This window comes from Streptococcus sp. FDAARGOS_522, from assembly GCF_003812445.1.
Taxonomy (GTDB): Bacteria; Bacillota; Bacilli; order Lactobacillales; family Streptococcaceae; genus Streptococcus; species Streptococcus agalactiae.
The window spans coordinates 692,056-807,398 of sequence record NZ_CP033808.1; the positions used below are offsets into that span (position 1 = coordinate 692,056).

At 35.1% G+C, this 115,343-nt stretch carries 106 protein-coding genes and 1 riboswitch (2 of these 107 only partly in view); of the genes, 22 read left to right on the forward strand and 84 right to left on the reverse strand.

All coding sequences use genetic code 11. The features are described from left to right. The 11 genes from EGX70_RS03405 to EGX70_RS03460 all read right to left on the reverse strand — a co-directional run. Positions 1 to 226 carry the 5' portion of a glycosyltransferase family 8 protein gene (locus EGX70_RS03405; RefSeq protein WP_001050372.1) on the reverse strand. 593 nt of this gene lie to the left of the window's left edge, so the window shows 226 of its 819 coding nt (coding positions 1-226); the start codon lies at positions 224 to 226; the stop codon falls past the left edge of the window. Positions 227 to 313: 87 nt separating this feature from the next. Continuing rightward, entirely contained in the window at positions 314 to 1,030 is a 717-nt protein-coding gene (locus EGX70_RS03410; RefSeq protein WP_000232924.1) for a DUF554 domain-containing protein, read from the reverse strand. Between the two features lie 81 nt (positions 1,031 to 1,111). Then, on the reverse strand, positions 1,112 to 3,730 hold the full coding sequence (alaS, locus tag EGX70_RS03415; protein WP_000661557.1) for an alanine--tRNA ligase: 2,619 nt from the start codon (positions 3,728 to 3,730) through the stop codon (positions 1,112 to 1,114). 15 nt (positions 3,731 to 3,745) lie between these two features. Continuing rightward, positions 3,746 to 4,231, reverse strand: coding sequence for an LURP-one-related/scramblase family protein (locus EGX70_RS03420; protein ID WP_000190196.1), 486 nt, complete (start codon positions 4,229 to 4,231; stop codon positions 3,746 to 3,748). A gap of 241 nt (positions 4,232 to 4,472) precedes the next feature. Further along, positions 4,473 to 5,402, reverse strand: coding sequence for a peptidylprolyl isomerase PrsA (gene prsA, locus EGX70_RS03425; protein ID WP_000857822.1), 930 nt, complete (start codon positions 5,400 to 5,402; stop codon positions 4,473 to 4,475). A gap of 60 nt (positions 5,403 to 5,462) precedes the next feature. Beyond that, on the reverse strand, positions 5,463 to 6,170 hold the full coding sequence (locus EGX70_RS03430) for an O-methyltransferase (protein ID WP_000250853.1): 708 nt from the start codon (positions 6,168 to 6,170) through the stop codon (positions 5,463 to 5,465). A 73-nt stretch (positions 6,171 to 6,243) separates the two neighbouring features. Beyond that, positions 6,244 to 6,870 carry an HAD hydrolase-like protein gene (locus tag EGX70_RS03435; protein WP_000736935.1) on the reverse strand — a complete coding sequence of 209 codons (627 nt, stop codon included), beginning with the start codon at positions 6,868 to 6,870 and terminating at the stop codon, positions 6,244 to 6,246. A 194-nt stretch (positions 6,871 to 7,064) separates the two neighbouring features. Then, positions 7,065 to 8,870, reverse strand: coding sequence for an oligoendopeptidase F (pepF, locus tag EGX70_RS03440; protein ID WP_001282902.1), 1,806 nt, complete (start codon positions 8,868 to 8,870; stop codon positions 7,065 to 7,067). A 15-nt stretch (positions 8,871 to 8,885) separates the two neighbouring features. Next, positions 8,886 to 9,833, reverse strand: a complete 948-nt coding sequence (locus EGX70_RS03445) for a competence protein CoiA (protein WP_000903642.1) — start codon at positions 9,831 to 9,833, stop codon at positions 8,886 to 8,888. A 51-nt stretch (positions 9,834 to 9,884) separates the two neighbouring features. Further along, entirely contained in the window at positions 9,885 to 11,036 is a 1,152-nt protein-coding gene (locus EGX70_RS03450; RefSeq protein WP_123947919.1) for an MFS transporter, read from the reverse strand. A gap of 72 nt (positions 11,037 to 11,108) precedes the next feature. Continuing rightward, positions 11,109 to 11,828 (reverse strand): 16S rRNA pseudouridine(516) synthase, encoded by a 720-nt coding sequence (locus tag EGX70_RS03460; RefSeq protein WP_001234956.1) that lies wholly within the window; start codon positions 11,826 to 11,828, stop codon positions 11,109 to 11,111. A gap of 95 nt (positions 11,829 to 11,923) precedes the next feature. Between EGX70_RS03460 and EGX70_RS03465 the strand changes: the two genes are divergently transcribed. Beyond that, complete coding sequence (locus EGX70_RS03465; protein WP_000523788.1) at positions 11,924 to 12,880, forward strand: glutathione S-transferase family protein; 957 nt, start codon at positions 11,924 to 11,926, stop codon at positions 12,878 to 12,880. Between the two features lie 71 nt (positions 12,881 to 12,951). Here EGX70_RS03465 and EGX70_RS03470 read toward each other — a convergent pair whose 3' ends face one another. Together EGX70_RS03470 and EGX70_RS03475 are read right to left on the reverse strand one after the other, a co-directional pair. Next, a complete protein-coding gene (locus tag EGX70_RS03470; protein WP_001263956.1) occupies positions 12,952 to 13,653 on the reverse strand; it encodes a glucosamine-6-phosphate deaminase in 702 nt (233 codons plus the stop codon). Between the two features lie 150 nt (positions 13,654 to 13,803). Further along, positions 13,804 to 14,484, reverse strand: a complete 681-nt coding sequence (locus EGX70_RS03475) for a VIT family protein (protein ID WP_000656582.1) — start codon at positions 14,482 to 14,484, stop codon at positions 13,804 to 13,806. 152 nt (positions 14,485 to 14,636) lie between these two features. On the opposite strand from EGX70_RS03475, the gene queA reads away from it, so the two are divergent. Continuing rightward, a complete protein-coding gene (gene queA / locus EGX70_RS03480; RefSeq protein WP_001095273.1) occupies positions 14,637 to 15,665 on the forward strand; it encodes a tRNA preQ1(34) S-adenosylmethionine ribosyltransferase-isomerase QueA in 1,029 nt (342 codons plus the stop codon). 245 nt (positions 15,666 to 15,910) lie between these two features. Continuing rightward, positions 15,911 to 16,189, forward strand: a complete 279-nt coding sequence (locus tag EGX70_RS03485; protein WP_000661575.1) for a MarR family transcriptional regulator — start codon at positions 15,911 to 15,913, stop codon at positions 16,187 to 16,189. 54 nt (positions 16,190 to 16,243) lie between these two features. Here EGX70_RS03485 and EGX70_RS03490 read toward each other — a convergent pair whose 3' ends face one another. From EGX70_RS03490 to EGX70_RS03500, 3 genes are all read right to left on the reverse strand, one after another. Continuing rightward, the gene (locus tag EGX70_RS03490; RefSeq protein ID WP_000814864.1) at positions 16,244 to 17,308 is read right to left on the reverse strand and encodes a serine hydrolase; all 1,065 of its coding nucleotides are present in this window, start codon (positions 17,306 to 17,308) and stop codon (positions 16,244 to 16,246) included. A 100-nt stretch (positions 17,309 to 17,408) separates the two neighbouring features. Next, positions 17,409 to 18,665 (reverse strand): GntP family permease, encoded by a 1,257-nt coding sequence (locus EGX70_RS03495; protein WP_000388411.1) that lies wholly within the window; start codon positions 18,663 to 18,665, stop codon positions 17,409 to 17,411. A 24-nt stretch (positions 18,666 to 18,689) separates the two neighbouring features. Next, complete coding sequence (locus EGX70_RS03500; protein ID WP_000869908.1) at positions 18,690 to 19,832, reverse strand: glycerate kinase; 1,143 nt, start codon at positions 19,830 to 19,832, stop codon at positions 18,690 to 18,692. A gap of 166 nt (positions 19,833 to 19,998) precedes the next feature. Here EGX70_RS03500 and EGX70_RS03505 point away from each other — a divergent pair, with 166 nt between their 5' ends. Further along, complete coding sequence (locus tag EGX70_RS03505) at positions 19,999 to 21,093, forward strand: sugar diacid recognition domain-containing protein (RefSeq protein WP_000776696.1); 1,095 nt, start codon at positions 19,999 to 20,001, stop codon at positions 21,091 to 21,093. Between the two features lie 68 nt (positions 21,094 to 21,161). On the opposite strand, the gene EGX70_RS03510 is transcribed toward EGX70_RS03505, so the two are convergent. From EGX70_RS03510 to EGX70_RS03535, 6 genes are all read right to left on the reverse strand, one after another. Beyond that, positions 21,162 to 22,589, reverse strand: coding sequence for a glycoside hydrolase family 1 protein (locus EGX70_RS03510; protein WP_000215675.1), 1,428 nt, complete (start codon positions 22,587 to 22,589; stop codon positions 21,162 to 21,164). A gap of 16 nt (positions 22,590 to 22,605) precedes the next feature. Then, complete coding sequence (locus EGX70_RS03515; protein ID WP_000170543.1) at positions 22,606 to 24,474, reverse strand: PTS beta-glucoside transporter subunit IIBCA; 1,869 nt, start codon at positions 24,472 to 24,474, stop codon at positions 22,606 to 22,608. Then, on the reverse strand, positions 24,467 to 25,318 hold the full coding sequence (gene licT, locus EGX70_RS03520; protein ID WP_000584608.1) for a BglG family transcription antiterminator LicT: 852 nt from the start codon (positions 25,316 to 25,318) through the stop codon (positions 24,467 to 24,469). The genes EGX70_RS03515 and licT overlap by 8 nt, the downstream gene beginning before the upstream one ends. Before the next feature lie 337 nt (positions 25,319 to 25,655). Further along, positions 25,656 to 26,264 carry a superoxide dismutase SodA gene (gene sodA / locus EGX70_RS03525; protein WP_000974719.1) on the reverse strand — a complete coding sequence of 203 codons (609 nt, stop codon included), beginning with the start codon at positions 26,262 to 26,264 and terminating at the stop codon, positions 25,656 to 25,658. 79 nt (positions 26,265 to 26,343) lie between these two features. Beyond that, positions 26,344 to 27,381 carry a DNA polymerase III subunit delta gene (gene holA / locus EGX70_RS03530; protein WP_000560292.1) on the reverse strand — a complete coding sequence of 346 codons (1,038 nt, stop codon included), beginning with the start codon at positions 27,379 to 27,381 and terminating at the stop codon, positions 26,344 to 26,346. A 53-nt stretch (positions 27,382 to 27,434) separates the two neighbouring features. After that, positions 27,435 to 28,163, reverse strand: coding sequence for a class I SAM-dependent methyltransferase (locus EGX70_RS03535; RefSeq protein ID WP_123947921.1), 729 nt, complete (start codon positions 28,161 to 28,163; stop codon positions 27,435 to 27,437). A gap of 175 nt (positions 28,164 to 28,338) precedes the next feature. Here EGX70_RS03535 and EGX70_RS03540 point away from each other — a divergent pair, with 175 nt between their 5' ends. Then, positions 28,339 to 29,331, forward strand: a complete 993-nt coding sequence (locus EGX70_RS03540) for an alpha/beta hydrolase fold domain-containing protein (RefSeq protein WP_000800998.1) — start codon at positions 28,339 to 28,341, stop codon at positions 29,329 to 29,331. A 58-nt stretch (positions 29,332 to 29,389) separates the two neighbouring features. Here the strand turns inward: EGX70_RS03540 and EGX70_RS03545 are convergent, their stop codons facing one another. The 5 genes from EGX70_RS03545 to EGX70_RS03565 all read right to left on the reverse strand — a co-directional run bounded on the left by EGX70_RS03545 (position 29,390) and on the right by EGX70_RS03565 (position 34,994). After that, a complete protein-coding gene (locus EGX70_RS03545; RefSeq protein WP_000200830.1) occupies positions 29,390 to 30,334 on the reverse strand; it encodes a LacI family DNA-binding transcriptional regulator in 945 nt (314 codons plus the stop codon). A gap of 10 nt (positions 30,335 to 30,344) precedes the next feature. Continuing rightward, the gene (locus EGX70_RS03550) at positions 30,345 to 31,154 is read right to left on the reverse strand and encodes a Cof-type HAD-IIB family hydrolase (RefSeq protein WP_000153219.1); all 810 of its coding nucleotides are present in this window, start codon (positions 31,152 to 31,154) and stop codon (positions 30,345 to 30,347) included. A gap of 125 nt (positions 31,155 to 31,279) precedes the next feature. Then, positions 31,280 to 33,517, reverse strand: coding sequence for a DNA internalization-related competence protein ComEC/Rec2 (locus tag EGX70_RS03555; protein WP_123947923.1), 2,238 nt, complete (start codon positions 33,515 to 33,517; stop codon positions 31,280 to 31,282). Further along, positions 33,501 to 34,154, reverse strand: coding sequence for a helix-hairpin-helix domain-containing protein (locus EGX70_RS03560; RefSeq protein ID WP_000461744.1), 654 nt, complete (start codon positions 34,152 to 34,154; stop codon positions 33,501 to 33,503). Before EGX70_RS03560 ends, EGX70_RS03555 begins: the two co-directional genes overlap by 17 nt. Before the next feature lie 99 nt (positions 34,155 to 34,253). Further along, entirely contained in the window at positions 34,254 to 34,994 is a 741-nt protein-coding gene (locus EGX70_RS03565) for a 1-acyl-sn-glycerol-3-phosphate acyltransferase (RefSeq protein ID WP_000500220.1), read from the reverse strand. Between the two features lie 134 nt (positions 34,995 to 35,128). On the opposite strand from EGX70_RS03565, the gene EGX70_RS03570 reads away from it, so the two are divergent. Both EGX70_RS03570 and EGX70_RS03575 read left to right on the forward strand, forming a co-directional pair. Further along, entirely contained in the window at positions 35,129 to 35,893 is a 765-nt protein-coding gene (locus EGX70_RS03570; protein WP_000567425.1) for a tRNA1(Val) (adenine(37)-N6)-methyltransferase, read from the forward strand. Beyond that, positions 35,886 to 36,152, forward strand: coding sequence for a GIY-YIG nuclease family protein (locus EGX70_RS03575; protein ID WP_000598736.1), 267 nt, complete (start codon positions 35,886 to 35,888; stop codon positions 36,150 to 36,152). The genes EGX70_RS03570 and EGX70_RS03575 overlap by 8 nt, the downstream gene beginning before the upstream one ends. Positions 36,153 to 36,336: 184 nt before the next feature. On the opposite strand, the gene EGX70_RS03580 is transcribed toward EGX70_RS03575, so the two are convergent. The 18 genes from EGX70_RS03580 to ppc form a co-directional block, all read right to left on the reverse strand. Further along, positions 36,337 to 37,923, reverse strand: a complete 1,587-nt coding sequence (locus EGX70_RS03580; RefSeq protein ID WP_000673089.1) for a DEAD/DEAH box helicase — start codon at positions 37,921 to 37,923, stop codon at positions 36,337 to 36,339. Between the two features lie 234 nt (positions 37,924 to 38,157). Next, positions 38,158 to 38,988 (reverse strand): MetQ/NlpA family ABC transporter substrate-binding protein, encoded by an 831-nt coding sequence (locus tag EGX70_RS03585; protein ID WP_000735504.1) that lies wholly within the window; start codon positions 38,986 to 38,988, stop codon positions 38,158 to 38,160. A 15-nt stretch (positions 38,989 to 39,003) separates the two neighbouring features. Further along, positions 39,004 to 39,666 carry a methionine ABC transporter permease gene (locus EGX70_RS03590; RefSeq protein ID WP_123947925.1) on the reverse strand — a complete coding sequence of 221 codons (663 nt, stop codon included), beginning with the start codon at positions 39,664 to 39,666 and terminating at the stop codon, positions 39,004 to 39,006. Continuing rightward, positions 39,659 to 40,393 carry an ATP-binding cassette domain-containing protein gene (locus EGX70_RS03595; RefSeq protein ID WP_000582850.1) on the reverse strand — a complete coding sequence of 245 codons (735 nt, stop codon included), beginning with the start codon at positions 40,391 to 40,393 and terminating at the stop codon, positions 39,659 to 39,661. Before EGX70_RS03595 ends, EGX70_RS03590 begins: the two co-directional genes overlap by 8 nt. Before the next feature lie 120 nt (positions 40,394 to 40,513). Continuing rightward, complete coding sequence (locus EGX70_RS03600; RefSeq protein WP_000510901.1) at positions 40,514 to 40,894, reverse strand: PH domain-containing protein; 381 nt, start codon at positions 40,892 to 40,894, stop codon at positions 40,514 to 40,516. An 85-nt stretch (positions 40,895 to 40,979) separates the two neighbouring features. Beyond that, on the reverse strand, positions 40,980 to 42,524 hold the full coding sequence (locus EGX70_RS03605) for a peptide chain release factor 3 (RefSeq protein ID WP_000174832.1): 1,545 nt from the start codon (positions 42,522 to 42,524) through the stop codon (positions 40,980 to 40,982). Positions 42,525 to 42,700: 176 nt separating this feature from the next. Further along, the gene (locus EGX70_RS03610; RefSeq protein ID WP_123947927.1) at positions 42,701 to 44,239 is read right to left on the reverse strand and encodes an LPXTG cell wall anchor domain-containing protein; all 1,539 of its coding nucleotides are present in this window, start codon (positions 44,237 to 44,239) and stop codon (positions 42,701 to 42,703) included. Between the two features lie 178 nt (positions 44,240 to 44,417). Next, positions 44,418 to 45,104, reverse strand: a complete 687-nt coding sequence (locus tag EGX70_RS03615; protein ID WP_000569006.1) for a YwaF family protein — start codon at positions 45,102 to 45,104, stop codon at positions 44,418 to 44,420. Positions 45,105 to 45,232: 128 nt separating this feature from the next. Continuing rightward, positions 45,233 to 46,453: an OFA family MFS transporter gene (locus EGX70_RS03620; protein ID WP_123947929.1), complete on the reverse strand. Its 1,221-nt coding sequence runs from the start codon at positions 46,451 to 46,453 to the stop codon at positions 45,233 to 45,235. A gap of 186 nt (positions 46,454 to 46,639) precedes the next feature. Next, a complete protein-coding gene (murF, locus tag EGX70_RS03625; protein ID WP_123947931.1) occupies positions 46,640 to 48,007 on the reverse strand; it encodes a UDP-N-acetylmuramoyl-tripeptide--D-alanyl-D-alanine ligase in 1,368 nt (455 codons plus the stop codon). A gap of 146 nt (positions 48,008 to 48,153) precedes the next feature. Continuing rightward, positions 48,154 to 49,200: a D-alanine--D-alanine ligase gene (locus EGX70_RS03630; protein ID WP_000032511.1), complete on the reverse strand. Its 1,047-nt coding sequence runs from the start codon at positions 49,198 to 49,200 to the stop codon at positions 48,154 to 48,156. Positions 49,201 to 49,340: 140 nt separating this feature from the next. Further along, on the reverse strand, positions 49,341 to 49,937 hold the full coding sequence (recR, locus tag EGX70_RS03635) for a recombination mediator RecR (protein ID WP_000966735.1): 597 nt from the start codon (positions 49,935 to 49,937) through the stop codon (positions 49,341 to 49,343). A 14-nt stretch (positions 49,938 to 49,951) separates the two neighbouring features. Beyond that, positions 49,952 to 51,997, reverse strand: a complete 2,046-nt coding sequence (gene pbp2b / locus EGX70_RS03640) for a penicillin-binding protein PBP2B (RefSeq protein ID WP_000934666.1) — start codon at positions 51,995 to 51,997, stop codon at positions 49,952 to 49,954. Between the two features lie 128 nt (positions 51,998 to 52,125). Then, complete coding sequence (locus tag EGX70_RS03645; protein ID WP_000240135.1) at positions 52,126 to 52,818, reverse strand: phosphoglycerate mutase; 693 nt, start codon at positions 52,816 to 52,818, stop codon at positions 52,126 to 52,128. A 176-nt stretch (positions 52,819 to 52,994) separates the two neighbouring features. Next, positions 52,995 to 53,753, reverse strand: coding sequence for a triose-phosphate isomerase (tpiA, locus tag EGX70_RS03650; protein WP_000087883.1), 759 nt, complete (start codon positions 53,751 to 53,753; stop codon positions 52,995 to 52,997). A gap of 180 nt (positions 53,754 to 53,933) precedes the next feature. Further along, entirely contained in the window at positions 53,934 to 55,130 is a 1,197-nt protein-coding gene (gene tuf / locus EGX70_RS03655) for an elongation factor Tu (RefSeq protein ID WP_001040730.1), read from the reverse strand. A gap of 351 nt (positions 55,131 to 55,481) precedes the next feature. Further along, a complete protein-coding gene (locus EGX70_RS03660) occupies positions 55,482 to 56,750 on the reverse strand; it encodes an FtsW/RodA/SpoVE family cell cycle protein (protein WP_123947933.1) in 1,269 nt (422 codons plus the stop codon). 105 nt (positions 56,751 to 56,855) lie between these two features. Next, on the reverse strand, positions 56,856 to 59,651 hold the full coding sequence (gene ppc / locus EGX70_RS03665; RefSeq protein WP_000019267.1) for a phosphoenolpyruvate carboxylase: 2,796 nt from the start codon (positions 59,649 to 59,651) through the stop codon (positions 56,856 to 56,858). A gap of 208 nt (positions 59,652 to 59,859) precedes the next feature. Here ppc and pepF (EGX70_RS03670) point away from each other — a divergent pair, with 208 nt between their 5' ends. Beyond that, entirely contained in the window at positions 59,860 to 61,659 is a 1,800-nt protein-coding gene (gene pepF, locus EGX70_RS03670) for an oligoendopeptidase F (protein WP_000768691.1), read from the forward strand. A gap of 58 nt (positions 61,660 to 61,717) precedes the next feature. Here pepF (EGX70_RS03670) and EGX70_RS03675 read toward each other — a convergent pair whose 3' ends face one another. Both EGX70_RS03675 and EGX70_RS03680 read right to left on the reverse strand, forming a co-directional pair. Beyond that, positions 61,718 to 62,107, reverse strand: a complete 390-nt coding sequence (locus EGX70_RS03675; protein ID WP_000759944.1) for a DUF4430 domain-containing protein — start codon at positions 62,105 to 62,107, stop codon at positions 61,718 to 61,720. Beyond that, positions 62,091 to 62,615, reverse strand: a complete 525-nt coding sequence (locus EGX70_RS03680) for an ECF transporter S component (RefSeq protein WP_000594806.1) — start codon at positions 62,613 to 62,615, stop codon at positions 62,091 to 62,093. The genes EGX70_RS03675 and EGX70_RS03680 overlap by 17 nt, the downstream gene beginning before the upstream one ends. A 155-nt stretch (positions 62,616 to 62,770) precedes the next feature. Between EGX70_RS03680 and EGX70_RS03685 the strand changes: the two genes are divergently transcribed. Next, a complete protein-coding gene (locus tag EGX70_RS03685) occupies positions 62,771 to 63,619 on the forward strand; it encodes a glycoside hydrolase family 25 protein (protein ID WP_001254339.1) in 849 nt (282 codons plus the stop codon). Positions 63,620 to 63,651: 32 nt separating this feature from the next. Here the strand turns inward: EGX70_RS03685 and EGX70_RS03690 are convergent, their stop codons facing one another. Further along, complete coding sequence (locus EGX70_RS03690; protein WP_000404306.1) at positions 63,652 to 64,269, reverse strand: SDR family oxidoreductase; 618 nt, start codon at positions 64,267 to 64,269, stop codon at positions 63,652 to 63,654. A gap of 294 nt (positions 64,270 to 64,563) precedes the next feature. Here EGX70_RS03690 and EGX70_RS03695 point away from each other — a divergent pair, with 294 nt between their 5' ends. Next, on the forward strand, positions 64,564 to 65,037 hold the full coding sequence (locus tag EGX70_RS03695) for an aminoacyl-tRNA deacylase (RefSeq protein ID WP_000038843.1): 474 nt from the start codon (positions 64,564 to 64,566) through the stop codon (positions 65,035 to 65,037). 21 nt (positions 65,038 to 65,058) lie between these two features. Beyond that, positions 65,059 to 65,700: a histidine phosphatase family protein gene (locus EGX70_RS03700; RefSeq protein ID WP_000675284.1), complete on the forward strand. Its 642-nt coding sequence runs from the start codon at positions 65,059 to 65,061 to the stop codon at positions 65,698 to 65,700. 35 nt (positions 65,701 to 65,735) lie between these two features. Here the strand turns inward: EGX70_RS03700 and EGX70_RS03705 are convergent, their stop codons facing one another. Further along, positions 65,736 to 66,638, reverse strand: coding sequence for an HAD family hydrolase (locus EGX70_RS03705; RefSeq protein WP_000633102.1), 903 nt, complete (start codon positions 66,636 to 66,638; stop codon positions 65,736 to 65,738). A gap of 174 nt (positions 66,639 to 66,812) precedes the next feature. Between EGX70_RS03705 and lysS the strand changes: the two genes are divergently transcribed. After that, the gene (gene lysS, locus EGX70_RS03710; RefSeq protein ID WP_000070708.1) at positions 66,813 to 68,303 is read left to right on the forward strand and encodes a lysine--tRNA ligase; all 1,491 of its coding nucleotides are present in this window, start codon (positions 66,813 to 66,815) and stop codon (positions 68,301 to 68,303) included. Positions 68,304 to 68,377: 74 nt separating this feature from the next. Here lysS and ribE read toward each other — a convergent pair whose 3' ends face one another. Genes ribE through ribD form a run of 4 tightly spaced genes read right to left on the reverse strand, consistent with a single transcriptional unit; the run spans position 68,378 to position 71,814 of the window. Beyond that, the gene (gene ribE / locus EGX70_RS03715; protein WP_000152414.1) at positions 68,378 to 68,848 is read right to left on the reverse strand and encodes a 6,7-dimethyl-8-ribityllumazine synthase; all 471 of its coding nucleotides are present in this window, start codon (positions 68,846 to 68,848) and stop codon (positions 68,378 to 68,380) included. 14 nt (positions 68,849 to 68,862) lie between these two features. Next, positions 68,863 to 70,056, reverse strand: a complete 1,194-nt coding sequence (locus EGX70_RS03720) for a bifunctional 3,4-dihydroxy-2-butanone-4-phosphate synthase/GTP cyclohydrolase II (RefSeq protein ID WP_123947935.1) — start codon at positions 70,054 to 70,056, stop codon at positions 68,863 to 68,865. 17 nt (positions 70,057 to 70,073) lie between these two features. Beyond that, entirely contained in the window at positions 70,074 to 70,724 is a 651-nt protein-coding gene (locus EGX70_RS03725) for a riboflavin synthase (RefSeq protein ID WP_000493859.1), read from the reverse strand. After that, the gene (ribD, locus tag EGX70_RS03730) at positions 70,705 to 71,814 is read right to left on the reverse strand and encodes a bifunctional diaminohydroxyphosphoribosylaminopyrimidine deaminase/5-amino-6-(5-phosphoribosylamino)uracil reductase RibD (RefSeq protein WP_000976000.1); all 1,110 of its coding nucleotides are present in this window, start codon (positions 71,812 to 71,814) and stop codon (positions 70,705 to 70,707) included. Before ribD ends, EGX70_RS03725 begins: the two co-directional genes overlap by 20 nt. A 193-nt stretch (positions 71,815 to 72,007) precedes the next feature. Next, positions 72,008 to 72,122, reverse strand: a riboswitch (FMN riboswitch). Positions 72,123 to 72,542: 420 nt separating this feature from the next. Between ribD and EGX70_RS03735 the strand changes: the two genes are divergently transcribed. Beyond that, positions 72,543 to 73,883, forward strand: coding sequence for an Nramp family divalent metal transporter (locus EGX70_RS03735; protein ID WP_001073014.1), 1,341 nt, complete (start codon positions 72,543 to 72,545; stop codon positions 73,881 to 73,883). 101 nt (positions 73,884 to 73,984) lie between these two features. Here the strand turns inward: EGX70_RS03735 and EGX70_RS03740 are convergent, their stop codons facing one another. The 4 genes from EGX70_RS03740 to EGX70_RS03755 form a co-directional block, all read right to left on the reverse strand. Continuing rightward, positions 73,985 to 74,782, reverse strand: coding sequence for a tryptophan-rich sensory protein (locus EGX70_RS03740; RefSeq protein ID WP_000618024.1), 798 nt, complete (start codon positions 74,780 to 74,782; stop codon positions 73,985 to 73,987). A 123-nt stretch (positions 74,783 to 74,905) separates the two neighbouring features. After that, positions 74,906 to 75,118 carry a YdbC family protein gene (locus EGX70_RS03745; protein WP_001288869.1) on the reverse strand — a complete coding sequence of 71 codons (213 nt, stop codon included), beginning with the start codon at positions 75,116 to 75,118 and terminating at the stop codon, positions 74,906 to 74,908. 126 nt (positions 75,119 to 75,244) lie between these two features. After that, a complete protein-coding gene (locus EGX70_RS03750; protein ID WP_000073157.1) occupies positions 75,245 to 76,531 on the reverse strand; it encodes a U32 family peptidase in 1,287 nt (428 codons plus the stop codon). Between the two features lie 129 nt (positions 76,532 to 76,660). Beyond that, positions 76,661 to 77,587: a peptidase U32 family protein gene (locus EGX70_RS03755; RefSeq protein WP_016480044.1), complete on the reverse strand. Its 927-nt coding sequence runs from the start codon at positions 77,585 to 77,587 to the stop codon at positions 76,661 to 76,663. A gap of 339 nt (positions 77,588 to 77,926) precedes the next feature. Between EGX70_RS03755 and EGX70_RS03760 the strand changes: the two genes are divergently transcribed. Next, a complete protein-coding gene (locus tag EGX70_RS03760) occupies positions 77,927 to 78,202 on the forward strand; it encodes a DUF3270 domain-containing protein (RefSeq protein ID WP_000097985.1) in 276 nt (91 codons plus the stop codon). A gap of 40 nt (positions 78,203 to 78,242) precedes the next feature. Here EGX70_RS03760 and EGX70_RS03765 read toward each other — a convergent pair whose 3' ends face one another. The 8 genes from EGX70_RS03765 to EGX70_RS03805 form a co-directional block, all read right to left on the reverse strand. Next, positions 78,243 to 78,674, reverse strand: a complete 432-nt coding sequence (locus EGX70_RS03765) for a YtxH domain-containing protein (RefSeq protein WP_123947937.1) — start codon at positions 78,672 to 78,674, stop codon at positions 78,243 to 78,245. Then, positions 78,671 to 79,069, reverse strand: coding sequence for a DUF948 domain-containing protein (locus EGX70_RS03770; RefSeq protein WP_000569599.1), 399 nt, complete (start codon positions 79,067 to 79,069; stop codon positions 78,671 to 78,673). The genes EGX70_RS03765 and EGX70_RS03770 overlap by 4 nt, the downstream gene beginning before the upstream one ends. A 14-nt stretch (positions 79,070 to 79,083) precedes the next feature. Further along, positions 79,084 to 79,857 carry a prolipoprotein diacylglyceryl transferase gene (gene lgt, locus EGX70_RS03775; RefSeq protein ID WP_000609732.1) on the reverse strand — a complete coding sequence of 258 codons (774 nt, stop codon included), beginning with the start codon at positions 79,855 to 79,857 and terminating at the stop codon, positions 79,084 to 79,086. Continuing rightward, the gene (gene hprK / locus EGX70_RS03780) at positions 79,850 to 80,785 is read right to left on the reverse strand and encodes an HPr(Ser) kinase/phosphatase (protein WP_000301753.1); all 936 of its coding nucleotides are present in this window, start codon (positions 80,783 to 80,785) and stop codon (positions 79,850 to 79,852) included. Before hprK ends, lgt begins: the two co-directional genes overlap by 8 nt. 227 nt (positions 80,786 to 81,012) lie before the next feature. Further along, a complete protein-coding gene (locus EGX70_RS03790) occupies positions 81,013 to 81,276 on the reverse strand; it encodes a PspC domain-containing protein (protein ID WP_000842478.1) in 264 nt (87 codons plus the stop codon). Between the two features lie 80 nt (positions 81,277 to 81,356). Beyond that, on the reverse strand, positions 81,357 to 81,815 hold the full coding sequence (locus tag EGX70_RS03795; protein WP_000366646.1) for a SprT family protein: 459 nt from the start codon (positions 81,813 to 81,815) through the stop codon (positions 81,357 to 81,359). Further along, entirely contained in the window at positions 81,778 to 83,940 is a 2,163-nt protein-coding gene (locus EGX70_RS03800; RefSeq protein WP_000429384.1) for a Tex family protein, read from the reverse strand. Before EGX70_RS03800 ends, EGX70_RS03795 begins: the two co-directional genes overlap by 38 nt. 104 nt (positions 83,941 to 84,044) lie before the next feature. After that, positions 84,045 to 85,088 (reverse strand): LLM class flavin-dependent oxidoreductase, encoded by a 1,044-nt coding sequence (locus tag EGX70_RS03805; RefSeq protein WP_000571059.1) that lies wholly within the window; start codon positions 85,086 to 85,088, stop codon positions 84,045 to 84,047. Positions 85,089 to 85,220: 132 nt separating this feature from the next. Between EGX70_RS03805 and EGX70_RS03810 the strand changes: the two genes are divergently transcribed. The 3 genes from EGX70_RS03810 to EGX70_RS03820 are packed head-to-tail and all read left to right on the forward strand — an operon-like array spanning position 85,221 to position 87,069. After that, entirely contained in the window at positions 85,221 to 85,349 is a 129-nt protein-coding gene (locus EGX70_RS03810; protein WP_001018624.1) for an SPJ_0845 family protein, read from the forward strand. A gap of 5 nt (positions 85,350 to 85,354) precedes the next feature. Next, a complete protein-coding gene (locus EGX70_RS03815; protein ID WP_000350891.1) occupies positions 85,355 to 86,257 on the forward strand; it encodes a permease in 903 nt (300 codons plus the stop codon). Next, a complete protein-coding gene (locus tag EGX70_RS03820) occupies positions 86,257 to 87,069 on the forward strand; it encodes a TIGR03943 family protein (protein ID WP_000617815.1) in 813 nt (270 codons plus the stop codon). The genes EGX70_RS03815 and EGX70_RS03820 overlap by 1 nt, the downstream gene beginning before the upstream one ends. Positions 87,070 to 87,105: 36 nt before the next feature. On the opposite strand, the gene ftsY is transcribed toward EGX70_RS03820, so the two are convergent. From ftsY to yycF, 9 genes are all read right to left on the reverse strand, one after another. After that, entirely contained in the window at positions 87,106 to 88,716 is a 1,611-nt protein-coding gene (gene ftsY, locus EGX70_RS03825; RefSeq protein WP_000522267.1) for a signal recognition particle-docking protein FtsY, read from the reverse strand. Continuing rightward, complete coding sequence (locus EGX70_RS03830) at positions 88,716 to 89,540, reverse strand: Cof-type HAD-IIB family hydrolase (protein ID WP_001280060.1); 825 nt, start codon at positions 89,538 to 89,540, stop codon at positions 88,716 to 88,718. Before EGX70_RS03830 ends, ftsY begins: the two co-directional genes overlap by 1 nt. Continuing rightward, entirely contained in the window at positions 89,540 to 90,337 is a 798-nt protein-coding gene (locus tag EGX70_RS03835; protein WP_000594102.1) for a Cof-type HAD-IIB family hydrolase, read from the reverse strand. The genes EGX70_RS03830 and EGX70_RS03835 overlap by 1 nt, the downstream gene beginning before the upstream one ends. A 90-nt stretch (positions 90,338 to 90,427) precedes the next feature. Beyond that, positions 90,428 to 93,967 carry a chromosome segregation protein SMC gene (gene smc / locus EGX70_RS03840; protein ID WP_123947939.1) on the reverse strand — a complete coding sequence of 1,180 codons (3,540 nt, stop codon included), beginning with the start codon at positions 93,965 to 93,967 and terminating at the stop codon, positions 90,428 to 90,430. 7 nt (positions 93,968 to 93,974) lie between these two features. Next, positions 93,975 to 94,661, reverse strand: coding sequence for a ribonuclease III (gene rnc / locus EGX70_RS03845; RefSeq protein ID WP_000661526.1), 687 nt, complete (start codon positions 94,659 to 94,661; stop codon positions 93,975 to 93,977). Positions 94,662 to 94,836: 175 nt separating this feature from the next. Next, on the reverse strand, positions 94,837 to 95,205 hold the full coding sequence (locus tag EGX70_RS03850) for a YbaN family protein (RefSeq protein WP_000719384.1): 369 nt from the start codon (positions 95,203 to 95,205) through the stop codon (positions 94,837 to 94,839). 2 nt (positions 95,206 to 95,207) lie between these two features. Continuing rightward, complete coding sequence (locus EGX70_RS03855) at positions 95,208 to 96,017, reverse strand: MBL fold metallo-hydrolase (protein WP_001289499.1); 810 nt, start codon at positions 96,015 to 96,017, stop codon at positions 95,208 to 95,210. Positions 96,018 to 96,020: 3 nt separating this feature from the next. Beyond that, positions 96,021 to 97,370: a cell wall metabolism sensor histidine kinase VicK gene (vicK, locus tag EGX70_RS03860; RefSeq protein WP_001065469.1), complete on the reverse strand. Its 1,350-nt coding sequence runs from the start codon at positions 97,368 to 97,370 to the stop codon at positions 96,021 to 96,023. Then, positions 97,363 to 98,073, reverse strand: a complete 711-nt coding sequence (yycF, locus tag EGX70_RS03865; protein WP_000722052.1) for a response regulator YycF — start codon at positions 98,071 to 98,073, stop codon at positions 97,363 to 97,365. Before yycF ends, vicK begins: the two co-directional genes overlap by 8 nt. Before the next feature lie 339 nt (positions 98,074 to 98,412). Here yycF and EGX70_RS03870 point away from each other — a divergent pair, with 339 nt between their 5' ends. From EGX70_RS03870 to EGX70_RS03885, 4 genes are read left to right on the forward strand one after another with little or no spacing between them, the layout of a single operon-like run. Continuing rightward, positions 98,413 to 99,168, forward strand: a complete 756-nt coding sequence (locus EGX70_RS03870; protein WP_000053154.1) for an amino acid ABC transporter ATP-binding protein — start codon at positions 98,413 to 98,415, stop codon at positions 99,166 to 99,168. Between the two features lie 11 nt (positions 99,169 to 99,179). Then, positions 99,180 to 99,980, forward strand: a complete 801-nt coding sequence (locus EGX70_RS03875) for a transporter substrate-binding domain-containing protein (protein ID WP_000946171.1) — start codon at positions 99,180 to 99,182, stop codon at positions 99,978 to 99,980. A 12-nt stretch (positions 99,981 to 99,992) separates the two neighbouring features. After that, the gene (locus EGX70_RS03880; RefSeq protein WP_000173640.1) at positions 99,993 to 100,688 is read left to right on the forward strand and encodes an amino acid ABC transporter permease; all 696 of its coding nucleotides are present in this window, start codon (positions 99,993 to 99,995) and stop codon (positions 100,686 to 100,688) included. Positions 100,689 to 100,699: 11 nt separating this feature from the next. Continuing rightward, complete coding sequence (locus EGX70_RS03885; RefSeq protein WP_000100034.1) at positions 100,700 to 101,350, forward strand: amino acid ABC transporter permease; 651 nt, start codon at positions 100,700 to 100,702, stop codon at positions 101,348 to 101,350. A gap of 48 nt (positions 101,351 to 101,398) precedes the next feature. On the opposite strand, the gene EGX70_RS03890 is transcribed toward EGX70_RS03885, so the two are convergent. The 8 genes from EGX70_RS03890 to ccpA all read right to left on the reverse strand — a co-directional run bounded on the left by EGX70_RS03890 (position 101,399) and on the right by ccpA (position 111,555). After that, positions 101,399 to 101,965: a PepSY domain-containing protein gene (locus tag EGX70_RS03890; protein WP_123947941.1), complete on the reverse strand. Its 567-nt coding sequence runs from the start codon at positions 101,963 to 101,965 to the stop codon at positions 101,399 to 101,401. Positions 101,966 to 102,131: 166 nt separating this feature from the next. Beyond that, the gene (locus tag EGX70_RS03895) at positions 102,132 to 103,151 is read right to left on the reverse strand and encodes a DUF3114 domain-containing protein (RefSeq protein ID WP_001140267.1); all 1,020 of its coding nucleotides are present in this window, start codon (positions 103,149 to 103,151) and stop codon (positions 102,132 to 102,134) included. 97 nt (positions 103,152 to 103,248) lie between these two features. After that, positions 103,249 to 103,953 (reverse strand): response regulator transcription factor, encoded by a 705-nt coding sequence (locus EGX70_RS03900; RefSeq protein WP_001261248.1) that lies wholly within the window; start codon positions 103,951 to 103,953, stop codon positions 103,249 to 103,251. Between the two features lie 220 nt (positions 103,954 to 104,173). Then, positions 104,174 to 106,117 (reverse strand): threonine--tRNA ligase, encoded by a 1,944-nt coding sequence (gene thrS / locus EGX70_RS03905; RefSeq protein ID WP_000591018.1) that lies wholly within the window; start codon positions 106,115 to 106,117, stop codon positions 104,174 to 104,176. A gap of 456 nt (positions 106,118 to 106,573) precedes the next feature. Then, positions 106,574 to 107,908: a glycosyltransferase family 4 protein gene (locus tag EGX70_RS03910; RefSeq protein ID WP_123947943.1), complete on the reverse strand. Its 1,335-nt coding sequence runs from the start codon at positions 107,906 to 107,908 to the stop codon at positions 106,574 to 106,576. Between the two features lies 1 nt (position 107,909). Then, the gene (locus EGX70_RS03915) at positions 107,910 to 108,908 is read right to left on the reverse strand and encodes a glycosyltransferase family 4 protein (RefSeq protein WP_000866345.1); all 999 of its coding nucleotides are present in this window, start codon (positions 108,906 to 108,908) and stop codon (positions 107,910 to 107,912) included. A 44-nt stretch (positions 108,909 to 108,952) separates the two neighbouring features. Beyond that, positions 108,953 to 110,419 carry an alpha-amylase gene (locus EGX70_RS03920; protein ID WP_000180582.1) on the reverse strand — a complete coding sequence of 489 codons (1,467 nt, stop codon included), beginning with the start codon at positions 110,417 to 110,419 and terminating at the stop codon, positions 108,953 to 108,955. Positions 110,420 to 110,550: 131 nt separating this feature from the next. Next, the gene (ccpA, locus tag EGX70_RS03925; protein ID WP_001090621.1) at positions 110,551 to 111,555 is read right to left on the reverse strand and encodes a catabolite control protein A; all 1,005 of its coding nucleotides are present in this window, start codon (positions 111,553 to 111,555) and stop codon (positions 110,551 to 110,553) included. 209 nt (positions 111,556 to 111,764) lie between these two features. On the opposite strand from ccpA, the gene EGX70_RS03930 reads away from it, so the two are divergent. Next, positions 111,765 to 112,850, forward strand: coding sequence for a Xaa-Pro peptidase family protein (locus EGX70_RS03930; RefSeq protein WP_000040811.1), 1,086 nt, complete (start codon positions 111,765 to 111,767; stop codon positions 112,848 to 112,850). A gap of 57 nt (positions 112,851 to 112,907) precedes the next feature. On the opposite strand, the gene EGX70_RS03935 is transcribed toward EGX70_RS03930, so the two are convergent. Together EGX70_RS03935 and EGX70_RS03940 are read right to left on the reverse strand one after the other, a co-directional pair. Continuing rightward, positions 112,908 to 114,698, reverse strand: coding sequence for a glycoside hydrolase family 3 protein (locus EGX70_RS03935; RefSeq protein ID WP_000149451.1), 1,791 nt, complete (start codon positions 114,696 to 114,698; stop codon positions 112,908 to 112,910). Between the two features lie 15 nt (positions 114,699 to 114,713). After that, on the reverse strand, positions 114,714 to 115,343 hold the 3' portion of the coding sequence (locus EGX70_RS03940; protein WP_000228641.1) for an HAD family hydrolase. Its footprint extends 183 nt past the window's final position; 630 of the gene's 813 nt are visible here — the last part of the coding sequence; its start codon lies beyond the right edge, outside the window; the stop codon is at positions 114,714 to 114,716.

The window sequence follows — 115,343 nt, forward strand, 5'->3', positions numbered from 1 at the left end:
GATCAGTTGTAGGTGCCTGAGCAAATACTTCGGTACCTACAATTATTGGATGATAGCCAACTTCTAAATTTTGAGTATATTGAATAAGTTCTGTATGACGTTTGAGTAATGTTTTTTGTAAGACATATATCTCTAACTTACGATTCTTGGTTTGTCGGACAAGCGAATAAAGCATCACTTTAAAATGATCTACGTACATATCATCAATAGAAAATAATAGATTCATGAGTTGGATCCTCTCCGTAGTATATCTTCTTTCATCCTAACATATGTCTAAAGAAAAACCAAGTTTGAGTTAAAACTTGGTTATCTTTTATATAAAACTTCCCCATAATATAGCTAAAATAATTGCTGGCAACATATTGATAACTTTAATATTTAGGTTAAAGAGTAAATTAACACCGACACAGAATATAAGCATATTTCCTACTAAGTTAAGGTAATCTAAAGATGATGGATTAAGTAGACTCCCCATGAAAAAAGCAACAATCGTAAGGCTACCTTGTAGTAAAGCGACAGGAAGTGCAGAAAATAGAGCTCCTTTCCCTAAAGACACTGTCATAATTGCAATAATAATCATGTCTAACATTCCCTTAGCAAATAAAATCGAATGATCTGCTGCTATACCATCTTGAATGCTACCAACAACGGCCATTGCTCCAATACAAACGGTACAAGTTGAGGTGACGAATGCCTCCACAAATTTAATATCGTTACCACTTCCTGTTTTTTGCTTAAGATAGTTCCCAAATTTATCAATATACGAATCTAGTGATAGCAACTCTCCAAGTACCGTACCTAGAGCAAGAGTAATAATCATCATATTTGTATGATTAGAGATGAGATGTGACTTTTCGACTAACATCATTTTCTCCAAAACACCTGATATCGAAATAAATAAAACTGCAACTCCCATGGCTTGCATAAGGCTCTTTTGAAGTGATTCTTTCAAAAAATTTTTCAAAAATAAACCTACAAAGCCTCCAACTATAATAAGAATAACATTGATAACTGTTCCTAAACCAACCATATTTCTCCTATATACACAAAGGAACAGAACGATGTTCTGCCCTTTGTCTGTTTTATTTACTAACTAAATGAGAGGTGTTTCTTATAAATTTTCTGCAACTGCTGCTAGCAACTCTGCAATTTTACTTGCATCGCTACCACCTGCCATAGCCATGTCTGGTTTACCACCACCACGACCTGCTACAATTGGTGCCAATCCTTTGATCATGTTACCAGCGTGGACATCTTTAGTTTTGCTTGCAACAAGGACATTAACCTTCTCACCAATAGCTGCTACGAGAACAAGCACATCAGAGTAGTCTTTTTGTTTCCAGTTATCAGCAAATGTACGAAGTGCACCTGCGTCTGCAACATCAACTTGACTAGCAATGAAGCGCACGCCCTTAGCTTCTTGAATATCTTTAAAGACATCACCAGCTGCTGCAGCTGCTGCTTTTTCTTTAAGCTCTACATTTTCTTTTTGAAGATCACGAAGTGAGTCGCTAAGAGCTTGTACTTTAGCTGCTGCATCTTTCAATTGCGGAGCTTTTACAGTAGCAGCGATCTCTTTTAGTGCATCCTCTTGGTTACGATAAGCTTCAAAAGCTTGTCTACCAGTAACTGCAATAATACGACGAGTACCTGAACCAATACCTTCTTCTTTGACAATCTTGAAGAGACCGATTTCTGAAGAATTATTTAAGTGAGTTCCACCGCAAAGTTCAACAGAATAATTACCAATTTGAACCACACGAACCACTTTACCATATTTCTCACCAAAAAGTGCCATTGCTCCCATCTCTTTTGCGGTTTCAACGTCAGTTTCAGTCGTTGTGATCGTAAGATCGTTCCAAATTTGCTCATTAACTTCTTGTTCAATGTGACGAAGTTCCTCATTGCTTACTGCTTCAAAGTGAGTAAAATCAAAGCGCAAGAATTCTTCTTCGTTCAATGAACCAGCCTGAGTTGCGTGTTCACCGATAACATTGTGAAGAGCTGCATGGAGCAAGTGAGTTGCTGTGTGGTTTTTCTCAACAGCCAAACGACGCTCTTTGTTGATTTCAAGTGTGTAGTTTGTTCCAACTGAAAGTGATGCCAAAACGTTTACAGTGTGTAGAGGTTGACCATTTGGTGCTTTTTGAACATCAACAACCTCAGCAACTGTGTCACCCTTATCATTTTTGATGACACCGTGGTCAGCAACCTGTCCACCCATTTCAGCATAGAATGGTGTTTGAGCAAAGACAAGAAGAGCTTGACCTTCTGAAACTGCTTCAGTACGTTCATTGTCAGCGATGATGACTGAAAGATTTGATTCAAGGCTGTCAGCTCCGTAGTCGAAGCGTGATTCTTCAACAATACCAGCTAGGGTTTCATTTTGCATACCCATTGAACCCCCCTTAACAACAGCTGCACGCGCACGGTCTTGTTGTTCTTTCATGGCTGCTTTGAATCCTTCGTGGTCAATCTTGTAGCCTGCATCTTCTGCCAATTCCTCTGTCAATTCAACCGGGAATCCATAAGTATCATAAAGTTTGAAGATATCTTTACCTTCAAGTGTATCTTTACCTTCAGCTTTAAGCTGCGTAAGCAATGAATCCAAGTGACCGCTACCTGCATCGATAGTACGAGCAAATGTTTCTTCCTCACGTTTAACGATTTTCTCGATAAAATCACGTTTTTCAAGCACTTCTGGGTAGTAGCTTTCCATGATTTGTCCAACAGTCGGAACCAATTTGTAAAGGAAAGTTTCGTTGATGCCAAGACGGCGACCGTGCATAACCGCACGACGAAGAAGACGACGAAGAACGTAACCACGACCTTCATTTCCAGGAAGCGCACCATCACCGATAGCAAATGAAAGCGCACGGATGTGGTCAGCGATAACCTTGAAACTCATGTTGTCGCCATCTGGATCGTAAGTTTTACCTGACAATTTTTCTACTTCACGGATGATAGGCATGAAAAGGTCAGTTTCAAAGTTTGTTTTTGCCCCTTGCATAACAGCTGCAAGACGTTCAAGACCAGCACCCGTATCAATGTTTTTGTTTGGCAATTCTTTGTATTCTGAACGTGGCACAGCAGGATCAGCATTGAATTGTGAGAGAACGATGTTCCAGATTTCGATGTAACGATCGTTTTCGATATCTTCAGCCAAAAGGCGAAGTCCGATATTTTCTGGATCAAAATCTTCACCACGGTCGAAGAAAATCTCAGTATCTGGACCTGAAGGACCAGCACCGATTTCCCAGAAGTTATCCTCGATTGGCACCAAGTGACTTGGTTCAACGCCACAAGCAATCCAACGGTTATATGAATCCTTGTCATCTGGGTAATAAGTCATGTAGAGCTTGTCTTTAGGGAAGTCAAACCATTCAGGACTTGTCAAGAGTTCAAATCCCCACTCAATAGCTTCATCACGGAAATAGTCTCCAATTGAGAAGTTACCAAGCATTTCAAACATAGTATGGTGACGTGCTGTTTTACCAACATTTTCAATATCATTAGTACGAATTGATTTTTGTGCATTGGTAATACGTGGATTTTCTGGAATCACTGAACCATCAAAATATTTTTTCAAGGTTGCAACACCTGAGTTGATCCAAAGAAGCGTTGGGTCGTTCACAGGAACCAAGTTAGCTGAAGGCTCAACGGAATGTCCTTTGGATTTCCAGAAATCCAACCACATTTGGCGGATTTGTGCAGACGATAATTCTTTCATTATTCTCTCCTAAAATTAGTTTGATGCATTTTTTTCTAACTCTTTGACATAGTCGATCGCTATGACAAGCGAAATTGTCAAATCGTTGTAAGTTTCATTGTAAACTTCTACCTGATAAGTTGAAGTCATACGAAACCACTGTTGAGATATGTTTGCTATAACTTGATTGTCTTTTAAGAGTTGGAAATCCATATCCCAAAAATTTCCCTTAACTTCCATATCAAGGTCTTCAATGGTGTAGTGAGGTTTCAAAAATGAGAAATCTTTCTTAATCGTGAAATGATTCCCATTGGCTAATGTCACATTAAACTTTGGTAAAAAACTTAAAACCTTCTTCTCAATCTGACTAATGAGATGCCCCTCTTCGTCAAAGACTTTAAAAGTCTTAGGTAGAGGGAACAAACTTCCTTCAACGTGATAACAGGGAAGCCCAGTCTGGTCTGTAATAGTAAATTTACCGCCTAGAGAAAACATTTTTTCTTTAATTTGAAAAGTAGCCATATCTCTTCCTCCTCGAAAGTTGACAAATAGCAAAAGACAAGTCCATTACGAAGGGCGAAAACCGCGGTACCACCTTCATTCAATGAACTTGTCATTCTCATTTATTTTTAGTTTTACCCCATTGAGTAGCATCTTTTTCTGATTATCCGTGACTCGCAGCAACCGTCACTTTTCTGTATCTAATCGTTGAAATTTCATTCTCAATAGTATTAATTATACAGTCTTTTTAAGACTTGGTCAACTATTTTTTAAGTGATGATGAACCACTTGTTGTAGCATATTGTGATAAGATGCCCGCAAATGCTTTATCTTTAATCTTAACATTAGCTTTTTCTAAGGCTTTTGAAATCACTTTATTTTGGAAGGCTCTATCGCTTGTTTTATCCTTAAGAATAACTTCTTTTAAGCGATTTTTGTAAGATTTCCAATCAGATTTTTTCTCTGTCTTATCAGTTACTTTAATGATGTAGTAACTTGTTTTATAAGTTGTTGAATCAACCGTTGAAACCACATCTGAAACACCATTTTTATCTAGCTTAAAGGCTGCTGACATAACTTCTTTAGGGAGGGTTGTCCCTGCAGAATCAAATTTATACTCAACTTTCTTATCAGTAGCTGTTGTTTTTTCTTTTGCAATCTTTGCAAAATCAGCTCCATCAGCCTTTACATCTTTAAGGACAGATTTAGCTTTATCTTCTGCATCCAATTTGATTACTTGTACAGAAGTTTCAGGAGTATAGTTTTTATATGCTTCTTTATAGTTTGCTTCTGTTAATTCTTTCTTAGCTGCTTCTTTTACAGCATATTCCACAAGCATAGTTGTGCGAATTTGTTGTTTGTAACCTTCCGGAGTCAAACCTGCTTGTGAAAGTGCGCTTGAAAATGAATTACCATAGCCTTTAGCTGTCTTATTATAAGCTTCTGATACTTTTTTATCTGAAACTTTATCACCATACTGTGTATCAAAAACACGTGAGAGGATCAATGTAAGCATTGATTGTTGTGCAGCTTTTGATGTTTTTACTTGATCATAAAAATCAGAGACTGTAATAGTGTCGCCCTTCATTGTAACAACATTTGTTCCATTTGATGTTTTACCTGAGCAGGCAGCTAATGTGGCAACTGACATAAGTGTCAAAAAGCCTGCTGCAAGTTTTGATCTTGTTTTCATGATTTATAACTCCTTTTTGTCATTAACTCCATTATTATATCATAATTTCTTAAAAATGCCTTAATCTTCTAGTACAATATGATCTGCATTTTTACGAATCATCAATAAACCATCTCCCAAAGGTACCAAAGTAGCAGTTAAATCAGGATGTTGCAAAGTCGAGTCAAATAAACGTTGCAGACCTCGGTAGATAGTTCGCTGACCTCTTCTCACTTCATCGATAGGTTTTGCAATATCTCCACCTTGGAAAATATCATCTAAAACAACTACTCCTCCAACATCTAAATGTTTTAATACTTGAGGTAAAAAAACGATATATTTAGACTTAGCAGAATCCATGAATACAAAATCGTAAGATTTATCCAATGTTTGTAACACATCCACAGCATCGCCTTCCAAAAGGGTTATCTGATTGTGATTATCATATTTTGCAAAGTTTTCCTTAGCCAAGGCAATCATCTCTTCATTACGATCGATCGTTGTTATCTTTGCTTCAGGAGCGTTTTCTGCCATCAAAAGGGCCGAAAAACCAATAGCTGTTCCAATTTCTAAAATGTGCTTAGGTTGTAATGTTTGCATCAAAAAACGAAAATAAGTCGCTGTTTCATGAGGTATAATAGGGATATTTTCCTGTTTAGCAAATGCTTCTAACTCTGCTAAACAGCCATTATTTTGTTTTTGGTGCTGACGCATATATTGAACAATTTCTTCTTTAACTACTGGACGACGCATATTATGATTAGCATTTTTACTGTAAGATTGAACCACTTTTGGCTCCTCTTTTCTATTTTAAATAATAACTTTTTTATTATAGCAAAAAATGTCTAACTCTGAGAATGATTTAATCCAAACGAGTGAAATCAAGTGATATTATATCTTTGAGACTTGAAATATTATAGTTTTCTTTGGAATTCTCTAACCTTAAGTTTATGGATTTTATACCAGCATTTTGAGCAACCTCCAAATCTAGTGGACGATCTCCTATGTAATAAGTCATTGATTTATCTAAAGAATATCGTTTAACTAAATAATTAATCCCTTGTGGATGTGGTTTTCGCTCGAATCCCGAAACACCAGTTAAAATTTCATCAAAATAATGAGAGATCTGCAAGGTTTCCAACACTGAATGCGTACTTGCTCCTTTATGTGTATACATAAAATTGGGGATATCTTGTTCTTTGGTCCATTCTAAAATCTCTTTTGCATATGGCATTAAATGTATTTTAGAATCTCGACTTTCTTGTTCTTTTGTAAAATATGCTTTCAGTTTTTCATGAGGTATTTGCTCTTCCTCTGAAAGGTTTACCAATAATTTCCCCACTGATTCCTGTAAAATATATTCATGGATTAATTCTTTATCAAATATTAAACCAAAATGACGATAGGTTTCTTCAAGAGCTTCCATAATTGGTACATACGAATCTATTAATGTCCCATCTAAATCCCAAATAAAAGTAAGCTTCTTCATCCTATTTCCCTTCTTTTTTGACAATAGCAGTTTTGGTCTCATAAAAATCATAACTTGGGTAGGTATTTCCACCTATTGAGTTTTCCACTAACTAACTTTACCAAAACCACTCTCAAAACAAACTATAAAATAACTGATCACTATCAAAAACCAGTCTAGTTGACTGGTTTTACTTCAATAGCTATATTTTCAACTTAATCATTATGGACGCCTTTTGCTACAAGATTTTCCAGTTCCACTAAACGCTCTTCAAATACTCTAAAAGCTGCATCCAGATAGTCTGCACTAGTCATATCAACACCAGCTTTAGCAATGACGTTTAGAGGGTAATCTGAATTCCCAGCTTTAAGGTAATTTAGGTAGGCCTCTTTATCCTCCGGATTACCGTTTACAATACGCTCTGCTAAATAATTTGCTGCTGCGAAGCCGGTTGCATATTGGAAAACATAATAATTGTAGTAAAAGTGTGGAATTCTTGCCCATTCATATTGAATAAAATGATTATCTTCTTTAGTCAAACCATAATATTTTTCATTAAGCTCAGCGTAAAGATTGTTTAAGTATTCGCTAGTTAGTACTTGCCCCTCCTGATCAGCTACATGAATGGCATGTTCGAATTCAGCGAACTGTGTTTGCCTAAAAATTGTTCCTTTGAAACCGTCCAAATAATGATTGAGAATTGCAAAGCGATTTTTATCATCTTTAACTTCTTTCAAAAGGGTTTCTGTTAATATATTTTCATTTGTTGTTGATGCAATTTCAGCTAGGAAAATAGAATAATCACCATAAACATAGGGTTGATTTTCACGAGTAAACGTCGAGTGTAGACTATGTCCAGTTTCATGCACCAGCGTATAAAGATTATCTAAAGTATCTTGCCAGTTAAGAAGCATGAAAGCATTAGTGTCATAAGATCCACCTGAATAAGCGCCTGACCTCTTTCCTTTGTTAACATGGACATCAATCCAACGTTCAGTAAAAGCACGATGAACACGTTCAGAATATGCTTCGCCAAAAATAGCTAGAACCTCCTCTGATTTTTTTAGAGCTTCATCATAAGTAAAACTCATATCCATTTGAGAAAGGGGTGTATATACGTCATACATCTTCAAATCATCTAGCCCAAGAACTTTTTGACGCAACTTCATATAACGATGTAAGAGCGGTAAATGATGATTAACTGTCTTAATTAGAGTTTCGTAGACCTCTTCTGGAATAAAATTGGCAGATAGAGCTGATTGGCGTGCTGATTGATAATGATGCACACGAGCCTTAAAATTTTGAGATTTCACATTTGTTTGTAATGTTTTAGCGTAAGTATGCTGGAATTGTTCATATGTGCTATACATAGCTTGATATGCTTCTTTTCGAACCGTCCTATCGCTAGATTCCATAAGGGAAATGAAATTACCATGTGTAAGCTCAACTTCCTCACCTTTTGCATTTTTTACAACTGGGAAGACCATATCTGCATTATCAAGGATTTCAAATGTCTCACCAGCTGCTCCAAAAATCTCACTAGCACCAGCTAACAATTCTTCTTCGTTTTGAGATAAGACATGAGGTTTATTTGCAAATATTTTCTCAAAGAAATGATCATATTTTTGCAAGTCAGGCATTTCTAAAAGGAATGACTGGTAATCAGACTCTGAAAGTTGCAATAGTTCTGGCTCGTAAAACGAAAATGTTTCACTAAATTTTGCATAGAGCGCTGTCGCTTTCGCTTGAAATTCTTGATATTTCGCAACAGTGGTGTCTTGGTCATTTTTCATTGAAGCATAGACATAAACTTTTTCTAAACGGCGAGATAAATCTAATTCAACCTCCGTGATCTCCAATAAAGATTGGCTTGAGTCCAACAGATGACCTGAAAAACCCTTTGCATTATCGATGGCTTGAGTAAGCTCTACCACTTCAGTTTCCCATAACTCATCAGTCGCAAAGACAGTAGTTAAATCCCATTGGTATTTTTCTTCAATATGTGAGCGATTGTCTGACATTTTGTATCCTCCAGTTTAATTCTTAGTGACTATTTTATCATAAAATACAGGGGGATAAAGTGTTTGGTCTAAGTTATTCTTATTTTTTTGATAATAATTTGTAAAATTCTGATAAAACGATGTTAGAGAATTTGTTATTTGACAAAAATCAGTATCTACACGTGGTGGCTGTATTTGAGGAAAAAACATCATTAGCTCTTGGGTCAATAGATTCTGACCAGAAAGGTAGGCCTTTTCTTGTTTTCGTAACCAAAATTGATTGCCATAGCGTAACTGCTGACGCACATAATCTCTGATATTTCTGTCTTGTTTAACCTTATAAAAATTTAGATTTTTTGATTGGTATGGCCACTTCAAAAATGCTAGAACGTCTCCACTAAGAGGGCAAGTTTTACTTAAGTAATAGACATGTCCGCGTAAATCTTCGTAAATCAAATATTTTAGTCTCAGTACTTCTAACCTCAAATCTAACTCCCAAATATGAAATCCGATACTTTGAGAAAATTGTAAAAATTGTTTATGTAGATTTGTTAAACGATGCTTTAACCAGAGTTTTTCCCCTAGTAACCATCTCACTTGAAAGTCTGCCTGTAGATATGCTTTTGTTCGCTCCCTGAGTCGCTGCTCTGATAGTCGGCTACACTGAACTTCTAAAGCCAATGTCTCATTCACAAATAAATCTGCAATCTGATTAATTTCTGGCAAATGATGCTCGAGCATAGTTTCATTCTCTCTACTTAAACTCATATATAACTTTGCTTTTAATTGCAAGTGCTCATTAGACTCATTTTCATGATAAAACTGACAATTTTTTAGACTAATATGTGCAAAGTGTCTTCTCATGATTCGACCTGCCTTTAACCTTACAGCTGAACAACAAGTTGGACAAAAATACTGTCCCTTTCCCGGATGAGACTCGAGTAGATTAATTAAATTTCCTTGTTTGTCTTTAGCAATTAACATTTTTTCTCCTACTTTTACTATTCGAAAAAAGTTATCCTTTCGGATAACTTTTTATTTATTTTTTGACATTAAAACTAGGTAAACAAAGACATTAATCACCATCAGCCCACTTGTTATTAAAAATGGTGTCATAAAAGGTTCCAGATGTAGCTGGCTTGGAAGTTTCGTTAAAATAAGCGGTGTCAAAATAACTCCTATATTACCAGCTGTTAAGGCAAGGCTTGTGATAAAGTTATTATGTTCTTTTGCATAGTTTTTTGAAATATAAAAGAATACAGAAGACATGGTGCCAACAAAACTAGCTCCTATTAAAATACTAGCTACGATAAAAATGATCTGATTATTAGCTAAAGCAAATAGCACATTACCTATTCCCATAGCTAGAATCATGATTAATAGCGTCTTCTCTTGGAATACTTTAACTAATTTTCCAAATACAGATCCAACTAAAATACCACTAAAAGCAAGGAGAGTTAACATATTACTAGAGAAGCTCGTCGCGTAGTGATATTTTGTCACTAGTAAGGTTGGAATTTTGACAGTTGCTCCTATATAAGCAATACCTACTAAGAACGTGATGAGCATCAACAAAGCCGCTTTAGTATCAAATGTTGTACTAGCTTTAAGGGTATGTGTTTGATTTTCAACCTCTGGAACATTTTTCCAAAAGGAAAAGAAAACAGGAATAACCAGAAGGTAAACCAAATAAATATAATTCACACCAATAGCTAAAACCAATCCAACAATAAATGTAGTTAAGGCTTTACCGATATTGAGTGATGCTGTTCTAAGACCAATCATACTGGCTCTCTCATCAGCCTCATATAAATCCGTTATGATACTAATTGATAGCGAATTATAGAGACCAATACCAATACCCAAAAGTAGTCGACTAGCCATCGCAAGTGAAAAATTACTTGTAAAAAATGAGATAAACCCAGACATTAAGATTAAACATAAACCAAGTAAGACCGTGTTTTTTTTGCCAAGTTTTGTGACTACAAAATTACTCAAAATAACAAAAATAGTAATCATCATAGCTGGAATAGTAACTAAACTCTCTACTGAAGCTAGTCCAATATGAGGGTTTTGAGTATGGTAAAAGGCATACAATTTAGGAATTGCAGGAGCAATTGCTAAATGAGACATCAAAAAGATAGAAATCGATAAAATAGTCAATTTCAATGAAAGTTTTGAATTCAATGGTTTTCTCCTTTAAAATAATCACTTATAAGTATATGAAGAATACTAAGCAAGGTCAAGTGAGTCGTTTCACTAATCTAAATACCTTTTTAAGATAGCTGCCTCTGAATCTCTCAATCTACGATACTGACCTGGTTTCAAATTCATATCAAGCCTCAAGTCACCAAAAGAAATACGCCTCAAGTATATAACTTTAACGCCATATGCAAGAAACATCTTTTTTACTTGGTGAAATTTCCCTTCTGTGATAGTTATTCTTGCGGTACTTTTGTCATTATTAGCCGTATCAATCGTTAATTCAGCTGGTTTACACTTTGTTCCATCGTCAAATACAACTCCTTCTTCAAAAAAGGTAATAGCATCTCTTTCCAAGAAACCATTTACTTCAACATAATATGTTTTTGCAACGTGGTGTTTTGGATGTAACATTCGGTAACCCAGTGGACCATTATTCGTGATTATTAAAAGCCCTTCCGTATCACGATCTAGACGACCAATCGGATACAATCCCTCCACCTTATCTTTTTCGCTAATTAAGTCTATGACTGTTTTATGTTCTGAATCTCTAACTGCTGAAACAACTCCTGATGGCTTATAAAGAAGGTAATAAGAACTTTCTTTTAGGCAGACCCTCTCTTTTCCTACAAAAATCGATTGTAGACCACTATCTACAATAACATTATCCTTTGTAACAATTTGACCATCTACAGAAACTTGCCTAGAACAAATTAATTTCTTAACCTGATTTCTAGACCCAAATCCTGCCTGACCTAATAATTTATCTAAACGCATACCCTTAGTTTACCATACTGTAAGTTAAACATTTGCTAATTCTTTTTAAAATCTTTATACTACTAATTAGTAATAGAAAAACAAAGGAGATTATCATGGGACTTTTAGTAGATGGCAAATGGGTTGATCAATGGTATGATACTGCATCAACTGGTGGTAAATTCGTCCGAACCGTTACACAATTCCGTCATTGGGTTACTAAAGATGGTTCAGCAGGGCCTAGTGGGGATGCAGGTTTTAAAGCAGAATCTGGACGATATCATCTCTACGTTTCACTAGCTTGCCCTTGGGCATCACGTGTATTAATCATGAGAAAGCTTAAAAATCTAGAATCTCATATCTCTATCTCCATTGTTAACCCTTTAATGTTGGAGAATGGTTGGACTTTTCAAGAATATAAAGGCGTTATTCCTGATATGATTAACCAAAGCCAATACCTTTACCAAATCTATCAAGCAAGTCAAAGTGATTATACAGGACGCGTGACAGTCCCTGTTCTTTGGGATAAAAAATTCCATACAATCGTTAACAATGAATCATCTGAAATTATGCGTATGTTAAATACTGCATTTAATCATATTACTGGAAATACTGACGATTACTATCCCGATTCCTTACAAGGACAAATTGACGAAATGAATAATTTTATTTATCCAAAAATAAATAATGGTGTCTATAAAGCTGGTTTTGCCACTTCTCAGAACGTTTATCAAAAGGAAGTTGAAACCTTATTCACAGCTTTAGATCAGTTAGAAAAACACTTATCTGATAACCATTATCTTGTTGGAGAACAATTTACCGAAGCTGATATTCGCCTTTTCACAACTTTAGTTCGCTTTGACACCGTTTATTATGGTCATTTTAAATGTAATTTAAAAGCGCTACATGATTACCCACATTTATGGCATTATACAAAACGTATTTACAACCTACCTGGAATTGCTGAGACAGTTAATTTTGATCATATCAAAAAACACTATTACGGTAGCCATAAAACCATTAACCCTACTGGTATTATTCCAGCTGGACCTAACTTAGACTGGACAATTTAATAAAGCATAATAAAAAAGTAAGAATGAATTTTTTCTCATTGAGATTCATCCTTACTTTTTTATTATTTACTTTACAACTTTGATGCCGCTGCTTCATCCACAATAATCACAACATCATCATGTTTTTGGAGGATACTTGCTGGCATATCTTCTGTGATAGGTCCTTTAATCATACTTGCAATCGCTTCTGCTTTTTCAATACCATACGCCACTAATACGATTGTTTTTGATTTCATAATAGAGCCTATACCCATTGATAAGGCTTGCTTTGGTACATCATCAATACTATTAAAGAAACGACTATTAGCTTCAATTGTACTTGGAGCTAAATCAACCACATGTGTTGTAATATCAAAAGGTGTACCTGGTTCATTAAAACCAATATGACCGTTACGACCAATTCCAAGGATTTGAAAATCAATTGGATTAGCATTTATGACAGCATCGTATCGTTTTATTTCTTCTTTCAAATCTTTAGCCAAGCCGTTTGGAAGGTTATTTTCCTTGAAAGGTTTAGCATCAAAAAGATGTTTATGCATAAAATAAGAGTAACTTTGATCATTACTTGCGGCAATTCCAACATATTCATCAAGGTTAATAGAAACCATATTTGAAAAATCAAGATTACTTTTTACAATCTCTTCGTAAAAGGTGATTGGGCTACTTCCTGTTGCCAATCCTAAAGTTTGAGCACCAGCTTTCATTTTCTCTTCTAAAAGAGTAAATGCAATTTTTCCCCCCTCAATGTCGTTCTTAACTGTAATAACTCTCATGTTTACTCTCCTTTTATTTGGTATAGACCTTTATGATTATATTATATGGTATATACCAATTTTTGTCAATAAAAACTTCTTAATTTCGTTATAAAACTAAAAAGAATTACTGTCCATTCTAGTTTAGACAATAACTCCACGATTAATATTTTATATTGAAAATAATTGTCCAATGACGTAGGTTGCCAACATTGTCAAACAACCAATCATCACATTTCGACGCATGGCAGGTACTGTAGGAGCTTGACCTAACTTAGCACTTACATAACCAGTTGATAATAGTGAAACAATAACAATTATTACCGTTCCTACAATTCGTACCGAAAATGGCAATAACAGAATAGTTATAGTTGGAAAAATTGATCCGATGGCAAAAGCTATAAAACTAGATATAGCAGCATGCCAGGGGCTTGTATATTCACCGAACTCAATACCATATTTTTCTTCAACTAAATGCTCAATAGCATTCTTTGAAAAAGCCTTGTCAACTAGCCATTGAGCATGTTCGTGACTTTCTCCTTTTGCTAAGTAGATATCAACTAAGGATTTTTTGGCAAGTTCTGGATTATTTTCTAGTAGTTTCTCTTCACGCGCAACTGCTGCTTGTTCAGTATCTTTTTGAGTAGAAACACTAACATACTCCCCGCCAGCCATAGAAAATGCACCAGCTAAAATCGCGGAAGCTGCTGATAAAAAAATAATCCAAAGGTTATGAGTTGCACTCGCAACACCAATAACAACACCAGCTACAGAGATGATACCATCATTAGCACCAAGAACACCAGCTCTTAAAATATTCAATTGTTGGGAAAAATTTTTTGCTTCTTTCATCTTCTCTACTTCTCACTTTCTGACAATTATTATATCACTTATTTAGAATGATTACAATTATTTTTTATAATCATTCTAAATAAAAAGATTAGTTGGGTCATTTTTACTGAACGTGATATAATAGAAAAGCTTACTTATAGATAGGAGAAATCATGAATACAAACGATTTTGATTTTTATTTACCAGAAGAACTCATTGCCCAAACACCACTTGAAAAAAGAGACGCTTCTAAATTATTAGTCATTGATCATAAGAATAAGACGATGACAGATAGCCATTTCGATCATATCTTAGATGAACTCAAGCCTGGTGATGCTTTAGTAATGAATAACACACGTGTTCTGCCCGCTCGCCTTTATGGTGAAAAGCAAGATACACACGGCCATGTAGAGTTATTACTTCTCAAAAATACAGAAGGCGATCAATGGGAAGTGCTTGCTAAACCCGCTAAACGCTTACGAGTAGGGACCAAAGTTTCATTTGGTGATGGTCGGTTAATAGCAACAGTCACAAAGGAATTAGAACATGGTGGGCGTATTGTAGAATTCTCATATGATGGTATTTTTCTAGAAGTCCTTGAAAGTTTGGGCGAAATGCCACTTCCGCCATATATTCATGAAAAACTAGAAGATCGTGACCGCTATCAGACTGTGTATGCAAAAGAAAATGGTTCTGCTGCTGCACCAACAGCCGGTCTCCATTTTACAAAAGAACTATTGGAAAAAATTGAAACAAAAGGTGTGAAGCTTGTCTATTTGACGCTTCACGTTGGACTTGGAACTTTCCGTCCTGTTTCAGTTGATAATCTTGATGAACACGAAATGCATTCTGAGTTTTACCAATTATCTAAAGAAGCTGCTGATACTCTCAATGCAGTTAAAGAATCTGGTGGACGTATTGTAGCTGTTGGTACAACTTCTATTCGCACATTAGAGACAATCGGTTCTAAATTCAATGGTGAATTAAAAGCCGACTCAGGGTGGACAAATATTTTTATCAAGCCTGGTTATCAGTTCAAGGTTGTAGACGCTTTTTCAACCAACTTTCACTTACCAAAGTCTACTCTTGTCATGTTAGTATCAGCATTTGCTGGACGTGATTTTGTACTAGAAGCTTACAACCATGCAGTTGAAGAACGATATCGTTTCTTCAGCTTTGGTGATGCTATGTTTGTTAAGTAAGAATAGGCTTTCAATTAGGAAAAAGTTTTATCATTTTTTAACACGATTGACATACTATAACGCCTCCAAAATGCTACAATATGATAATGAGTAATCGAAGTATTTTAGACGAGCGATTATGTTTTACGGTTAGTGAAACACATCGACTTTTCAATAAATTTTACCAAAAAGCTTTGGATGAATTTCAATTGACTTATCTCCAATACGTTATCTTGTTAGTCCTTTGGGAAGAGGATCATCGGCATATGAAGGAACTTAGTTATGCACTATCTCTTAATTCGAATACCCTAACTCCAGTTTTAAAGCGTATGGAAAATCGTGGGTGGATTGTACGAGAAAAACCAAGAGATGATAAAAGGCAACTCATTATTCATCTAAGTAACAAAGGTATTGAGTCACAAGATGCCGTTGTCAATGCGGTGCAATCGTGCGGGTATTTTTTCTCAGAAATTAGTCCTGAATCTTATCAAAAAACTGTTTCTGCCCTTTCTTCACTTAACCAAGTTATAAAATCACATTTATAAAAACCTCTTAGATAGTTAATCTAAGAGGTTTTTATTATTTTGATAGATTTATTTCTAATTCATATTAACACGATGCCATTGATTAATAACAAAACATAATTGTTCTAGCTGATATAGTCCCACTCCATTAATTTCTGAATCTTCCTGAGTAGAGCCACCTAAACCTGCAGTATAAATAGCAACAATATAAGGCACTTCTTCTTTGACAATTGCTCCAACATTCAACGCCTCACGGACATACCCTGGCTTTTGAGCAACAACAACATCAGATGGTATCAAAGCACGATAATAATCTGTTGGAAAAGCTTCTTCTAAATAAGTAATTAAACTATCATACTTTTTACGATGTTTCCAGAGATAGTCTAGCACTTGAATATAGTAATCTGTTGTCACTTTATTACCGTTTTTTTGTATATTTTTGATGTCTCCTTTAGATTGGCCATAACGACCAAACTTTGAATAAGCACTATCCATGCCACCAATACGCTCAGCTAAAGCATAGGCGGGTGTATTTTCTGAATAAACTAAAGAGTATTTTTGCATATCATCAATAGACATTGCCCCCGAGAAAGCAGCAACATAATTATTATGTTCACCAATATATTCATAGTCAGTCTCGGTAATATCAAAGCGTTCTTCCATGGACAACTTGCCCTTGACCACTGCATCTACTACCAACATGTTAAGAGGTAACTTATAGGTGCTCCCTGCTGTCATAGCCTGAGTATCATTCATAGCGTCCCTTTGTCCTGTTTTTAAATTTTTATAAGAAAAAGCAACACTATTTTTTTCAATGCCATATTCAGACATATAGGCCAGAACAACCTCTTTCAAGGACAAATGGGCATAATCATAATAGAGCCTATAGGCATTCATCAATTCCATATCTTGTTCCATGACCATTTTCTTTTTTTCAAGAGACTTTTCTACAATTTTTTGATCATGTGAGCTACTGGATGTCCTTGTGGTTGAAGTAGATGATATTCTTCTATCTTTTGTCTGCTTCAACTTAGAGTTACTGGACTTATTAAACATTACTAAAAAAATCAGCATGATTAATAAAGTAAGGGTAATAATAATGGTTAATCCTAAAATAAATTCTTTCTTTGTTTGTTTCACAACACCTCTCCTACTAATTTATTATAGTAAGAAAATTAGAAAAAATCAATGAGAATTCTATTCAAACAGTGATAATAAACATCACGTATTCATCCAAATTTTACCCAAAGAAACAATAGTAAACGACAGCAACTATTGTGCTAGTTAATCCAATCAAAGCTTCATAGCTAATTAGTTTCATACGATCTTTTATAGCCATATTGACAGCTCCGCCTGTCGCATGGAAGAAGGATCCATGAGGTAGCGAATCCAAAACAGTCGCACCTGCGTGAATCATAGCTGCACCCGAAACCGCCGGTACCCCTGATTTAATCAAGGTTTCAGCAAACGTTTGTGAAGCAATAGTTGTTCCAGAAGTCGTTGATGCTGTTGCTGCTCCCATAAAAATACCTGAGAGTGGGGCAAGGATAAAGGTCGGCATATTTAAAAATTCAAGGAGATGAATCATATCAAATTGTAGATTAGATGCTTTAATAATACCTGAGAGCGTACCTGTTCCAATCAAAAGAATTGAAACGCCAACAACTTTTGATAAACCGTATTCAACAAACGGTACCGTTTCTTTTAGGTAACCTGTTGCTAAAATACTAATTAGACCACCCAACGGCAGTGCAATCAAGGGATCAATAGTGATTCCAAATAAAGGACGAAGAGCTAATAAGCAGATAACCACAAGTGGACCAGAAATAGCCGGTAAGAATGCTGGCAGATCAGAGCCCACTTGCTCCTCACTATCATAAGAAATATCGTTATTTTTCTTGGAAACAATCTTTGCTAATATAATCGTAACTACTAAAGCTGCAATTGCAGGAATAATATTTTGTACCATTAAGCTTGTTAAATCAACCTTAAATGCTTCTGAAGCAGCAATTGTATTAGGATTGGGTGAGATAATATTCCCAGCCTTACCACCACCAATCATTGCTAACAGTATGCTAGATTTAGAAAGATTAGCTTTTTTACCTATTGCTAATGCAATCGGAGCAACTGTAATAACTGCAATATCAATAAAGACACCTACTGCACAAATAATCATTGTTGCGATGGCTAAAGCTGTGATGGCTCGCTGTTGTCCTAATTTTTTAATGATACTTTCTGCAATTTTTTCAGCTGATCCGGTTTTAATTAAAGCACCCGCTAAAATCCCTGATGTTAAAATGCGTAATATGGATGACATCATCCCTTGCGCACCTAATACCATTGTATTGACAATTGTAACTAAATCACCGCCACCAATCAAACCACCAACTAATGCTCCAAGAATGAGACTATAGGCAGGATGAACTTTTTTGATAATCAGTAAAATAGCAAGCGCTAATCCTATTAAAGCCCCTGTTGTTGTAAATGTAGCTTCCATAACTTATCAAAATTCCTTTCAATATTAATGATTATACAAATTGATTAATCTAAAGACTTGAGTAGCAGTTTCTTTCATATTTTTATAAGCTACCTCTTTAGACATAGCCTCATCTAAACTGATAAGGCGTCGTACGATTGGAAAAAAAGCATCAATACCATGTTGATTACAAAGTATAGCATCTTCGGTGACAGATCCAGAAAATGCCACTACTTTCTTACCATATTTTTTAGCTAATTTTGCTACGCCAATTGGAGCTTTTCCCATCACCGTTTGCCCATCCAAACGACCTTCACCAGTAACTACTAAATCAGCTTCAGAAATCGCTTTTTCTATATTAATTTCTGATAGAATAATATCAATACCAGGTTCTAAGGTAGCATTTGTAAAGGCTAAAAAGGCAAATCCAAGCCCACCCGCTGCACCTGTTCCTTCAATAGTTGCATCTGCTTTTTCACTAACTGAAGTAGCTAAGGTAGCATAATTACTTAACCAAGTATCCATTTTTGTAATCATATCTTCATCAGCACCTTTTTGCGGTCCAAAAATCGAACTACAACCTTGAGCACCACATAAAGGATTTGTTACATCACATGCAATTTTAAAATCACATTCTTTTAATTCCTCAATAACCTTATCAGTAGAGATAGATTTTAAATCTGCCAATCCTTGTGCTCCCAAACTGATTTCTTGATTATCTTTATCTAATAATGCATATCCCAAAGCTTGTAGCATACCTGCCCCACCATCATTAGTAGCACTACCTCCAATACCAATAATAAAGTGCCTACAGCCTTTACTTATAGCATCCTTTATCATTTCTCCAACTCCATAAGTGGTTGTGTGGAGAGGATTTCTCTCTTCAGTAGCAATTAGGGTAATACCAGCAGCTGCAGCCATTTCAATAATAGCTAACTGACGCTGTGGAATAATACCATAACTCGCATGTACTTTTTCTCCAAGAGGCCCCTTAACAGGGATTGTTTCGATCGTACCCCCCATACCTAGCGTCAAAGCTTCAACAGTTCCTTCTCCCCCGTCTGCTAATGGATGTACTTCCACATCCGCCCCTGAGATTACTTCATTAATTGACTCCTTTATAGCATTGCCAGCTTCTAAAGAAGAAAGACTCCCTTTCAAAGAATCAATAGCTACTACTACCTTCATTTGAAAACCTCCTTGAAAATATTTTGTGAATCTTTGTTATTTTTTTCACTATTTTATATCACTCAATTATAGTAACAAAATCAAATAACAAAAAATATAGACTACAGAACAAATGTTAGCGTTTTTATGATATGATATTTGTTATATATAACAAAAGGTAAGCTGAATGAAATTAAGAAAACAACTCGCACAACAAATCGTTACCTCTATCAAAGATGTTTGTCAACAAGATATTAATTTTATTAATACCAAAGGAATCATTTTCGCTAGTACCAATCCAAAACGTGTTGGAGAATTCCATGAAATTGGTTTAAAAGTAGCACAGACAGGACAAATGATTGAAGTAACAGATCAAGAATCTTATTTTGGGACACAAGCAGGGATCAATATTCCTTTCTATTATAATTGTGAATTATTAGCTACTATTGGGATTAGTGGAAACCCCAACCAAGTAGGAAAATATGCTTTACTTGCTCAAAAAATGACTCGACTCATCTTAAAAGAGCATGAATTAGATTATCTGGATTTCGGGCGAAAAAACGAAGCTTCTATTGTCTTACATCATCTTGTTGAAGGCAGAGAGTTAGACTACTATTACCTCAATCAATTTTTAAACCAATACCACCTATCAGAAAAAACTGACTATCGTCTACTCACTTTTGAAATCAATAGTCAAAAACAAAAATTACTCTTAAGTCAATCTGAAATGTCACTCTTGAACTTTTTTGATAAACTTGACACTGCTATTTATACCTTTAATTATCCCAATCAATACTGGCTTTTACTTTCTGACCAGATGTTTGACTATTATTATCCAAATATCCTATCAAAGTTTGAATGCGAAAAGGGCCTCTATAAAGTTGGTATCGGACAAAAATCATCTTTATCACTTTTAAAAAGATCATATGAAACGTCTATCTTAGCCCTGAAAGCTTTAAAAGGTCAACAAAAGGTCAACCTCGTCGACGACCTTGATCTTGAACTGTTATTAACAAGTATTGATTCTAATATTAAACAATATGTGCTAAATAAAGCGCTTGTAAACTTATCTGAAAATGATAAGATCTTGCTTAACTCATATTTTAAGCATAATCTATCATTAAAAGAATGTAGTCAGGAACTTTTTATCCATAAAAATACTGTTCAATATAGGTTAAATAAGATTTATGAATCAACGCAACTCAATCCAAGAAACTTTAAGGATGCAACTTTATTGTATCTAGCACTTAAATCAGAAGATATTAACCTTCATAAATTATAATAAAAAGGAGTAACCTATGGATACTCCTTTTTATATTAAATTGAAACAGAGACTAGTTGTTTAACATGTTATCTGTTATGATGTTCAAACAATGATTGGCCATTTGTCTTAATCACTTTTTGGTACCAACCAAATGACTTCTTCTTGTAACGTTGTAGACTCCCTGTTCCATCATCATTTCGATCAACATATATTAGACCATAACGTTTACTTAGTTGAGCTGTAGACATGGATACACAATCAATACACCCCCAAGATGTATATCCCATTATTTCAACACCATCTTCAATAGCTTTAGCAACTTGAACTAAATGTTGATTCATATAATCAATACGATAATCATCTTCGACAGTATAATCACCGTCTAGTGTTTCTATCAATTGATCTTTTGCTCCCAATCCATTTTCTACAATAAACAACGGAATCTGATAACGTTCATAATACTGATTTAAGACTAGGCGTAGCCCGATGGGATCGATTTGCCATCCCCATTCTGAAGTTGTTAAATGAGGATTAGTTAGGCCTCCAAGGATATTTCCCTGACCACTTTGATAATTTTCAAAGTCATAAGCTTGTGTCACGCTCATATAGTAACTAAACGATAGAAAATCTACTGTATTTTGTGCCAATACTTCCTCATCTCCTTCTTCAAATTTAATTTTAATACCATTATTTTTGAAATAGGACTGAATATAAGTGGGATATTTACCTCTGACATGTATATCTGAAAATAGCAGATTATGTTGTTCAAATTGTCTTGCAGCCAGGACATCTCTTGGATCAGATGTCATAGGATAAGCTGGCATAGCCAGAATCATACAGCCAATTTTAAAATTAGGATTGATAGAACGCCCTAATTTTGTCACTCTAGCCGATGCTACTAATTCATGATGAATAGCTTGATAAAGCTCCTGAGGACTTAGTTGTGATTTGTCGGTCATAATAGCACCACTGGTGAAAGGCATATGTAAAATAGAATTCACTTCATTAAAAGTCAACCAATATTTCACCTTATCTTTATAACGCTCCATGACTGTTTGAGCAAATTTCTCAAAAAATGCTATCAAACGTCTATCAGCCCAACCATTATAAGTTTTTGCAAGATGAAGCGGTGTTTCATAATGAGATAAGGTAACCAAGGGCTCGATATTATATTTAAGCAACTCATCAAATAAATTATCATAAAATTGTAAGCCAGCTTCGTTTGGAGCACTATCATCACCATTTGGAAAAATTCGAGACCAGGCAATAGAGGTTCTAAAAACTTTAAAGCCCATCTCTGCAAACAGTTTTATATCATTTTTATAGTTATGATAAAAATCAATTGCTTCTAGCTTCAAATTGTCTGGAGTAGGTTTGGCGGTGAAATCGCCTAAACCACCATTTGGAAGTACATCTTGTACAGATAAACCTTTGCCATCTGTTCTAAATGCACCCTCTACCTGATTGGCAGCAACTGCACCTCCCCATAGAAAATGTTTAGGAAAAACCGTCATATTATCATCCTTCCTTTTAAAGAATTACAAGTAAATCATCTTCATTTGTAACCATTGTCTCTGCGTCTTTAACGATAATTTCAAGTTGGTCAATTGAATTTGTAACTACAACCGGACTAATAAGAGAATACCCCTTTGAACTAATAAAATCAATATCCATTCGCAAAAGTAACTGTCCTCGTTTAACAAAATCGCCAACTTTGACCAATTGTTCAAAACCTTCTCCATTTAGTTCTACAGTATCTATTCCAATATGGATTAACACTTCGACTCCCTTATCATCCTTTAAGGCAATGGCATGTTTTGTAGGAAATAAACTTATAATTTCACCATCAAATGGTGCATAAACTTCACCCACACTAGGAGTGATTGCTAAACCTTCACCTAGTAATTTAGATGAAAATGTTTCATCGGGTACTTTAGATAAAGGTAATACATTGCCTACCATAGGTGAATACAATGTCTCTTTTTTTGATAAACCACTTCTAATATGTGTGTGCTCTTGAGCATTAATACTACTTTTTTCGTTTTCTCCTTCATCAATTCCCAAGAACCATGTAATAATGAAAGTCAAAATAATAGTAGCTATTGCTGCAATAACAGCATTACTGAAATTATTGCCCCCCTGTGGATTGATATATTGTGGCAAACCAATAATAGATGGTACTACAAATGTATAGGAAGCAATATTAACTAATCCAATATAAGCTCCTACTAAACCACCTGATATCATTGCAGCGTATAAAGGCTTCTTGAATTTCAGTGTGACACCATAAAGTGCAGGTTCTGTGATACCAGCTAGTAGTGCTGATAAACCTGCTGCAAAGGCCACCTGACGTGTTTGTTTTTGTTTAGCCTTAACTGCAACAGCAAGAGAAGCCGCACCTTGAGCTAAATTAGAAGCTAACATTGCTGGTAAAATCAAAACATCTGGTGTCGCAACAGAAGCAGCTAAAAATATTGGAGCAAATGCCCAGTGCATTCCTGTCATAACAACCAATGGCATAATAGCACCAAGAATAGATAAAGCTAACCATGGCGCCACATGGTAAATCGAAAGCATTGCACTAGACAATCCTTTACCAATAATTACCCCCAGTGGCCCCACGACCACTAAAGCTAAAAAGCCAGAAATGAGAATAATCAAAGTCGGTTGTAAAAAACTCTTCATTACACTAGGAACAATTTTATTAATCCATCTCTCAATATATTGCATAAGAAAAACCATAATTAAGATTGGAATAACAGAAGAACCATAACTAGCCAGTGTAACCGGAGCTCCAAATAAAGATAATGGTTTTCCTTCAGCTACCATTGTCACAAAAGCAGGGTGTAAGAGAATCCCTCCTACTGTAGCAGCTAATACAGGTGTAACTTTAAATCGTGACGCAGCTGAATAAGCAATCATTATTGGCATAAAATAATAAGCGGCATCACCAAAAAAATTGATAAAAGCTACTGTTTGAGAACTAGAGCTTGCTATACCGAGCATAGGGAGCAAAATACCTATAACCTTGAGCATCCCTCCTCCTAGAAGAGCAGGTATAAGCGGCGTAATGACTCCTGCAATCGTTTCAATTAATTTCTCAAGTATTGAACTCTTTTTTTGTGATGAAAATTCTCTGGTAGTATTTTCAAAATGACCTAAGGCCAAAAAAGCATTATAATAATTATTGACATCATTTCCCAAAATAATTTGGTATTGATCATTTTTACGCATAACACCGATAACATTCGGAATAGTTTTAATAACCTGATCGTTGACAATTTCATCATTGTCTAAAACTAATCGTAATCGTGTCACACAGTGGGTTACGTGTTGAATATTTTTTTCTCCCCCTACTGCTGCTAAAATAGCTTTAGCAGTCTCTTGGTATTTAGTCATCTGATATCTCCTTTAAATTTTTAACTAATCGTTTAACATGCACCGTCAGATATAGGAGTTCACTTGAATTAAGTTGATATTGGTATTGGATAGCCATATTGTTGCCGATCTCTTTAACACATTTATATTCTCTCGGATATTTTTTCTTAACTACCAAAAGTAAATCAGCATCATCATCTTCGTATTTCATTCCTGATAAAACGCGTTGAGCAAATAATTTGGTATGTGTCATGAAACGATAATAATCAATTGAACTTTCATCTAGTTCTGTTCGAAAATCTATTTTTACTTTCTGTTCAATGTAAGATACAATCTCAGTGATTTTATGCGCTTCATTAAACGGATTATCCAATCCAGCATTTACAAAGTGCATAGCAATAAAAGCCGACTCATCGATTGTTAAACAAATGCCCAATTCATCCTTTATAAGTTCCAGAGCCTTCATCCCAATGGAGTATTCATCAGGATAGTAACGTTGGATTTCCAACCTTAGTGGATTTTGGATAACCATTCCTTGTTCATGTCTTTCAATAGCCGAATGAATATGATCTGTCAAATTGATATAAAGAATTTCATCTAAGTTCTTACCCAATTTGATTTTACCTAGGTTGATAATTCGTTCTGAACATGCAACTACTTCTTCTGGAACAGTAATAAATAACTCCGTAAAACGGTTCATGTTATCACTATTTTTTAAAACAAATGACTTCTCAATAGCATCGCTATTAATCCTATCACCTATTCTTTTCTTAAATGCAATTCCTTTCCCCATCAGTAGCACATCTAATCCTTGATGTGTTACTGATATGACTGCATTATGATTTAATACGCGTTTTATAATCATTAAAGTCCTAGTCCTTCACTCGCACAATAAAAAATGACCCATCCAAGACACAACAAAAAGTCGTCGTTGAATAGGTCCCTGCTCACAAAATGTGATAACATCCTTTATTATGCAATTTTATCTGTTATCAGCTTGCTTACCTTAAATAATAACACCTGAAAACGTCTTAATTTTATCATTTCTTACTAATCTTGTCAAGCGCTTTCAATAAACTTATTCGCTTAGTTGAAGATAATAGGACTATTCTAGTTTTATCTGAGTTTGGACTTCTAGACTTTTAAAAAACATTATCAACTTTTAGAATAATAAAAAAACGAGCCTATCGACTCGTTTTTTATTAAGCTTTAGCAGCTTGGTAAAGTTCATTTACTTTATTCCAGTTAATAATTTCAAAGAAAGCTTTGATGTAGTTAGGACGAACATTACGATAGTTTAAGTAATAAGCATGCTCCCATACATCAAGCCCTAAAATAGGTTTCTTGCCTTCCATAATTGGAGTATCTTGATTGGCAGTTGAAAGCACTTCAAGTTTGCCTTCAGCATTAACAACAAGCCAAGCCCAACCTGAACCAAAACGTCCTGTTGCTGCTGCTGTGAAAGCAGCTTTAAAGTCTTCAAATGAACCAAAAGTTGCATTAATGTCTTCAGATAACTCTTGTGAAATTTGAGTTTCTTCTGGTGACATCAATTCCCAGAAAAGAGCGTGGTTAAGATGTCCACCACCGTTATTGATGACTGCCTGACGAATATCTTCTGGAATTTGAGAAACATCAGCTAAGAGCGCCTCTAAGTCTTCTCCAATTTCAGGATGTTTCTCAAGAGCAGCATTTGCATTAGCAACATAAGTTGCATGGTGCTTATCATGATGTAGTGTCATTGTCTCAGCATCAATATGTGGCTCAAGCGCATCATATGCATAGGGTAAATCTGGTAAAATAATTGCCATGTCGAAATCCTCTTTTCATCTATTATTACCCTTATTCTATAGGAATTTGGAACAGCTTTCAACTCTTTTGTTTCTTTAATTAGGGCTTTTTATGAGCAATTTTTAATAAGGCTAAATCAAAGAGATAATCCTTATCATAAGTCCCTCTTTTAATAGCATAGTCAGTCTCGATTAAAATCCTAATCGCTTCTTTTAAAAAAGCAAGGGGAAGGTTTCTAGAATCTCTGACAGCAAATTTTACTTGATAAGGGTTGATTTTACGTCCTATGTAATGGGATAGTTCAGAAACAATTTGACTCTCTGACTTCCCTTTACTAGCCAATATTTTAACTTGCAAAAACATCCGAAACTGTCCTAACATGATTGCAATCAATTTGATTTCGTCTTCGCCTTGTAGACGTAAATCTCTTACTAAATCACGCGCTAAATCTATCCTGCCAAGTAAGACATCTTGAGTCAAATCAAATATATTATCTTGCAGGCTTTTAGGGATAGCCTCTCTAACATCATTGGACGAAATATGACCGTCTGTTTTATATGACTTTAAGAAAGCGATATTCGTTAAAGTATCACTAAAATCATAGTTAGACTTAATCAATAACTCATCAAAAACACCTGCTTCAAAAACTAATCCTTCTTGGTGAGCATATTTTTGAAAATACGTCTTTAAATCTGATTCTTTTAAAGTATTAGCCTCTAAAACACGAGCATCACGTTTCAATAACTTTACAAGTCGACGTTTTCCATCAAGTTTTCCTGGAGCACAAATAACAAGTCTCGTAGTATCTACAGGATTCTGCAAGTAGGCTTCAAAGCGCTTCATTGCTTGTTCATCTAAATAAGTTTTTTTATCAGTTGTAATATCTTGAAACTGATCAAAAATAACAACCTTGTAGTCTGATAAAAAAGGTAAACTTTCTAAGTCTAATTCCGCATTTTGATAGTCTTCTTCACTTAAATCAAAATAAGAATAGGCTAAATCGTCTTTATTGAATCCAATTACCTGAAATAGCTTCTCTTTCATCTGAGCATATTGCCCTAAATCTTCTCCTGCTAAAACAGTTACTAACCCTAAATTATCTGGGGTAATTCTCCCAATTTCTTCAATCGCAATCATATTCCTTATTATACCATAAGGAAACTTTTCAAGGTGTCAAATAATACTTAAAATCATTCATCAACTCTATGAGAAATAATTCCAAATTGACAATCTCGGATAAAATGGTCATTATTCTCTTCTAATTCTTTTTGTAAATTGACATCTTCTAATCCCTGAAGGTCACTATATTTTTGTATTCTTTCTTTCATGATATTTAGTAGCCAAGATAAATCTGTACCAGTTTGTGACGTTTGAATGACATTTTCTGATACAAAATGGTCAACGATTAAGCCTGCTTCTAACATTAATTGCTCAAGTTGACTTCCAATATGAATGTGTCCTCCTTCCTTCTCAACAGTTTGCCAGATTAGTGATTGTATTTTATTCATATTTACAAAGCTAGGCTTAGCTAGTTCTAAACACATTGCATCACTTTCTTGAAAAACATAAAAACCATTTGGCTTTAACAAAGGTGTTAAACTTTCTATTACTTTCTTTGGATCTTTTTGATACATTAATACACGACGTCCAATAATTGCATCAAAACTTTTTGTTTCAAAGGAGGAAAGTGCTGCTAAATCTGCGTTTTGATAACTAACATTAGCATAGCCATTATCATGTCTAGCTTGCCATAAAAGTTGCTCATTAATATCAATTCCTACAACATCACCTTCTTTACCAACGATATCAGCAGCCAAACGCGTCAATTCCCCACTACCACAACCAATATCCATAACTCTCATACCGGGCTGCAAAGCTTTTTTTAATAATGCTTTTGGAAAATCTTCTCTGTGAAACATAATAACACTCTCCTCTCTTCTATTTTAGCAAATTAAAGGTTAATACGTACTATCAGCAAAAAATTATAATAGGTTGAAATTTTATAGCATTATTTTCTTGTTTTCGTATCTACTTTATTATAGAATAACAACTAATCATTTTTAGCATGACGAGCTCAATTACAAAAGGATAATCATGAAAAACTATCGAAAACTTATTGTACTACTACTTCTAACCTTTTTTGTCATTTTTATGGGAGCATATGCTTACACGCATATTGTTGAAAAAAGATCCCTAACTAGCAATACTATTGAAAAAACTCTACCTGTGGTAAATCAGATTAAGCCTCAAACCATCAAAGAATACCAAAATTACTTAACTAAGGTAGCTAAACGTAATGTTCTTCCTGTAGACATTCCTCAGGCATTAAATAATGAAAAGGTAGAAATTACCGCTACTGATGGCATGCAAACATTCACTTGGAATGATAAAAATAATCCTAAGCAAAAGGTTATCTTCTATGTTCATGGAGGATCATATATCCATCAAGCTTCTGAATTACAATATATTTTTGTCAATAAACTAGCTAAAAAATTAGATGCAAAAGTTGTCTTTCCTATTTACCCTAAAGCTCCTACATATAATTATAGTGATGCTATCCCCAAAATTAAAAAATTATACCAAAATACATTAGCTAGCGTCACATCTCCCAAACAAATTATCCTAGTAGGTGAAAGTGCAGGCGGAGGTCTTGCTTTAGGTCTTGCTGATAACCTTGTCACGGAGCATATCAAACAACCAAAAGAAATTATTTTAATATCACCATGGTTAGATATTGCTACTAATAATCCAAAGATTGAAAAAGTTCAAAAAAAAGATCCCCTTCTTAAAGCTTGGCAATTACAACAAGTAGCTCCTTACTGGGCAAATGGAAAAAAGAATTTTAAAAATCCTCAAGTTAGTCCTCTTTACAGTAGCCAATTTAACAAGATGGCTCCAATATCATTTTTTATAGGAACGCACGATATTTTCTACCCCGATAATCAATTATTACATCAAAAATTAGCAAAAGAAAACATTAAACACCACTATATCGTTGGTCAAAAAATGAACCACGTTTATCCAGTCTTACCGATTCCTGAAGCAGAGACTGCTTTCAAACAAATGCTTAAAATTATCAATCATTAAATAAAAAGGTTTCCAATCAAGTTTAGTTGGAAACCTTTTTTCTATTACTTTTGAATGACTAATTGTCTTGAGATAAAAACTCTGAGAATAAAACTTCTTGACTAATCTTTTCAGCTAAAGCCTGTTTAAAAGCTAATTTCCCTAAATAATAGGATTTGTGGTCAATTGTTGGGAGTTTCAAAAGTTGCCCAACTAATAAACATTCCTGACCAATAATATAAGGACATTTTTTCCTACTTTCTTCATAACCTTTTATTAGCCCTGCCGCAACTTCATCACTTGTAGCTAATATACCATCTATACTAACTTCTTTTACCAATTGATAAGATAAATTTAGTCCATCATTAAAGTCATGAACATTCCCAACTACCATATATGGAGAGGATAGTTGCCCATAGACCTCTTGATAAGCTAATAATGCGGATTGATAGGTAGCAGAGGATTCATTATTCCTTGAAAATAATAAAACTAAGTGCTCCAAACCTCGTAACTTCATATCAGAAAACGCCTCTAGAAATGAAGAATAGCGATCAAGGTAAGCAGAGGATAGATGATTATATTCCTGCAATTTTTCACAAACTACTATTCGTCCATATTTTGCATAAGTTTCAATAATATCGAGGCTAATTGCTCTTGAAGTGAATATTAAAGCATCAATAGCTTCCATCTTGAGCTGTTTCAAGTAGGAAAGTTCTAATTCTTGGTTGTAATCCGAAGGCATCATAACAAGTTGATAGTCGGTAGTTTTAGCAGCATCTAATAGGCCATTTATTAATTGTGTAAAATAAGGATGGCGCGTGTGGGGAATGACGACACCTATTTTTTGTGTTTTGCCTCGACTTAAATCCCGCGCTAGTTGATTTGGTATATAATCCAATTCGGTGATAAGAGCCATTACTTTTTGTCGCGTCTCATCAGAAACATGTGGGTGATGATTGATAACACGGGAAACTGTTGATTTAGCAACACCTGCCTTTTTAGCTATATCACTAATACTTGTCATTATAAGGCTCCTACTTTAAAAATTTTTGAATCCCATATCCCACTCCGTCTTCATCATTAGACTTAGTTAGTTGATATGCTATCGCTTTGATATCATCAAAAGCATTATCCATAACAATAGGGTAACCTACCATTTCAAGCATAGGCAAATCATTATGTCCATCTCCAAATGCAGCCGTTTCTTCTCTAGCTAACTGCTCTTTTTGAAGGATGTAAGCAATTCCTTTAGATTTTTTGGCTAAGAGATGTGTAATTTCAAGATACGCTTTACCTGAACGTTGAATAGTGATTTCTGGTAACTCCAAACTTTGAAGATATTTTTCTAATTCTAGCATATTTGCTTCATCGAAAGTAATCATCATAATTTTAAAAGTATTTGTGTGACCTTCTAAAAACTGATCCTCATTATGAATAAACGTTGGGCATTGTTGAGTTAAACTATGTTCGTATCGGATTCCTTCATCTATTTTATCACAATACCAGTTATTAAGATCGTAATAAGATAAACTAACTTGAGGAAAATGAAACCGTATTCCTCTTAGCAATTGTTTTACTGTGCTTTTTTTAATGATTTGTGTATGAATAGGTAGAACTTGATTATTATCTCCTATTCTATAAATCAATCCTCCATTAAAAGCAACTTGGACTCCTCCTAATTGAAGTGCATCTACGGCATCCTTCATTTCCATAGGTGCCCTAGCAGACACTAAAGTTACTGGAATCGCTGCCTCACGTATTAAGGTAGCGTTACTTTTACTCACTTGTCCTTCACTATTTAATAGTGTACCATCCATGTCACAAAAAATACGTTTGATAGTCATAAAAAATACCTCTCTTCTTCTGAAATCAGTATAAATGCTGGAACCCGTTCCATGTCAAGCTTAAAATTACTGAATTCTTGCGAAAAATAGATTGTATTTAACAGATACGCAATCATTTTTATAAATCAACGAACTGTCTGAATATGCCACTTCCACCATCCTGTTAGCCTAATTGTACCTGATTGATCCGTTCGGAAAATCTTGCTTTTAATCTTTTGGAACCTTTGTAAAGTCTCTTGATGAGGATGCTGGTAACGATTATTTTTACCAGCTGAAACTAGAACCACACTAGGAGACAACTTTTTCAGAAAGGATAGACTTGATGAGCCCTTAGAACCATGATGTCCTGCTTTAAGGATATCTACTGATAAATTAGGATAAGCTTCTAATAACTGCTTTTCTCCCTCTTCCTCCAAATCACCGGTAAATAAGAAGCCTTTTCCTAATAAATGTCCATATAAAACAATTGAATCATTATTTTTTCCATCACCCTTGTGCCATGGGTAAAGTACTTGTAAATAACTTCCCATGACAGCAAGTTTATCACCGGCTTCTATAGATTTTACCGCTACACCTATCTTTGATAAATGCTTAACGTACTGCGAATTCGTTAAAGAACCTGAACTTGTAATCAAACGTGCAACTTTAAAATGCTTTGAGATAACTTCCATATCCCCCATATGATCTGTATCGGTATGAGTTATCACTAAATCATCTATCTTGCTAATACCTCTGCTTTTCAAGTAAGGAATGAGCGTTCTCTTAGCATTAGACTGATTTACTTTTTGTTTCCATTCTTCAGGCTGTTCAAATCTCACCCTTCCCCCAGTATCAATTAAAATTGTTTTTCCTAACCAATCCCTCACTAAAATACTATCTCCCTGTCCAACATCTAAAATCGCAACCTCGTTAGTAATTGGATTCTTAGTGATAAAAAACAAGGTAAAGATAATAAGAAGGGAGCAATAACGAAAACATTTAGAATGATAATAATCATAAAGTAATCCCAAAATTATAATCATGACTATTAAAAGAAAAAGGCTGGGCTTTCCAAAAATAAGTGGCCTTGGAAACAGTTGCCCAGTCCATTTTAATAACACTTCTAGGATTTCAAACAAACTATTAATACAACTTAATTTAACGATAGGCGATAAGACAAATATAACAGTTAATAAAGGCAAAAATATAATATCAAATGCAAAAGATAAAAGTGCTGTTAATATAATTGATATTGGTTGAAAACCCGAAAAATAGTAGGTTAGTATGGGAAGAATTCCTACAGAGACTGTCAAAGATTCGATAGCTACTTTTTTTATACTCGAAAAATGATCAAAGGAGGTCATCGTAAGTATAAAAGCATAAGCAAAGCTAAGAACTCCTCCCGTAGTCAAAAGTGAGTGGGGGAGGGAGATAAGACAAATTAACAAGCAGAGAGCAAAGTTCTCATCTTTCTTGACACCGCTATGTGATAATAAAGATTGAATAAGTGCCCTAACGACTGAGATACTAAAGCCTGTTAAACCAGCATAAATTAGCGAGAATGGTATTTGAAGTAACCAAACATGGTCTAGACGTAAGCCAATACGTAGACAGATATAACGAAAAATACCGAGAAAAAAACCTACTTGCATACCTGACAAAGCAAATAAATGTATAATACCTAGACTACTATATAAATCGGACATGTCATCAAAGGTCTTATCTAGATATCCAAACAAAAGCCCTGACATATAGTGACGCATAGGATTTGGAAAAGTTTGACTAATAACAATTGCACTTCTACGCCACTTAGACATAAGAGCAAAGAAAGACCTATGTTGAAATAAGCGTATCTGTTTTATCTTTGTCACTTTGGCGATACGATAAATTCCATGTCTTTTTAAATACTGACGATAATCAAAGCCATTAAAATGCCTTCTCTCCTCTGCTTCTTCAAGTTTGATATCTGCAATTATCATTATATTATTATCAAGATTTTGAAAATAATCTTTCTCACTTTTATTTTTTAATGTGTAAAAAGCTTGATAAGTGTTACCTGAAGCATCTGCCTGGAATGATAAAACATCACCATTGATAGAAATAGTATCAATACGCACTTTAATCTGGCTAATATGATTCGGTACTCTTTGATATTGGACATTCATATTGTGATTTTGCCATAAAAAATAAAATAAGAAAAAAATTACTATTGCTATTGTTTTAAAAATAGTTTCACGATCATATTGATAAATCAGAAAAATTAAAGAAAATAAAAGAAAGGCACAACCAAGCATTGTCCAAGAAAACACTAGTAAGTAAATTTGGAAGACCAACAATGCTAAATAAATAGGTTTTAGAGGAAAATACTTAGTCAATTGTAACATCTTGACGTAATTTTTCTAGTGTTTTCTCACCAATACCTGATACGTTTTTGAGGTCATCAATAGTTTTAAAACCACCTTGACTATCACGATAATCTAAAATATCTTGAGCTCTTTTAGCCCCAACGCCTGATATGGTCTGAAGACTTGATAAATCTGCTTTATTAAGATTAATTTTCCCCTTACTATTTCCCTGAGTAGCGATATTATTTGCTTTCTCCTCTTCCACAACAGTTATTTTTTCACCTTTTTGAGCAACATAGATAACCGTCTCATCTTGTAATTTCTGTGCTAGATTAACGGATTTACTATCAGCGAGATTGCTTAGTCCACCTGCACGCTTAATCGCATCTGTTACACGACTTTGAGAAGGCAAACTATAAACACCTGGATGATTGACTGCCCCTTTTACGTCAACCGTTACTTGATTAGATACTTTATCTTTGACGTGACTAATCATTGGTACCTTTTTTTCTGTTATAGTTGATACTTTTTTCTCTAAATTGATATTTAAATTGTCTTCTTTATGATGAGTGCCAAAATGATTTAAACCCAAAATTCCAAATAATAAGAGTCCTACAATAATTCCTGTTGTCTCCCATTTATGCGATTTAATTTTTTCCAATACTATTTCAAACATAAAAATATTCCTCCATTTACTTATTCGTAACTAAAGAGATTTTCCTATTAAAAACCCAAAAAACTATTTACTAAAAAGTAAATAGTTTCCATGTAACCCTTATTTTAGATGTTTTTGTGGATCCCACACAAAGCTTGCTAAATAACTAAAAATTAGAGTTAGGACAAGCAAGACAATAGCTATAATTGCTAAAGGTAGACGATAAATATAAGTCAATGGATTTAATTTCTTACCATCATCATAAGTTTCATTTTCTCTATCTAAACGATCAAATTCTTCCTGAATACGACGAGATACTTCTGCAATCCCTTCGGCATCCATACGCTTAATATCAGAAACATCAATAGGGTTACCAAAATTCATATCAACACGATGCCCCTTTAATAGATTTTTAAAAACCATAGGACCTCTATATGCTGCTGGCATAATTCTGACTTTTGCCATTTTTGCAATAACAGCTACGCCTCCTTTGACATCTTTGGAGTGGCGGCTTCCACTCGGAAACATCACCAAAGAACGGTTGCTATTTTTCAGCATCTTTACAGGATATCGAATAGCATCTTGCCCTGGCTTTTCACGATCAATAGGGAAAGCACCACACATTTTAATCCACCAACCAAACAAACGATTCGTGAATAATTCTTTTTTGGCCATAAAAATAAACTGTTTGGGTCTAGCAGCAAAAGCCATGTACACAGGATCCCAAAATGTTCTGTGTGGAGCTACTAAAATATAATTTTCATCATCTTTTAACATTTTATCTTCATTATGATAGTGCGCATTACCATTAGCCACCCAAATCAAGAACATAACTAAAGTACGTAAGTAAGTATAGAACATGTTTCTCCTCTACCTTTCATCAAGTAACTTCTATTTTATCATGCTTCCTTTTTTTTAGAAAGAATTATCTTAAAATCAACCTCCACACTTTCAAAACTAGTGCTAGGAAGCTGTAATTTTGCTATAATAAGCCTATGATAGATACAATTTTAAAAGAAAATGAACGCATTGATCAGCTTTTTTCAACTGATGTCAAAATCATCCAAAACAAAGAAGTTTTTTCCTATTCCATAGATAGTGTTTTATTGTCTCGGTTCCCTAAACTTCCTTCTCGTGGTCTTATCGTTGACTTATGTAGTGGTAATGGTGCTGTCGGTTTGTTTGCCAGCACCAAAACAAATGCGACAATTATAGAGATCGAACTACAAGAGAGCCTTGCGGATATGGCTAAGCGTTCGATTAAGCTCAATAAATTGGAAAAACAGGTTACTATGATTAATGATGATTTAAAAAATCTTCTTGATCATGTTCAACGTTCAAACGTTGATTTAATGCTTTGCAATCCACCTTATTTCAAAGCAAGCGAAACCTCTAAAAAAAATCTAAGCCCGCATTATCTCCTTGCAAGACACGAAATAACAACAAACCTTAGAGAGATTTGTCAAATTGCTCAACATGCTCTAAAAACAAAAGGACGTATCGCTATGGTACATCGTCCAGACCGTTTCCTTGAAATTATTGATACGATGCGTCAGTTCAATTTAGCACCTAAACGTATCCAATTTGTTTATCCAAAATTAGGAAAAGATGCTAATATGCTTTTAATTGAAGCTATTAAAGATGGCTCGACAGAAGGTATGAAAATACTTCCTCCTCTTGTTGTTCATCAAGATAATGGAGACTATACTGAGACTATTTTTGATATATATTTCGGAGAAAACGGAAAATCTCATGATTAAAGTTCCTGCTTATATGTATGTTTTAGAATGTTCAGATGGAACACTTTATACAGGTTATACTACAGATGTCAAGCGCCGTCTCAATACACACAATACTGGAAAAGGTGCTAAATATACTCGTGCGAGATTGCCAGTAAAACTTCTTTATTCTGAAGCTTTTAATAGCAAACAAGAAGCAATGAGGGCAGAAGCATTATTTAAACAAAAGACTCGGCAAGCAAAATTGACTTATATTAAACAACATAAAAATGAACAATAATACGATAATATACTAAGTGTAATGAGCCTATCCTCGCTTCTTTAACTTTTAAATTTCAACCTCACTTTAATCTTTTGTCTTCATTCTTAAAGTTATAAGGCAATTTTATGGATATCACTATCTACGCTTTATCTTACAAAAAATTAAAAAGGAGTCGCTCAGCAACTCCTTTTTCATAATCCTCTTATTTATCGCCTTTGTTGCGAATAACAAATCCAGTTTGTTTTTCACTTGAAGTGTTTTTATGAGGTTTTTTATTTTCTTGACGACGATTATCTTTCTTGAACTTATCATCACGACGTTTAAAATCACAACGACCACCACGATCATCACGGTCACGATTTCCACGACGATCACCACGATCATTGCGTCGACGATCGCCACCACGGCCATTGCCTCGTCCACCTTTACCTTTAAAGCCACCACCTGATGGTTTAAATGGTAATGGTTTTTCACGTGTGATTTCAACTTCTGGTAACGATTCTGGATCCTGAACTGTTAAGCTTAAGACATAAAGAGCAAGTTCTTCTGGTGTGTATTGAGTTGCTAATTCTAAAGCATCGGCTTTAAATTTATCAAATTTAGAAACTAATTCCTGATCCTCAAAGTCACGTGCAATACGTTTCAATGCAACTTTTTTCTTAGCCTGAAATGCTTCGCTTGCAGTAGCAGGCTTCATTCCAGTCATACGTTTTTTAGTTAAGTTTTCAATAATTGTCAAATATCCCATTTCGTTTGGTGAAACAAAAGTGATAGATTGACCAGATTTACCAGCACGACCAGTACGTCCAATACGGTGAACATAACTTTCGGGATCTTGGGGAATATCATAGTTGTAAACATGTGTAACGCCTGAAATATCTAAACCACGCGCAGCAACATCTGTGGCAACAAGAATATCAATATGGTCATTTTTAAAGTCTCTGATAACACGAAGACGTTTATTTTGATCTAAGTCTCCATGAATTCCTTCTGCTCGGAAACCACGTAATTTTAGTCCACGAGTTAATTCATCTACACGACGTTTCGTACGTCCAAAGACAATTGACAATTCTGGTTGATCAACGTCCATCAAACGTGTCATAGTATCGAATTTTTCATTTTCCTTAACACGAACATAATACTGATCAACATTCACATTAGTTAATTCAGTTGCTTTAATTTTAACATGCTCAGGATCTTTCATGAATTTAACCCCGATACGTTTGATTGGATCAGGCATTGTCGCTGAGAATAAAAGAGTTTGACGTGTTTCTGGTACACGACTAATGATTGCTTCAATGTCCTCTAAAAATCCCATGTTAAGCATTTCGTCTGCTTCATCAAGAATAAGAGTTTCAATGTGATTAAGTTTAAGTGCTTTACGTTTAATTAAATCAAGTAATCGACCTGGAGTTCCAACAACAACGTGTGCTCCTGAACGTAATGCCTTGATTTGTTTTTCAATACTTGACCCACCATAAACAGAGCGGACCTTAACACCTTTATCGCGTCCAAAACGGAACAATTCTTCTTGTGATTGTACTGCAAGTTCACGTGTAGGAGCAATAATAAGTGCTTGGATAGTATTATCTTCAGTATGAATTTTATTTAAAGTTGGTAACCCAAAAGCTGCAGTTTTTCCTGTACCTGTCTGCGCTTGACCAATGACATCTTTGCCTTCAAGAGCAAGTGGGATAGTCATTTCTTGGATTGGTGATGGCTCTACAAAGCCTGCTTTTTCTACCGCTGAAAGAATATCTTGCGATAAGTTAAGTTCTGTAAATTTCAAATGTTTCTCTTTTCTAAAAGACAGTGCGAAGCTGCCTTATGAACCTTTATTAGTTATCTTTTCTGACAACCTACTTAGTGTAACACAATTAAAAGTAAAAAGATATAAAATAAGGTCAATCTAATAAATAACACGCTTTCATAAATTGCTAGTTCTATTAGTTGCTTCAGAAAATAGAAAAAAGGCAATAAAAACCCACCATCTATAAAGAAGGAGGGTTCATAGTTTATCTATCTAGAACGCAACGGCTGCTTCACTTGGAATCTCCTTAGTGATATAGTGACGAATCTCTTTACTTGTTAGTACTTCTTTAAGTACTTTTATTTTATCACTATTTTTATTATCTTCACGAGCTACCAAGGCACCTGCAAAACGGATATCTGGTTTTTTCTCATATAATAATCTATCCCTTTTAGGAACTAGATTGATTTTTGTCACATATCCAGGGAAATTAAAGACAAGGTCATATTCAAAATAGGCCTGATTGAGGTTAAGTAATGCTACAGGTTCAATTCGTAATTTTTTAGGGTTAGTAATAATATCTTCGATAGCCTTGGTCTTTTTGGACGTATTCTTTAAGGTGATAAGTTTCTTTTCTTGCAATAATAGCAGAGCTCTAGTCATATTGGCAGGATCAGACGGAATCGCTACCTTAGCACCGTCTTTAAGCTCGGCAATATTTTTCAAATGTTGACCATAAAAACCAGCCAATGAATGATAAATTGGTGTAATTGATACTAGATGACCATCATTTTCCTTATTAAAGATACTCATGAAAAATTCATGTTGTAAAAGGTTAGCATCATGTTCTTTGTTTTCTAAAGCAATGTTAGCCTGAATATAGTCAGAGACCATGACAACCTTTAAAGTATATCCTTTTTCCTTTACATTATCTTTAACCAAATCTAAAAAGGTAGATGTAGGTTTGCTGTAAGTTGCAACAGTAATCACCTTTTCTTTACTATTCTTATCTTTAATTTTCTTAGACGACATTGCTTGCTTAGTACATGCCACTAAACATAAAGACATCATGATTAGACATGTTAGGGAAAGTAATTTTTTCATAGTTCCTCTTTTCTTTTATTTTCTTGAGTAGCGGTTTGCTATAAAATAGCCCAAACTCTGTAAGATAAACACATATATTATAAATAAGACAACAATCAAGTACATAACTGGGTAGTCATACTCTTGATAGCCAAAACGATAGGCATATTCACCCAAACCTCCTGCACCAATAACTCCCATTATTGTCGAGTAGCCAAGAATACTTATAGCCGTTGCAGTAAATGATAAAACAAGGTCAATCTTGATGGAGGGGATTAAAAAATAATAAATTATCTGTCTCTTGTTAGCCCCTAGACTGAGAGCTCGATCTACAACAACTTGAGGTATATTTAATAAAGCTTGTTCCACATAACGTGCATACAAACTGACTGAAACCAAAGTAAGAGGTAAGATTGCCGCTATCGTTCCAAATGAGGTCCCAAAAATTAATCGATTGAGAGGGATTAAGATAAAAATTAAAATAAGGAAAGGGACACTCCGTAACGTACCTAAAAATAAATTTAGTAGTTGATAGGCTAAAGAATGTTTAATCAAGTAAGACTTTCTCAATGAAAACAATAAAATACCTGTTGGAAAAGCAATTAGAAAACAAAGAATCAAGGTTAACCCTAACATTAAATTGGTTTCCCAAAATGATTTTAAGATACCTTCGCCATGTTTTTCAATAATGTCAATCATGTAACAAAAACTCCTTTACTTGATCTACGTAGTTTGACTTTAATTGATTCAGAGTTGCTTTCACTGGAACAACAGTATCTACAATAGTCTGGTGATCCAAAATCATTACACGATCACAATATTGTTTTAAAAGAGATAGGTGATGAGCAATCATCAAGATAGAGATACCATATTTTTCACGAAGATCAGACAACAAGTTAAATATCTCTTTTTCACTATTAGTATCTAAGGCAGAGCTGATCTCATCACATAGAATAAGTTTCGGTTTTTGCAAAACAGCCATAGCGATTGCAACTTTTTGTTGCTGCCCACCACTCAAACTATGGCATTTCACCTGTTTTAAATCCATCAAACCTAAAAAATCTAAGATATCATTAATTGCGTCATGATTTACTTTTTGATGATTTAATTTATAAACTAAAGCTAGATGATAATATACACTTTCTCCTGCTAACAAATTATGATTTTGAAAAATATAAGCAATATCTTTACGCATCTGACGTAACTTATTATCAGAAAAAGACTTCACTTCTTTTCCTTGATAATAAATATTTCCTTTATCATAAGGGATTAAGCCATTAATCATCTTCAAAATAGTACTCTTTCCAGTACCATTAGAACCAATCAGACCAACTATCTCGCCTTCTTCTATATTAAAAGAAATATCATCTAATCTAAACTGTGATTTTGGGAAAATTTTTCCAACACTCTTTAATTCTATTATCATTATTTAATACTCCTCAAAAAAATATCTTATCAAAAAAATACAGCGTTTTCAAAATATATGCTTGAGGCCTACTATACTTCAAAATAAAAGCAGTGATAAAAATCACTACTGCTAAATTGTTTATTTTAAAACAGCTGTCGCCAAAGCTTTCTGTATACTCACTATGTTACGGTCGTTCTTAAACTGAAGTACTTCTGCTGGTTCTATTGCTGATGATATCCAAATCTTTAACTCAGCATCTAAATCAAAATGACCACTAGTTTCCACTGTAAAACGTGATATAGAAGCATAAGGTATAGAATTATAAGAAACCTTTTTACCTGTCACCCCCTGTTTATCGACTAAAATTAAACGATAATTAGTAAAAACAATCAAATCACGAATTAAGGTATAAGCTAAATCAACCTGTTCATCTGAAATCAGAATATCAGATAACTGATTCTCGACTTTATCGGTATCCATTTGTGAAGCATTTCCCATTAATCCCGAAAAAATTCCCATGTTAATCTCCAATCTTTTCTATGTATTATAACTATTTTAGTCTAAAAAACTTAAAAAGTCACTCAAATTTGAGTGACTTTAAATTTTACATTTTTTCTTCAAGCTTCACATCAGGATACTTATCAGCAAACCAGCGAAGTGCAAAATCATTTTCAAATAGGAAAACTGGTTGGTCAAAACGATCTTTTGCTAAAATATTTCGGCTTGAAGACATGCGTTCGTCTAAATCGTCTGAGTTAATCCAACGTACAGTCTTTTTACCCATTGGTGTCATAACAACTTCAGCATTGTATTCACCTTCCATACGATGTTTAAAAACTTCAAACTGAAGTTGACCCACAGCACCCAGCATGTATTCGCCTGTCTGATAATTCTTATAAAGCTGGATTGCTCCTTCTTGTACTAATTGCTCAATACCTTTGTGGAATGATTTCTGCTTCATAACATTTTTTGCTGATACTTTCATAAATAATTCTGGGGTAAAAGTTGGTAATGGTTCAAATTCAAATTTATTTTTCCCAACTGTTAAGGTATCCCCAACTTGATAAGTTCCTGTATCATAAACCCCGATAATATCCCCAGCAACAGCATTCGTCACATTTTCACGTGATTCTGCCATAAATTGAGTAACATTGGAGAGCTTAGCACCTTTACCAGTACGTGTCAAATTAACTCCCATACCGCGCTCAAATTCACCAGAAACAATACGAACAAAAGCAATACGGTCGCGATGACGTGGGTCCATGTTAGCTTGAATTTTAAAGACAAAACCTGAAAAATCTTTAGCCAAGGGGTCAATAACATTACCTTCTGTAGTCTTGTGACCATGAGGTTCTGGAGCAAACTCCAAGAAAGTATCAAGAAAAGTCTGAACTCCAAAGTTCGTAAGGGCAGAGCCAAAGAATACTGGAGTTAGGTCACCATCAAGAATAGCTTGTTCTGAAAAGTCATTACCTGCTTCTTGAAGAAGTTCAATATCTTCTTTGACTTGTTCATAAAATGGATTATTGGCAAACAGCTGATCACCGTCTTCAATACTTGCAAAACGCTCGTCTCCCTTATAGAGTTCTAAACGTTTATTATGTAAATCATAAAGCCCTTCAAATGATTTCCCCATACCAATCGGCCAATTCATTGGATAAGAAGCAATACCTAGTACTTCTTCTAACTCTTCAAGCAAATCCAATGGCTCACGTCCATCACGGTCCAATTTATTAATAAACGTAAAAACCGGAATATTACGATGCTTAACAACTTCAAAAAGTTTTTTAGTTTGAGCCTCAATACCTTTAGCCGAATCTACAACCATGACAGCTGCATCCACAGCCATTAAGGTCCGGTATGTATCTTCCGAGAAATCCTCATGTCCAGGTGTATCCAAAATATTAACACGTTTACCCGCGTAATCAAATTGCATAACAGATGAAGTAACAGAGATACCCCGTTGCTTTTCAATATCCATCCAGTCGGACTTTGCAAAAGTACCTGATTTTTTCCCTTTTACTGTCCCTGCTTCTCTAATTTCACCACCAAAATATAATAATTGCTCAGTAATAGTCGTCTTACCAGCATCCGGGTGAGAGATGATGGCAAAAGTACGGCGTTTTTTGATTTCGTCTTGTAATGTCATATTCAATCCTTAGCTTTTATCCATTTCTTAGTATTATTTTCAGTAGTCTCAACTGAAACAATAATCTTGTCTATAACTTTATTATTATAGCGAATTTAACAACATTCTTCAAGTTCAATCTATTTCCGAAGAAAGAAGAGAAGCCTGTGTCTAAAGACCCAAGCTTCTAAAATAAATTATTTTGATCGTGATTTTTTAAGGAAGCCTAACATAATCGCTAACCCTGTTACAATAAAACCAACCAAAGTTAAAATACTAATGGCTTGATCACCAGTTTTAGGCAATTTTTTAGCTAAGGCTGTCATAGCTTTTGGCTTAGCACCTATAGCCTTAACACTTGACTTCAAACTAGAAGATTGACTTTTCGTGAACTTCTTAGGGGAATCGTCCTTTTTAATTTTAATTGGTGCTGTTGGTTTCGAAGTAGGTGGTACTGGTTTTGGAGTATCTAAGAGCTCCTTTTCCTTCTCTTGGTTCATTTCTTTATCCAATTTATCAGGAGTAACAGGTTTTTCTTTCTTAATTTGTTTATCTGTTAGAAAAACACTGACATCACTACCAACAAGGGCAGTTTTAGGCATCTCAATACCATTTACAAAAATATTGTATAACGTTCCTGCCATTAATTTATTGGCGAACCTTGCTTTGCCATCTTTTTCAGTCAAACCTTTTGCAACAATTGTCCCATTTGAATTAGTTAATGTCACTTCTTGGTTTGCTATAGTATTTCCATTAGCATCGTAAACAGTTACAACCGCTGCTTCTGCACTAAATTGAGGTGCTTTGGTACCTTTACCATCTACATAGAATGCAGCCGCTTTATGAGAGCCTGCTACATCAGTTCGAAGAGTATAGCCCTTTGATTTTCCATCAATTGAAACACTGATATTTCTTGATAATGGTAGGTTGGTAAAGATAGCTTGTCCATTATCATTCGTTTTTAAAGAAGCAAGCGCTACTGCTTTACCATCAGTAATATCAGTCAACGTTACTTCTTTTCCCTTAACAACAAGTCCATCTTTATCTAAAGCAGTGACTGTAAAGGTAAAATAATCTTTTTTAGGTGCAACATTAACATATGCACTTCTTGATTCTCCAGGTACAATATCACCAATTTTTTTCCCATCAACAAAATATTGGTAGAATGTTCCATCTAGTAAACGATCAGTAAAGCGAGTTAATCCATTGTCACCAGAAACCAAGCTAGCAATCTCACGACCAGCTTGTGTTTTTAAGGTAACTGTCCTGCCTGAAACAGGTTCAGCATTCTGGTCTCTCACTGTGATGTCTATGGTTTTTTTTGAATACGTTGGCTCATTTGTCCCTACTCCTGTTGCTGTAAAACTAGCTGCTTTACTAGAACCTGCTACGTCAGTTCGAATAGTATATCCTTTTACTTGTCCATCAACAGACACACTAAGGTTACGTTTTATAGGGAGATTATTAAAAATAGCTTGTCCGGCATCATTCGTTTTCACACTTGCAATAATTTTAGGCTGACCACTTGTCACCTCTGACAAAGTTACCAATTTTCCCGGCAAGACATGCGTCTGACTATCTACAACGGTTGCTACAAAACGGAAACCTTGTTGTGCACTTGCTGCCATTACTGGTGTCTCAGCTTTAGCGTTCACAGGTAATTGAGACGTTAATACAATACCTGATAATACCGCTACAGTTACCAAACCTAATTTGGTATTGAATGATTTATTCATTACTATTTTCCTCCAGAAAAAATATATTTCAAAAATAATTAACCGGTTAAGTTTTTATTACGTACTATATCTTAGCAGATTAATAATTAGCGGTCAATCATAAAAATAGCTAAAAATGAAAAACATTATCCAGCTATTTATTTTTTAATAGCTAGATAATATAATAATATTAAAATAATTAAGATTCTTCTGTTTTAAGACTAGCTCTCATTCTCACTTTTTGGAAAATTTGTTTAACAAATAGGACGAGAAAACTTAATAGAGTTGTCACTATAAAAAGGTTTAAAAAGGGATTTGTTATTCCTAGTATTGGTGTCTTCATCATAAAGCCATAATTCCCCCCAGTCAAGAGGTTAATAAAAATCAAAGACATATTAATGAGAAGCGTTAGTTGTATAATCAATTTTGGATTTAATTTGTCCAAATTGGACTGTGTCATCAGATGTAGTAAACTAAGGACAAATAAAGCAAAATGTCCAATAAAGAAGAAAATATTAGTCACATGTAGAAACTGGTAAGGGTAAAAGTCTGGGTGAATCATTGCCAATACTCCACCTACTACTCCTAACAATGCGAAATAATCCTTTAATATTCCAGGCCTCGCCAAGAGAACGACAAACATGCCTATTCGACAATGGTAAAGGGGAAGACTTTCAGATAAAGGCAATTTTGCCCAGAAAAACCAAGTATAAATCGTAATTAACTGAAGTCCTAAAAGGATACTCCAAATAGTTTTATACAAAGGCTTATCTCTATTAACCAAAGTCAGCCACATCAGAAAAGGTAAGACAGATAAAATCAAACTATGGATAAGTAAAGGCATCTGCGGAATCTCTGTTCTGATATTAGAAAAGAATTCTATCATTTTAGTATTATCTTTCTATCATTTTTTTACTAGATACTTAGTATATCAAATTATTTGCTATAAGACAAAACTATTTTTCAAAGAAAAAACTCTTTGGTAAAACCAAAGAATTTTAAATTAGATATATACTACACAACTTTAGTTGTTAATTTTCTTAAATATAGAGATAACAATAATCCGAATAAGAATAAAAAACCCAAAACCATTAATGTCAATTGATAGGAATTTCCCCATGAATATGTCTTTGATAACAATAGGGGCCCAAACAGACCTGCTATTGCCCATGCTGTTAAACTATAACCATGTAAAGTAGCTAATTCCTTTGTTCCAAAAATATCACTTAGATAAGCAGGTAATAAGGAAAAGCCTGCACCATAACAAGTCATTAAAATAGACATTGCTATTGCAAATACAATAGCATTGAATGACAAAAATAAACTAGAAGTCATAATAAAGTTCACAATAAATAATATTATAAAGGTCAACGGGCGTCCAATGTAGTCAGAGAGACTTGCCCATAACAGACGTCCAAAACCGTTAAATATCCCTAGTACCCCTACTAATAAGGCTGCAGATTCTGCGGAATAGCCTGCTAAATCTTGTGCCATTGGTGAAGCTGCTGATATTAAACCTAAGCCACACGAAATATTAATAAACAAAGTCAACCAAATGATGTAAAAGGTTTTTGATTTTATAGCAGCATTTGCTTTTAATCCAGTAATAATTTGTGAATTCATAGCATTCTTTTTACCGTCGTGAGTCAAAATAGTTATTTTTTCCTGAGGTGGTTGTTTAATAAATTGTGAGGCAATCATCATGACAAAAAAATATACTAATCCCAAAATATAAAATGTTTTACCTACACCAATCCTAATCATTAAGGATTGTGCAAGCGGACTTGTTACTAAAGAAGCAAAGCCAAATCCCATAATAGCGAATCCTGTTGCTAGTCCCCTCCTATCAGGAAACCATTTAATAATAGTCGATACTGGAGTAATATAACCTGAACCAAGTCCGATTCCTCCTAAAATACCGTATGCAACATACAGTAACCATAACTGCTGAGTTTCAATGGCTAAACCTGTTAACACATTCCCTGCTCCATATAAAATAGCAGAAATCATTCCCATTATCCTAGGACCAAAACGCTCTACTAAGTGTCCCATAAAAGCTGCAGACATTCCTAGACAAAAAATAGCCAAACTAAAAGCGAATGAAACTGATGAAATATCCCAACCAGTCTCTGAGATGATTGGGTTACGAAACACACTCCAAGCATAAGTTGATCCTAGCATTAAATGTAAAACGACTCCAGAAACCGCAACTACATAACGATTTAAATTTTTCAAACAATCCTCCTAAAAACGAACTTAAGTTTTATTTTTAAAAATATAGTTCGTAATAAACAGATTATCAAAAAACTGAATATATCACCAGTTTTCTGCTTAGCATATCTATTTTCCTCAATAAAACTGAATATTATTCGTGATTAAAAAACCAAAAAGTTAGGGTAACTTGTTACCCTAACACCTCTATTATCCTACTTCAAGAATATCAACTATTTTAGAAAGATTCATTGAGTTAGAACCTTTTAATAATATTTGATCTTTCTCCTTAAGAGTATCTTTTACTTTTGCAAGCAATTGATCAAACTGATCTACTTCTTGATTCTTTTTAAAGAAATACACTTTACCAATTGGGAACATCTGGCTTGCTAATTGAGCCAACCCCTCAATATCCTGGCCATAACAAATCAAAGTATCAATAGAGTCAGGTCTGATACTCATAATCATTTGATTATGTAAATCCACAGATTGTTCTCCCAGTTCTTTCATATCAGCTAAAAGAGCAATCTTCTTTCCACCATCATTATTGGGAATAGCTGAAAAGGTTTCTAGTATCAATCGCATAGCCGTTGGGTTAGCATTGTAAACATCTGATAAAATATCTGCTCCATTGGCTGATTTCTTCCATTCGGTGCGATTACGAGTTGGTTGAAGATTTTCTAGAGCATCCACTATATCTTCTTCTGCTACTGCTAATAATTTTCCAACATAGGCAGCGACCATCGCATTAGTTGCATTGTACTTACCAGGTACTGGTATACGTAATTGGTGCTCCAAAGCATTAGTTTTAAAAGTTAAGGAATGTTTTTCTTCTTTGAGTTCTGTCACTTGCAATTCTTGGTCATGACCAAAACGAATAGTCATCTGGTTTGCTGGAAGATATGGATCAATAATTGGATCTCCCGGTGCAATTAATATGCCATCTGAACTCATACCATCTGTGATTTGCATTTTCCCTTCTGCAATCTTTTCTCGACTACCAAAAAATTCTAAGTGTGCTTCACCAATCAAAGTAACAACAGCAATACGTGGTTTTGCAATTTCAGATAACACATGGATATCTCCAAGATGATCCTGTCCCATCTCCAAAATAATTTTTTCAGTATCTTCTGGCATGTGTAGCACAGTATAGGGTAAGCCAATCTCGTTATTGTAGTTTCCTTGTGTTTTATAAGTCTTATATGTGGTTGATAAGATTGCAGCTATCATATCTTTAGTTGTTGTCTTACCATTTGAGCCAGTTACTGCAATAACATCAACGTTCATCTTTTCAATATAATACTGTGCCAAGACTTGAAATGCTTTAAGTGCATCAGACACTAAAAGATAAGGATGACCCTCTATTTCCTTCTCTGAAATGGTTGCTATTGCTCCATTATCAAAAGCCATCTCTATAAACTCATGTCCATCTCTTGCTCCTTTTAAGGGAAGAAATAAGTCACCTTCACTGATATTACGACTATCAAATTCAATATTTCCCAGGGGAACGTCTTCAAACTCTGATACTTGATTTTTAGCGCCAACTACTTTAGCAACTTCATGCAAACTAAGCTTCATATCATTTCCTTTTCTATTATTTAGCAACAATGTTGTAGATAGTATGCTATCCCTTATAAACGAATATACTCCTAAATTATAACACACTTTCATAACATATCATAGATTTGAAAAAGCTCAACTAAGAAAGACTTAGTTGAACTTTTTTAAATTAAATGACTCTCACGTTTTTCAAACATTTCTTTAGCTAACATAACTAACTTTTCAATCAAATCACTATAAGTTAGCCCCATATTTTCCCAAAGCAGGGGATACATTGACCACTGAGTAAAACCGGGCATTGTATTCAGTTCGTTTAAGAAGATTTGTCCATCTTTCGTCAAAAAGAAATCACAGCGTGATAAACCACAAGCCCCGATTGCTTTAAAAGCTTTACTTGCATATTGACGCATTGCTTCCATAGTTGCTTCATCAACTTTAGCTGGAATATCCATAATAATTTTATTATCAATATATTTGGCGTCATAGTCATAGAAATCGACGTCTTTAACGACTTCGCCAGGAAAAGTTGTCTTAACATCATTATTGCCTAAAATACCTACTTCAATTTCACGAGCTGTCACGCCTTGTTCAATCAAAATACGGCTATCATACTTGAGAGCTAAGTCAATTGCAGAGCGAAGTGAGGATTCATCTGTCGCTTTTGAAATACCTACTGATGACCCCATATTAGCCGGTTTTACAAAAATTGGGAAACTTAAAGTTTCTAAAGAGAGTTTAATCGCATGTTCCAAATCATCACCCTCAAAATAAGTTTGATATGCAACCTGAGGTACACCTACTGTTGCAAGGACTTGTTTTGTTGTAATTTTATCCATAGCCACGCTTGAAGATAGAATATTAGTCCCAACATAAGGCATCCTTAAAACTTCTAAAAATCCTTGGATAGAACCATCTTCCCCCATTGGTCCATGTAAAACGGGGAAAACAATTGCATTATCATCATAGATATCACTTGGACGAACCATTTTGTCTAAATCAACAGTTTGGTTTGTCATTAACTTTTCATCTGAAGATGGCATTTCATCAAATTCTTGTGTTTTAATAAATTGACCTACTTGCGTGATAAAATAAGTTTTAACAAAAAATTTATCATAATTAATAGCACGCATGACGCTTTCTGCAGACAGTACAGATACTTCACGTTCCGCAGAGCGACCACCGTAAAGCAAGATCAATGTTTCTTTTGACATATTTCTTCTCTTTTCTATCTAATCTAAGATTGACCTTTTAATAATACCATATTTTAACCTAACTTTCAAAAATCAATCCACTTAAAGTTAGTATTGTAAAAGAAAAAGTTAGGAGATTCCCAACCTTTTCTTTATAACAATTATAACTCTGTACGATTTTCGATTGCTCGAAGCAAGGTTACTTCATCTGCATATTCGATATCTGAACCAACAGCTAAACCTCTCGCTAATCGTGTCACTTTGATACCAGCTGGTTTTAAGACTCGTGAAATATACATTGATGTAGCTTCACCATCAGCAGTCGCATTGGTAGCAACAATAACTTCTGTCACCTGACCATCCATCAATCGAGTAATTAAACTTTTCAAATTAATGTCATCAGGGCTAATACCATTCATAGGTGAAATTAAGCCATGTAAGACATGATACAAACCATTATACTCTTGAATTTTTTCCATAGCTGACACATCTTTACTATCTTCAACAACCAAGATAACAGACTGGTCACGCGTCTTATCTGTACAAATTAAGCAAGGATCATCATCAGTCAAATTACCACAAACAGAACAATAGGTTAATTCCCGCTTAGCAGCTAATAAATTCTTAGCAAATTCATTAACATCTTCATCACTCATACCAATGGTGTAAAAAGCTAAACGTGTTGCTGTTTTAGTACCTATACCCGGTAATTTTGAAAAGCTGTCAATCAATTTAGCAATTGGTGTTGGGTAAAGCATTCAAATGTCCTCTCTTATTGTCCTGTGAACTGTGAAATATATTGATCAATCATATCTCGTGCAACTAATTGATGGGATTTTGTTGTATCAGTTGTAACATGCGGATACATTACCGCTACTGCTATTTTACGATTAGTATCGTAGGCAATAGCGTTTAAGTTGTAGGTAGAAACTGTTTGTCCATTTACATTTTTAGCAAATGTTTCAGCGGTACCAGTTTTACCACTAATGGTTGTCACATTCCCCCTCATTGACGTACCAGTTGCATAGCCACTTCCACTATTGACAACGTTATAAAAACCTTCTTGAATAATGGCTAACTCTTGATCTGAGATAGCTATCTTATTTAGTGTTTTAGGAGTGATTGAACGAACCAATTGAGCGAACTTATTAGAATCATTCCCTTCATAGATATCTGAAACCACGTGAGGTGCTAAACGATTCCCATTATTCGCAATAGTTGAGATATACTGACCAAGTTGCATTGGTGTATAGGCATCATACTGACCGAACGATTCCATTAGAGTTGTTCCTAAGCTGTATTTTCCAGGTACATAACCTTCTGATTCAGGTAAATCTAATCCTGTAGAAACCCCTAAACCATATTCGCCGTAAGTTTTCCTTAGTTTAGCCATTGCTTCTTGATAGCCTCGATCAGTTAAAGCATCTCCTGTATTATAGTCTTGTCCCATTAAACGAAGTGCTACTTGAACCATATAAGTATTAGATGAATACTCTAGCGCTTGTGCCGCAGATATTGGAGTCAAACCTCGTGTAAACCATGACCGTATATTAGCAATTTCTTGGTCATAAAGCACTTCATTTCCTCTAAGAACTTTATTTTCCCATCCTGATGATAGCGTCGCACCTTTCACAACAGATCCTGGCGTGAAATTCTTAGCAATAGTGCCTAGGCTGTCATCAACTAAATTCCCATGATCATTTTTCAGACCAGCCATTGCTAACACTTTACCAGTTGAAGGTTCTATAGCAACTGCATACATCCCTTCGGAAAAACTAGCGCGTCCACTAGATAATTCACTGCCATAGTATTGTTTCAAGATACTTTCTACTTTGTTTTGGTAATTAAGATCAATCGTTAATTTAAGATTTCTTCCTGACTTACCTTCTTGCGTAATATTATCTGAAACAACTTTACCTTTTTTATTAACAACTACTTTGCGAATTTGTCTGATTCCTTGTAAGTCATCTTCATATTGTTTTTCAAGGTAAGAAGTTCCCACTCGGTCATTCAGTGAATAGCCTTTTTTCAAATATTTTTTAACTTCTTCTCTTGGTAAACCTGCCTTTTCTGTAGAAATAGTACCTAATATATCCGATAAAGAAGTTCCTTTTTTACGACGATGCCAATTACTTGTTACAGAAATTCCTAACAGTTCCTTCTTATCAGCATCCAGTTTCTTGATTTGATCATCACTTAATTCGCCTGTACTTAATTTCACTGAACCAAACGTTGGTGTCGCATTCATTTGGTTAAATAAGGCAACCACTTTTAACTCATCTTCAGAATAGTTAATAGCGCTCACTGGAACTGCAGCAACTGCATTTGCATATACGGTTGATTCGGCTAGATGGTTACCAAATTTATCGTAACGTTTAGAATCTGGTAAACTTTCAACAACTTTTTTGTAGTTGGCTTTATCTGCTAAATAATAATCTCTCTTTGCTCTATCGCTTGAAGCAACTTCGGTTAAGGTAATGTAATGTGATAATTTATTCGCTAACTCTTTGATAGACTGAGATGAAATATTGTTTCCTCTAGAAAACGCCACAGTAGGACGTTCATCATTTTCAACTAAGACAACTCCCTTAGCATCAAAAATCTGACCTCTCGCTTTTGATTCTTTCACTGTATAACTCGTAAGAGCTGTCAGTTTTTTCATGTAAAATGATTGTTGCCCAATCTGCATTTGCTCTAAACGAAGAATTAGAACAGTAAATAATAAAACAATAATAAAAAATAGAAGATTTAATCGTCTAGGTATGCTAGCATTTTGCTTTTTTACAGTGAGACGATACCTTTTTTTACGATTCAACATTAACTCCTTGCTATAAAAACTCTGACTACTATTGTATCATAAAAATGGTTTTTTACAGACACTCAAAATGTTATAAATAATAAAAAATTCAAGCCAACTTGGCCTGAATTTTTTATATAAAGATTAGATTATTTACCTAAGTAATATTCTGAAACAAGGTTTAATTTTTCATCAAATTCGAAAACAAGTGGTGGGAAGTTAGGAATTTCAACGTCCATGATTTCATCATCTGACAATTGTTTGATATGTTTTACAAGAGCACGGATTGAGTTACCGTGTGCACCAACAAACACATTTTTACCATCTTTAAGAGCAGGAGCAATTTTATCTTCCCAGAAAGGAAGAGCACGCTCTAAAGTAACTTTTAGGTTTTCTGCATCTGGAATAACAGAATCATCTAGTGAAGCATAGCGACGATCAGTATGTGCTGAATGTTCATCATCTTTAGCCATATCTGGAGGCAATACATCATATGAACGACGCCAAATATGAACTTGCTCATCACCAAATTGTTCAGCTGCTTCTGCTTTATTTTTTCCTGTCAATCCACCGTAATGACGTTCGTTCAAGCGCCATGATTTTTCAACTGGTACCCAAAGTTGATCAGCTGCTTCAAGGGCAAGGTTAGTTGTTTTGATGGCACGTTTAAGAACTGATGTAAAAGCAAGGTCGAACTCAATACCTGCTGCTTGAATTAATTTCCCAGCATCAATAGCTTGTTGTGTACCTTTTTCTGAAAGATCTACGTCAGCCCATCCAGTGAAAAGGTTAGCTTTATTCCACTCAGATTCACCGTGGCGTGCGAATACTAATTTTACCATTAGAAAATTTCTCCTTTAATTTTGGCTATACCAATATTTACTTTAACTATTCTACAAAAAATAGCCATAAAAATCTAGTCTGATTACTAGTTCAATAATCAAAAATAGCTTATTATTAACTATCTATAAGAAAAGGCATATCACCTAGAGTGCTATGCCTTTAGATATCATGTGATTTATTTAACAAAATCTAATAAGGCAAGGAAGCTTTCTGCTTCAAGTGAAGCTCCACCTACAAGGGCACCGTCAACGTCTGGGCAAGCCATATATTCTGCAACGTTTTCAGGTTTAACTGAACCACCGTATTGAACGCGAACTTTGTCAGCAACTGCTTGACCGAAGTCTGCTGCAACAACGTCACGAACTGCTTTACACATGTTTTGTGCGTCGTCTTGAGTTGCTGATTTACCAGTACCAATAGCCCAGATTGGTTCGTAAGCGATAACAAGTGATGATACTTGCTCTTCTGACAAACCTGCAAGAGCTGCTGAAACTTGAGCACCTACGAATTCAACCGCTTTACCAGCTTCGTAAGTTTCAAGAGACTCACCGCAACAAATGATTGGAGTCAAACCATTAGCAAAGATAGCTTTTGCTTTTTTGTTGATATCTTGGTCAGTTTCATGGAAATAATCACGACGTTCTGAGTGACCGATAACAACGTAGTCTGTACCCATTTCAGCCAATACTTTAGGGCTGTTTTCACCAGTGAATGCACCTGAATTCTCAAAATAGCTATTTTGAGCAGCGATTTTCAATTCTGAACCTTTAGCTGCTTCAAGAACTGTTGATAAAGTAAGCGCTGGAGCAGCAATCCCTGCTTCAACAAGTTCTGATGATGGTAATTTAGAAGCTACTGCTTCGATGAATGCTTTTGCTTCTTCTGGATTTTTATTCATTTTCCAGTTACCAGCGATAAATGGTTTACGTGACATTACACATACCTCTTCTTTTTTTATTTACTAATCTATCATACCATAAATTATAGTTAATTAAAAGTTTCACGAGTCTAGTAAAACGCTTTAATTATAGATACTAAAAAAGAGTCCCTGAGGACTCTTCACAATTTGAGCTGTCTGACTCTAACTGCCGTTTGGGAACTTAATTAAGTTAAATTAAGCTTCGATTTCTGAAACGATACCTGAACCAACAGTACGTCCACCTTCACGGATTGAGAAAGTAGTACCTTGTTCTACGGCGATTGGGTGAATCAATTCAACTTCGATAGTAACGTTATCACCAGGCATAACCATTTCTGTTCCTGCTGGAAGTTCGATTGAACCTGTTACGTCAGTTGTACGGAAGTAGAATTGTGGACGGTAGTTGTTGAAGAATGGAGTATGACGTCCACCTTCTTCTTTAGAAAGGATGTAAACTTCACCTTTAAATTTAGTGTGTGGGTTGATTGAACCTGGTTTAGCAAGAACTTGACCACGTTCGATTTCATCACGTTGAACACCACGAAGAAGAACACCAACGTTGTCCCCTGCAAGACCTTCGTCAAGTTGTTTACGGAACATTTCAACACCAGTAACAACTGCTTTTTGGATATCTTCTTTAATACCAACGATTTCAACTTCGTCGTTGACACGAACAGTACCACGGTCGATACGTCCTGAAGCAACTGTACCACGTCCAGTGATTGAGAATACATCTTCAACTGGAAGAAGTAAAGGTTTGTCAGTATCACGTTCTGGTTCTGGAATGTACTCATCAACAGTGCTCATCAATTCCATGATGATGTCTTCGTATTTTTCGTCGCCTTCAAGTGCTTTAAGAGCTGAACCTTGGATAACTGGAAGGTCATCACCTGGGAAGTCGTATTCTGAAAGAAGGTCACGAATTTCCATTTCAACCAATTCAAGCAATTCTTCATCATCAACAAGGTCAACTTTGTTCATGAATACGATAAGGTGTTTAACACCAACTTGACGTGAAAGAAGGATGTGCTCACGAGTTTGTGGCATTGGTCCATCAGTTGAAGCAACTACAAGGATAGCTCCGTCCATTTGAGCAGCACCAGTGATCATGTTTTTAACGTAGTCCGCGTGTCCTGGAGCGTCGATGTGGGCATAGTGACGTTTTTCAGTTTCGTACTCAACGTGTGCAGTGTTGATTGTGATTCCGCGTTCGCGCTCTTCTGGAGCAGCATCGATAGAAGCGTAATCTTTTGGTTGGTTAACTGAAGTAGGCAAGCGACGTGCCAATACAGTTGTGATAGCTGCTGTTAAAGTAGTTTTACCGTGGTCAACGTGTCCGATTGTACCAATGTTAACGTGTGGTTTACTACGATCGTATTTTTCTTTTGCCATTTTAGGAAAAGCCTCCAATAAAATATATTTTATAGATAGACGGTAGGCAATACAGTCTAACTTTACTTATCTATTTTAACAAAATCCTCTAAAAAAGCAAGTATTTTATGCTTTTTTGCTTATTTCTTTATTTCCTTAAAATTCGGGTAAGATTGATTGAGGCATTTGTTATCTCTTATATGTATTTTTTAGTAGTTATCATATAATCATATTGTTAAATACATCCTAATTTATAGTATTAGAATATTAATAGACACTTCTTTTCTTCAAATATCTTCTCTCTATTAATTAGAGTTTAAATTTCAAAAAATACAAAAATCGAGATAAAAATCTCGATTTTTGTTTGGATGATTATTTAAAGGCATCAAGGTTGATTATTTTTTCATTTTTTTCTTGTGGCTTATATTGCTCTTCTGCTTCTTTCATTATGAGTTCCTTTTTCTCGTTAGCATCAATATTAAGCACGAATCCGATAGCTACAGAAAGTACCAAGAGGCTGTTCCCTCCTTGGGATAAGAAAGGAAATGTCACTCCAGTTGAGGGGATTAACCCAGAAATACCACCAATGTTAACAAAAACTTGCATCAATAGCATTGCTCCAATACCAAGAGCGATCATTGAGTTGAAAGGATCTTTAGCCTTTATACCTACGTGCATAATACGTAAAATTAAGAAGAAAACCAAAGCTAAAATAAACCCTGCACCAATAACTCCTAATTCCTCAATAACAATTGAAAAGACAAAGTCTGTTGTTGCTTCTGGTAAGTACCCTAATTTTTCAATAGAATTCCCAAGTCCTCGACCAAACCAGCCACCGTTGCTCATTGCATAATACGAATTAGCCAACTGGTGTCCTGAATCTGTTAAATCTTTAAATGGGTCAAAAAAAGCATTAAATCGCTTAGCTACATAACCAAAGACAGGGACTTTAGCCATTGTCTCAACTCCAACAACTGCAATAGTTCCGATAAATAAAGTTGACCCCACGACGATTAGACCAAGTAAAGCTGAAAACCATCGATAACCAATACCACTAATACAGTACATAATAATGACCGTTAGAACAATTATCGAACCATTTCCTAAATCAGGTTGTGCAATTACCAAACCAATCATAAATAAAGAATAAAATCGCCAATCTTTTAGGTCGCTTAGTGATCTCGGAAGCCATCTCCCTTTTGTCAAAGCTTGATAATCATATATTTCTATCTTTTTTTGCCTTCGAGCAAAAGTAAACGCTAAATACCATACAATGATAACTTTTAAATATTCAGCAGGTTGAAAACTAATAGGACCAATAACAATCCAACCATGTGCTCCATTAACTTCTTGTGTAAAAAAGCGCGCTATTAGTAGTAAAAATACTTCTACCAATACTGCCATAGTCAACACTTTAGAATTTTTCCAAAAATTTAGTTTCAGTTTATAGATAAAGATAATTGCAACCAAACTGACTGCCCAAAAGACACCCTGGTTGATTACTGAACGAAAAGGGTTAGCTCCAAGCTGAATTAGAGTTGCACTAGTTGTCGAATAAATTACAATTAAGCCTAGAATAGACAATATCAAATAGGGAATGAGGATGGAATAATTCAGAAGATGCCTTTTATCAATTTTCATATTGTATTATTTCCTTTAATATATCAAAAAATTACCATTATGCATTATATCATCTTTCGAAGTAAAGTAAAAGGGAGAATAGCAATGATCCTCCCTCTATCAATATTAACCTGAATTTCGTAAACCTGTTGCAATACCATTAATAGTAATATGAATCAACTTCTCATAGTCTTCATCTAGTTGGTTACTACGAAGACGTTTAATCAATTCAATTTGAACATAATTCAAAACATTGAAATATGGCAAACGATAATCTAAACTTGCATGTAACATTGGGTTTTCTTCTAATAAATTATCATGCTGTTCAATAGCTAAAATCATATCTTTAGTTAACTGCCATTCATTAAGGATGATATTAAAAACATCTCGAACTTCTTTACTTCCAGCTAACTGAGCATACTGAAGCGCAATATTCATATTTGATTTTGATAAAACCATATCTACATTAGATAAAAGAGAATTAAAGAATGGCCATTTTTGATACATGGTTTGTAATTTTGCTAAGTTTGCCTCATCTTGTTCAATAAAGTGCTTGAAGGCTGATCCAACACCATACCATCCTGGAAACATAATACGATTTTGTGACCATGAAAATACCCATGGAATTGCACGTAAACCTGAAATTTCTGTAATTGTTTTACGTGCTGCTGGCCGAGAACCAATATTTAAACTTGATACCTCTTTAATTGGACTTGCTTCAAAGAAATAGTCATAGAAATAAGGATTATCAAAAACTAAATTTCTATAAACGGCATTACTTTCAGACACAATACCATCCATTGTCTCACGGAAATTATCAATTTCATTAGGGTTAGTAATCATACGTGTTACCATGCGGTCTATGGAAGCTGAAATAAGCATTTCAAGGTTATAATAGGCTGCATCTTGATTACCATATTTATTCTCAATGATTTCACCTTGCTCTGTTAGGCGAATTCGATCTTTGATTGAACCAAAAGGTTGTGATGTGATAGCTTCATAAGATGGACCACCACCACGACCAACAGTTCCACCACGACCGTGGAAAAATGTGATTTTAATACCGTTTTCTTCACCTATTTTTGTTAGCTCATTTTGAGCTTTATATAGAGTCCAACCAGATGATAAATAGCCACCATCTTTATTACTATCTGAATAACCTAGCATTATTTCTTGATAATTGTTGTTAGTAGCAATCCATTTTTTAACTAATTCATAATGTAGATACTGGGTCATAATATCACGTGAATTATCCAAATCTTCGATGGTTTCAAATAACGGTACAATCTGAATACGAGCTTGATTGGCATCAATTAGTCCAACTTCTTTTAACATGATAGCTAACTCAAACATATCCGAAACGCTCTCTGTGTGAGAAATGATATGCTGGTTTATAATGTCTTCACCCAATTGATCTTTTAACTCACGTGCTGTTTGGAAAATAGCCAATTCTTTTTGAAGTAACTCGGATTTAGGAGCATGCGTAGAAGATAATGTTCTAGGATCTTCTGTTAATTCTTTTAAGAGAAGTTGACATTTTTCTTCTTCTGAAAGAGAACTGTAATCATCTACAATATTGGCAGACTTCAATAATTCTGCTACACAAGCTTCATTAATACTAGAATCTTGACGCATATCAATAGTAGCTAAATAAAATCCAAAGATATCTACTGCTTGAATAAGACAAGCTAATTCGCCATCAACAAGAGAATCTTGTCCATATTGAACTAAAGATTGCTTCACAAGTAACAAATCTTGTTTAAACTCCTCAGCAGTAGCGTATGCTGGTAGTTCTTCTGTCTGTATGTCAGAAGCTACTTGAGCGATATGTGATTTTATATACCTTCCTACAATATCAGAAGATTCTTGGCGACTAACAAATTTCTCTTTTGGGGAAGAACCAACTTTTAAATTTAGTAGGGTTTGTACCAGTTTATCTTGGATAAAATTGAAAGCTTTACGGTAAGGTTCATTTTCCCTATATACCGAATTATCTTGTGACTGGTTTGCCAATGTAACAAGTTCGGGAGAGACTTCAGTTAGATTTATTGAAAGTGACATATTACGATAAAGTTCATTTAGCTGCTCAATATAATGGTTAATAATCACTTCACTTTGTACCATAGCTGATAATCTTAGTGTCTCAGCAGTTACAAAGGGATTGCCATCTCTATCACCACCAATCCACATCCCCATAGTCAGAGGCTTAGGATTCTCCAAGTGAATACCTTTTTTAGCTGCCAGTGCCTTATATTCTGCTGTTAATTTGGTAACTGCTTTAATAAGAGAACGGTTGTAATATTCCATTACATTGGTTATCTCATTTTTGACTTTCAATTTTTTCTCGCGAATAGTGTCTGTTTGCATGATAATGCCGATGTAACGACGCAAGTCAGCATACCATTTTTCTTGATTCACGATTCCTGCCTTGACATCTCTGTATTTACGTAATAAATCATGAATCTTAGACGTTAATTCGAGCACCGTTTTACGCTGCACCTGAGTAGGATGAGCTGTTAGCACAGGCACAACATTGACGTGTTCAAGAATATCTTTAGCATTTTCATGGCCAGCTACAACATCAATAGTCGTTGATAACTTTCCTAGGTAATCTTGGTTAAGATTATTTTTATAATTAATTTCATATGCTAAATCAACGTCTTCTGAAATATTAATTAAGAGCGGCAAAATAGAGAAGTAACGAGAAACAATAACCATCTCCTCGTTGCTTAAAGCCGAAATAGTTTCCTTCAGACCAGTATAATCGTCAGTTAATGATAATGAAACTATTTTTTCAATCTTGTCAAATGATTCACTACCAATCAATTTTTGCGTTGCTTCATCCAAAAGCTGCTTCAGTAAACCGACCTCTTCGGTAATGATTTCTTTATTGCTACTACTTTCTAATTTCGGGTGGGACAAACCATCACTTCCTCTCTTAAATCTCACTACTATGATACCATTTTAAAGTAAAAAGTAAACCATTCTAGGATTTTTAGATAGAATTTTCAGATTTTTACTTATTTATGACAGTAATCAGTTTTTCTTGTTCGACTTTTTTGATATACTGAGGATAATTGAGATTAACTGATTAATTGTTAATTAACAACTATTATTAAAGGAGTATCGCATGAAACTTAAAAAACGCTCTGAATTCCCTGAAAATGAACTTTGGGATCTGACTGCTCTCTACAAAGATCGTCAAGATTTTTTACTGGCTATTGAAAAAGCTCTTGAGGATATCAAGGTTTTCAAAAAAAATTACGAGGGAAAACTTAATTGTGTTGAGGATTTTACTAGTGCCCTTATGGAAATCGAGCATATTTATATCCAGATGAGTCACATTGATACGTATGCTTTTATGCCTCAAACTACTGACTTTAGCAACGAAGAGTTTGCACAAATTTCTCAAGCAGGATCAGACTTCGCAACTAAAGCTAATGTACTACTTTCTTTCTTTAATACTGCCCTAGCAAATGCAGATATAAAGATTTTAGATTCTTTAGAAAATAACCCTCATTTCAAAGCAACTATTCGCCAAGCTAAAATTCAAAAGCAACACTTATTAAGTCCAGAAGTCGAAAAAGCTTTGACAAACTTAAATGAAGTCCTAAATACACCATATGATATTTATACTAAAATGCGTGCTGGCGATTTTGATATGGAAGATTTTGAAGTTGACGGAAAAACCTACAAAAATAGTTTTGTAACTTATGAAAATTACTTTCAAAATCACGAAAATGCAGAGATACGTGAAAAATCCTTCCGTTCATTCTCGAAAGGTCTACGTAAGCACCAAAATGCTGCAGCTGCGGCTTATCTTGCAAAAGTCAAATCTGAAAAGTTAATTGCTGATATGCGTGGTTACGATAGTGTTTTTGATTATCTTCTTTCCGAACAAGAAGTTGACCGTTCAATGTTTGACAGACAAATTGATCTTATCATGGATGAATTTGGTCCAGTAGCTCAACGATTCCTCAAACATATCGCCGATGTTAATGGTATTGAAAAGATGACTTTTGCAGATTGGAAATTAGACATTGATAACGAACTTAATCCCGAAGTAAGTATCAATGATGCTTATGACTTAGTAATGAAATCAGTTGCTCCTTTAGGAAAAGAATATTCTCAAGAGGTTGAGCGCTATCAAAAAGAGCGTTGGGTTGATTTTGCAGCTAACGCTAATAAAGATTCTGGAGGATATGCTGCGGATCCTTACAAAGTTCATCCCTATGTACTCATGAGCTGGACGGGGCGTATGAGCGATGTCTACACACTTATTCATGAGATTGGACATTCTGGTCAATTTATCTTCTCAGATAATCACCAAAGTTTTTTCAATACTCACATGTCCACTTACTATGTTGAAGCTCCATCTACTTTTAACGAACTTTTACTTAGTGACTACTTAGAAAACCAATTTGATACAGCACGTCAAAAACGCTTTGCTCTTGCACATCGCTTAACTGATACTTACTTCCACAATTTCATTACTCACTTACTTGAAGCTGCTTTCCAACGTAAAGTTTACACTCTAATTGAGGAGGGAGGAACTTTTGGAGCAGAACAATTAAATGCTATTATGAAGGAAGTATTAACACAATTCTGGGGAGATGCTATTGAAATAGATGACGATGCCGCTTTGACATGGATGAGACAAGCTCATTACTACATGGGGCTCTATAGCTATACTTACTCTGCTGGATTAGTAATCTCGACAGCCGGCTATCTCAATCTCAAAAATAATCCAAACGGAGCAAAAGAGTGGTTAGCATTCTTGAAATCTGGTGGGAGCCGTACCCCTTTAGAAACAGCTCTATTAATCAGTGCTGATATTTCTACTGATAAGCCTCTGCGCGATACTATTAATTTCTTATCTAACACTGTAGACCAAATTATTAATTACAGTAATCTTATTGAGCAAGGCTAAACTACAGCCTTTCAAAAACATAAAAACAAGTTGGAGATATCTCCAACTTGTTTTTATCTTATTTTTTGTAAACTTCCTGATAAAATTCAATTTTGTCATTCTTTTTAACTTTAATTTGGTTTGCTGCCTTAGGAGCTAATTTATTATTGACCTTGAACATCCAATAAAGCCCTTTGGTTTCATCTTGGCTGATGCCATCAATTGAAGTAATGAAACCATCTTTTTCTTTAACTTTATAGTTAGCTTTAAGCACATCCAAAACAGTATCACCTTTATGGTAAACAACCTTTTCACTTAACACGTTCGTATCTTCTTTAACCACCAATTCAACCTTACCAACTTCTAACGTTGAGCTAGTTGTTGTCTTATTCGATGTAGATGGTTGCCCGCAAGCTACTAAAGTTGTAGCGAATACTGTTAGCAAGAATAATTTAATGTATTTTTTCATTCCTAAATCTCCTTAAAATCGGTAACAAAAGAGGATAAAATAAACAAGTTGATAAAGCGTGTGCCATATTAAAACTAAGTCCTGCTAATACATAAGTCCACCAAGGCATATGATATAACCAAGCAAAACAGGTATCAATAATGACGCCATAAACAACCCCTAACCCTCCTGCAAAGAAAGTTTGAAGTACTACCTCCGTTATTTTACCAAAACATACAGCTTTTGTCAGCGGATATATCAGAAATTTCCACAAGCATAAAATTAAAGTGAAGGAAATGATTTGCAAAAAGACCCATGGCCCAAAGCCCATTAAAAAAGAAGAAACTAGCATTGTTATAGTTACAGTAGCTACACCTTCTTTTAAATCGAATAAGACAACTGTAATCAAAAAAATGGCAGTAATTGGCTGAATGTTAGGCAGAGGCGCAAAAGCATATCTCAACACAACACACAAAGCAGATAATATAGCGACTCTAGTCAATTTAGTTAAAGTTGAATTCTTTATCATGTCTTTAATTATACCTCAAAACTATGACTACCGCTTAAAAGTCTTTTTTATTACAATTTCATTTCTAATGTTACATAAACGACCTCTTTTTTAAAAGAACGTAAATAAGCCTGTAAACTTTGATTTTTTAAACCTTTTAAGTTACAATATCAATAATGAGAAGAAGAATTAAACCTATTGTTGTTGCGGTTTTTTTCAGTTTATTTGGACTTTTATTAATTATTGGTCATTTACATTCGACAAATACTTTGAAAAAAGAATTAGTTGAAGCTAAAAAGACAATTCCATCCGTAAAAGCTTCAAAAGTACCGCAAAAATCAACATCATCGAAAGATAAAGAGTTTGTTCTTAAACCGATTATCGATGTCTCTGGTTGGCAACTTCCTAAGGAGATTGATTACGATACGCTTTCAAAAAATATTTCAGGTGTTGTTATTCGTGTCTTTGGTGGATCAAAGATATCTAAGACTAATAACGCTGCTTATACAACTGGAATCGATAAATCGTTTAAGACCCATATCAAAGAATTTCAAAAGCGAAATATCCCAGTAGCTGTCTACAGTTATGCACTTGGTTCAAGTGTTAAAGAAATGAAAGAAGAGGCTCAGATATTTTATAAGAATGCAGCTCCTTACAAACCAACTTTTTATTGGATTGACGTAGAAGAGGAGACAATGTCTAACATGAATAAAGGTGTCCAAGCATTCCGAAAAGAATTAAAAAGACTTGGTGCTAAAAATGTTGGTATCTACATTGGTACTTACTTTATGACTGAGCAAGGCATCTCTGTAAAAGGATTTGACGCTGTTTGGATTCCAACTTATGGTAGCGATTCTGGATACTATGAAGCGGCTCCGCAAACTGAACTTAAATACGATTTACACCAATACACCTCTCAAGGTTATCTACCAGGATTCAATCAACCGCTTGATTTAAATCAAATTGCAGTTAATAAAGACAAGAAGAAAACTTATGAGAAACTTTTTGGAAAAGTAAAAGAGTAAAAGCTACTGTTAACAGTAGCTTTTTTGATAAACTATTTATTATTTAATTCTTCAATAGAAAGGATTTTTTGGGTTGGTTTTTTCCTAAGCGTAGTAACGATTGCTTCTGCCACTATCACAACCTTAGTTGGAAAGACCTTTTGTACAACAATACCTAAGAAAGGCAAATGACTAAATAACTTTATACACTTGGCTTGGAAAATCGAGAGAGGTCGCTCTTCACCATACATCAAATCTGGTCTTACAAAAAGATAATCCAGACCGCTTGCTTTGATTATCTGCTCTGCCTTCCTTTTACTTTTAATGTAAGCTGAATAGCCGCTGTTGGCTGAAATATAAACTAACTTTGGTATTTGATTTTTGTGACAGAGTGCTACTGCTTTTTGGGTTGCTTTAACGTTAAGCTCATCTAGTTGATTGGGCTTAATCGCTCCAATACAGTCAATTAATATATCAAAAGTTCTGTCTTCTAAATGAATCTTATCAGCTTCTGTAATATCTCCCCTAATGTAGGTTAATCTAGGATCCTTAAATATATCACCTTTACCTTCATGTCTTGATAAGTAAGCCACTTTATGCCCTTTTGTAAGCGCTGCTTTTATTATCTGCTTTCCTAAAAAACCACTACCACCTGCAATCAGTATTTCCATAGTTCCCTCTCCTTCATTTTGTAAATTTAGTATAGAAATTTTTATATGCCTTGTCAAAGTAATCGTTTAATACCTGACCACGGTATGATTTCAAGTCATTACATCAGGACACTTCATATTTAGCTATTTATAAAACTTCTAATTTAACATTCCAAATAGTACTGTTGCGATATTTATTATCATTATTCCCTGAAATGGTATTCAAGCTTATTTCTAAGAGTCAGTAGAAATTTACTATAATCATCTTTAAATGTTATAATAAATATGAAACAAACTTATTAGTTAAGGGTCATTATGAGTAAAAAGAATAAAATCAAAAAAACTTTAGTTGATCAAATTTTAGATAAAGCAAAAATCGAACATGATAGTCTACAATTGGATGCTTTACAGGGAGATTTACCCAACGGTATTCAAAAACAAGATATCTTTAAGACATTAGCGCTAATCGGTGATAAAACCGGTCCCATAATAGGTATCTTACCTCTCACCGAGCATTTATCCGAAAAAAAGTTAGCTAAAATTTCAGGAAACAAAAAGGTACAAATGATACCTCAAAAAGATCTCCAGAAAATAACCGGTTATATTCACGGAGCAAATAATCCAATTGGAATTCGCCAAAAACATAATTACCCTATTTTTATCGATACTATCGCTTTAGAAAAACAAGAACTCATTGTCTCTGCAGGAGAAATTGGACGTTCTATTCGTATTAATAGTGAGGTTCTTGCAGATTTCGTAAATGCTAAATTTGCCGATATAAAGGAATAATAATTAGGATTGGAGAAAAATATGAAATTTTATCTTGTTAGACACGGAAAAACACAATGGAATTTAGAGGGGCGTTTCCAAGGTGCTAACGGAGACTCACCTCTCCTTGAAGAAGCTATTGAAGAATTAGAAGAACTTGGACAATACCTATCATCTATTCATTTTGATGCTGTTTATTCTAGCGACTTAGGTCGTGCTAGAGATACTGTTAATATCCTCAATGATGCTAATTCATGCCCAAAAGAAATCCACTATACTCCTCAACTTCGTGAATGGGCATTGGGAACTTTAGAAGGTTGTAAAATTGCAACTATGCAAGCTATCTATCCTCGTCAAATGACCGCATTTTATCAAAATCCCTTACAATTTAAACATGACATGTTCGGTGCAGAATCTCTTTATCAGACAACGCATCGTGTAGAGAGTTTCTTACGTTCTCTAGCTTCAAAAAATTACGACAAGGTCCTTATTGTAGGACATGGAGCAAACCTAACTGCGTCTATTCGTTCCTTACTGGGTTATCAATATGGTAGTTTACACTACAAAGATAAACTTGATAATGCCAGCCTCACAATCATAGAAACTCATGATTTTAAAGACTTCAACTGTCTGACTTGGAACGATAAATCTTATTTAAGGCAAGAGGTCAAAATGACACACTAAAATAATCCACTAGATTCATCTAGTGGATTATTTAATTATCTAGCATACTTCATGCGTAATACTTTTTCTTGTTTTGCAGTTAGGCGCAGTAAAATAACAACTTTGTCAACGCTCATATTACTCTCAAGCAGACGCTCTGCTGCCATCATTAAACCATTATTAAGTCCCATTTCAAGGACTGGATTACTTTTATCGTTGATATCAAAAATAAATTTATTATCAGGTAAGTCAAACAACACTTTAACAGCACCGAATAATTGCTCAAAGTTATCAATAGCAACATCATAAACTGGTTTAATTCCCGGTTTTAAAGAACGTCCTCTATGGTTGAACCACATAGAATGCCAACCACCATTAAATGCACCCATAATATCATTATCATATGAATCACCCACATAAAGTGTAGTTGAAGGGTTCATATCAAATTGCTCTGCTGCTAAATTAAAAATCTCCTTTTCAGGCTTTTGAAAACCAGTTGCTTGACTAACTATAACACGTTTTGGATCAACATAGTCATAAAGTCCCAATTTTTTAACTTTTTTCAATTGATGTTCCGTAGGACCATTTGTAATAATTCCCATTGGTACATTTTTTGATTTCAAAAAGTCAAGTGTCATACGCATCTCATCAAGCATTGTAATATTTTCAAGTTCATGTTCGTATATTTCTTGAAAATAAATACCAGTAGCTTCGTCAATTTCACGATAACCAAACTCTAAAAGCGTTTCTTTGCATCGCCAGAAACGAAAATATTCTGTTGTCCATTCACCAGCCATTACTCGTGGAAAGCCAATATCTGAATAATGACGAAAGCGAATATAAGCTTGGTTAATAGCGCTCATATCAAAATCAGGAAAGCATTTCTCCACAGCAATACGGTAAGGTGCTTGTTGATCGTAAATCGTATCATCAACATCAAAAACAATTGAAGTAATCATGATTATCCTTTTCTTTCTGAATTTTCAATTGTTAATTATACCTTTTTCTACCCTTATTTTCAAATGGTGAAAAGTCTATTAAAAATGAGAATAACACCAGAAACTCATAAAATAAATTATGAATTATCAGTGTTTTTGTGGTACAATAGGATGAATACTAACTTGGAGGAAATTATGTCTAACCAACATATTGAAGAATTAAATGACCAACAGATTGTTCGTCGTGAAAAAATGGCTGCTTTGACTGAACAAGGCATTGATCCTTTTGGTAAACGATTTGAACGTACAGCAACATCTGGTCAATTAAATGAAAAATACGCTGACAAATCAAAAGAAGACTTGCACGACATTGAAGAAACTGCTACAATCGCTGGTCGTTTAATGACTAAGCGCGGTAAGGGGAAAGTTGGCTTTGCGCATATCCAAGATCGCGAAGGTCAAATTCAAATTTATGTCCGTAAAGATTCTGTTGGCGAAGAAAACTACGAAATCTTTAAAAAAGCTGATTTAGGTGACTTCCTTGGTGTTGAAGGGCAAGTAATGCGTACAGATATGGGAGAACTTTCTATCAAGGCTACTCATATTACTCACCTTTCAAAAGCACTCCGTCCACTTCCTGAAAAATTCCACGGCCTAACTGATATTGAAACAATCTATCGTAAACGTCATCTTGATTTAATCTCAAATCGTGACAGCTTTGACCGTTTTGTAACACGCTCAAAAATCATTTCAGAAATTCGTCGCTTTATGGATAGCAATGGTTTCTTAGAGGTTGAAACACCTGTTCTTCATAATGAAGCTGGTGGTGCTTCTGCTCGCCCATTTATCACACATCACAATGCACAAGACATTGACATGGTTCTTCGTATCGCAACTGAATTGCATCTAAAACGTCTTATTGTAGGTGGTATGGAGCGTGTTTATGAAATCGGACGTATTTTCCGTAATGAAGGGATGGATGCAACCCACAATCCAGAGTTCACATCTATTGAAGCCTACCAAGCCTATGCTGACTACCAGGATATTATGGACTTGACAGAAGGTATTATCCAGCATGTTACAAAAACTGTAAAAGGTGATGGACCAATTAATTATCAAGGCACAGAAATTAAAATTAATGAACCATTCAAACGTGTTCATATGGTTGATGCGGTTAAAGAAATCACTGGTATTGACTTCTGGAAAGAAATGACTCTTGAAGAAGCACAAGCTTTGGCACAAGAAAAAAATGTTCCGCTTGAAAAACATTTCACAACAGTTGGTCACATCATTAATGCCTTCTTCGAAGAATTTGTTGAAGACACTTTAATTCAACCAACTTTTGTCTTTGGTCATCCAGTTGAAGTGTCTCCACTTGCTAAGAAAAATGATACAGACCCTCGTTTTACAGACCGTTTCGAACTCTTTATCATGACTAAAGAATACGCTAATGCTTTTACAGAATTAAATGACCCAATTGATCAGCTATCTCGCTTTGAAGCACAAGCATCTGCTAAAGAACTTGGCGATGATGAAGCAACTGGAGTTGATTACGATTATGTTGAAGCACTTGAATATGGTATGCCACCTACTGGTGGACTAGGTATTGGTATCGACCGTCTCTGTATGCTGTTAACTGATACAACAACTATCCGAGACGTCCTACTTTTCCCTACAATGAAATAAGAATATATTAAAACCCATCCTTATTTAAGGTGGGTTTTAATATTACCTCTACTGAACTTTGTTAGGTTTCTGATTTATCGCTCACGCAATTTTTTATCAAGGTTCACCATTTCAATAGCCGAAAGAGCACAATCATAACCTTTATTTCCTGCTTTTGTTCCTGCCCTCTCAATAGCTTGTTCGATGTTATCCGTTGTTAGAACACCAAAGATATGAGGGATATCTGACTGGCTATTTAAATGACCAATACCTTTTGTCACCTCATTACAAACATAATCATAATGATCAGTGCTGCCTTTAATGACTACCCCAAGACAGATAATAGCATCATAATCTTTATATAATGCCATTTTTCTAGCCATATAGGGGATTTCAAAAGCACCAGGTACCCATACAATATCTATATCTTCTTCTGAAACACCATGTCTCAGCAGTCCATCTACTGCTCCTGATAATAATTTAGATGTAATCAATTCATTGAAACGTGAGACTACGATTCCTATTTTCATTTCGTTTGCCACTAATTGTCCTTCAATAATTGTCATTTTTTCTTCCTCCTTTAATCTAAAAGATGTCCCATTTTTTCTTTTTTAGTTTTTAAATAATTAAGGTCATAAGCTGTTGCTGCCACCTGTAATGGCACTCTGTTTTTGACGCAAATTCCTTCTGCTTCAAGTTGTTGGATTTTATCTGGATTATTGGTTAGTAAGTTTATAGAATTTATACCTAAATCTTTTAAAAGTTGAGCACTAACTCCATAGTCTCTCTCATCTCCTTCAAAACCTAAAGCCAAATTAGCTTCTAAAGTATCTAAGCCTTCTTCTTGCAAATGATAAGCTTTTAACTTATTAATCAAACCAATTCCTCGACCTTCCTGTCTCATATAAAGAAGGACTCCACGACCTTCAGCCTCTATTTGTTGGAGGGCATTAGCCAGTTGTTCCCCACAATCACATCTCAAGGAATGAAAGACATCACCTGTCAAACATTCTGAGTGTAAACGACATAAAACATCTTCACCACTACTAATATCCCCTTTAACAAGGGCAACATGTTCCTTATTTGCCACAACTTCGCTATATCCATAAGCCGTAAAATGACCGAATTGCGTTGGTAGCTGAATCTCAATTTCTCTAACCACCCCTCCCTCTTCTTGACGTCTATAGTCTTGCAATTGTTTTATGGTAGCGATAGCTAAATCGTGCTTTTGAGCAAATGCTAATAACTCATCCTTTCTCATCATACTACCATCTTCAGCCATTATTTCACAACAAAGTCCACATTCCTTTAATCCAGCTAAACGACATAGATCAACGGTTGCTTCAGTATGTCCATTTCTAGCTAAAACACCTCCTTCCTTGGCTAACAAGGGAAATAAGTGCCCAGGACGTCTAAAGTCTTTAGCTTTGCTACTGTCGTTAGCAACCATCTTAGCTGTCAAAGCTCTATCTTCCGCAGAAATCCCAGTACTAGTTGATAGATGATCAATAGATATGGTAAAAGCTGTTTCATGATTATCAGTATTATGGCTAGCCATTTGAGCTAATTCTAACTTTTCAGCATAGTAATTAGACAGAGGTAAGCAAATTAATCCTTTCCCAAATTTAGCCATAAAATTAATCGACTCTTTTGTCACCATTTCAGCCGCACAAATAAGGTCTCCTTCATTCTCTCTATTTTCGTCATCCATCAACACTACCATTTTCCCTGATTTGATGTCTTGTAAAAGGTTTTTTATTGGACTAAAGGCCATTAGCTTTCTCCTCTCTCTTAGTAGCCATTTTCTGATAAAAAAGACCAATCCATTACCGATGAAGTGTGATTAGTTCTATTAGTGGGTGCTAAAAATTTCTCAGCATATTTGCCTAAAACATCCACTTCGATATTTAATAAATCCCCAACCTTTTTTAAGGATAGATTAGTTTGAGCCATCGTGTGGGGAATGACCGAAACTTCAAAAGAATGCTCTGTAAATGATACCACTGTTAAGCTAATCCCATCTAGAGCCACCGAACCTTTCTCTATAATATAAGACATAATACTAGGTGGAGCATCAATTGAAAATCTGACAGCAATATCATCTTTTTGGATTTTTTCTATTTTTCCAACCCCATCCACATGTCCAAGAACAAAATGCCCCCCTAACCTTGAGTCACTTCTGAGTGCTAATTCTAAGTTAACTTTAGAATGAAGTCGTAAAGCAGCTAAGCTTGTTCGCATCATACTTTCTGGCATGACGTCTGCTATAAAAGCTGTTTCACTTTTGTCAAGAACCGTCAAACAAACACCATTAACAGCTACGCTATCCCCTTTTCTTAATAAAGGGACTAGTTTGGGAGCATCAATACTTAATTGTTGGGACTTTATGCCATTCCGAATACGACTGACTTGACCCATTTCCTCAATAATTCCTGTAAACATAATGTTCTACCTTTCCTTCAATAACAACGTCAGAATCCATACGACTAAGTTCAATATCTTTTACTCTGAAAGCTTGGTTAAGCCAATCCAAACCTTCTCCAGAAATAGCTGTTTTTGCTTTCAGACCTCCTATTATTTTGGGTGCAATAAAAACAATTAGTCTGTTAACAATACCAGCTTTTAAAGCTGAAAAATGTAAACTACTTCCTCCTTCAATAAGAAGGCTATCAATCCCTTCTTGTCCTAAAATAGTCATTAATACTTTCAAATCCAGCTTTCCATCTTTTCTTGGGACCTTAATCAAACGGCAACCCATTTCTTTTAATGTTTGTTGCTGAGCAAGATTATCTGAACATGTTGCAATCCATGTTGGTATTGTTTTAGCGCTCTTAACTAGGTAAGAGTCTAAAGGTATCTTCAACTGACTATCACATACGATCCTCACAAGCGCTTCACCTTTAGGAATACGGCAAGTTAAACGTGGATTATCAGCTAATACAGTATTGATACCGACCATAATAGCACTACATTTTTGCCTCAATTTCTGAACAGATTGTCTTGAGTGCTCATTTGATATCCACTTAGAATCGCCCGTCTTTGTAGCTATCTTCCCATCTAAAGTCATAGCATATTTCAAATAAACAAAAGGCTGCTTATAGGTCATGTAAAAAATAAATCTTTCATTCAGAGCATCGCATTCTTCTCTTAAGATACCAACTTCAACATTTAAACCTTCTTTTCTCAACAAGGCAATCCCTTTTCCTGAAACTAAAGGATTTGGATCTAAACTTCCAACTACTACTTTTTTGATACCAGATTTAATAAGAGCTTCAGTACAAGGTGGTTGCTTACCAACATGACAGCATGGTTCTAAAGTCACGTACAGAGTACTTCCAGAGATATCCTCATCAGCATTTTTAATAGCCTGTCTTTCCGCATGTAAATCTCCAAATCGTTTATGATAACCTTTGGAAATTATACGATCATCTTTAACAATAACAGCACCTACTAATGGGTTGGGAGCAACGAACCCCATACCTTTCTCAGCCTCTTTCAAGGCTAATGCCATGTAGTCTTCTTTTTTCATCATTTCCTTTTTCCTTCTAAAATAAAAACCCTTAGCTTCTAAAATAGAAAACTAAGGGGAGGGATGAGAAGTCGTTGATTATACTAATTAGCATTATATTTTAGGTAGCACAAAAAAACTAAAGACTCCCTATAGAAAACTATAGGGAGTCTCTCATTAATCCAGCACAAATAAACTGCAAGTAGCAGACAATCACTGAATTCTTCTCTCATCCAGACTTTACTGTCGGTACTGGAATCACACCAGTTCATGCTCGAAAGCTCGCGGACTATACCGCCGGTTAGGATTTTCACCTGACCCCGAAGAAATTCTATTTGACAGTTATTTTACTAAACTCATTTTTATTTGTCAATAAAAATAATGTGTTTTTTATTATAAAATAATAATTAAGTAGCTCATCTATTCTTATCTCTACAAGACAGTATATCTATACCATAAAGCAATCTTTCGAACTAATCAAACAAGAATCGCTAGTATTATTGGATTATATTTCTTAAAAAATTCACTACAGATATAGTTTACTCCACTTAAATAACTTAGGTAAATCTACGGAACTAAAAATAATCGATAGAAATCTGTTATTTTGTTATTTCAAATGTAACTGTTAAGAAAATAATTCTCTAAATACTAAACAGCACCTCAATTGATTATTAAGTAGCGTTAATTTTTAATTGTTTTTCTATTTTCTATTTGTTATAATAGCTTGAGATTACTAGAAAGTATAGTATTACATGAATCAAAATCATTCCGTCAAAAGATCCTTATCCGAAGTTAATCAGAGCGTTGAGGTTCCTCACAATAGCTCTTTTTGGAACACTTTAAGAGCTTTTCTTGGACCTGGAGCTTTGGTTGCAGTTGGTTATATGGATCCAGGTAACTGGATTACTAGCGTTATTGGTGGAGCTACCTATCGTTACTTACTATTGTTTGTTGTTTTAGTATCTTCTTTGATGGCGATGCAATTACAACAAATGGCTGGCAAGCTTGGCATTGTTACACGACAGGACTTAGCACAAGCAACAGCTTCTCGACTCCCAAAACCGCTTCGTTACCTGCTATTTATTATCATTGAGTTAGCCCTTATCGCTACTGATTTAGCAGAAGTCATTGGCTCTGCCATTGCTCTTCACTTATTATTTGGCTGGCCCCTGTTACTGTCTATCATGATTACTATTTTGGATGTATTCTTACTTTTACTCTTAATGAAGTTAGGCGTCCAAAAAATTGAAGCCTTTGTTTCTGTTCTCATATTGACAATTTTGATAATCTTTACATATTTAGTTGTTTTATCACAACCTGATTTAGATGCTATGTTCAAAGGATTTTTACCACACCATGAGCTTTTTAACATATCACATGAAGGGAAAAATAGTCCTTTAACCCTCGCTCTTGGCATTATCGGCGCAACAGTCATGCCACATAATCTTTATTTACATTCTTCTTTATCTCAGACTAGACGCGTGGATTATCATAATAAATCTTCAATAAAAAAAGCTGTACGTTTCATGACCTTAGATTCTAACATTCAGCTATCACTTGCATTTGTCGTGAATTCGCTACTATTAGTCTTAGGAGCTAGTCTATTTTATGGGCATGCTAATGATATCAGTGCCTTTTCTCAAATGTATCTTGCCCTATCTGATAAAACTATTACTGGTGCAGTAGCCAGTTCTTTCCTTTCTACCCTTTTTGCAGTTGCCCTACTAGCAAGTGGTCAAAATTCAACGATTACAGGTACTTTAACAGGACAAATCGTTATGGAAGGTTTCCTTCACTTCAAATTACCTCAATGGTTAATAAGGCTTTGTACTAGATTATTAACTCTTCTTCCAATTTTTGTTATCGCCCTACTAGTTGGAGGCGAAGAAAATACGTTAGATCAACTAATCGTCTATTCACAAGTTTTTCTTTCCTTAGCTTTACCATTTTCAATCTTTCCATTGATTTATTTCACGTCGCAAAAATCAATTATGGGAGAGCATGCTAATGCTAAATGGAATACCTATTTAGCATACCTTGTCGCCATCATTTTAACATTACTCAATTTGAAATTAATCATGGATTTACTTTAATACAATACAAAAAAGCCCCACTAATGAACTGAACCTCTATCATGAGACATACATCTAATGATAGAGGAAAGTACATAATGATGGAGCTTTTTGTATTTCTTTCAAAGAACCCGTGAGTAAGGGCTAGTATTTTTTTGCTTGTACCTCTCCTTGACATTATAATAACCGATGATGAAAAACGATACGCCAAGGATAATTGCTGCAATCAAAGATAAAATTTGGATACTAAAATATAGGTGTTGAAAATTTCCTTCTAAATGTGCTTTAAAAACCATCAACCAAGCCCAAAAAACGGATAAGATTAAGTAAGCATTTTGTAATACTCTAGCTAGGTAAAGACTTAAAACAGTTATAAAAATCAAGGCAATGATAGCTATATATACCTTTGGTAATGGGTAATTAAAATCAATTTTAACTAAGTAGACCGCTAAATTGACCAATGACGCAACTAGCAACCATCCTGCATGAATTCCAAATGTTATTCTAAGCAGTAATTTTGATTTATTTTTACTTAGTATCTTGATAATGATAACCAGAAGAATACAGTAAGCAAAAATTATTATTGTTGATAGGCCAATCAAATTACTCGTAAAAAATACAGTCCATATATTATTAACTAATAGAAGACCCAAAAAGTATGGAAAAATGCTAGCAAAGTTATCTTGGTAAGATTGACTCTTACTGAATATAGCTCTTAATATTACTAAAAAGGTCAATAAATAGATGACTGACCAAATTGAAAAGGCTAATGGTGCTGGTGTCAAGAGCGTTTGATAACGATCAGACAGACTCTTCTGACTGTTCCCTGTTAAAAAACCTGTTGCGGATAAATAATTCACTATTATTGTTAAGATAAAGACTAACAATAACACCTTACTTTTAAATGAATGTCTAATCATAGAGGCCTCCTTTTACCTCCATTATAATTCTTTTAGTTTAAAAATTCTATTTTTTTAATCAATATGTTTACTGAATACTCGTTTGTCTCGACAAAAAAAGTGGTTTTTGAAACCACTTTTTATTTATTTACGAAAAGCATCTAAAATGACTTTAAATTCTTCATTAGATAAAGTGATACCTTTACCCATTTTTGTATGATCTGGACTCCATGTACGCAAATCAAATTTAGCTGGCGCTCCGTTGAAGCTCACACGATTCAACTCTTTTGTCCAACCTTTTTCATTTTCAGATAGGACCAATAACTTCTCAACAATTTCAAATGTAAATTCTGACATTTTATACCTCCACTTATACTATTCGTTATTTTTATAGCTTTTTGTTCTATTTAAATGAACTTCTTCTATTTTAACAATTTTTAGTAATATTGACCATGTAAAATGACAAAATAGTTATAAAAGTATCTAAGCTCTTACAGTCTTGCTAGTACCATCATTTTGATAAAGGTTCACTAATCCTTCTTTACAAGCACGAATCATATCCCCTTTTTTTACTGGATTTGGTAATGTTATGGTTAATAATTCCATCGGATTTGGAGCACGGTCTATTTTATTTCCTTCAGCATCACGCAGACCATCAATAAAACATTCAAAGTGACGGAAGCCAGGACCATAGAATTCTACGCGATCTCCTTCCATAATAACATTACGCTGACGAATTGTAGCCTCCATTTTAGCATTGTCAAATGAAACCACTTCCCCAACAAATTTGTATTGAGGAATTTTACGACGAGCTCCAAAGAGTTGTTCATTTTCAGTTGGTGTATGGTAGTAAAAACCTGTTGCTAATTCGCGTTGTGCAACCTTCCAAAGTTCATCAATCAAGTCTTCTTTAATAGCTTCAAAAGCTTCTGGACTTTCCATATAGGCATCTACAGCAGCTTTATAGCAATTAGTTACTGTAGAAACATAATGAATGGATTTCATACGTCCTTCTATTTTTAAACTATCTACACCATTTTCAATCATATCTGGAATATGCTCAATCATACACATATCCACAGCTGACATTGAGAAAGGTTCTGGAATCTCGCCTTTTAACGATTGACGTTCTTGTCCAAATGGCATATCGTAGAGGTCATATTTCCAACGACATGACTGAGAGCAACCGCCACGATTAGCATCACGATGGCTCATATGGTTTGATAGAACACATCGTCCTGAGTATGAAATACACATCGCGCCATGAACAAATGCTTCTATCTCAACATCTGTCCTCTTCCTGATTTCAGCCAACTCTGCCATAGTAACCTCACGTGCTAATACGACACGAGTAAGCCCCATCTCTTTCCAAAATTCAAAAGTTTCATAGTTCGTGGAAGAGGCTTGAGTTGACAAATGAATTTCTAAGCCTGGTGCTTCTGTAGCACAAATAACAATAAGAGCAGGATCTGAAACAATGACTGCATCTAGTCCCATATCACGTAATTCACGAAACCACGGACCTGCCCCAAGCTCATTACCTTCATGAGTAACCATATTAGCCGCTACATAAACTTTAGCATCTCTTGCATGAGCATAGTTTATTCCCTCTTGTAACTCTTCCATAGAAAAGTTACCAGCTCTACTTCGAAGACCATACGCTTGACCTCCAACAAATACAGCATCTGCTCCATAATCAATAGCAACTTTTAATTTTTCTAGTGTTCCTGCAGGTGATAAAACCTCAGGGCGTTTTTTTACATTAGACATCTTATATTTCCTTCTATTTTCAAGATAAAAGAATTATTTTCTATCTTAATTAACATACCAATCGATATGCAGTTCTTAGTGTAATTGGCTACGCTTTGAAATAGAAAACTTTCACGTAGCAAATAAATCTTATTTTACTGTTGATGGGTCAAAATCATAAAATCCAGTATCTAAACCACGTCCTTTAGGGTGCAGTTTTCTAATTCGTTCATCAAACAAGAAAGCCTGAGCCTGAGTGAATGTTCCATTTTCAATCAAACGAGCTGTTTCGACAAAAATTTCAGCAATAGCAACAAAATTATCTCCTGGACAATAAATACCATCTAATTTCCAGTGAGTAAAGTGATGTTCAACTAGTTCAGTCACTTTAGTCATCATATTGATATCATTGTTAATAAAAATATGAGTCCCATGCTTATCTTCGTAAATAGAATAGTGACTTTCTGGATCACCTGGTTCTGCTAAAAAAAGACCACGCTCACGTGTTTTTTCATCAGTGATATGAGTAAAATTATAATAGTTTTGCAATAACGGACGCTTAGAGTGATGAATTACAGAAGCCCCATAAACTAAAATCTCAGCAGGAAATTCAAGATTCTCAGACATCTTAAAAAGTTCTTCAGAAGGTATTTCACGTGCTAAAACCGTTTCTACTGCTCCATGTTGTCCCCAAAAATTAACTTGACGACTTGATGTAACGAAGACAGAAGTGTCGTAGATAAGTTTGAAGTTATAACCATCACGCTTGTTGATATAAAATACTCCTGCATCACCAACTACCAAATAATCCACATTAATTTCTTTCATCAACTCCAAAAATGGTTTGATATTATCCATCATCTCTTGATGCATGAGTGCATTACAAGCTACTGTCAATTCTTTACCAGCATCATGTACTAATTTAGCGATTTCACGCAATTCATCGTCTGAAAATGAATGTGGTAAACGAAGACCGTAATTTTCTTCCCCTACATAGATGCGGTCAATTCCTATTGCTAGCAATTGCTTTACTTGTTCAATAGATTCAGCTGTCGCTGTCAAAATTATTTTTTCCATAATTAGTATTATAACAAACTTTCAGCATTTTTAAGCATATTTCTTGACAAGAATAAATAAAAATATTCTTTTCGAAAATTATATCACTTTAGAGGTTAAGCACTATCAGATAAGAAAAAATATAGTATTGTAATATTATATAAAATTATATCTATTTTTTCTTTTCCAATTTAAAAAAGTAAGGAAAGTAGTAAAAAATACTTTTAGTATTCTACTACTAATATGGGCAATGTTTTTGTTTTTTTGAGAAAAAACCTTTATTTTAACTCATAGTATCAAAAAACTAGTGACAAACTCTATTATTTGTGATATGATATGCTAGTATCAAAGGAGAAAGCTATGTCATCACCACTTAAGCAAGAGCAAACTCACGAAAGCAAAACAGAGCAAGCTCAACCAAAATTTCAAGTATTTCAAGAATTTGATCACAGTGCTAAGTTGCGTGAGCTAGTCTTTTTTGCTCGTATCGCTCTCTTCAGTATAACCACTGTGCTAATCTCTTTCTTATTACTAGCACTAAGTTTAACACCTGTCTGGAGTTTCTTACTAGCGATGCTGGCAAGTCTAGCAGTTACATCTGCAGTCTCTTCATTCATTTGGTCACTCAGACAATAAAAATCTCATAAAAAAGAAGCTACTTATAGTAGCTTCTTTTTTAATTTTCTTTATCTTCTGTGTTTTCTTTATAATCAATGACAATATCTTCTACTTTTGTTTCAGGAGCCTTATCTTCTTTTTTAGCAGTATCCTCGTCTGAGAATTTTGATTTAGCTTGATTGACAAAATCATTAGCAAAGTCAACTACTTCTCCGCTTTTTTCCTTAACGGCTGAGACGATATCCTCTGTTGTCAATTCACCTGATTCAAATTTACCTTTATAATCTTTAAAAGTATCAACAGCTAAATTTGAATATTCACTTGCTTTATCTTTAGCTATTTGATGATATTCTTCTGGATTTTCTTTATATTCTCCATAGAATTTTTCTGCATTTTTCCTTAGCTCTTTTCCTTTTTTTGTTGTTAAAAAATAAGCTGCTGCTGCACCTGATGCAGCACTGATAACTAAAGTTTTAAATAATTTACTCATTTTTTGTCTCCTTTTTTACGAAAAATTTTTGAAGCCGCTTTTCCAATAGCTAAAGCTGAACCTGCCTTAGTAACACTTGAGGTTGCACTACTTGCCTTTTGTCCAATATGTCTTGCCTGTAGGTTTAAATCAGATACAGATTCTGATAAGTCAGCAATAGCTACAAAAAGAGGATCAATAGTAGATACTTTACCATTAACATCATCAACTAAAACATTAGCTTTGGCTAAAATTTCATTAGTTTGGTAAAGAGTCACGTTAACATCGCTTGTTAATACTTTAATAGTTTGCTTGGTTTCCTCAATCGTTTCTGATACTTTTTTCAGAACGAAAAGTATTCCTAAAACTAAAACAACAAACGCAATGGCAATAATTAATACAGCAATTTCTATCATAATACCTCCTCTGTTTAATAATATGAAATATGTTGTTCACGACGACGATAAATAATCATGACAATTCCGATAATAACTAAAATAACTGATAACCATTGTGACACGCGCAAACCCGCCAAATAAAGGCTATCTGTCCTCATCCCTTCAATAATGAACCGTCCACATCCATACCAAACTAAATAAAAACATGCCACTTCACCTTGTTTTAAAGTGCGCGGTCGATGACGAATAGACATGATGATGACAAAACCTAGGAAGTTCCAAAGAGACTCATATAAAAATGTAGGTACTCGGTAAGCTCCATCAATATACATTTGATTTTTTATAAAGTTTGGTACGTAATTCAGATTTTTTACTGCCCTACCGTATGCTTCTTGATTAATAAAATTCCCCCACCTACCTATGGCTTGGGCAATCATCACTCCTGGAGCAGCAATATCCAGAAAATCAATGGGATTAATCAAGCGACGATATGAAAAAATCACAAGGAGAATGGCCCCGGTAATTAACCCTCCGTAAATAGCAATACCGCCATTCCAGATGGCGATAATCTCTACTGGGTGCTTAGAGTAATAAGCCCATTCGAAGATAACATAATAAATACGAGCTCCAACAATGGATAGTGGAAAAGCCATGAGAATGAAATCTAGAATATCATCCGACTTAATGTTCTTACGAGGGGCCTCTTTCATTGCTAAGTAAACTGCTAACAACATACCAGACACTATGCAAATAGCATACCAGCGAATAGAAAAGGGGCCTAATCGTATTGCTACTGGATTAATCATCATTGACCTCGTTCTGACTAATCAAATGTGTTAAACGATCCTCAAAAGTCTGGGTAGCATCAAACCCCATTTGTTTAGCTCTGTGATTCATAGCCGCTGCTTCAATAACTACTGACACGTTTCGGCCTGTTTTAACAGGAATACGTATCCGAGGAACCTTAACTCCAGATAATTCGATCTCTTCATTGCCATTCCCGAGTCTATCAAAAACTTTTCCAGTTTCAAAGTTTTCAAGGTATATAGCTAATTGCACTTGCGATGAATCTTTAACCGCACTAGCTCCATATAGGCTCATAATATCAATGATTCCCACACCTCTAATTTCAAGTAAATGACGTAATATCTCAGCAGGCTCTCCCCAAAGCGTCTCTTCGTCTTTAGCATAAACATCAACACGATCATCTGCTACCAAACGATGTCCTCGCTTAACTAGCTCTAGTCCTGTCTCACTCTTACCAATACCGGAATCACCTTGAATCAGAACACCCATACCATAGATATCCATCAAGACACCATGAACACTTGTCCTCTCAGCTAAGCAAGAATCTAAATACCAAGAAACTTCACCTGATAAACGACTTGTAGGGGCCTTACTTTGAAGAATAGCAATACCGGTATCTTTAGCCGCCTCATACATCTCTTCTGGAATTTCTAAATCACGTGCTACAACAATAGCTGGTGTTTCTTTTTGGAACATTTCACGTAACACTTGATAACGATTATGTCCTGTCATAGCCATTAAATATGACCACTCTTTCATACCAACAAGTTGCAAACGCTCTGGTGCATAATAATCAAAATACCCTGTCATTTCTAGACCAGGACGTGAAATGTCAGCTGTTGTAATCCGCTTAGATAATAGATGTTCATCACCATAGATGACATTTAACTTTAAGCGGTCAACTAACATTTGAACAGTAACTGCCATACTTACTCCTTCTTATAAAAGTGAATATCCCTATTGCTATACCCTACAATTTAAAGTTGAGCAAAGGTACTAAACACTTTCATTAATTTACACCCACATTATATCATACTTTTTACTAAAAGTAAGCGCTAACGCGTTTTTCTGAAAAAAAGAAGATATTTTGGAAAAGTGGTCTAAATAAAGCTAAGAAAAAAGGAGATTCATCTAGCAAATCTCCTTTATATGAATTACCAGAACCAACCGTCATCATCAACAGGTTCAGCATCTTTACGTCTTCTGGGACCTTGTCTTCTTGTTTCAATAATATCTTCTTTATAGGGTAAGAAAACAGCTAATAAAATATATAGCAAAAGACCAAATTTGGTAAAATACAAAATCAGTGCAATCAACACCCGTGAAAGAGCTAAATCCCAGTTATACTTATCAGCTAGACCGGCGACAACACCGCAGACCAACTTACCTTTTCGTTGTTTGTAGAAGCTTGATTTCATACCTATCCTTCTTTCTATCTACTCTATATTTTAATTATAACTACTTTGACAGTAAAATTAAATAGGCCTTACGACTGATTTTAAAAACTCTCTATCAAGCGACCATGACAATAACCACAAGCAAACTTGCGTAAATTAACACGTCTCCTACGTCGGTATACTTGACCGCAAGATTGGCAAGAGTAATGATGATAATTCACTTTAACAGCCGTAACTCTAGGGGTATATCGTAAGCCATCGACTTTTTCTAGTAACTCTTTAAAAGCTTTATCCCTATGTTGATATCCTTTACCTTGTATATAGAGATGATAATGGCAAAGCTCATGTCTTACAATCTTACGAAAAATATCAATACCAAACTCACGATAAATTTTGGGATTAAAGTCAAGGTGTCTATCGTTTGGAAAGAAGCGTCCTCCAGTTGTTCTTAAGCGATTATTCCAATGTGCAGTATGTAAAAACTGACATCCAAAATCTTCTATAGACACCTTCTTAACATAATTAGTCAAGTCCGTCTGGCTTGATAAGACTAAGTCCAATTCTGCTACGCTCCGCATCTACCTCTACAACCCAAACAGTTACAATATCACCAACAGAGAGATATTTGCTTGGATGTTGTAAAGGAGGCATTTTTCTAGTTTTTTTATCGCGTTTTCGCTTAATAAGGCGAGACTGGTGGATTAGACCATCTTCATGAACACCAATATCAACAAAAGCACCAAAATCAACGACGTTTCGAACAGTTCCTTGCAATTCCTGTCCAACTTTTAAATCACTGACATCTAAAACATCATGTCTCAAAACAGGCGCTTCAAAATCATCACGCAAATCACGACCTGGTTTCAAAAGATCTTCTATAATGTCTTTTAATGTTTCTTGACCTACCCCAATACTTTCTGCTGTTGCAATTAAGTCAAGGTTTTGTAACTTCTCTTTAGCAAGATCATCTAATTCTTTGATAGTCAGTTGGTCAAGCAACTTTTTAACAGCTTCATAAGACTCAGGGTGAACACCTGTATTATCCAAGAAATTTTTAGCATTAGGAATACGTAAGAATCCAGCAGCTTGCTCAAAAGCTTTTGCTCCTAATCTGGGCACTTTCTTAATTTCAGCACGTGACTTAATTTGCCCATTCTCTTCACGATATTTAACAATATTTTCAGATATTGTTTTATTTAAACCTGAAACATGAGCTAACAAGGCTGGACTTGCTGTATTAACATTAACACCTACTTGGTTAACTACAGTTTCAACAACAAAATCAAGATTTTCTGCTAATTTTTTTTGGCTAACATCATGTTGATATTGACCCACACCAATAGATTTTGGATCAATTTTGACTAGTTCTGCTAATGGGTCTTGCAGACGTCTTGCAATTGAGATGGCCGAACGTTTTTCAACCGTTAAGTCTGGAAATTCATGACGTGCCAATTCTGAGGCTGAATAAACAGAGGCACCACTTTCGTTAACAATCACATAGGATACGTCTGGAAAATCTTGTAAAACTTCTGCAACAAATGCTTCTGATTCACGACTCGCTGTTCCATTCCCTATAGCAATAATTTCTATATTGAATTCTTTGATAAGTTTTGCTAACTCTATTTTTGATTGTTCGATTTTTGCTTGATTAGCTGGAGGAACTGGATAAATCACTTGTGTTGTCATTAATTTTCCAGTTTGGTCTACTACTGCTAATTTTGCTCCTGTACGAAAGGCAGGGTCAAAACCTAACACCATTTTCCCCTTAAGCGGTGAGACTAACAATAAGTTACGAAGATTCTCTGAAAACAGTGAAATTGCACCATCTTCTGCTCCTTCACTTAGTTCTGTACGGATACGGCGTTCCATAGCTGGAACGATTTTTTTCTTGACAGTCTGTACAATAAGGTCATCTATATATTGGCTAGTTTCTTTAAATCGAACAGCAAAAAAGCGAAACATTTTTTCAAGGTTATGCTCAAAATTAACCTTAAGAACACCCATTTTCTCACCACGATTCAATGCTAAAACTTGATAGCCATGGAGTTTACTTATTTTTTCAGAAAAGTCATAGTAGATTTTGAAGACCTGTTTTTCATCAAGTGACTCATCTTTAACAACTGCAGTGATTGAGCTGTAGTTCCAGATCTCATTATATGTCCATGAACGTAATTTATTATCCTCAGAAAAAGCTTCGATAAGAATATCTACTGCTCCAGAAAGTGCCTTCGTAGTTGTCTCAAAACCATCTGTAAGATAGTTTTGAGCTTCTTCCTCAAGGTTATCCTTATTTTGTAAAATAAGACGTGCTAAAGGAAAAAGACCTGCTTCACGTGCAATCGTAGCTTTCGTACGACGTTTTTCTTTATAAGGTAGGTAGAGTTCCTCAACATCTGCTAGTTTAGTTGCTTCTTCAATAGCCTTTTTGAGTTCTTGAGTCAACTTTCCTTGTTCTTCAATTTTGGCTAAGACCGTAGTTTTACGATCTGAAAGAGCTGTCATACTCTTATCAAGGTCAATAATTGATTTGATTTGAACTTCATCCAAATTACCTGTCATTTCTTTACGATAACGGGCAATAAAAGGAATAGTATTTCCTTCATCTGTTAATTCTAAAACCTTTTCGATTTGTGACGCTTTAATACCTAAATCAATAGCAATTTGTGTAATATTTAAATTTTCCATAACGCTTTTATTATAGCATATTTTTGACTTACGAAGAGTTTTAAAAAGCGATTTCAAGATAGCGTTTTTATAATCTAACAATAAAAAAACAGACCAGATCTGCTTTAATTCTTTTCAAAATATTTTCGAACAATTGGTGCTACTTCCTTACCATAAAGTTTGATAGCATTTAGGACGTCTTTGTGAGGCATAGAGCCAACTGGTAGATGTAACATAAAACGGTCTAACTCAAGTGCTTCAACAAGTCCTATAATTTTATGTGCAACCACTTCAGGACTTCCTACAAAAATAGCACCTTCTGGACCTACTGAACGTAAATACTGCTCTTTGGTCATTTCAGACCAATGAGGGCGTCCCTTAGCAATATTATCGACGGTCTGTTTCGTAGGGAAAAAATAACGGTCAATAGCGGTTTGATTATCCTCTTCAATCCATCCCCAAGAGTGAGCAGCAACTTTTAGTTGTTCTGGTTTGTGTCCATTACGACTACCAACTTCTTTATAAATATGGACCAATTGACGAAATGCTTTGGGATTCCCACCAATAGTTGCATAAACAATTGGCAAACCTTGTTCTGCAATACGAATTGTAGAATCAACATTTCCTCCTGTTGCCACCCATATTGGTAACTGTCTCTGTAATGCTCTTGGATAAATTGGTCGCTCATTAACTGTTTGTGTCAAATGACCTTTCCAATCGAGATTTGTCGCTGAGTTAATTGCTAACAACATATCCATTTTTTCATTAAATAAATCATCATAATCCGCTAAATCGTATCCAAACAATGGAAAAGACTCAATAAAGGAACCACGCCCTGCCATAATTTCTGCTCTACCATTTGAAAGTGCGTCAATCGTTGAAAATTGCTGGTAGACGCGAATAGGATCATTGGAAGAGAGAATCGTTACTGCACTAGATAAACGGATATTATTAGTTCTAACCGCTCCTGCTGCTAGGACAATTTCGGGTGCAGAGACCGCAAAATCTTCACGATGGTGCTCTCCAATACCATATACATCTAAACCAACTTGATCAGCTAGTTCAATCTCAGCAACTAATTGGCGAATCCTCTCAGGATGTGAATAGCTTTGGTTTGTTTCTTCAAGGATTGTTGTCTCTCCGAATGTTGTAATACCTAATTCAATCATAATCTTACCTCATCAATCTACTAATAACATTTTATCACTATATAGTATCATTTCCAATCGATTTGTTTTTTTATGTTAAAAATAAGCTAATATAGTATAATAGGTTATTATATAAAGAAAGAGGTGCCATTAATGGCTATTACGCACAAACGTCAAGATGACTTAGAAAGTATGTTCGCTAGTTTTGCTAAAGTACCAAAACCTAAAAAAGTTGATTCTGATTCAAAACCTGAACAGAAAGATGATTCTCAGAAAGATTAAGTTCTATGGATATCTTTAATCAATTACCGGATAGTGTCCTTCAATGGTTTGCCATTTTCATTTCCATTATTATTGAGGCACTTCCTTTTGTTTTGCTTGGAACTATTTTATCAGGAATTATTGAAGTCTTTATAACACCTGATATAGTCAATAAGTTCTTACCGAAAAATAAATTTCTCAGAGTCTTATTTGGAACCTTCGTTGGCTTTGTCTTTCCTTCTTGCGAATGTGGTATCATTCCTATTATTAATCGATTCCTTGAAAAGAAAGTGCCTTCATACACGGCAGTTCCGTTTCTTGCTACTGCCCCTATTATTAATCCTATTGTTTTATTTGCGACCTACTCAGCATTTGGAAATTCCATACGCTTCCTGATATTACGCTTTGTAGGTGCTACCATTGTAGCCATTGCTTTAGGAGTCATGCTTGCCTTTTTAGTAGATGATAATATTCTAAAAGAAGACGCTAAACCTACTCATTTTCATGATTATTCTGATAAGAAGTGGTATCAAAAAATCTTTCTAGCCTTAGCTCATGCCATCGATGAATTTTTTGATACAGGACGCTATCTAGTATTTGGTACTTTAATTGCTTCAGCTATGCAAATTTATTTACCAACTCGAGTTCTTACTACTATCGGACATAGCCCTATCACAGCCATCTTAGTTATGATGTTGCTTGCTTTCATCTTGTCATTGTGTAGTGAAGCTGACGCTTTTATAGGTGCTTCTTTATTATCAACCTTTGGAATCGCGCCAGTGATGGCTTTCCTTTTAATTGGACCCATGATTGATATTAAGAATTTAATGATGATGGTAAATTCTTTTAAAACAAGGTTTATTGTCCAATTCATTAGTGTATCTTCTCTTATTATTATTATCTATTGTTTATTTGTGGGGGTAATATAATGATTCGATTTCTTATTCTTGCTGGTTATTTTGAATTAAGCATGTATTTAAAGTTATCAGGTAAACTAAATCAGTATATTAATACTCATTATACCTATTTGGCCTATATTTCAATGGTCCTATCTTTTATTTTAGCAATTGTACAGCTAATTATTTGGGTTAAAAATATGAAAATGCATAGTCACCTACATGGTAAAATAGCTAAATCAACAAGCCCAATGATTTTAGTATTTCCCGTTTTAGTAGGTTTGTTAGTACCTACAGTTAGTTTAGACTCAACCACAGTCTCTGCCAAGGGATATAATTTCCCTCTAGCAGCCGGCTCTACTGGTACTGTAAGTCAAGATGGGACACGCGTTCAATATTTGAAACCAGATACCAGCACTTATTTTACTTCTTCAGCCTATGAAAAAGAAATGCAAAAAGAGCTTAAAAAATATAAAGGCTCTGGTACATTAACCATCACAACTGAAAATTACATGGAAGTTATGGAACTAATTTATCTCTATCCCGAGCAATTCATGGATCGCCAAATACAATATACTGGGTTTGTTTATAACGAACCCAAACACGAAGGATATCAATTTATTTTCCGCTTTGGAATCATTCATTGTATTGCCGATTCAGGAGTTTATGGTCTACTAACGACTGGAAATCAAAAAAGTTATCCGGACAATACTTGGGTAACTGTTAGAGGTACAATTAAATCCGAGTATAATCAATTGTTACAACAAAACTTACCAGTCTTACACATTGAAGAGTCTCGTCAAGTTTCTAAACCTAATAATCCTTATGTTTATCGTGTCTTTTAATATAAAAAGAACTTTCTAAATGAAAGTTCTTTTTTCTTATAAAATTCCTTCCAGAAGGCCACGCATGAAATCTTCTGAATTAAATTCACCAATATCATCGATTTTTTCGCCGAAACCAATGAATTTAACAGGAATATCTAGTTCTTGACGAATAGCCAGTACCACACCACCCTTAGCAGTACCATCAATTTTAGTCAGAATAAGGCCAGTTAATGGTGTAATTTTCGAGAACTCTTTAGCTTGACTTAAAGCATTTTGTCCTGTAGATGCATCTAAAGCAAGCAAAGTTTCGTGGGGAGCATCAGGTACGACACGCTTAATAATACGTCCAATTTTTTCCAACTCTGCCATAAGGTTTTCTTTATTTTGCAGACGTCCTGCTGTATCAATTAACAAGACATCAACGCCTTGAGCAACGGCTTTTTCCATGCCATCAAAGACAACGCTAGCCGGATCTGCTTTTTCTTCTCCAGTGACAACTGGTACATCAACACGGCGTCCCCATTCTACTAGTTGAGCCACAGCACCTGCACGGAAAGTATCAGCTGCTACTAACATAACTTTTTTCCCTTGAGACTTGTATTGATGAGCTAACTTACCTATAGATGTCGTTTTTCCAACACCATTAACACCTACAAAAAGCATTACGGTTAAACCTTCTTGGAAATTGATAGCCTCATTATAAATACCATCTTTTTCGTAGATTTCAACTAATTTTTCAACGATAACACGTTTTAAATCCTCTGATTTCTTGGCATTCTCTAATTTTGCTTCATAACGAAGATCTTCGGTTAACTGTGTTGCAACATTTACCCCAACGTCAGATAAGATTAACATTTCTTCTAATTCTTCAAAGAACTCTTCGTCAACACGACGGAAGTTAGAAAGGAAAGCATTAAGGCGTGCACTAAAACCTGTGCGTGTTTTTTTCAGGCTACGATTATATTTTTCCTCTTGACTCTCAGCTTTTATAGTGTCTGCCTGTGATTGCGATAAAACTTCCTGTGCCTCAGAAAATTCTGACTCATCTGTTGACAGCGAATTAGACGAGATTTCTTTCTCAATTGCTTTACGTTTAGCATAGTAATCTGCTAAAAAAGCATCAGCCGCAGATGTATCCTCTGACTCTGTTTGTACCTCAGTTTTTCCACTAGACATCTCTTCTTGAAGGGGAGTTTCTGAAAACTGATCTGAAGCCTGACTATCACTTAATTGCTCCTTATCACTAAAAGATGCCTCAGATTTAGCAGAAACATTGTCAGAAAGAGTCGTGGAATCAGGAACTACATTTTCTACCTCAGAAGTATCTGCTACCTTTGTCTTAGCCCTATCTTCTAGTTCTAAAAAACTATCGTCTTCTTTTACAGGAATTTCATCGGTATCTTCTGACTCTAAAGGATGAATTTCAGAGGTAACTGGTTGATGTGATTCTGACAATGCTGTATCTCTTTCTAATTCTAAGAAAGAATCATCTTCTGCAACAGGGACTTCAGAGGTTCGATTCAAAGTTGACTCCTTCGAAAAGTTGCTGCCCTCCTCTTTATCAATAACTGAATCTTCATCTTCTAAAACAACAGATTCTGATGCTTCAATTTCTGGTTCTTTATCTTTTTTCTTATGTCCAAATAGGCGGTCAAATAATCCCATTAATTTTCCTCACTTAAAATATATTTCCCAATTGCTTCGGCGACTCCAGACTCATCGTTATTACAAATAGTTGTCGCTTTTGCTATTGCCTTAGCTTCTGGAATACCATTAGCCATTGCAACTCCTAAGCCTGCCCACTCTAGCATTGATAAATCATTTGCTTCATCTCCCATTGCCATAACTTGACTACTATCTAACCCAAGGTGTTTTGTCAGTAGTTCTAAGCCGACTGCTTTATGAACACCTTTAGGCATCAATTCTAAAATGATATCACGTGATTTAAACATTTCATAGTCAACTTTAAGTCTATCAGGAAGTTTAGCAATTTGTTGATCAAGATATGTAGCATCAATAACACTAACAATTTTATTATAAACTACATCCTTTGGCACTTGCTCTAAATCATCAACTTCTATAAATTCTAAGAGCGGGTTGGCTAAATGATATTGAGAATGGTGTCCCTTGTTAGCGATACTATATACCGTTCCCTCACTTAAGATATCTGTTGGCAAACCCACTTGATACAACTCCTCATGGATATCTTCCACTTCTTGTCGTGTCATTGCAGTTTTAGCTAAGATTTTCCCTGTATTTTGTTGAACTAAACCACCGTTAAAAGTAATGCTGTAATCTTCATCAGATACTAACTCTAGGTCCTCTAACAAATTACCAATTGCTTTTAAAGGACGCCCTGTTGTAATAACAACTTTTATACCTTTTTCTCTAGCTGCTTTTAAGGCCACTTTATTTTCTTCTGAAACTTTCTTATCTGTTGTAAATAAAGTGCCATCTAAATCTAAGGCAAGTATTTTAATATCCGACATTAATCCACCATACTTTCTAAATAAGCCATTACAGCTTGATTATTGTGATGACCTATAATACAATCTGCTATCTCTTTAACTTCTGGTCTAGCATTTTCTGTTGCGATAGCTTTTCCTGACCACTCTAGCATTTCTAAATCATTAATATTGTCACCAAAAGATAAGACTTCTTCTGCTCTAATACCGTATTGTTCACAGAGGTGCTCTAAACCATTTCGTTTATTAACTGAGCTTAGAATAATATCAATGGATTTAAAACCTGTTGTCACTGCTGTGGTATACGGTATAGCTTGATTTACCCACTCCTCAGCTTGTCTAACAGTCTCTTCAGTAAAGTTAGCCGTTACTTTGAAAATAATATCATCAACATCTTCAAAGTGAGAAACTTTTTGCAAATTATCATAATAATGAGTGATGAATTCAATATAATCTGGATTGGCATCACTTAGAATATATGCACCATCCTTGCCAGATAAGACATATTCATTATTCTCCATATAAGGGCTCTTACTCAAATGGTCAATAATATCTAAGTATTGTTCTCGACTCAAGTGCTGTTCATATGCCAAGCGATTAAATAAGACTGCTGCACTTCCGTTTTCTGCTATAAAAGCCATCTGATCACGAAAGTCAGCAAATAATTGTTCAAGTGATAATAAGGAACGCCCACTTGCTGCCGTAAAGACAATTCCTTGTTCTTTAAATTTTTTTAGCACATTTGCTAAACGTTTTTTATCATAGGTACCGTTTTCATCTAAGAATGTACCGTCCATATCGGTTGCTACTAATTTTATCATGGAATCTCCTAACTAAAGGGTTTACATTTACTATTGTAACATAAAATAAGGCTGAAAATCCAAAAAACAGAAGGGATCCCCTTCTGTTTTCTAATTGGTCATTTCTTGAGCTTCTTTTAATTTTACAGAAACAATTTTGGAAACGCCTGATTCTTGCATCGTTACCCCATAGATACTATCAGCAGCAGACATAGTCCCTTTTCGGTGAGTAACAACGATAAATTGACTTGATTTATCAAATCGATTAAGATAATCGCCAAATCGCTTAACATTTGCTTCATCTAAAGCGGCCTCAACTTCATCCAAGATGACAAATGGAATTGTCTTAACACGGATAATGGCAAATAATAATGCTAACGCTGATAATGCTTTTTCACCACCTGACATCAAGTTTAAAGACTGGATTTTTTTACCAGGAGGTTGAACCGAAATATCAACCCCAGCTGATAATAAATCACCTTCTGTCAGAATAAGGTCCGCAGAACCTCCACCAAACATCTGTACAAAGGTTTCTTTGAAACTATGACGAATGGCTTCAAATGTCGATTTAAAACGAGTCTTAACTTCATCATCCATATCTGTAATCGTCTCTAGTAATAAATTTTTGGCATGAACTAAGTCGTCTCGCTGTGTGTTAAGGAAGGTCAATCGTTCATGAACTTCTTCAAATTGAGCAATTGCATCAATATTAACAGGTCCTAAAGCTTTAATTTTAGCTTGTAGAGATTTCAATTGTTCACGCGCCATCAAAATATCTTCCAAGACATTTGCTTTTACCTTCGCTTCATCCAATGTCATCTGATAGTCTTCTGATAATTGACGTGAGAATATCATCAATTGTTGAGATAATTGTTCACATTGTGACTCTAATTGAGCTTGCTGACGAATAAGACTTTCATTTTTTTGTCCCTCTTTAGCCAGAGAAGCAGCTAAATCATCTAAAGCAGCTTCACAATCCTCCAATTCAAAACGGAGACTCACAAGCTTTTCTTCGTCATTTTCTCTTCTATTATTTACTTGTAGCAACTGTTTTTCTATACGTGGAAGCTCTTCTTTGTCTAATTGACTGTCCTGATGGCTTAGTAATGTTTGTAAATTACTAATGTCACGTTTTATTTCAGACAAGGTAATCTCTAGACGTGTACAGTTGGCACGTTCAAATTTCTGCTCGTTTAGCAAATCACGTTCTTCTAGCTGTGCCTCTGACAATAATGTTGTTAGATTATTGACTTTTTCTTGAATTGAATCTTTATCTTCCTTAATTTGAGCAATTGAAGTTGTCAACTCTTCTTTTTTAATAGCAAATTGTTCAAGTTCTTTTTCTAAACGATTTTTTTCATTTTCAGAAGTAGTTTGTTCCAACGCCCCGCTGCTTAATTGCAAGCCATTATATAGTTTATTTAAATCAGCAAGCTTTTCTGATAGTTGTTGATACTCTATATCAGCTCTTTGTTCCTCAAGACGAGCTTGTTCTCCATCATTCTTAAGTTGTGCTAAGGTTTCTTGTTTCTCTTTGAGTTGCTCTAACAATGTGGCAACTTCTTTTTCTTGAATTAATTGTTTACTTTGTGCCTGTTTCAATTCTTTTTTTAGATTATCCAATTCAGGCTTGATAAAAACAGTATTATTTTGACGATTTGCTCCCCCTGAGTACGACCCTCCAGGGCGTAACTCTGTTCCATCTAAGGTTACTAAACGTACTTGATAATTCAATTGTCTCGCAGCTACATTAGCATTATCAACCGTATCAAAAATAGCAGTTAACCCTAAGTTATTTTTAAAAATGTTTGACAAGCGTTGATCATAGGTTACCAATTCACTAGCTATTCCTAAAAACCCTTGAGAACTTTGTAATTTTGAGAGATAATGTTGTGCTAATTCTCTTGGTTTTATTGTAGTTAAAGGCAGAAATGTCGCTCTACCTTGGCGGTTTTTCTTTAAAAAAGCAATTGAACGTTTGGCAGCACTCTCGTCTTCAACAATGATGTGTTGGCTGCTACCTCCCAAAGCTATCTCCAATGCTGTTTGGTAATGTTTGTCAAAGCTAAGATGCTCACTAACAGCACCTATGATACCTCCAAGCTGGTCCTTAGCCTGTAGAACTGACTTCACTCCAGCATAGAAATTACTATGATTTTTCCAAATAGATTCTAAACTCGAAATACGTGCTTGCTTTGATTTGATTTCATCTAAATGATCAAATAAAATTGACTGCTGATTCTTATACTCACCTTCTAGATTTTGCAAGGTTTGACCTAAATCTTGGTAGTGAGATAATAACTGACGAACATTCTTCTTTGCAGCCTCAAATCGTTCCAATGCTACCTTTGCGTTACTTTTTAATACTTCTAAATTTTTGCTAACTTCTTGTATTTCTTGAGATTTAGCTTGAGAAGCTTGTTTTTGATTCTCTATATCAGCTAGTAAAGCTGTTAAAGCGTTTGAAGTGTCGGCTTCTTCTTGCATCAAGGTAACAAAGTCTTCTCGAAGTTTTTCAATAATCTGATCCGGATTAGTTGAAAAACGCTCCAAGGAACTTTCTGTACTAACAATTTCTGATCTTATTTGGGCTATTTTTTCCGACAGAGTAGTTAACTCTATATTTTTTTGGGTAATCTGGTCACTACAATCTTTAGCTTTAATTTCTAACTCTGCTAAGCGTTGACCTGCCTCTTCTTTTTTTTCAGCCTTTTGGTTTGACTCTAAACGAATCAGATCAATTTGGCGTTCCAAATCTGACTTTAACTTTGTAACGTCTAAAAGAGCTAACTGTTTAGCCTCAATTTCTTCAGATAAATGGTGACGTTTCTGTTTTAACGATTGATTTTCATCTTCAAGGGACTGACGTTGTTGGTAATAAGTTGCTAACTCTTTTCTTACTGTCAATAGCTTTTCCTCAACAGTAGTTAAATCTGATTGATGTTGTAAAATATCTTCAATCAAAATAGATAAGTGGAGTCCTTGTCGTTCCTCATCTAATACTAAAAAACGCTTGGCAATACTTGCTTGTTTTTCTAATGGTTGGACTTGCATGTCCAATTCATAAATAATATCCTCTAAGCGATCTAAGTTCCCTTGAGTTTGTTCTAATTTGGATTGTGTTTCTTTCTTACGTGTTTTGTATTTCAGAACACCAGCGGCTTCTTCAAATATGGCACGGCGCTCTTCTGGTTTACTATTAAAAATAGCTTCAACGCGTCCTTGGGAAATAATAGAAAAAGAATCTCTTCCTAATCCAGTATCCATAAATAAATCATGAATATCACGTAAGCGAACTTTGCGTCCATCTATTAAATATTCACTATCTCCGTTTCGAAAAATACGACGTTCAACTCGAACTTCGTCAGCTATATTTTCGATAAAATGGTCGCTATTATCTAAAGTAACACTCACTTGCGCATAATTAAGGGGCTTACGATTTTCTGTACCAGCAAATATAACGTCTGGCATCTTACCTCCTCGTAAACTTTTTGCGCTTGATTCTCCCAATGCCCAACGTAAACTCTCTGTGATATTACTTTTACCTGATCCATTTGGACCTACAACAGCAGTAACTCCTTGATCAAATTCTACCTTAGTTTTATCCGCAAAGGACTTAAAGCCTTGCATTTCAATTTCTTTTAAAAACATGATTTCCTCATTGTAACGTTGCTAAAGCATTTTTGGCAGCGTCTTGTTCAGCAGCTTTCTTTGATCGTCCAATTCCTTGGCTCAAATTTTCTTGGTTGACAGATACAGTCACCTCAAATTCCTTTGCATGTGCTGGACCACTTTCATTAGTAACTTGATAATCTATTTTTACATCCCCATGAGATTGAAGTAATTCTTGCAAGCTTGTCTTGTAATCTTTAACACGCTCATAGGTCCCTTTTTCAACGTGAGGGATCATTACCTTGTTAACAAAGGCATGAACCACTTCAACACCTTTATCTAATAATAAAGCTCCTAAAAAAGCCTCAAATAAATCTCCTAAAATAGTGTCACGATTACGTCCACCAGATTTTTCTTCTCCTTTTCCAAGTTTAATATAGTGATCAAAGCCACATAGACGTGAAAAACCTGCAAGACTTTCCTCACGAACAATCATTGAACGTAATTTTGATAAATCACCTTCTGCCTTTTGAGGGTACTTTGTAAAAAGATACTGTGAAATAAGTAATTGTAGAACAGCGTCTCCTAAAAATTCCAAACGTTCATTATGTGAAATGTTTAGGAGGCGATGCTCATTTGCGTATGATGTATGGGTAAAAGCTGTATCTAATAATTCTTGATTAGCAAAAACAATACCATAGTCTTTTTCCAACTTTGATCTTAATTCTTTCATTTTTTTCTCCTTGATTTCAATCATAGATAAAATATTAAACAAATACCATTATACCACAGTTGACAAATAATCAAACATTTTGGAAGTTAAACCTATCTTCCAAAGAAAACGTTTCCTTAATTACATATTTGAATATTCAACAAAAAACTAGGATACACACCTAGTCTCTTGTTAACTATTCATCAATTTTATCAGGTACTACATAAAAAAGCACATAAGTTCCTACAATAGTTCCAATCAATAATCCCAGTTTGAGCCACATTAGAGGAGCAAAATAGATTGAAATTCCCATCAAGATATAAATTTGCCAAATCATTGACTTTTTACGCGCTGGGGCAATACTTCTGCTTTCAACAAAATCTGCAGCGTAGTATTTATAAACTTTAGTTTGACGCAACCAAATATCAAATTTTTCAGAGCTTCTCGAAAAGCAAAAAGCTGAAAGCAATACTAATGGAGTCGTTGGAACTACCGGCAAGACAATACCTGCAATGCCTATCCCTAAACTAATAAATCCTAAACTAATGTAAAAAATCTTTTTCAATCTTAAATCCTCGTCAGTGGGGTAGCTGAATCAGGGGAAGTATCGTGAACAGAAAAATCTGTGCCCACACCAAAGTCAGCTCTCATTAAATTGTTTTCCATAGTCATGTGAGCAAGTTCCTTAATATTATTTTCCTTACTCAAGTGTCCTAAATAGATGTGTTTAGTACGGTTACCTATAGTGCGAATCATGGTTTCTGAACCATCTTCATTAGATAAATGTCCTTTATCTGATAAAATACGTTGCTTAAGTGTCCAAGGATAAGAACCCGAACGTAGAATCTCAATGTCGTGATTTGACTCGATCAAATAACCATCTGCATTCTCAATCAAGCTTGCCATTCGGTCGCTAACATATCCTGTATCTGTCAACATCACAAAGCTCTTATCATCTTTCATCATACGGTAAAATTGGGGATCCACAGCATCATGACTTACACCAAAGCTCTCAATATCTAAATCCCCGAAAGTTAAGGTTGTACCGCGTCCAAAAACATGCTTTTGACTAACATCAACTTTGCCTAACATGTTACGCTCATCCATAACTTTCCACGTCTGCTCATTAGCATAAATATCAAGGTGATATTTCCTAGCCAATACGCCAACACCTTTAATGTGGTCAGAATGTTCGTGGGTAACTAGTATAGCATCTAAATCTTCTGGCTTACGATTAATTTCTGCAAGAAGGCTAGTCACTTTCTTGCCTGTTAAACCAGCATCGATTAAAAGACGTTTTTGGGGTGTCTCAATATAAAAACAATTTCCAGTTGAACCTGAAGCTAAGATACTATATTTAAATCCTATTTCTGACATGTTTTAATCTTCAACGTCCTCCCATTCTTCATAAGTTACAGCATCTTTATCATAAGGCAAGACGATTGTAAAAGTAGACCCTTTACCATACTCACTCTTAGCCCAAATAAATCCCTTATGCTGCTTAACAATTTCTTTTGCAATTGACAAACCAAGTCCAGTCCCACCCTGTTGACGACTTCTCGCCTTATCAACACGATAAAAACGATCAAAGATGAGAGGTAAATCTTTTTTGGGAATACCTAAGCCTTGGTCTGATATTGATAAAATCATCTGCGTTTTAGTTGTGCGTAGATTAACTGTAATCTTACCACCATCTGGTGAATACTTGACTGCATTATTTAAAATGTTATCAATCACTTGAGTCATTTTATCTGTATCAATTTCCACCCAAATTGACTTAAGAGGATAATCTCTGACAATTTCATAAACTTTTCCTGTGACTGTTTTTTGATTTCTAATCTGGTCAAATCGATTCAAAATTGAGGTCATGAAAGCTGTAAAATTCGTCATTTCAACATCTAAATGCGTTACTTCATTATCAATGCGCGATAAACTTAATAAATCTGATATCATACGCATCATACGATTTGTTTCATCTAGAGATACCTTAATGAAGCTTGGAGCAACTTCTTCATTGAGCGCTCCCTCATCTAAAGCTTCTAAATAAGATTTTACAGATGTCAAAGGTGTACGAAGTTCATGAGAAACATTAGATACAAAAAGTCTTCTTTCACGCTCTTCTTTCTCTTGCTCAGTAGCATCGTGTGATACTGCAACTAAACCGGAAATAAAACCACTTTCACGACGGTTCAAAGCAAATCGAATCCGTAAGGTAACAAATTCACCATTTTCATCACGTCTATTAAGAACTACCTCTGGCGTTTTAGAGACTAAATCTTGGAACGAATATGGACTTCCCGACCCTAACATATCAACAATATTCATTGATAAAGCTTCATCATATGCTAGATTGAACTGCTGTTGGGCTGTCTCATTAATCATAACGATTTTTCCTGAACGATCTGTAGCCAGCACACCGTCAGTCATATAAGTTAAGATACTTGCTAAGCGATTCTTTTCTTGTTCTAAGTTATCATGTGCCATTCGGAAGACATCAGATAAATCATTTAGACTTTCCCCTAATTCTACCAAATCTGCATCACCTTGAATTAGAATACTATCTGAATAATTTCCTGCTATCAAATCTCTGACTTTCCAATTCAAAAGCCGGATATTTTTAGACATTTTAAAATCTCTAACCGCTAGATAAACAAAATAGACAGCAACAAAAACTAGTAAAAAAAGTAAGGCTAGCTCAAACGACCTAATATTTGCAGCACTATTATTCATAAGACTTCATGTAATAACCTACACCACGTCGAGTCAAAATATATTCTGGACGACCAGGAGTATCTTCAATCTTTTCACGTAAACGTCTCACCGTCACATCAACTGTACGGACATCTCCAAAATAATCATATCCCCAAACTGTTTCCAATAAATGTTCGCGTGTCATGACTTGTCCGATATGTGTCGCTAAATGGTGAAGTAATTCAAATTCTCGGTGCGTTAATTCAATTTCTTCGCCACGTTTCTTAGCAATAAAGGCGTCTGGTAAAATTTGCAACTCACCAATAGTAATATCCGAAGAAGCATTTTGAGCACTTTCTTCTGCTACAGCTGTTTCAATATTTTCAGTACGTCGTAAATGTGCTTTGACCCGTGCCAAAAGTTCACGATTTGAAAAAGGTTTAGTAACATAATCATCTGCACCGATTTCTAAACCAATGACTTTGTCAAACTCACTATCTTTTGCAGAAAGCATAATAATAGGAATATGGCTGGTTTTACGAACTTCTTTAGCCACTTCTAAACCATCTAGTTCAGGGAGCATTAAATCCAAAATGATTAAATCTGGTTGAAATTCTGCATATTGTACTAAAGCTTCACGGCCATCGAAAGCTGTCGCCGTCTCATATCCTTCTTTGGTTAAATTAAATTTGATAATATCTGAAATTGGTTTTTCATCATCAACGATAAGTATTTTTTTCATATTTTACCTCTATTACTTTCTGGTCTCCCACTTCCATTCATAAACTGAAAAATAAAAGTGACCGAAAATATGATAATATGGGCCTAAAGCACCACTATTATCACTAATTATAACAGATTTCCTAGTTAATTGGAAACTTTCAATACATCCTATTAAACTGAAAAATAAATGATACGAGAACGTAATATTTTTACTAAAAATACCGCTCTAAAAATAGCAATATTTAAATCAATCCTACTCTTTAATATTCTGAATTTATTGACAAGCTCACAAACAGGTGATACACTTATCTATAATGTTAGGTAACCTAACAATAAACTGTTATTTTAGGAGGTTCTTATGTCACTCATATCTTATAAGAATGTTAACAAGTATTATGGAGATTATCACGCCCTTCGTCAGATTAATTTGGAAATAGAGCCAGGGCAAGTGGTTGTTCTATTAGGACCTTCTGGATCAGGTAAATCAACACTTATTAGAACAATGAACGCTCTCGAATCTATTGACGATGGTAGTTTGGTCGTGAATGGACATGAATTAGCAAATAGTTCATCTAAAGAATTGGTCAACCTCCGTAAAGAAGTTGGTATGGTTTTTCAACATTTTAACCTTTATCCCCACAAAACCGTGTTAGAAAATATTACATTAGCTCCTATTAAAGTATTAAAACAATCTAAAAAAGAAGCTATGGAAATTGCTGAAAAATATTTAAAATTTGTCAATATGTGGGAAAGAAAAGATTCCTACCCATCTATGCTATCGGGTGGTCAAAAACAAAGAATTGCTATTGCTAGAGGGCTTGCCATGCATCCAAAACTCCTCCTCTTTGATGAGCCTACCTCTGCCCTTGATCCCGAAACCATCGGAGACGTTCTTTCAGTGATGCAAAAATTGGCAAATGACGGAATGAATATGGTCGTTGTAACTCATGAAATGGGATTTGCACGAGAAGTTGCTGATCGTATTATTTTTATGGCTGATGGGGAAATTTTAGTGGATACTACGGATGTACAAGACTTTTTTGATAACCCCACAGAACCACGTGCCAAACAATTTTTAAGCAACATTATCAACCATACCAGTACTGACCTTTAGGAGGACGAAATATGCTGAGACGAAAAAGATTAACGCTCTATCTATTATCCTGTATTTTCATTTTCCTGTTATTTTATCCCAACTCAACGTCAGCTAATCAATTATCAGAAATCAAAAAATCGGGTGTCCTTAAAGTTGGAGTCAAACAAGATGTGCCTAACTTTGGTTATTATAATGCTGAGACGAATCAATACGAAGGAATGGAAATTGATATTGCCAAAAAAATTGCCAAATCCTTAGGTGTCAAACCAGTTTTTGTACCGACAACTGCACAAACCAGAGAGCCTCTGATGGACAATGGGCAAATTGATATTCTAATCGCAACATACACTATCACGCCCGAAAGAAAAGCTAACTATAATATTTCTAAAGCTTATTATCACGATGAAATTGGATTTTTGGTGCGTAAAAATAGTCATATCAAAACTATAAAAGAATTGGATGGTAAACACATTGGTGTGGCTCAAGGTGCCACTACAAAAGGCAATTTAGAAAAATATGCTAAAGAACACAAGCTAAAATTTAGCTATGCTCAATTAGGGAGTTTCCCAGAATTAGCAATATCACTGTACGCTAATCGTATTGATGCTTTTTCAGTTGATAAATCTATCCTTAGTGGCTACCTTAGCCCTCATACAACCATATTAAAAGAAGGGTTCAATACGCAAGAATACGGTATTGCAACCAGTAAACAGGACAAAGTCTTGATTCCCTACGTTAATAAGTTACTGGTATCATGGGAAAAAGATGGTAGTTTAAAACACATTTATCAAAAATTTAAGCTTAAACCCGCTAAAGTAAAAAAAGAATAGGGAGGATTTTTTATGACTTTATTAAACATCAGTCCTTTTGCCATTTCAAGGTGGGGCGCTTTCTTTAACCATTTTGACCTATTCTTTAAAGGCTTCTTATATACTCTAGGTATTTCGTTTGGTGCACTCCTACTTGCTCTGATATTAGGAATTCTCTCTGGTGGTTTATCAACTTCTAAAAGTAAAGTTGGTAAGTTGATATCACGTATCTATGTTGAAGTTTTTCAAAACACACCTCTTTTAGTTCAAATGGTTTTTGTCTACTATGGACTAGCAATCATTAGTAATGGACATGTTATGATTAGTGCTTTTTTCACCGCCGTTTTGTGCGTTGGCCTATACCATGGTGCCTATATTTCTGAAGTTATTCGCTCAGGAATTGAAGCTGTCCCTAAAGGACAAACAGAGGCTGCTTTAGCTCAAGGATTCACAGCTAATCAAACCATGCAATTTATCATTTTGCCTCAAGCTGTCAGAACAATTTTACCACCAATGACCAACCAAGTTGTTAACCTAATCAAGAATACCTCTACCGTAGCAATCATTTCTGGAGCCGATATCATGTTTGTAGCTAAGGCCTGGGCTTATGATACAACTAATTATATCCCAGCTTTTGCAGGAGCTGCTATCTTCTATTTTGTTATTTGTTTCCCACTAGCAAGCTGGGCAAGAAAACAAGAAGAATTAAATAAGAAAACTTATTCTTAAGGAGGTTTGATATGTCATCAGTCTTAACACTAACAAATATACTATTTCTCCTTCAAGGGTTCGGTTTAACCTTATATATATCTTTTATTTCCATTTTACTATCAATGTTTTTTGGAACTCTATTAGCAATTATGAGAAATAGCAAAAATCCTATCTGGAAATTAATAGCTAGTATCTATATCGAATTTGTCAGAAATGTTCCAAATCTACTTTGGATTTTTATCATTTTCTTAGTATTCCAGATGAAATCAGTCAGCGCTGGTATTACTTCGTTTACAATTTTTACCTCCGCTGCTTTAGCAGAAATTATTCGGGGAGGTTTAAATGGAGTCGATAAAGGACAGACAGAAGCCGGACTTTCTCAAGGATTCACTTATTTGCAAGTTTTCATTATTATTATTTTCCCACAAGCTTTTCGCAAAATGTTACCAGCCATTATTTCTCAGTTTGTAACGGTTATAAAAGATACATCACTACTTTATTCTGTTATAGCTATTCAAGAAATCTTCGGAAAAAGTCAAATTCTAATGGGAAGATATTTCGAAGCTGGACAAGTTTTTACACTCTACGCTATTATAACTGCTGTCTATTTTATTACAAACTTTATCATTTCAAGTTTTTCACGTAAACTTTCAAAACGTTGGGAGCAAGCTACTGAGTAATTAAAACGAAGGCCTTTTAGACCTTCGTTTTTTTATATCTTATTTAAATTAATCATTCATATGATCTCTAGAACGTTCAATGATTTTTCCAGTTTCTGCATCAATTTGATAATCAACTTCATTTTTAATTTTCAGGTCCACAAAGTCAATATCATAAACTGATTTTCCATTTTCAATTTCTTCTTTGATCTTAAGATTACTGACTTCTGATTCCTCTATATTAGCATCTTTAAATGCAATCTTTTTGGCTTCTTCTTGACTTATTTTATGAGATTTTTGACTTGACGATGAACTTGACTGAGAAGTCGATTTTGAAAAGCCATTATTATCCATGTCCCGCTCAAGGATTTGTCCAGTCTTAGCATCTACATGATAGCTGTATTCTGCGCTTTTGGTATTGAACTCAATTTCGTAGCTCCCTCTAAAGTTTTCAAATTCTTTGTCAATTTTTTGATGTATGACATCCTTCTTAGCCACTTTAGCATCTTTATAAGCAATAGCTAACGCTTGATTAGTTGTCTTTTGGAATTGTGATTGGTAAAATAATACACCACCTCCAAGGATAACAACAAGGACTAAAAGAACTCCTAAAAAAACTTTATTTTTCTTAATCATACAGCACCTTCTTTCTATTATTCAACTATATTTTAACATAAGCTAGACACTTTTTCAATTTTGACCACTCGTTTATAAAAACATGTGGTCAATAAGAACCATTTGACATTAATACCTCAAATTAAAAGATACCATAGTATTATGGTATCTTTTAATAGTATATGTATCAGTTGAGGCGCATTTTCTGCACAGCCTTCTTCAAGTATTTGACTTGTTTATCAACCGATTGCTTAGCACTACGCCTTCCAAATGCGTAATATCCTTTTTTATTGAAATAACTACAATCGTAATCCTCTTCTTTAAAGAAAAACCATTTCCTTCTAGATAGATTTGGCGATCTATAACCTCTAGTCATATCGTTTCGAAATTTTGGGTCTAATTTTACAGGATCAACATCTAATTCTTTATGACGTGTATTATTTTTAAAAGCATAATTAAAGCTAGCTCCATTGATAATGCCATTACTTGTTATTACTTCTGCGTCAATCTCGTTTAAAAAATTTCCTTTGTCATCAATAATAAATTCCGTATGGAATGAAATTAAAAGCTTACTATTAATAACCGGCTCATCATCTGGGAAAGCAAAGATTTCACCATTTCTCCGACGTTTATTATGCAAACGAGCAGATTCATAGTAGGCGATATTATCTGGTTCTCTTAAACATGATAGATAGTTTACTAAAGCATCTCTATCAGTCATACCAACATCTTTAAAGTATCGTCGAACATACTGTGCTTGCTGACTAGAAATCAAATAGCGGAATTGATGGAGTTTCCTATTTAATACAGTATCTTCGGCTAGACTATTCCCAGGAAAAGAATCATAAATAACTTGTGATAAGGCTATCCAGAAATCATCATGTGGAGCTAACTCATCTGAAAACTGTGCGACCAAGTATTGTGTTTCTGATAATTCTCCTGACAATTCAGTTGGCATTTTAGCCTGCTCTAACACGAATTCTAAAGCTTTGAGGGGTGCTTGTAAACTTAAAGAAGTCCAAAAATACTTAAAAATAGGAGAGCCAACTTTTATATCATCAATAGCCTTGAGTCCCTTTAAAAAGAGTAATAGATCATCTTTAGGTATGCTCCATTTATCTGCTAAAGACAGTATCATTTTTATATTTTGATAATAATTTTCTATCCCTTCAACTGTAAAAGGAATATTAAGAGCGGTCTTTGCCATATCTCTCCTCTCCAATTTTACTTATTATAGCAAAAAGGAAAGCTTAAAACCAAGAAATATCTTCACTAAAAAATGGCTCTTACTAGCCATTATATTTTTAAACAAGATACTGCGGTTTTTCGATTTTATATCCTACTCCTCTAAGTGTTTTTATATATTTAGGATATTTACTATCATCTTCGATTTTGTCACGGATATTAGAAATATGCACCATAATCGTTGTCTCATCACCTTCTAAATACCTACCATTAATCTTCTCATAGAGTTGTGTTTTAGTATAAATCCTTCCTGGTGATGACATTAAGATATGAAGAATCTTAAATTCTGTAGCAGTCAACTTGATATGTTTACCATTTTTAGTTAGTTCAACATGTTCCTCATCTAATTCCAATTCCCCTATCTTTATAAATTGATTTTTAGGTTTGGCAAGACTATTGAATTCATAGTAACGACGCAGTTGCGAATTAATTCGAGCTAAAACCTCCAAAGAATTAAACGGTTTCGTGATAAAATCATCTGCTCCAATATTCAATCCTAATATTCTGTCCATATCTGTTGTCTTAGCTGCTAGCATAATAATAGGAATCTGACTATCTTGACGAATGAGTCGCGTCAACTCATATCCATCTATTTTAGGTAGCGTAATATCTATGATTGCTAAATCAATCTGATGTTGCTGAAATAAAGAAAAAGCCTCCTCACCATCACTAGCCATCACAACCTTATAAAGAGCTCCCTCTAAATACGACCTTAATAACTCTATTGTTTCGTCATCACCTTGCACTACTAATACTGTTCGCAATGCTCCATACCCCTTTTTATTAATACTATTTTCCTTTATGTGTCAATCATATTAATTATACCAAAAAATCTAATTTTGTGAATGTTATATGAGATTATTTATCTATAATTAGCTTATAATTAAACATAAAGAAAAAATTAGCATCTAAAAAACTGATTCTGTATCATACAGTAATCAGTTCACATCATTTATTAATGATTTTTATAATGACTAATAAAATTTATTTAACTTCGTCAGGTCTAGATTTTCTTGCAATATCAGCTAAAATACTTTCTACAAATTCCTCTATAGATTTTGTTTCAGTCGCTTTGCTTCCATAGCGGCGCACATTTACGGCTTTTTCTTCCATTTCCTTATCACCAACAATCAATTGATATGGAATTTTTTGGGTTTGAGCCGCACGAATCTTATATTGCATCTTTTCGTTACGGTCATCCACTTCAGCACGAATACCACGATCTTTAAGGACACGAGCCACTTCCCAAGCATAATCAATGTGGGCTTCATTTGAAATTGGAATAACAGAAACTTGTTGTGGAGCAAGCCAAGTTGGAAAGGCACCTTTGTAAGTTTCAATTAAAATAGCTGTAAATCGCTCCATTGTTGAAATACCACCGCGGTGAATCATAATTGGACGATGTTCTTCACCATCTGCACCGATGTATTTAAGATCAAAGCGTTCTGGAAGAAGGAAATCTAGTTGGATAGTAGATAATGTTTCTTCATTACCAAGAGCAGTTTTCACCTGGATATCCAATTTAGGACCGTAAAAAGCTGCTTCGCCTTCTGCTTCAAAATAATCTAATCCAAAATCATCCATAGCCTCTTTTAGCATAGCTTGTGCATTTTCCCACATCTCATCGTTATCATAATACTTATGTTTATCTTCTGGGTCACGATAAGATAAGCGGAAACGGTAATCTGTTAAGTTAAAATCTTCATAAATTTCTGCTATGAGATTAAGAGCTTTAAGAAATTCATCTTTAATTTGCTCAGGTGTAACGAAAATATGGGCATCGTTGAGTGTCATTTCGCGTACACGTTGCAATCCTGTGAGGGCCCCTGATTTTTCATAACGGTGCATCATACCAAGTTCAGCGATACGAATTGGCAATTCACGGTATGAGTGAACATGATGTTTATAAACTTCAATATGGTGTGGGCAGTTCATTGGACGAAGAACGAATTCCTCTCCATCTCCCATATCCATTGTTGGGAACATATCTTCACGATAGTGGTCCCAGTGCCCAGAAGTCTTGTAAAATTCAACAGATGCCATCGGAGGTGTGTAAACGTGTTGATAACCTGAAGCAATCTCCTTATCAACAATGTAACGTTCCAATTCGCGGCGAATAGTTGCTCCATTTGGCAACCAGAATGGCAATCCTTGACCTACTTCAGGATTAACCATAAATAAATCAAGTTCTTTACCTAATTTGCGATGGTCACGTTCCTTAGCTTCTTCACGGCGTTTAAGATATGCTTTCAAATCTTTTTTATCAAACCAAGCAGTACCATAGACACGCTGCATCATAGCATTATCACTGTTACCACGCCAGTAAGCACCAGCGACATTTAGAAGATGAAAGACTTGAATACGTCCTGTTGATGGGACATGAGGTCCACGACAAAGGTCTACAAATTCACCTTGACGATAAACAGTTAAACCATCTTCAGCATGTTCACTAATTAATTCAACTTTATAAGGGTCATCTTTAAAAAGTTCTAACGCTTCTTCTTTACTGATTTCTTCACGAATACAAGGGTGATTTTCCTTAACAATTTTTTTCATTTCTTCTTCAACACGAGGAAGATCATCATTTGAAATTTGACCTGATTTATTATCAGTATCATAGTAAAAACCATCTTGAATAGCTGGACCTACACCTAAACATAAGTCTGGAAAAAGGCGTTTTGCAGCTTGAGCAAATAAATGCGCTGCTGAGTGACGCAGAACTCCTAAAGCATCTTCGTGGTCAGGTGTTACAATCTCAATACTACCATCTTCTTCAATAGCACGTGTTGTATCAATAAGTTGACCATTAAATTTACCAGCTAAAGCTTTTTTAGCTAAAGAGTTAGAAATTGATTGTGCAATTTCAAATGTTGTGATGCCAGATTCAAATTCACGAATTGCACCATCTGGGAAAGTGATTTTAATCATCTTGTTCTCCTTTTCTTAATAACTGTTAGGGTGATACCAATTCCTAAACACATTAATTCACTAATAAACAAAGGGATTGACCTTTGATTGAATTCCACATTATCCTAGCTAGGGATAATAAGTATAACATTAGTAAAGCAATCTGCCTCTTTTATGCAACCATTTCTTTTATAAAAAAAGAGCCTTTACATCCAAAAGGACGTAAAGACTACGTGGTTCCACCTCAATTTATCCAACACAAAAACTCGAGTATACTTGTGTCAGACCTCTAGTGGCGATAAGGGAACCACCCTTTTATGTTTGCATAAAATCAAGGAAGTAGTACTAAGTTCTCTAATTGCACTCTTTCCACCAACCAGTGCTCGCTCTTAAAATCTATTAGAACCTAACATGTCTTCATTTTTTATTATAACAATATTTTTTATAATTTCAAGACATTTACTAATTTTATTCGTCTCAATCTAAAAAATCTCGAATAGATGAAATACGACGTTTAGGTGCTTTTACCACTTTTTTAGAGGCTCTTCCTGTAAAGGTAAAAACTTTCTTAGGTAAATATACCGCTTTTCTGACAAAACGAAGAGTAGAATGGCTATCCTTATTTCCTATTGTCAGAGAGACTTTTTCTTTCACACTAGCTTTTTGTGAAATCAGAAAGTCTAGGTAAAAAGCATATACAGACTTGCTGAAATTCTCAGCAGAAATCTCATATAATTTCTGTTCATAAGCTTCTTGAGTCATTTTGGGTGTCTCTGCTATTGCATCTAGGATAGCATCTGCCAAATCACTTTCCTTCTTGTACAGAGTTCCAAACATTTTATCTGAAATAACATCATCTAGATAAGGATTACTTTGCGCAATGATTGGACGTCCACTCGCCAGACTCTCAATGTAGGTTAATCCTTGCGTTTCACTTGTTGAAGCACTAATAAAGAAATCACATGCTTTATAGTAGATAGCCACTTGGCTATGCTCAACCATACCTGTAAAAATAACTGAATTTTCAAGTTCTAGAGAGTGAACAAGTTCTTTTAGATCTGAAAGATAAGGACCATCTCCAACTATCACTAATTTTACGTGAGGATTTTCATCAACGACAGCTGATAAATGCATCAAGATTGCTTGAATATTTTTTTCCAAAGATACCCGTGATAAACTCAATAGCATTGTATCATTATCCGCAAGTCCAAGCTCCGTTCGTAGATTCTTGATTGTTTCTTCAGAGATATCCTCTCGACGATAGTTCTCAACAGGAATACCTGTCGGAATAACTTGTTTTGGAATTTTGACACCGTAACCATCTAGAAGATTGAGAACAATTCGAGAAGGACATATGACACCATCCAAATCACTTAGGTAGGTACGCATGATATATTTGACCATACTTGGCTTAATCAATTTGCCTTTTGCGATATAACCAACGTAATCCTCATATTGAGTATGATAAGTATGCACAACAGGTATTCTTAAAGCTTTTGCAACTAATTTTCCTAAAAGCCCTAAGCTGAATTCTGTTTGAGTATGAATAATATCAAGTTCGTAGTCTTTAGCTATCCTATAAGCAGAAATTAAACCTCTATAAACTACTCGACGATCCGTAAAAGAAATAAAAGGGACACTTGGTAAACGAATAATTGTAGGGTCTTCAAAACGTTTGACATTACGGTCGGTAGTTGTGAAAATATAAACTTCGTGTCCTTCCTTCTCCAACCCTTCCTTTAAAGTGCGGATACTTGTTGAAACTCCCGAAACTTGGGGGAAGTATGTATCTGTAAATAGACCTATACGCATCTTACAACTCCATTACTTTTTGATAAACACTTGCCAATTCATGGGCAATTCGTTCGATACTTCGACTCTCAGCCACATGATAACCTTCTTTAATCTTATCACTCTTACCAGATAAGACTTTATCCAATTTTTCAACAAAACCATCAACATCAGTCGCTAATTCAACACTGTCTTCGGTCACCCAACCGTGATACACAGGGATATCTCTTAAAACCACATGCTGATGACTAGCTAAAGCCTCTAAAACTACTATCCCTTCTGTCTCTTCACGACTCGGAAAGAAGAAAGCATCGCTAGCACTCATGGCACCTTCATAAACGTCACCTTTTATGTAACCAGCAAAAGTAACATTTGAGGGATGTTGCTTGGTAACGATTTGCCTAACCTTTCGAGGAATAACCCACTTATTTGTTTCTCCAAACCAAATAAAACGAATATCAGGCATTTTTGCAGCTACTTCAACAAATTGGTCAATTCCCTTACGCATGAAATAAAGACCGGCCCCCATAACAACTTTATCATCTTTACTCAAGTGAAAATAGTGACGAAATGCAGCTTCTTTCTTTTCTGACCTCTGATAGCGACTTAGATCAATCCCGTTAGATAAAACAAAAATTGGTTTCTTGATGCCATATGCTTTTATTAGTTGTTTAGAATAATCAGTTGGGGTTATAATGGCATCTGCTTTTTGATAAAAACGGCAAAGGTACCATTTAAAAAGCGGGGATACTAAATTTGAGCCAATAAAAGAATTTCTAAAGTCCTCTTCAGTGGAATGACCATGCATAATTACTTTTTTCCCAGTTTTTTTAGCTTTACTCATCAAAAGCCAACTTCTAATACCATAGGTATTCATATGAACAAGGTCAAAGTCATCTGCAGGATTAGTGGTATAATCTATCCCAGCAATTTGAAGAGCTTTCTCTTGATGTTTGATAGCACGACCGATACCTGACTTTTTCAAGTATTCTTCAGCCTCTAAATACAGTAAAACTTTCATAGGTCTTATTATATCTCATTTTACCTTTTTTTTCACCTGATTTATCAGTTAGCTTCCTCTATTTTAGGGACCCAAGCCGAGATAGACGCAGATTCAACTAAAAAATCACCCCAACCATCATCTCCTATAACAACCTCTTGTTCACAATTACCTAAATAATCAACAAACGTTTTGCCTGCATAAATTTCCCCTACTTCCATATGTTTCCATCCCTGATCACCATTTGTTAGGACCACAGCTAAACAAGAATTATATTCCTCATCCCCAAGACAAGTCCAACCAATACAATTTGAATGCGTAAAATAATCGACTTGTTTGCCAAATACATAGTTTTGGCGTAGCTCAGCCATTTTATCAATAACCTCTTTAAAGGATGGTTGGCCAAATTCTCCTTGAATGCCATAATAATCACCATAAAAAAGACATGGAGTCCCTTGTTGGCGTAAAAGTATCAAGCCATAAGCTAAAGGTTTAAACCAATCTTCCACTCTACTTTCTAGAGCTTGTCCACTTTGCGTATCGTGATTTTCTACGAATGTGACAGCATACTCAGGATTATCAATAACAAGACTATCATCAAAAATTGTTCGCATATCAAAATCACGGTTTTGGTGACTGGCATCAAAAAAATTCATATGCAAGGTAACATCAACAAGAGAAAATTGAAATTGTGTTGCCTCTAAATAGTCCTTCATTGATGTTTGGTCAGATTTCCAATATTCGCCAAAGACCTCTAAATCGGGTTTTATTTTTGTACGAATATCATTAATGAAAGTTTGAATAAAGTAAGAATCGATATGTTTCACAGCATCCAAACGAAAACCTTCAATACCGGTAGTTTCAATAAACCACTTAGCCCAATCTTGTAAGTTTTTTATAACTTCAGGATGCTTAAAATCAATGTCATTGTACATGAGATAATCGAAATTACCATTTTCATCATCAATCAAATCATCGTCTGCCCAACCTTTATTATCGCCTACAATCATAAAGATGTCTGTTTCATTATTTTTAGCATCGTAATCTAAACCAGTAAAGTGGTACCAGTGCCATTTAAAATCATTGTACTCACCCTGTCTACCTGGGAAATCAAATCCCGTCCATCCTTCAATCTCATAGGGTTCACTTAATGCTTCTTGACGATTTTCAGGATTGACTTTTATGACTTGAAATTTTTCTTTATGATCACCATTGGCTTTATGGTTAAGAACGATATCTGCAAATGGTTTAATGCCATTTGCCTTTAACGACTTAATAAGCTTTAGATACTCTTCTTTCCTACCATATTTTGTTCTAATTGTTCCATTCTGGTCAAATTCTCCTAAATCAAAGAGATCATAAACACCATATCCTACATCATCACTGCTAGTTCCCTTAAATGCTGGTGGTAACCAGATTTTACTAACTCCAAGTTTTTTAAGGTCTGATATAGAGTCCTCTAATTTCTTCCAGTGATTCCCATCACTAGGTAAATACCACTCAAAAGCTTGCATTATCAATTCATTTGTCATATTACACCTCTAAAAAAAGATTAGGAAGCTAAGCTACCCTAATCCTCTCAATATATCATGTTAAGTATCAGAAAGTTAAGCGCTAAGCTACTACCATTCTACCACTATTTTTCAAATAACATACTCTAACACTAATTATTTGTTGTGCCACGTTTAACAATCCCGTGATTAAGCACTATTTCTTTTTCTTCCAACTCTTCTTTGTGCATAATTTTTGTTAGCATACGCATGCTAACAGCACCCAAATCATAAACCGGTTGACTGATAGAAGTTAAGTTAGGACGTGTATATTGTGCGATTGGCGAGTCATTGCTTGTGATAATTTCAAAATCTTCAGGGACACGTTTACCTGCCTCAAAAAGACCATTTAACAAACCTGCCGCTAACTCATCCTCAGCAACATATGCTGCTGTTGCTCCAGCATTAATCACGCGTTGAGCTAATGCAAAGCCTTCAGCATAACGGTAGTTGGCTTCAAAAACCAACCCCTCTTTAAAGTTTAAGCCATTTTTCTTGAGACCTTCTTTGTATCCTGCCAAACGAACCTTGCCATTAATATCGTCAATAAGTGGTCCTGATACAAAAGCAATGTCTTTATGATTGCCAGCTAAAATATCAATAACATCAACTGCTGCTGCTTTGTAATCGATATTAACACTTGGTAATTGATGCTCAAGGTCCACAGTACCTGCTAAAACAATCGGTGTGCGTGAACGAGAGAACTCTGCACGAATCTTTTCAGTTAAGTGGTGTCCCATAAAAATAATACCGTCTACTTGCTTAGCAAACAAAGTATTAACAACATTAACCTCTTTATCATCGTCTTCATCACTTGAAGCAAGGACAATGTTATATTTGTACATTGCTGCAATATCATCAATACCACGCGCTAAAATTGAAAAGTAGCTATTTGCGATATTAGGAATGACAACACCAACAGTTGTCGTTTTTTTACTTGCTAAACCACGCGCCACAGCATTTGGACGATAGTCAAGACGATCAATAACTTCAAGGACTTTCTTACGTGTATTTTCCTTGACATTTTTATTTCCATTTACCACACGACTAACAGTTGCCATCGAAACACCTGCTTCACGGGCAACATCATAAATCGTAATCGTATCATCTGTATTCATATTGATTTAACTTCCTTTCTATTTGAAAATGACGCTTTCACTGATATTTTATCACCTTTTGGAAACACTTTCAAGCTTTTATAAAGCTTTTTTATGAAAAACTTTCAAAATACTAACTAAACTTGATTTTTTCCTATTTTTTTGGGAAAATAATAGGCATAAGAAACTAGCCTAACTAGACTAAGTTCCTTTTAGGAAGAAGGGTTATTATGTCAAAACTTAATCGTATACGCCATCACTTACATTCAGTCCAAGCTGAACTTGCTGTCTTTTCTGATCCTGTGACAGTCAACTATTTAACAGGTTTCTTTTGCGATCCCCATGAAAGACAAATGTTTTTATTTGTCTATGAAGATCGCGATCCTATTTTATTTGTACCAGCACTAGAAGTATCGCGTGCAAAACAAAGTGTACCATTTCCCGTCTTTGGTTACATAGATTCAGAAAATCCTTGGCAAAAAATAGCTAGCAACTTACCATCCTTTTCTGTTTCTAAAGTTCTAGCCGAATTTGATAATCTTAATGTTACTAAATTCCAAGGTCTCCAAACCGTTTTTGATGGTCATTTTGAAAACCTAACACCTTATATTCAAAACATGCGCCTAATTAAATCACGAGATGAAATTGAGAAAATGTTAGTCGCTGGAGAATTTGCTGATAAAGCTGTTCAAGTTGGATTTGACAATATCTCGCTAAACAACACTGAAACCGATATTATCGCTCAAATCGAATTTGAAATGAAAAAACAAGGTATCAATAAAATGAGTTTCGACACTATGGTTTTGACTGGCAATAATGCAGCAAATCCACATGGTATCCCAGGAACTAATAAAATCGAAAATAATGCTTTGTTATTATTTGATTTAGGTGTAGAAACACTAGGTTATACGTCAGATATGACCCGTACAGTAGCAGTGGGGAAACCTGATCAATTCAAAAAAGATATTTACCATTTATGTCTTGAAGCACATCAAGCGGCTATTGATTTTATTAAGCCAGGAGTCCTTGCTTCTGAAGTTGACGCAGCAGCAAGAAATGTTATTGAAAAGGCTGGTTATGGACAATACTTTAACCACCGCCTTGGTCATGGATTAGGTATGGACGTCCATGAATTTCCATCAATTATGGCTGGTAACGATATGGAGATTCAAGAAGGCATGTGCTTCTCTGTTGAACCAGGTATTTATATACCAGATAAAGTTGGTGTGCGAATTGAAGACTGCGGTTACGTGACTAAAACCGGCTTTGAAGTATTTACCAAAACACCCAAGGAACTACTCTATTTTGAAGGATAAAAAAAGAGCTTTAAGCTCTTTTTTTATGTTACATAAAAGTACAATAACTTGTTTCTATTAGCATTGACGCCATAAATGTGTATCAATTAAACCACAGTAAGCATCTACTGGTGAAACTCCTGTAAATTCTGATTCTCCAGCCAATTTCGCAACTACTGCACTTATCGTGCTAGGAAGCCCATCGTAAGCATTAATATAAGTCCCTACCTGTGGCATATCTGCTAAAGCAAATGCATGTTGTACTGAAATCACAATAGATGGTATTTCATGAACGTAAAAAGGCTGATCAGGGGTCCCTTTAGCTGCTGGCCAAATAATACGTTGTGTTGTTCCTCCAGCATTGACATCTACCAAGTTAATAATCAGGTCATAGCGATCTGTTAGATTTGCGATTGGCTGTTTTTGTGCGTAAACATTAGCGATAGCTGCTGCCCGCTCCTCTTGAGGCAATTTCATAATGCGCTCTTCGGTAGACTCCCAGACAGTTACTTCATGGCCACGTGCCTCAAGTAACTCTTTCATGTAATCCGATGCACGTTGCTTGTTTCCAGCAATCATAGCACCAAAACCTCCCTTATATCCTTCAACGTTAACAAGTAAGATATGACGATAACGTTCTGGATTTACTGGAAAGATATCTTTTTGTTTATCTTTTACCAGAGTTACTGCTTTATCAGCAACTTCATCAGCTATTTTTTGCGACTCTGATGTGTTGATTAAAGCCATAGCCTTATCTTTAGGCATAAAGAGTTCTTGGCGACGTCCCTCATAGTTATGCAAGCCTAATTTCGCTTTTAGACCGAGAGTACGACGTAAAGCGTCATGGAGACGTTCCTCTGTTAGGATACCTTTTTCGTAACCTTCTTTCATCCATTGAATGTCTTCATCGGGGTCATTAAAGAATAAGAATAAGTCACAACCTGCTTCAATCGCCGTTGGCAACAAATCTCTCCTTGACATTGAAGCAGTCATTCCAACCATATGAGAAGCGTCCGTTACAATAGCTCCATTATAACCTAACTCTCCTCTCAATAACTCATCTAAAAGTGTTTTATTCAATGAAGCTGGTAACATATCATCAAGGTCTCGCTCTGGATGCATTTCTTTTTCAACATTTGGTAAATGTATGTGACCTGCCATGACTCCTGGTAGACCTGCGTCAGCCAATTCACCATAAATGCGGCCAAATGTCGACATCCATTCCTCTTTACTCATAGGATTGGAAGCAAATGACAAATGATGATCACGCTCATCAATGCCATCCCCTGGAAAATGTTTAGCGAAAGGTACAATATTATATTGCATGATTCCTTTCATATACTCTTTTGAAAGTGAAATAATTTGATCAACGTTAGCACCCCAATTTCGACTAGCTATGATAGGATTACGCCAATTACGTGTCAAATCTACAATTGGAGCAAATGAAGCATTACAACCCACAGCAGATGCCTCCATCCCTGCGATTCTTCCCATTTCATAAGCATATTTCGGATCATTTGTAGCAGCCACTTTTATTTCATCGCCAACTTTAGTTCCATCCGTGACAGCACCGTCTCCACCAGCTTCTGTATTTGCAGCAATCAACATCGGCAATTTCGACTTTGTCTGTAAAATTAAATTCTGATCATAGATTTCACTTGAACTACCTCTATTATAGCGAACAGCAGCAATATGATACCGATCCAAAACATCTGTTAAATATTCTTCTGAACGACTAGCTCCCATATTGAAAAAAAGTTGCCCAATTTTCTCATCCAATGTCATCTCATTAATTGTTTTTTCAATCCACTCAATTGCTTCTTGATTTAGATTGAAGGGTTTCTTTGTTAAGTCAACTAAATGTGTCATAGCCTATCCTTTCTATTAGTTATCTAAATTAGCCCAAAAGGTATTAATAGATTCTTTTTGCCTTTGCTGTTCGAATTGACCTTTTGCAAAAGCTTCACCAATATCTTCTCTAAGAATTTCCCATGATTTGACTTCCTTACCAACAAGTACTGGGTAAAATGCAATACCATTTTGTTCTGCTGCAGCCAAATCACCCGGGGAATCTCCTACCATCAAAATAGTGTCACGGCAGTAACCATTTGCAATTAAAGTGGCGATAACATCTTCTTTTTTACCTCTATCTTGACAATAGATATCATCAACATACTTTAGCAATCCCTGTTCTTCCCACTCTTGCCAAACAGCTTCCTTGTTAGCAGAACTCACGACATAAACATTACCAAATTGACTTAATTGTTCTAAACCTTCTAACACACCTGAAAACGCTAAAGAATCTCCCTCATAATTTTTGATTTGGCGATTCACTTCATTGGACCATTCTAAAGCCTTCTCTAAATCTCTACTAAAATCGTTGGCAAGCTCTAACTCTAAGGAATTATTGGACAATGAATCTGTTGTTTCGACCCATTCTTTTAATTTATCAATATGTTCTACTCCGGCAAACTCAAGGCCCATAACCAATCCCACAAACCGATTAACTCCACG

What these genes read in the sequence shown, in the direction of transcription:
- EGX70_RS03410 (WP_000232924.1), bottom strand. Translation starts at nt 1,030, where the DNA reads ATGGTTGGTTTAGGAACAGTTATCAATGTTATTCTTATTATAGTTGGA.
- alaS (WP_000661557.1), bottom strand. Translation starts at nt 3,730, where the DNA reads ATGAAAGAATTATCGTCTGCACAAATCCGCCAAATGTGGTTGGATTTC.
- EGX70_RS03420 (WP_000190196.1), bottom strand. Translation starts at nt 4,231, where the DNA reads ATGGCTACTTTTCAAATTAAAGAAAAAATGTTTTCTCTAGGCGGTAAA.
- prsA (WP_000857822.1), bottom strand. Translation starts at nt 5,402, where the DNA reads ATGAAAACAAGATCAAAACTTGCAGCAGGCTTTTTGACACTTATGTCA.
- EGX70_RS03435 (WP_000736935.1), bottom strand. Translation starts at nt 6,870, where the DNA reads ATGAAGAAGCTTACTTTTATTTGGGATTTAGATGGGACATTAATAGAT.
- pepF (WP_001282902.1), bottom strand. Translation starts at nt 8,870, where the DNA reads ATGTCAGACAATCGCTCACATATTGAAGAAAAATACCAATGGGATTTA.
- EGX70_RS03445 (WP_000903642.1), bottom strand. Translation starts at nt 9,833, where the DNA reads ATGTTAATTGCTAAAGACAAACAAGGAAATTTAATTAATCTACTCGAG.
- EGX70_RS03460 (WP_001234956.1), bottom strand. Translation starts at nt 11,828, where the DNA reads ATGCGTTTAGATAAATTATTAGGTCAGGCAGGATTTGGGTCTAGAAAT.
- EGX70_RS03465 (WP_000523788.1), top strand. Translation starts at nt 11,924, where the DNA reads ATGGGACTTTTAGTAGATGGCAAATGGGTTGATCAATGGTATGATACT.
- EGX70_RS03470 (WP_001263956.1), bottom strand. Translation starts at nt 13,653, where the DNA reads ATGAGAGTTATTACAGTTAAGAACGACATTGAGGGGGGAAAAATTGCA.
- EGX70_RS03475 (WP_000656582.1), bottom strand. Translation starts at nt 14,484, where the DNA reads ATGAAAGAAGCAAAAAATTTTTCCCAACAATTGAATATTTTAAGAGCT.
- queA (WP_001095273.1), top strand. Translation starts at nt 14,637, where the DNA reads ATGAATACAAACGATTTTGATTTTTATTTACCAGAAGAACTCATTGCC.
- EGX70_RS03485 (WP_000661575.1), top strand. Translation starts at nt 15,911, where the DNA reads ATGAAGGAACTTAGTTATGCACTATCTCTTAATTCGAATACCCTAACT.
- EGX70_RS03495 (WP_000388411.1), bottom strand. Translation starts at nt 18,665, where the DNA reads ATGGAAGCTACATTTACAACAACAGGGGCTTTAATAGGATTAGCGCTT.
- EGX70_RS03500 (WP_000869908.1), bottom strand. Translation starts at nt 19,832, where the DNA reads ATGAAGGTAGTAGTAGCTATTGATTCTTTGAAAGGGAGTCTTTCTTCT.
- EGX70_RS03505 (WP_000776696.1), top strand. Translation starts at nt 19,999, where the DNA reads ATGAAATTAAGAAAACAACTCGCACAACAAATCGTTACCTCTATCAAA.
- EGX70_RS03510 (WP_000215675.1), bottom strand. Translation starts at nt 22,589, where the DNA reads ATGACGGTTTTTCCTAAACATTTTCTATGGGGAGGTGCAGTTGCTGCC.
- EGX70_RS03515 (WP_000170543.1), bottom strand. Translation starts at nt 24,474, where the DNA reads ATGACTAAATACCAAGAGACTGCTAAAGCTATTTTAGCAGCAGTAGGG.
- licT (WP_000584608.1), bottom strand. Translation starts at nt 25,318, where the DNA reads ATGATTATAAAACGCGTATTAAATCATAATGCAGTCATATCAGTAACA.
- sodA (WP_000974719.1), bottom strand. Translation starts at nt 26,264, where the DNA reads ATGGCAATTATTTTACCAGATTTACCCTATGCATATGATGCGCTTGAG.
- holA (WP_000560292.1), bottom strand. Translation starts at nt 27,381, where the DNA reads ATGATTGCGATTGAAGAAATTGGGAGAATTACCCCAGATAATTTAGGG.
- EGX70_RS03535 (WP_123947921.1), bottom strand. Translation starts at nt 28,163, where the DNA reads ATGTTTCACAGAGAAGATTTTCCAAAAGCATTATTAAAAAAAGCTTTG.
- EGX70_RS03540 (WP_000800998.1), top strand. Translation starts at nt 28,339, where the DNA reads ATGAAAAACTATCGAAAACTTATTGTACTACTACTTCTAACCTTTTTT.
- EGX70_RS03545 (WP_000200830.1), bottom strand. Translation starts at nt 30,334, where the DNA reads ATGACAAGTATTAGTGATATAGCTAAAAAGGCAGGTGTTGCTAAATCA.
- EGX70_RS03550 (WP_000153219.1), bottom strand. Translation starts at nt 31,154, where the DNA reads ATGACTATCAAACGTATTTTTTGTGACATGGATGGTACACTATTAAAT.
- EGX70_RS03555 (WP_123947923.1), bottom strand. Translation starts at nt 33,517, where the DNA reads ATGTTACAATTGACTAAGTATTTTCCTCTAAAACCTATTTATTTAGCA.
- EGX70_RS03560 (WP_000461744.1), bottom strand. Translation starts at nt 34,154, where the DNA reads ATGTTTGAAATAGTATTGGAAAAAATTAAATCGCATAAATGGGAGACA.
- EGX70_RS03565 (WP_000500220.1), bottom strand. Translation starts at nt 34,994, where the DNA reads ATGTTCTATACTTACTTACGTACTTTAGTTATGTTCTTGATTTGGGTG.
- EGX70_RS03570 (WP_000567425.1), top strand. Translation starts at nt 35,129, where the DNA reads ATGATAGATACAATTTTAAAAGAAAATGAACGCATTGATCAGCTTTTT.
- EGX70_RS03575 (WP_000598736.1), top strand. Translation starts at nt 35,886, where the DNA reads ATGATTAAAGTTCCTGCTTATATGTATGTTTTAGAATGTTCAGATGGA.
- EGX70_RS03585 (WP_000735504.1), bottom strand. Translation starts at nt 38,988, where the DNA reads ATGAAAAAATTACTTTCCCTAACATGTCTAATCATGATGTCTTTATGT.
- EGX70_RS03590 (WP_123947925.1), bottom strand. Translation starts at nt 39,666, where the DNA reads ATGATTGACATTATTGAAAAACATGGCGAAGGTATCTTAAAATCATTT.
- EGX70_RS03595 (WP_000582850.1), bottom strand. Translation starts at nt 40,393, where the DNA reads ATGATAATAGAATTAAAGAGTGTTGGAAAAATTTTCCCAAAATCACAG.
- EGX70_RS03600 (WP_000510901.1), bottom strand. Translation starts at nt 40,894, where the DNA reads ATGGGAATTTTTTCGGGATTAATGGGAAATGCTTCACAAATGGATACC.
- EGX70_RS03605 (WP_000174832.1), bottom strand. Translation starts at nt 42,524, where the DNA reads ATGACATTACAAGACGAAATCAAAAAACGCCGTACTTTTGCCATCATC.
- EGX70_RS03610 (WP_123947927.1), bottom strand. Translation starts at nt 44,239, where the DNA reads ATGAATAAATCATTCAATACCAAATTAGGTTTGGTAACTGTAGCGGTA.
- EGX70_RS03615 (WP_000569006.1), bottom strand. Translation starts at nt 45,104, where the DNA reads ATGATAGAATTCTTTTCTAATATCAGAACAGAGATTCCGCAGATGCCT.
- murF (WP_123947931.1), bottom strand. Translation starts at nt 48,007, where the DNA reads ATGAAGCTTAGTTTGCATGAAGTTGCTAAAGTAGTTGGCGCTAAAAAT.
- EGX70_RS03630 (WP_000032511.1), bottom strand. Translation starts at nt 49,200, where the DNA reads ATGTCAAAAGAAACATTGATCTTGCTTTACGGTGGTCGCTCTGCGGAA.
- recR (WP_000966735.1), bottom strand. Translation starts at nt 49,937, where the DNA reads ATGCTTTACCCAACACCAATTGCTAAATTGATTGACAGCTTTTCAAAA.
- pbp2b (WP_000934666.1), bottom strand. Translation starts at nt 51,997, where the DNA reads ATGTTGAATCGTAAAAAAAGGTATCGTCTCACTGTAAAAAAGCAAAAT.
- EGX70_RS03645 (WP_000240135.1), bottom strand. Translation starts at nt 52,818, where the DNA reads ATGGTAAAATTAGTATTCGCACGCCACGGTGAATCTGAGTGGAATAAA.
- tpiA (WP_000087883.1), bottom strand. Translation starts at nt 53,753, where the DNA reads ATGTCACGTAAACCATTTATCGCTGGTAACTGGAAAATGAATAAAAAT.
- tuf (WP_001040730.1), bottom strand. Translation starts at nt 55,130, where the DNA reads ATGGCAAAAGAAAAATACGATCGTAGTAAACCACACGTTAACATTGGT.
- EGX70_RS03660 (WP_123947933.1), bottom strand. Translation starts at nt 56,750, where the DNA reads ATGAAAATTGATAAAAGGCATCTTCTGAATTATTCCATCCTCATTCCC.
- pepF (WP_000768691.1), top strand. Translation starts at nt 59,860, where the DNA reads ATGAAACTTAAAAAACGCTCTGAATTCCCTGAAAATGAACTTTGGGAT.
- EGX70_RS03675 (WP_000759944.1), bottom strand. Translation starts at nt 62,107, where the DNA reads ATGAAAAAATACATTAAATTATTCTTGCTAACAGTATTCGCTACAACT.
- EGX70_RS03680 (WP_000594806.1), bottom strand. Translation starts at nt 62,615, where the DNA reads ATGATAAAGAATTCAACTTTAACTAAATTGACTAGAGTCGCTATATTA.
- EGX70_RS03685 (WP_001254339.1), top strand. Translation starts at nt 62,771, where the DNA reads ATGAGAAGAAGAATTAAACCTATTGTTGTTGCGGTTTTTTTCAGTTTA.
- EGX70_RS03690 (WP_000404306.1), bottom strand. Translation starts at nt 64,269, where the DNA reads ATGGAAATACTGATTGCAGGTGGTAGTGGTTTTTTAGGAAAGCAGATA.
- EGX70_RS03695 (WP_000038843.1), top strand. Translation starts at nt 64,564, where the DNA reads ATGAGTAAAAAGAATAAAATCAAAAAAACTTTAGTTGATCAAATTTTA.
- EGX70_RS03700 (WP_000675284.1), top strand. Translation starts at nt 65,059, where the DNA reads ATGAAATTTTATCTTGTTAGACACGGAAAAACACAATGGAATTTAGAG.
- EGX70_RS03705 (WP_000633102.1), bottom strand. Translation starts at nt 66,638, where the DNA reads ATGATTACTTCAATTGTTTTTGATGTTGATGATACGATTTACGATCAA.
- lysS (WP_000070708.1), top strand. Translation starts at nt 66,813, where the DNA reads ATGTCTAACCAACATATTGAAGAATTAAATGACCAACAGATTGTTCGT.
- ribE (WP_000152414.1), bottom strand. Translation starts at nt 68,848, where the DNA reads ATGACAATTATTGAAGGACAATTAGTGGCAAACGAAATGAAAATAGGA.
- EGX70_RS03720 (WP_123947935.1), bottom strand. Translation starts at nt 70,056, where the DNA reads ATGGCCTTTAGTCCAATAAAAAACCTTTTACAAGACATCAAATCAGGG.
- EGX70_RS03725 (WP_000493859.1), bottom strand. Translation starts at nt 70,724, where the DNA reads ATGTTTACAGGAATTATTGAGGAAATGGGTCAAGTCAGTCGTATTCGG.
- ribD (WP_000976000.1), bottom strand. Translation starts at nt 71,814, where the DNA reads ATGATGAAAAAAGAAGACTACATGGCATTAGCCTTGAAAGAGGCTGAG.
- EGX70_RS03735 (WP_001073014.1), top strand. Translation starts at nt 72,543, where the DNA reads ATGAATCAAAATCATTCCGTCAAAAGATCCTTATCCGAAGTTAATCAG.
- EGX70_RS03740 (WP_000618024.1), bottom strand. Translation starts at nt 74,782, where the DNA reads ATGATTAGACATTCATTTAAAAGTAAGGTGTTATTGTTAGTCTTTATC.
- EGX70_RS03745 (WP_001288869.1), bottom strand. Translation starts at nt 75,118, where the DNA reads ATGTCAGAATTTACATTTGAAATTGTTGAGAAGTTATTGGTCCTATCT.
- EGX70_RS03750 (WP_000073157.1), bottom strand. Translation starts at nt 76,531, where the DNA reads ATGTCTAATGTAAAAAAACGCCCTGAGGTTTTATCACCTGCAGGAACA.
- EGX70_RS03755 (WP_016480044.1), bottom strand. Translation starts at nt 77,587, where the DNA reads ATGGAAAAAATAATTTTGACAGCGACAGCTGAATCTATTGAACAAGTA.
- EGX70_RS03760 (WP_000097985.1), top strand. Translation starts at nt 77,927, where the DNA reads ATGTCATCACCACTTAAGCAAGAGCAAACTCACGAAAGCAAAACAGAG.
- EGX70_RS03765 (WP_123947937.1), bottom strand. Translation starts at nt 78,674, where the DNA reads ATGAGTAAATTATTTAAAACTTTAGTTATCAGTGCTGCATCAGGTGCA.
- EGX70_RS03770 (WP_000569599.1), bottom strand. Translation starts at nt 79,069, where the DNA reads ATGATAGAAATTGCTGTATTAATTATTGCCATTGCGTTTGTTGTTTTA.
- lgt (WP_000609732.1), bottom strand. Translation starts at nt 79,857, where the DNA reads ATGATTAATCCAGTAGCAATACGATTAGGCCCCTTTTCTATTCGCTGG.
- hprK (WP_000301753.1), bottom strand. Translation starts at nt 80,785, where the DNA reads ATGGCAGTTACTGTTCAAATGTTAGTTGACCGCTTAAAGTTAAATGTC.
- EGX70_RS03790 (WP_000842478.1), bottom strand. Translation starts at nt 81,276, where the DNA reads ATGAAATCAAGCTTCTACAAACAACGAAAAGGTAAGTTGGTCTGCGGT.
- EGX70_RS03800 (WP_000429384.1), bottom strand. Translation starts at nt 83,940, where the DNA reads ATGGAAAATTTAAATATTACACAAATTGCTATTGATTTAGGTATTAAA.
- EGX70_RS03805 (WP_000571059.1), bottom strand. Translation starts at nt 85,088, where the DNA reads ATGATTGAATTAGGTATTACAACATTCGGAGAGACAACAATCCTTGAA.
- EGX70_RS03810 (WP_001018624.1), top strand. Translation starts at nt 85,221, where the DNA reads ATGGCTATTACGCACAAACGTCAAGATGACTTAGAAAGTATGTTCGCT.
- EGX70_RS03815 (WP_000350891.1), top strand. Translation starts at nt 85,355, where the DNA reads ATGGATATCTTTAATCAATTACCGGATAGTGTCCTTCAATGGTTTGCC.
- EGX70_RS03820 (WP_000617815.1), top strand. Translation starts at nt 86,257, where the DNA reads ATGATTCGATTTCTTATTCTTGCTGGTTATTTTGAATTAAGCATGTAT.
- ftsY (WP_000522267.1), bottom strand. Translation starts at nt 88,716, where the DNA reads ATGGGATTATTTGACCGCCTATTTGGACATAAGAAAAAAGATAAAGAA.
- EGX70_RS03830 (WP_001280060.1), bottom strand. Translation starts at nt 89,540, where the DNA reads ATGTCGGATATTAAAATACTTGCCTTAGATTTAGATGGCACTTTATTT.
- EGX70_RS03835 (WP_000594102.1), bottom strand. Translation starts at nt 90,337, where the DNA reads ATGATAAAATTAGTAGCAACCGATATGGACGGTACATTCTTAGATGAA.
- smc (WP_123947939.1), bottom strand. Translation starts at nt 93,967, where the DNA reads ATGTTTTTAAAAGAAATTGAAATGCAAGGCTTTAAGTCCTTTGCGGAT.
- rnc (WP_000661526.1), bottom strand. Translation starts at nt 94,661, where the DNA reads ATGAAAGAATTAAGATCAAAGTTGGAAAAAGACTATGGTATTGTTTTT.
- EGX70_RS03855 (WP_001289499.1), bottom strand. Translation starts at nt 96,017, where the DNA reads ATGTCAGAAATAGGATTTAAATATAGTATCTTAGCTTCAGGTTCAACT.
- vicK (WP_001065469.1), bottom strand. Translation starts at nt 97,370, where the DNA reads ATGAATAATAGTGCTGCAAATATTAGGTCGTTTGAGCTAGCCTTACTT.
- yycF (WP_000722052.1), bottom strand. Translation starts at nt 98,073, where the DNA reads ATGAAAAAAATACTTATCGTTGATGATGAAAAACCAATTTCAGATATT.
- EGX70_RS03870 (WP_000053154.1), top strand. Translation starts at nt 98,413, where the DNA reads ATGTCACTCATATCTTATAAGAATGTTAACAAGTATTATGGAGATTAT.
- EGX70_RS03875 (WP_000946171.1), top strand. Translation starts at nt 99,180, where the DNA reads ATGCTGAGACGAAAAAGATTAACGCTCTATCTATTATCCTGTATTTTC.
- EGX70_RS03880 (WP_000173640.1), top strand. Translation starts at nt 99,993, where the DNA reads ATGACTTTATTAAACATCAGTCCTTTTGCCATTTCAAGGTGGGGCGCT.
- EGX70_RS03885 (WP_000100034.1), top strand. Translation starts at nt 100,700, where the DNA reads ATGTCATCAGTCTTAACACTAACAAATATACTATTTCTCCTTCAAGGG.
- EGX70_RS03890 (WP_123947941.1), bottom strand. Translation starts at nt 101,965, where the DNA reads ATGATTAAGAAAAATAAAGTTTTTTTAGGAGTTCTTTTAGTCCTTGTT.
- EGX70_RS03895 (WP_001140267.1), bottom strand. Translation starts at nt 103,151, where the DNA reads ATGGCAAAGACCGCTCTTAATATTCCTTTTACAGTTGAAGGGATAGAA.
- thrS (WP_000591018.1), bottom strand. Translation starts at nt 106,117, where the DNA reads ATGATTAAAATCACTTTCCCAGATGGTGCAATTCGTGAATTTGAATCT.
- EGX70_RS03910 (WP_123947943.1), bottom strand. Translation starts at nt 107,908, where the DNA reads ATGCGTATAGGTCTATTTACAGATACATACTTCCCCCAAGTTTCGGGA.
- EGX70_RS03915 (WP_000866345.1), bottom strand. Translation starts at nt 108,908, where the DNA reads ATGAAAGTTTTACTGTATTTAGAGGCTGAAGAATACTTGAAAAAGTCA.
- EGX70_RS03920 (WP_000180582.1), bottom strand. Translation starts at nt 110,419, where the DNA reads ATGACAAATGAATTGATAATGCAAGCTTTTGAGTGGTATTTACCTAGT.
- ccpA (WP_001090621.1), bottom strand. Translation starts at nt 111,555, where the DNA reads ATGAATACAGATGATACGATTACGATTTATGATGTTGCCCGTGAAGCA.
- EGX70_RS03930 (WP_000040811.1), top strand. Translation starts at nt 111,765, where the DNA reads ATGTCAAAACTTAATCGTATACGCCATCACTTACATTCAGTCCAAGCT.
- EGX70_RS03935 (WP_000149451.1), bottom strand. Translation starts at nt 114,698, where the DNA reads ATGACACATTTAGTTGACTTAACAAAGAAACCCTTCAATCTAAATCAA.